Raw genomic sequence first — 109,068 nt, forward strand, 5'->3', positions numbered from 1 at the left:
GGTAGTCCGGACCCCACAGGTCCTCGACGCCGTCCGGGAGCAGGATGATCCGCTCCGGCTCCAGCGCCTCGACCGCGCCCTCGTCGTGGGTGACGAGGATGACGGCGCCCTTGTACGTGCGCAGGGCGCCCAGGATCTCCTCGCGGCTGGCCGGGTCGAGGTTGTTGGTGGGCTCGTCGAGCAGCAGCACGTTGGCCGAGGAGACGACCAGCGTCGCCAGGGCCAGGCGGGTCTTCTCGCCGCCGGACAGGACGCCCGCGGGCTTGTCCACGTCGTCGCCGGAGAAGAGGAACGAGCCGAGCGTCTTGCGTACGGAGACCAGGTCCAGGTCCGGGGCCGAGGAGCGCATGTTCTCCAGGACCGAACGCTCCGGGTCCAGGGTCTCGTGCTCCTGGGCGTAGTAGCCGAGCTTGAGGCCGTGACCGGGGACGACCGTGCCGGTGTCGGGCTTCTCGGTGCCCGAGAGCAGGCGCAGCAGCGTGGTCTTGCCGGCGCCGTTGAGGCCGAGGATGACCACGCGGGAGCCCTTGTCGATGGCCAGGTCGACGTCGGTGAAGATCTCCAGCGAGCCGTAGGACTTCGACAGGCCCTCGGCGGTCAGCGGGGTCTTGCCGCAGGGCGCCGGGTCCGGGAAGCGCAGCTTGGCGACCTTGTCGGAGACGCGGACGGCGTCCAGGCCCGCCAGCAGGCGGTCGGCGCGCTTGGCCATGTTCTGGGCGGCGACGGTCTTGGTGGCCTTCGCGCGCATCTTGTCGGCCTGCGAGTTCAGCGCCGCGGCCTTCTTCTCGGCGTTCTGGCGCTCGCGCTTGCGGCGCTTCTCGTCGGCCTCGCGCTGCTGCTGGTAGAGCTTCCAGCCCATGTTGTAGACGTCGATCTGGGCGCGGTTGGCGTCCAGGTAGAACACCTTGTTGACGACCGTCTCCACCAGGTCCACATCGTGGGAGATGACGATGAAGCCGCCGCGGTAGGTCTTCAGGTAGTCGCGCAGCCACACGATCGAGTCGGCGTCGAGGTGGTTGGTCGGCTCGTCGAGGAGCAGGGTGTCGGCGTCCGAGAAGAGGATCCGGGCGAGCTCGACGCGGCGGCGCTGACCGCCGGAGAGGGTGTGCAGCGGCTGGCCGAGCACCCGGTCGGGCAGGCCGAGGGCGGCGGAGATGGTCGCGGCCTCGGACTCGGCGGCGTACCCGCCCTTGGTGAGGAACTCGGTCTCCTGGCGCTCGTACTGGCGCATCGCCTTCTCGCGGGTGGCGCCGGAGCCCGACGAGATGCGCTCCTCGTTCGCCCGCATCTTCTTGAGCAGGACGTCGAGCCCGCGCGCGGACAGGATCCGGTCGCTGGCCAGGACGTCGAGGTCGCCGGTGCGCGGGTCCTGCGGGAGGTAGCCGACCTCGCCCGAGCGGGCGATGCTGCCGCCGGCCGGGGTTCCCTCGCCGGCGAGGCACTTGGTGAGGGTGGTCTTGCCGGCTCCGTTGCGGCCGACGAGGCCGATGCGGTCGCCCTTGGCGACGCGGAAGGAAGCGTTCTCGATGAGGATGCGGGCGCCGGCGCGCAGCTCGATGCCGGTGGCGGTGATCACGGAAATACTCCAGGGCGGGTCGGGACGGCGGAAGGGGGGCAGGACGCGATGCTTCTACGCCGCTAATCCGCGAGGAGATTTGCCATGGGAGTCATTCTACCGGGGGCCCGCAACTACTTTCGGGCCCGGCCGCCCCTCCCCGGACCGGCTCCGCCCCTGCGCCCGCGTCCCCCGTTCGGCCCAGGGAACACGCCCGCGGGCCGAGGGGCGTATGAGGATGAACGGGTTGATACTCGCCGCAGGGGCTGACACGTACCCCCCGGTCAGGAATGGAGGGCGGTGCGGGATGCAGTTCGACGACAACGCCAATCTGGACACTTCCGAGGTCAAGGACGTACGCGGCAGCCGCATCCCGGGCGGGAGGGCCACGATCGGCGGCGGCATCATCGGCTTCATCGCGCTGATCATGGGTCTGCTGTTCGGTGTGGGCCCGGAGCAGCTGGGCCTGTCCGACGGAAACCAGGAACCGGCGTCGACCGCCTCCTCGGCCGCCCAGGTGCAGCAGAGCTGCAAGACCGGCGCGGACGCGAACACGAAGGAGGACTGCCGGCTGGTGGCGGTGATCAACAGCACCCAGGACTTCTGGAAGCAGGAGTTCGCCCGGCGCGGCGCCCAGTACTCCCCCGCCCAGACGGTGTTCTTCACCGGCAAGGTGGGCACCGCCTGCGGGGCGGCCACCTCGGCCGTCGGCCCGTTCTACTGCCCCGGTGACCGGCAGGTCTATCTGGACCTGGGCTTCTTCAACGAGCTCCGCACCAAGTTCGGCGCGAGCGGCGGCCCCTTCGCCCAGGCGTACGTGGTGGCCCACGAGTACGGACACCACATCCAGAACCTGACCGGCACCCTGCAGAAGGCCCAGGACGGCCGGCAGGGCGCGAACAGCAACGCGGTACGGGTCGAGCTGCAGGCCGACTGCTACGCCGGGGTCTGGGCCCACAACGCGACGAAGACCCCGGACGAGTCCACCGGGAAGCCTCTGATCACGAGCCTCACCGACCAGGACATCAAGGACGGCCTGGACGCGGCGGCGGCGGTCGGCGACGACCGGATCCAGGAGAAGTTCCAGGGCCGGGTGACCCCGGAGTCCTGGACGCACGGCTCGGCCGAGCAGCGCCAGCAGTGGTTCTACCAGGGCTACCGCACGGGCGACATGGCCCAGTGCAACACCTTCCGCTGACTTGCCGCGACGCCTGCCATGCTGTGACGTGGCTCACGGTCCACCCGCGGACCGCGCGCCCCCGGTACGAGAGGGAGTGATCGTCATGGCAGGCGTTCCGTCCATCTGTCCGACCTTGCTGTACACCGATGCCAAGGCCGCCATCCAGCTGCTCACCGAGGCCTTCGGCTTCACCCAGGTCGCGGCGTACGAGGGCGAGGACGGCGCGGTGGCGCACGCCGAGCTGTCCTACGGGAACGGCATGGTGATGCTCGGCAGCAAGGGCACCGGCGGGCCCTTCGACAAGGCGATGGCGAGCGCCGGCCCGGCCGGGGTCTACGTGCTCGTCGACGACGTGGACGCCCACCACCGCCGGGCCGTGGAGCACGGTGTGGAGATCGTGATGGAGCCGACCGACCAGGACTACGGCTCGCGGGACTACATGGCCCGCGACGCCGAGGGCAACGTCTGGAGCTTCGGGACGTACGCGCCGCAGGTCTGAGGGCCGGCGGCGCGTACGCGACTCCCGTACGGGGCGCTACGCGCCGCCGGTGTGCACCTGGAACGCGGCCCGGCGCACCGCCTTGGCCAGGGCGGGATCGGGATGGGCGGCGGCCAGGGCGACCAGCACCTGCACGGTGCGGGGGTGCCCGACCGCGCGGACCTCGTCCAGCAGCCGCGGGACCGTGGTCCGTACCGCCGAGTCGAGGTGGCGGGCCAGCAGCTCGGCCTCGCCGTGGTCGGCGATGGCGGCCGCGGTGTCCACCCAGAGCCAGGTCTGCTCCTCGGCGGTGAGCACGTCCTGCGCCTCGTCGGGGTCGACCCCGTCGTGCTCGGCGAGCCAGAGCAGGGCGTACGGGCGCAGCGCGGCCTCGCGGGAGGCCCCCCGCACCTCGGGCTCGGCGGGGGCGCCGACGACGCGCAGGGCTTCGAAGGCGAGCCCGCGCAGCAGGGCGTCCTCGCCCCGGGCCGCGTGCAGCAGCTCGGAGACCGCGTGGCCGACGGGCCGGGCGGCCAGCCAGGCCTGGTACTCGGCGCGGGCCGGGCCGGGGGTGAGCCGCGCGCAGCCGTGGAGCATGGCGGCGGCGGACTGCTCGATGTTCCCGGCCGGGCTCTGCGCGGCGACGCAGATCTGTTCGAGCTTGACCCAGACGGCCCAGCTCCCGAGCGGGGTGAGGGTGGCCCGGGCGGGGCCGAGGGTGACGGCGTCCACGGCGGCGAGCCCGCCGAGCGCCCAGCGCAGCAGCCGGGCGAGCGGGAAGGGCGGCGCGGCCGCGGCGGCACCGGACGGCGCGGGGCCGGCCGGTACGGCGCCCGTGGGCACCGAGGCCGTCGGCACCGAGCCCGTGGGGCCCCCGGAGGCGGTGTCCGGCTGCGCCGTGGACTCGTAGGGGACCTCGCACCGTTCGTCGCGCAGTTCCTCGACGCGCTGGCGGAGCAGGTCCAGCAGATCGGGGACGGTCACGGGACCGGCGGAGAGCTGGAGCAGGGACAGGAGCTGGGGCATGGCCTCGACCACCTCGGCGACGGCCGCGGGGGCGATGTCGGCGGGGGCCGGGTGGACCAGTGACCAGGCGTCGAAGAGGGCGACCCAGCCGCGCAGGACGGCGGTGTCGTCGCGGTCCCAGGCGCGTAGGCGCCAGCCCGGCCGGGCGTGCCCGCCGTGCATCTCGATCAGTCCGGCGAGCCGGGCGCGGTCCCAGCCGACCCGGATCTGGCCCGGCGTCAGGCTCAGCTGGGCGGCGGCGCGTTCGGCTTCGGCGGCGGGCAGGGCGCCCGCGAGGGCGGGTCCGCTGCCGTCGGCCGCGCCGAGGTGGAGTTCGGCCCAGCGGGCGAGCCGAACGGCGTCGGCGAGGGAGGCGCGTGCCCTGTTCGCGAGGTCGGCCGTGGCGGGCGTGCCCGCCGGAGGCCGCGGGGCGGTCCGGGTGCGCCGGTCGGTCACCGCCTTGCGTGCCGTGGCCACGGACCGCGGGGCGACGAGTCGGAGTCTGGAGTCGCGAGCCAACTGCTCATCAGGCTTTCGGGACGTCACGTGAGCAGTCTCGCCCGTCACTGGCCGAAAGCCCAAACGGAACCGGCCATTGCCACAAGACCCCGAAGGGACAGAACGGGGCAACTCACCCTCCCTGTCCCGCCCGCCCCACACTCTTCGGACAACCCGTCCGACGGTCCGTCACCCGACCCGTCACCCGACCGGCCGCTCGACCGGTCGGGCGGCCCGTCACATGAAAGGGGTCAGGAAGCGGCGCAGCGCCTCTTCGTAGGCGGCCGGATCGGCGTTCCACATCGCCCCGTGGGCGGCCCCGGAAACGGGGTGCAGGGTGACGAGGTCGGGGCGCGCCGCGGCGAGCCGCCGCGAGGGCTCCCACGGGGCGAGGGTGTCGTCGGGGCCGTGGAAGATCAGTACGGGGATCTTCAGCGCGGCCGCGTCCGAGCCCGGGGCCCGCCGTTCGGCGCGCAGCCCCGCACGGCCCTCGGCGGCCTTGACGGCGAACGGGAGCAGGGGGGCCGGGGTGCGGCGGGCGGCGGCGAGGGCGCGCAGGGTGGCGTGCCAGTCCAGTACGGGCGAGTCGAGGACCAGCCCGGAGATCCGGTCGGCCAGCGCCGAGCGCTCGGCGGCGTGCAGGGCCATGGTGGCGCCGGTCGACCAGCCGTGCAGGACCACGCGGCGGGCGCCGTAGCGCAGGGCGTAGCGGATGGCGGCGTCGAGATCGCGCCATTCGGACTCGCCGAGGTGGCCGAGCCCGTCCGGCGACTCCGGTGCGCCGAGGTCCCCCCGGTACCCGAGGTCCAGGACGGGGAGCTTGTTGCGGTGGAGGAAGGGCATGACCACCATCGGGTGCTCGCGGGTGGCGCCGAGCCCGTGGACGGTGATCACCCAGGTGTCGCGGGCGCCGGGCAGGAACCAGGCGGGCAGCGCCCCGAGCTCCCCGGGGACGTCCACGTCGGCGTGGTCCAGTCCGAGGGCGGCGCCCGGGTTCCCCAGGTGGACCTGGGGGGTGAGGGTGAGGCGGGTTCCGGGGTCGAGGCTGCCGTGGGTGACGGCGAGGAGCCGGCGCACGACGGTGTCGGGGCCGTGCGGGGCGTCGGGGAGGACGGGCCCGACCACGGCGTGCACCCCGGGGGCGGTGAGCCCGTAGGTGCCGGGGCGCAGGGAGGCGAGCGACCGGGTCAGCTCGACCCGGCCGGCCGCGGTGGAGTGGACGGTGAGCCGGGGGCTGCCGGGGAGCGGACGGCCGGGCTCGGTCCGCAGGGCCGCGTCGGCGGCGTACCGGCCGGCGAGCGCGGCGGCGGTGACGGCGGCCGCGCCGGCGCCGAGCAGGGTCGTGGTGACGGCCGCTGCCGTCGCTGTAGCGGTACGCACCGCTCCAGTGTCGAGGCGGACGCTCCGGCGGGCCACCGGAGGCGATCGTTCCGGCCGGCACCCCGAAGGGGTGGCGAGGGGGGCGGCCGGGAGGTGATCTAGGTCTCTTCGGGGCCCCGGGGGCGGGGCGGCACCTACCGGAAGTCCCGCCCCGGAAACATCCGGACACCCCGTCGTGACATGCGTTAATCGACATATCAACGTGCTTCCCGGGACGAAGGTCCCGATGGGGTGCCGTGGCGATACACCGCATGAACCCTGTCAGTTCACCTTCCGTTCATCCAGGTTGCCTACGGTCCACGAACCACTGACGTCAAACAGAAGCCTGGGTAAATGGAGCACATAACGCTTCTCCTCGGGATCGTGATCATCACCGCTCTCGTGTTCGATTTCACGAACGGTTTTCACGACACGGCCAACGCGATGGCCACCACCATCTCGACCGGCGCCCTCAAGCCCAAGACCGCGGTGGCCATGTCCGCCGTGCTCAATCTCGTCGGCGCCTTCATGTCCGTGGAGGTCGCCAAGACGATCTCCAAGGGACTGGTCAACGAGGAAGGCATCCAGCCGGAGGTCATCTTCGCCGCCTTGGTCGGCGCGATCCTCTGGAACCTCGTCACCTGGCTGGTGGGCCTGCCCTCCAGTTCCTCGCACGCCCTGATGGGCGGCCTGATCGGTGCGGCCGTGGCCTCCGCCGGCATGGGCGCCGTCAACGGCAGCGTCGTCGTCACCAAGGTGCTGATCCCCGCGATCGCGGCTCCGATCGTCGCCGGTGTCGCCGCGTACCTGGCCACGAAGGTCACGTACAAGGTCGGCAAGGGCATGGGTGAGAAGACCTCGGCCAAGGGCTACCGCGCCGGTCAGATCGCCTCCGCCGGTCTGGTCTCGCTCGCCCACGGCACCAACGACGCGCAGAAGACGATGGGCATCATCACCCTGGCGCTCGTCGCCGGCGGCGCCATCGCCCCCGGCTCCAACCCGCCGGTCTGGGTCATCGTCTCCGCCGGTCTGGCCATCGCGATGGGCACCTACCTGGGCGGCTGGCGCATCATCCGCACCATGGGCAGCGGCCTGACCGACCTGCAGCCGCAGCAGGGCTTCGCCGCCCAGACCTCGGCCGCCAGCGTCATCCTGGCCTCCTCGCACCTCGGCTTCTCCCTCTCCACCACCCACGCGTGCTCCGGCGCCGTCATGGGTTCGGGTCTGGGACGCAAGGGCGGCGTGGTCCGCTGGTCCACCGCCTCCCGCATGTTCATGGCCTGGGGCCTGACCCTGCCGGCCGCCGCGCTGGTCTCCGCCGGCGCCGAGCGCGTCATGCGCATCGGGGACGTCGGCGTCGCCGCCGTCGCGGTCTTCCTGATCGGCTCCTGCGTCGCCATCTGGCTGATCTCGCGCCGCCAGGTCGTCGACCACACCAACGTCAACGAGGTCGCCCCGGTCGACGCCGAGCAGCCGGGTGTCGTCACCACGGCCATGGCCGCCGTCAGCGTCCCGCCGGCCACGGCCCCGGCCGCCACCTCCGGCAGCACCGCCGCCGTGACGGACGAGGAACTGAAGGCCACCATCCCGGCCACGGCGACGACCCCCGCGGCCCCGGCCGCGGCGGTCTGACCGGCCCGAGAACGACAGAGGATTCAGCGGTATGAAGATCGACTGGGAAGCACTCGGCTCCGTCTTCGGGGTCAGCCTCTCCGCCACCGTCGTCCTGGTGACCCTGTTCACCCTGGGCCTGATGGGGCTCTCCAAGCACGAGGCGGCCACCGAGCAGGGCGGCGCCGCCACCCTGGCCCGCAGCGGTGCGTACGCCTGCTTCGCGCTCTGCGCGGCGGCCGTGGCCTACGGGATCTACCTGATCGTCGCCTGAGGCGCGGGACGGCACGTACGAAGGCTCCCCCGGGGTTCGTCCCGGAGGGAGCTTTCGCATGCCCGGGGCCGCATGCACCACCACCCCGCCGCAGGTCAACCGCGAGTTGACGGGCCTTCGCGCTGCGTGGTGGACTGCCCGAGCCAATACGGCGGCATGGAGAGGAAGTCCGGTGCGAATCCGGCGCGGTCCCGCCACTGTCACCGGCGCACGCGGACCCCGTGTGCGGCCGGGAGCCAGGAACTCTCGCCGCCGGACACGTCGAACCAGGGCGCGGACCCTGAGTGAGGACATACCTGCCACCATGCGTGCCGATCGCGTCTTCGCGTACGGCGTCACGGCGGGCCTGATCGGCGACCGGATCCTCGGGGATCCGCGCCGAGGGCACCCCGTGGCCGCCTTCGGACGAGCCGCCGCCGCCGTCGAACGCGCCCTGTGGCGCGACGACCGCGCCCGCGGCGTCCTGCACACCCTGCTGTGCGCCGGAGGCGCCACCGCCGCCGGCGCGCTGGGCGCCCGCGCCGTGCGCTCCCGGCCCGCGGCCGCCCGTATCACCCTCACCGCCGCCGCCACCTGGGCCGTCGTCGGCGGCACCTCGCTGGGCCGCGAGGCCCGCGCCATCGGCGGCGCGCTCGCCGCCGGGGACGCCGAGGTGGCCCGCGAGCGGCTGCCCCACCTGTGCGGGCGCGATCCGCAGGCGCTGGACGAGCAGCAGATGGCCCGCGCGGTCGTCGAATCGGTCGCCGAGAACACCTCCGACGCGGTGGTCGGCGCCCTGGTGTGGGGCGCCGTCGCCGGCGTCCCCGGGCTGCTGGCCTTCCGCGCCGTGAACACCCTGGACGCGATGGTCGGCCACAAGTCCCCCCGCCACCTGCGCTACGGCTGGGCCTCGGCCCGGCTCGACGACGTGGCCGGCTGGCCGGGCGCCCGGCTGACGGCCCTGGCCGCTGTACTGGCCGGGCCCGACCGGCGGGGAGCCGTACGGGCCTGGCGCGCGGACGCCGCCAAGCACCCGAGCCCCAACGCCGGGCCCGTGGAGTCCTCGTTCGCCGGGGCCCTCGGCGTACGGCTGGGCGGGACCCTGGCCTACGCGGGCCGGGTCGAACACCGGGCCGTCCTCAACGGGGCGGCCGGGCGGCCCGTGGAGGTCGCCGACATCGAACGGGCGGTACGGCTGTCGCGCCAGGTGACCTGGGTGGCGCTGGGGGCCTGTGTGGCGGCCCGGACGCTGGTCTCCCGGACGCTGGACTCCCGTAGGACGAAGAAGGGGCGGCACGCATGAGCGGCGGCGCGAAGCGCGGCGGGGGGCTCCTCGTCGCCGGTACGACCTCGGACGCGGGCAAGAGCGTGGTCACGGCGGGCATCTGCCGCTGGCTGGCCCGGCAGGGCGTGAAGGTGGCCCCGTTCAAGGCGCAGAACATGTCGCTGAACTCCTTCGTGACGCGGGAGGGCGCCGAGATCGGCCGGGCGCAGGCCATGCAGGCCCAGGCGGCCCGCGTGGAGCCGACCGCGCTGATGAACCCGGTGCTGCTCAAGCCCGGCAGCGACCGCAGCAGCCAGGTGGTGCTGCTGGGCAAGCCGGTGGGCGAGATGAGCGCGCGCGGCTACCACGGGGGGCGTCAGGAGCAGCTCCTCGGCATCGTCACGGACTGCCTGGAGCAGTTGCGGGGCACGTATGACGCCGTGATCTGCGAGGGGGCGGGCAGCCCGGCCGAGATCAACCTGCGCCGGACCGACATCGTGAACATGGGCATCGCGCGGGCCGCGCGCTTCCCCGTGGTCGTCGTCGGCGACATCGACCGGGGCGGAGTCTTCGCGTCCTTCTTCGGCACGACGGCGCTGCTCTCGCCCGAGGACCAGTCGCTGATCGCGGGCTACCTGGTGAACAAGTTCCGCGGCGACGTCACCCTGCTGGAGCCGGGCATGGAGATGCTGCGCGGCCTGACCGGGCGGGCGACGTACGGGGTGCTCCCCTTCCAGCACGGTCTGGGCATCGACGAGGAGGACGGCCTGCGGGTCTCCCTGCGGGGCGCGGTACGCGAATCCGTGGTCGCCCCGCCCGTGGGCGAGGACGTGCTGCGGGTCGCGGTCTGCGCGGTGCCGCTGATGTCCAACTTCACGGACGTCGACGCGCTCGCGGCGGAGCCGGGCGTGGTCGTGCGGTTCGTGGACCGGGCCGAGGAACTGGCCGACGCGGACCTGGTCGTGGTCCCCGGCACCCGCGGCACGGTCAAGGCCCTGGCCTGGCTGCGCGAGCGGGGGCTGGCGGACGCACTGGCCCGGCGGGCCGCCGAGGGGCGGCCGGTGCTGGGCATCTGCGGCGGGTTCCAGGTGCTGGGCGAACACATCGAGGACGAGGTCGAGTCGAAGGCCGGCTCCGTGCCGGGGCTCGGGCTGCTTCCCGTCCGGGTCCGCTTCGAGCGGGAGAAGACCCTGGCGCGGCCGGTGGGTTCGGCGCTGGGCGAGGAGGTCTCCGGCTACGAGATCCACCACGGGGTGGCCGAAGTCCTGGGCGGGACGCCCTTCCTGGACGGGTGCCGGGTCGGGGCGGTGTGGGGCACGCACTGGCACGGCTCCCTGGAGTCGGACGGCTTCCGCCGGGCCTTCCTCCGCGAGGTCGCCGCCGCGGCGGGCCGCCGCTTCGTCCCGGCCCCGGACACCTCCTTCGCCTCCCTGCGGGAGGAGCAGCTGGACCTGCTCGGCGACCTGATCGAGGAACACGCGGACACGGACGCCCTGCTCCGCCTGATCGAGGGCGGCGCCCCCTCGGGCCTCCCTTTCCTCCCGCCGGGCGCGCCATGACGTCCCCGTCCCTGCGGGGGCCGTCCCCCGCCCCGCGCAGCGGCACCCCGCGGCCCGGCCGCGCCGTCCGTGCCCGCCCGCGCACGCGTATCCGTACACACGCCCAAGAAGGGGCCACCGCATGAGCACGCCCTACCCGTTCACCGCACTGGTCGGCCAGAGCGATCTGCGCCTCGCGCTGCTGCTCAACGCCGTGAGCCCCGCGGTCGGCGGTGTTCTCGTCCGCGGTGAGAAGGGGACCGCCAAGTCCACCGCCGTCCGCGCCCTGTCCACGCTGCTGCCGCAGGTGGACGTGGTCCCCGGCTGCCGGTTCAGCTGCGCGCCCACCGCCCCGGACCCCGCCTGCCCCGACGGCCCCCACGAGCCGGGACCGGCCGCCGCGCGGCCCGCCCGCATGGTGGAGCTGCCCGTCGGCGCCTCCGAGGACCGGCTCGTCGGCGCCCTCGACATCGAACGCGCCCTCGCCGAGGGCGTGAAGGCCTTCGAGCCCGGCCTGCTGGCCGACGCGCACCGCGGGATCCTGTACGTCGACGAGGTCAACCTGCTCCACGACCACCTCATCGACCTGCTCCTCGACGCCGCCGCGATGGGCGCCTCCTACGTCGAGCGCGAGGGCGTCTCCGTACGGCACGCGGCACGCTTCCTCCTCGTCGGCACGATGAACCCCGAGGAGGGCGAGCTGCGCCCGCAGTTGCTCGACCGGTTCGGGCTGACCGTCGAGGTCGCCGCCTCCCGGGAGCCCCTCCAGCGGGTGGAGGTGGTCCGCCGCCGGCTCGCGTACGAGGACGACCCCGCGGGGTTCGCGGGCCGCTGGTCCGGGGACGAGGAGGAGGTGCGCGCCCGGGTGGTGGCCGCGCGGGCGCTGCTCCCGCAGGTGCGCCTCGGCGACACCTCGCTGCTGCAGATCGCCGCGACCTGCGCCGGTTTCGAGGTCGACGGGATGCGCGCCGACATCGTGATGGCCCGTACCGCGACCGCGCTGGCCGCCTGGGCCGGGCGGACCGAGGTGCGCAAGGAGGACGTGCGGCAGGCGGCCCTGCTGGCGCTCCCCCACCGGCGCCGCCGCAACCCCTTCGACGCGCCGGGTCTCGACGAGGAGAAGCTGGACCGGATCCTGGACGGGTTCCCCGACGACGAGCCCGACCCGGAGCCCGAGCCGGAGCCGGAGCCGGAGGGTCCCGGTGAGGGACCGCGGGACGACGGCCCGGACGGCGGCGGCCCCGACGGCGGGGGCGGCGTACCCCCGCAGGGCTCCGGACCGGACGACGCGCCCGAGGGCGAGCCGCGGACGCCGGAGGCGCCCGGGCAGCAGCCCGAGACGCAGCCCTCCGCGCAGGAGAACGAGGCTCCGGCCGGTCCGGCCGAGCAGGCCGCCGTACGGGCCGCCGAGCCGTTCCGCACCAAGATGCTCAGCGTCCCCGGACTCGGCGAGGGCGCGTCCGGGCGGCGTTCGCGCGCCCGCACCGCGCACGGCCGCACCACCGGGGCCCAGCGCCCCCGGGGCCAGCTGACCAAACTGCACCTGGCGGCGACCGTGCACGCCGCCGCCCCGCACCAGAAGGCGCGCGGGCGCACCGGGCGGGGCCTGGTCGTCCGCAAGGACGATCTGCGGCAGGCGACGCGGGAGGGCCGCGAGGGCAACCTCGTGCTGTTCCTCGTCGACGCCTCCGGCTCCATGGCGGCCCGGCAGCGCATGAGCGCGGTCAAGGGCGCGGTGCTGTCCCTGCTGCTCGACGCCTACCAGCGCCGGGACAAGGTCGGCCTGATCACCTTCCGGGGTTCCACCGCCGAACTCGCCCTGCCGCCGACCTCGTCCGTCGACGCCGCCGCGGCCCGGCTGGAGAAGCTGCCGACCGGCGGGCGCACCCCGCTCGCGGCCGGGCTGCTCAAGGCCCACGAGGTGCTGCGGATCGAGCGGCTGCGGGATCCGAGCCGGCGGCCGCTCCTCGTGGTCGTCACCGACGGACGGGCCACCTCGGCCGGCTCCGTGGGCGGCGACCCGCGCGAGCTGTCGGCGCGCAGCGCCCGGCTGCTGGCCGCCGGCGGGGTCGCCTCCGTGGTCGTGGACTGCGAGTCGGGTCCGGTCCGGCTCGGGCTGGCCGGCGTACTGGCCGCCGATCTGGGCGGCCCGGCCGTCACCCTCGACGGGCTGCGGGCCGATTCGCTGGCCGGGCTCGTGAAGAACGTCCGTACCCCATCCCCGACCCTCAGGAGGGCCGCGTAATGCCGCAGGGACAGCCGTCCGTCGTTCCGGACGACGGACTCACGACGCGTCAGCGCCGCAACCGCCCGCTCGTCTTCGTCCACACGGGGCCGGGCAAGGGCAAGTCCACGGCGGCCTTCGGTCTGGCGCTGCGCGCCTGGAACCAGGGCTGGCCGATCGGGGTGTTCCAGTTCGTCAAGTCGGCGAAGTGGAAGGTGGGTGAGGAGAACGCGCTGAAGGTGCTCGGCGCCTCCGGCGAGGGCGGCTCCGTCGTCTGGCACAAGATGGGCGAGGGCTGGTCCTGGGTCCAGCGCGACGCGCAGCTCGACAACGAGCAGGCGGCCAAGGAGGGCTGGGAGCAGGTCAAGCGCGATCTGGCCGCCGAGACGCACAAGCTGTACGTGCTGGACGAGTTCGCGTACCCGATGCACTGGGGCTGGATCGACGTCGACGAGGTCGTCGAGGTGCTGCGGAACCGTCCCGGAACCCAGCACGTGGTGATCACCGGGCGCAACGCGCCGGAGAAGCTGGTGGAGTTCGCGGACCTCGTCACCGAGATGACCAAGGTCAAGCACCCGATGGACGCCGGCCAGAAGGGCCAGAAGGGCATCGAGTGGTGACCTCGTTCAACGTACCGAGACTGGTCATCGCCGCTCCCTCCTCCGGCAGCGGCAAGACCACCGTCGCCACGGGCCTGATGGCGGCCTTCTCGGAGCGCGGCCTCGCCGTGTCCCCGCACAAGGCCGGGCCGGACTACATCGACCCGGGGTACCACGCGCTGGCCACGGGCCGTCCGGGGCGGAACCTGGACGCCTTCATGTGCGGGCCGGAGCTGGTGGCCCCGCTGTTCGCGCACGGGTCGGCCGGCTGCGATCTGGCCGTCATCGAGGGCGTGATGGGGCTCTACGACGGGGCCGCGGGGCGGGGCGAACTGGCGTCGACCGCGCAGGTCGCGAAGCTGCTCCGGGCGCCGGTGGTACTGGTCGTCGACGCGTCCTCGCAGTCGCGGTCGGTGGCGGCGCTGGTGCACGGCTTCGCCTCCTTCGACCCGCAGGTGCGGCTCGGCGGCGTGATCCTGAACAAGGTCGGCTCCGACCGGCACGAGGTGATGCTGCGGGAGGCGCTGGAGGAGGCCGGGATGCCGGTGCTCGGCGTCCTGCGGCGGGCTCCGCAGGTGGCCGCGCCCTCGCGGCACCTGGGGCTGGTGCCGGTCGCCGAGCGGCGGCGCGACGCCCTCGACTCCGTGACGGCCCTGGCCGAACAGGTCCGCCAGGGCTGCGACCTGGAGGCCCTGATGGCCCTGGCCAGGACGGCCCCGCCGCTGGCCTGCGAGGCCTGGGCTCCGGACGCGGCTCTTCTCCCCCACCCCGCCCCTTCCCGAAGCCGGGCCCTGCCCGGACCCGGGCCTCAAACGCCGGACGGGCTGAATGATGCCGCGCAGCGGCACATTTCAGCCTCGCCGGCGTGTGAGGCGCGGGGTTCCGGGCGGAGCCCCGGCCGGCGGCCGGTCGTCGCCGTCGCGGGCGGGGCCGCCTTCACGTTCTCGTACGCCGAGCACTCGGAGCTGCTGCGCGCGGCGGGGGCGGAGGTGGTCACCTTCGACCCGCTGCGGGACGAGGCGCTGCCCGAGGGAACCACCGGCCTGGTGATCGGCGGCGGGTTCCCGGAGGTGTACGCGCCCGAGCTGTCGGCGAACGAACCGCTGCGCAAGGCCGTCGCGGCCTTCGCCGCCGCCGGGGGCCCGGTCGCGGCCGAGTGCGCCGGGCTGCTGTACCTCGCACGCTCACTCGACGGCAAGGAGATGTGCGGGGTGCTCGACGCCGACGCGCGGATGTCGGAGCGGCTCACGCTCGGCTACCGCGAGGCGGTCGCCGTCTCCGACAGCGTCCTCGCCGCGGCCGGGACCCGGCTGCGCGGGCACGAGTTCCACCGGACGGTGATCGAGCCGGGCGCCGGCAGCGCACCGGCGTGGGGCTTCACGCATCCGGAACGCCGGGTCGAGGGCTTCGTGGAGGCCGGCGTGCACGCCAGCTACCTGCACACGCACTGGGCGGCGGAGCCTTCCGTGGCCCTGCGGTTCGCCGAGGCCGCGGCAGCGCACCGGTGAACCGCCTCCGCCCGGGGCCGGCCGCCCGCTCACTCCGCCAGGCCCACGACCAGCCAGATCCCCGCCACCCCGCCGACGGTGCACATCAGCGTCGACAGGGCGGGGTGCTTGTGGTGGGCCTCGGGCAGGATCTCGGCGGCGGCCAGGTACAGCAGGACACCGCCGAAGAAGCCGAGGTAGGCCCCGAGCGGTTCCTCCGGAAGGGTGAACAGCAGAGTGGACGCGGCGCCCACGACGGGGGCCGCCGCGTCCGCGAAGAGCATCAGCAGGGCCTTGCGGCGGGCGTTCCCGTACAGCCGGGTCAGCGTGTACGTGTTGAACCCGTCGGCGAAGTCGTGGGTGATGACGGCCAGCGCCACGGCCACGCCCATCCCGCCGCCGACCTGGAACGCGGCGCCGAGGGCCACCCCGTCGGCGAGGCTGTGGCCGACCATGGCGGCGGCCGCCGTCAGGCCGACCTCGGGGACCCGCTGACCGTGCTCGGGGTGCCCGTTGCCGTTCGCGGCCCCGTGGGAGGCCTGGCGGACGGCCAGGAGGCGTTCCACGCAGTGCGCGGCGAGGAACCCTCCGACGAAGAGCAGCAGGGCCAGCGGGACCCCGAAGATCTCGTCGCCGGCGGCGTGCATGGCCTCCGGGAGCAGGTCGAGCCCCACGACGCCGAGCATCAGCCCCCCGGCCAGGCCCAGCACGAGGTGGCGGCGGTCGGTGACGCGCTGCGCCGTCCATCCGCCTGCCAGGGTCATCAGGAACGCACCCAACGCCACGATCACGGCCATGTGCCCCTGCATACCGACTCCGCGCCGCCCGCGCACTTCCGCGGCCGGGTGGCGGGCCACGGAGGGTTGACGGGCCGGCCGTACGCGGGGCCGGCGACCGGCACGGTGCGCGGCGCCACGAACACGACGACGGAGAACGGGTGAACCTGTTGGGCGAGTACGCGACGCAACTGGTCGTCGGGGTCGGTGGCCGCGCGGGCGTGTCCGTGGCGGAGGTGTGCGCGCTGGTGGAGGAGACCCTGCGCGGCGCCGGGCTGGCGTCCGGGTCGGTGACGGCCCTGGCCACCGTGGAGGGCAAGGTCCTGGAAGCGGGGATCGCGGGTGCGGCGGAACGTTTCGGCGTGCCCCTGCTGAGCTATCCCGCCGAGCGGCTGGCCGCGATCCCGGTGCCGCACCCCTCGGACGCCGCCCGCGAGGCGGCCGGCACCGCGTCCGTGGCGGAGGCCGCCGCGCTCGCCGGGGGCGGGGAACTCCTCGTACCCAAGCGGCGCTCGATGGCGGCGACCTGCGCCGTCGCCACGGCCCATGCGCACGATCTGCGCCACCACGGGGACGCGGAGGTCGCGGACGCGGGCGCGGACCTGGTCGATCTCGCGGTGAACGTACGGTCCCACACGCCGCCCCAGTGGCTGAAGGACCGGATCGCGGCTTCGCTCGACGTCCTGTCCGCGTACCCCGACGGCCGCGCCGCCCGCGCGGCCGTGGCCCTGCGCCACGGGCTGCCGGCCGAGCGGGTGCTGCTGACCGCGGGGGCCGCGGAGGCGTTCGTCCTGATCGCGCGGGCGCTGGGCGCGGTACGGCCCGTGGTGGTGCATCCGCAGTTCACCGAGCCGGAGGCGGCCCTGCGCGACGCGGGCCACCGGGTGGAGCGGGTGGTGCTGCGGGCCGAGGAGGGCTTCCGGCTGGACCCGGCGGCGGTGCCGGAGGACGCCGACCTGGTGGTGGTCGGGAACCCGACCAACCCGACCTCGGTGCTGCACCCGGCCGCGACCCTGGCCGCGCTGGCCCGGCCCGGGCGGATCCTGGTGGTCGACGAGGCCTTCATGGACGCCGTCCCCGGCGAACGCGAGGCGCTGGCCGGGCGGACGGACGTACCGGGCCTGGTGGTGCTGCGCAGCCTGACCAAGACCTGGGGGCTGGCCGGGCTGCGCATCGGGTACGTGCTGGCCGAACCCGGGGTGATCGCGAAGCTGGCGGCGGCGCAGCCGCTGTGGCCGGTGTCCACGCCCGCGCTGGTGGCGGCCGAGGCGTGCGTGGCCCCGGCGGCGCTGGCCGAGGCGGAGGCCGCGGCCCGGCAGATCGCGGTGGACCGGGAGCACCTCCTGGCGGGGCTCGCGGAGTTCGAGGAGATCTCGGTGGCGGGTGCGGCGGCGGGGCCGTTCGTGCTGATCCGGGTCGAGGGTGCGGCGGAGATCCGCACCCGGCTGCGCGCGCTGGGCTTCGCGGTGCGCCGCGGCGACACCTTCCCGGGGCTGGACCGCTCCTGGCTCCGGCTGGCGGTCCGCGACCGCGCGACGACGGGCCGCCTCCTCCAGGCCCTCGACCTGGCCCTCGCGGCGCGCTGACCGGGCGCCGGCCGGGGCGCCGAGCGGCCGGACGCCGAGCGGACGTCGGGCGGGCACCGAGCGGACGTCGGGCGGGCACCGAGCGGACGTCGGGCGGGCGCCGAGCGGACGTCGGCCGGACGCCGAGCGGACGTCGGCCGGACGCCGAGCGGACGTCGGGCGGGCACCGAGCGGACGTCGGGCGGGCGCCGAGCGGGCACCGGCCGGACGCCGAGCGGACGTCGGCCGGGCCCCGAGCGCGCGTCGGCCGGGCCCCGGCCATGCGCGGAACGCGCCGCCGGCCCCGAGGCGATCCGTGCGGGCCGGGCCCGCCCGCGCGGGCTTCACCCCGATGGCACGTTTGCGCGGGTCAGGCGTGGCGGCGCCCGCACCGGTGCGCGACCATTCCCAAGGGAATGGCCATGAGCGACACCGGGGGTACGGGGATGAAGACAGCCGGCAGGATGGGCACGGCCGCGGCCGCACTGGCCGTGGTGGGAGGCGCCGTCTACGGCGTGACGCAGCTGGCCGGCGAGGACGGCGGTGCGGCGGCGAAGCAGCGGCTGGGGGCGAAGCCGGGGGCCACCGCGAGCCCGGGCCGGGACACCCCGTCCGGAGCGACGGCCTCGGCCGTGCCCGGCGGGAAGCCCTTCACCCTCGTCGGCACCGGCGACATCATCCCGTACCCGTCGATCATCCAGCGGGCCGCCGACGACTCCGCCGCGAAGGGCGGCTACGACTTCCGGAAGATACTGGCCGGGGTCAAGCCCGTCGTCTCCGCCGCCGACCTGGCGATATGCCACCACGAGATACCGTACGGCCGGCCCGGCGGCCCCTACACCGGATACCCCCTCTTCAAGGCACCGCACCAACTGGCCGACGCTCTCAAGGACACGGGCTACGACAGCTGCTCGACCGCCTCGAACCACACCCTGGACGACGGGTACGACGGCCTCGTCCGCGTCCTGGACCACCTCGACCGCGTCGGCATCCGCCACGTCGGCTCGGCCCGCGGCGCCGCGGAGGCCAAGGCCCCGGCCCTGCTGGAGGCCGGCGGGGCCGAGGTCGCGCAACTGGACTACACGTACGGCACGAACGGCATCCCGCTCCCCGCGGACAAGCCCTGGGCCGTGAACCTGATCGACCCGGCGCGGATCCTCGCCGACGCCCGCGCCGCGCGCGCGGCCGGCGCGAACGTCGTCGTCCTCAGCGTCCACTGGGGCTCCGAGTGGCAGACGGCCCCGGACGAGCAGCAACTGGAGCTGGCCCGGACCCTGACCGCCTCGCGCGGGGCGGACGGGCTCCCCGACATCGACCTGATCCTCGGCACCCACAACCACGTGCCGCAGCCGTACGAGAAGATCAACGGCACCTGGGTGGTCTACGGCATGGGCGATCAGGTCGCCAGCTTCTACGAGGCCGACAAGGCCCGCGGCAACATGTCCTCGGTCCCCCGCTTCACCTTCGCCCCGGCGGCCGCCCACCCCGGCCGCTGGGAGGTGGTGAAGGCCGAGTACCTCACCCAGTTCTCGGACATGCGGCCGCCGTTCCGCGTCGTCTGCACCTCCTGCGCGGCGGCCGCCCCGTCCGGCGACAGCGCCTACGCCGCCGCCGATCGCGAGGTCACGAAGGCCGTGATGTCACGCGGCGCCGCGGAGCAGGGACTGACGCGCGCGACGAAGTAGCGCCGCGCCCCCCGAGGCCCGCCGTCCTGCGACGTCCCGCGCCCTACGAGGCCTTGCCGCGCCGGGTCACCACCAGCGCGGCGGCGCCGAAGCCGAGCAGGAGCAGCGCACCCCCCGTCACGTACGGGGTGAGCGAGCCGCCACCGGTCTCGGCGAGGCCGGCCTGGCTCCCGGAGCCGCCCGTGGTGGCCGTCTGGGGCCTGACGTCGGGCAGTTTGGACGCGCTGGCGCTGGGGGCGGGGGCGGCCGGGGACTCGCAGCGCGCCTCGGCGAGCACGATCTCGCCGTCGACCTCGGCGACGTTCAGCTTGCCCGGGTTCACCGACACCTTGAGCCGCAGCGCGGTCGCGGCGGCCGTGGTGGACGTGGTCTGGGAGGTGGACAGCTCCAGGCCGACCAGGCCGACCAGGGGGACCTCGATCTTGGTGGGGCCGCCCGCCGAGAGGGTGACCTTCTTGCCCAGGACGGTCACCGTGCCCAGGACGTTGGAGCTCGCGACCGGCTTCCTGCCCGCCTCGCACACGGCCTTGGAGCTGACCTTCTCCACCTCGATCACGGACAGCAGCGGCAGGCCCGGTACGTGGACCCGGGCCTTGGCGATGTTCGCCTCGGCCGCCGCGCGGTCCTCGTCGACCGTGGCCTTGGAGGTGGCGACGTCGGCGCGCAGGACGCTGACCGGCGCTCCGCCCTCGACCCCGTCGAGGGTGACGGTCAGCGCCGTCTTCGCGGCGTCCGCCGGGGCGCTGACCTCGTTGAGCGTGGCGTTCAGCGGGACGTGCACGGTCTTGTTGAGCAGGCCCACGTCCAGCGTGGTGCGCAGGACGACGGCACTGGCCCGGCCCCCGCCCGGGTGGGAGCCGGTGGAGCCGGTGGCGAAGGCGGGCGGGGCGGCGAGCAGGGCAACCGCTCCCGTGGCGACGAGCGCGGCCACGGGCATGCGGAAGGTGTTGCTGTTCAAGGTGGTGGAACCCCCAGGGAGATGGGAGCCGTCGCGGCGCCAATGGGGGACATTGCGCGCGCCGACGGCCTCGACCCCGGAATCTTTACGCACTGAGAGTGAACGGGGGTGAACCCGGCGTGAGTTCACCCCAAAGGGTGGTTTCCACGCATAGGTTCGATTACATGCGCCCCATCCGGAACGGAAGTTCCCTCCCATCCCGGGAATCCCGGCCGCCGGGAGTCGCGCCGGGCGTAGACAACGACCGCGCGGCCGCCGACGTCACGCCCCGTCAACTCCGGTACGCCCTGCGGTCTCAGGCCACCACGGTGCCGTTCACCACCACGCGCAGCGGCTGCGCCAGTGCCCGTACGTCGGCCCGCGGATCGGCCTCGTAGACCACGAGGTCGGCGGGTGCGCCCTCGGTCAGGCCGGGCCTGCCGAGCCACTCGCGCGCACCCCAGGCGGTCGCCGAGAGGGCTTCCAGCGGCGGGATCCCGGCCTTGACGAGCTCGCCCACCTCGGCCGCGACCAGGCCGTGCGGGAGGGAACCCCCCGCGTCCGTGCCGACGTAGACGCCGATGCCGGCGTCGTGGGCGGCGCGGACGGTGTCGTAGCGCCGCTCGTGCAGCCTGCGCATGTGCGCGGACCACCGCGGGAACTTGGCCTCGCCGCCCGCCGCCATCTTCGGGAAGGTCGCGATGTTCACGAGGGTCGGCACGATGGCCACCCCGCGCTCCGCGAACAGCGGGATGGTGTCCTCGGTGAGCCCCGTGGCGTGCTCGACGCAGTCGATGCCCGCCTCGACCAGGTCCCGCAGGGAGTCCTCGGCGAAGCAGTGCGCGGTGACCCGCGCCCCGAGGCGGTGGGCCTCGGCGATGGCCGCCTCCACCTCGGCGCGCGGCCAGCAGGCGGTCAGGTCCCCCACCTCGCGGTCGATCCAGTCCCCGACCAGCTTGACCCAGCCGTCGCCGCGCCGCGCCTCGCGGGCCACGTACGCGACGAGGTCCTCGGGCTCGATCTCGTGGGCGTAATTGCGGATGTAGCGGCGGGTGCGGGCGATGTGCCGGCCCGCCCGGATGATCTTCGGCAGGTCCTCGCGGGCATCGATCCAGCGGGTGTCGGACGGGGATCCGGCGTCGCGGATGAGGAGCGTGCCCGCGTCCCGGTCGGTCAGGGCCTGCCGTTCGGCGGTGTCCGCGTCCACCGGGCCGTGGGCGTCGAGCCCCACGTGGCAGTGCGCGTCGACCAGCCCGGGCAGCACCCACCCGGTGACCTCGGTGATCTCCCGGGCGCCGCGCGGGCGTTCGTAGGAGATCCGGCCGCCGACGACCCAGAGCTCGTCGCGGACCTCCTCGGGCCCGACCAGCACCCGCCCCTTCACGTGCAGCAGCCCCGGCTTCGCGCCGTCTCCGTTGACCTCGTCGCTCATGGCGGCACTCTATGCGCGGGCTCGGTAGGCTCTCCAGACCGGCCGGACCGGTCCGGACTTGTCGGGACGAAAGACCCCGACCCGAGAGAACGAAGAGAGCGCCGCCGTGACCCACCCCCTCCTGGACCTTCCGCCCCTGACCGCCGCGCGCTTCGCGTCGATCGAGCGGGGGGTCGCGGAGCTGCTCGGGACCCGGGCCGACGTGGTGATCACCCAGGGCGAGGCCCTGCTGCCGCTGGAAGGCTGCATCCGGTCGGGCGCGCGGCCCGGCTCGACCGCGCTGAACGTGGTGACCGGCCCCTACGGGACCACCTTCGGCAACTGGCTGCGCGACTGCGGGGCGAACGTCGTGGACCTGGAGGTCCCCTTCGACACCGCCGTGTCCGCCGCCCAGGTGGACCGGGCCCTGTCGGAGCACCCGGAGATCGACTTCGTCTCCCTGGTCCACGCGGAGGCGGCCACCGGCAACACCAACCCGGTGGCGGAGATCGGCGAGGCCGTACGGGCCCACGGGGCGCTGTTCATGCTGGACGCGGTGGCCTCGGTGGGCGCGGAGCCGCTGCTGCCGGACGCCTGGGGCGTGGACCTGTGCGTGATCGGCGCGCAGAAGGCGATGGGCGGCCCGGCCGGCGTCTCGGCGGTGTCGGTCTCCGAGCGCGCCTGGGCCCGCTTCGCGGAGAACCCCTCGGCGCCGCGCCGCTCGTACCTCTCCCTGCTGGACTGGAAGGAGCGCTGGATCGACGCCGGGCGCACGGCGCTGCCGCACGCGCCGGCGCAGCTGGAGATGCTGGCGCTGGAGGCCTGCCTCGACCGGATCGCAGCCGAGGGGCTCGCATCCGTGACGGCCCGTCACGCCGCCGCCGCTGCGGCCACCCGGGCGGGCGCCGTGGCGCTGGGCCTCGCCCCGTTCGTCGGCCGGGACGAGGCGGCCGCCCCGGTGGCCACCACCCTGCGGGTCCCGGAGGCCTCGCTGGTGGTGGCGAAGGCCCTCGCGGTGGATCCGGCGGCGCCCCTCGCGGCGGGCGGCGGCGCGCTGGCCCGGGAGATGGTCCGGGTCAACCACTACGGCACGGCGGCCTCCCTGGACGCCGTCGGGTCCGGTCTGGCGGCCCTGGCCGGGGCCCTGTCGGTGGATCCGGCCGGGGCCCTCGCGGCGGCGGGCTCGGCCTGGTCGGCGGTCCTGCCCGCTGCCTGAGCGGGGCCGGTCCCGCGGGGCCGGTCCCACGGGCCCGGCCCGGCGGGATCAGCCCTCCAGGAGGTCGAGCAGCCGGTCCACGTCCGCCTCGGTGTTGTAGAGGTGGAAGGAGGCCCGCAGGCTCCCCGCGCGGGCGGACGTGGAGATGCCCGCGGCGAGCAGGGCGCCCTGACGGCCGGCCAGTCCGGGCACCGAGACGATCGGGGAACCGCCGGGGACGGGCTCGTGTCCCAGGCGGGCGAGGCCGGCGCGGTAGCGGGCGGCCAGGGCGGTGTCGTGGGCGTGGACGGCGTCGATGCCGGTCCGCTCCAGCAGGGCCAGCGCGGGCTCGGCGGCGTGGTAGGCCAGGAAGGCCGGGGACTCGTCGAAGCGCCGGGCCCCGGGGGCCAGTTCCCGCAGCGGGCCGTAGATGGCGTCCCACATGTCGGCGAGCGCCACCCAGCCGGCGTGCAGCGGGGTCACGGCGTCCTGGGCCTCCTGCGAGACCGTGAGGTAGGAGACCCCGCGCGAGGCGAGCAGCCACTTGTACCCGGCGGTGACCGTGTAGTCGTAGGGGCTCGCGTCGAAGGGCATCCAGCCCGCCGCCTGCGAGGCGTCGACGAGCATCCGTGCCCCGTGCGCGGTGGTCGCGGCGCGGACGGCCGCCAGGTCCGCCGTACGCCCGTCGGCGGACTGTACGGCGCTCAGCGCGACCAGTGCGGTGTGCGGGCCGACGGCTTCGGCGAGGGACTCCAGCGGGGCGAAGCGGACCTTGAGGTCGTCGCGTACCACGAAGGGGTTGATGTCGGAGGCGAACTCGCCCTCCGGGCAGAGGACTTCGGATCCCGCCGGGAGGGAGGCGGAGATGAGGCCGACGTGGGTGGAGACGGCCGCGCCGACGGCCACGCGGTCCGCGTCGACCCCGACGAGGCGGGCGAACGACTCCCGGACCCGTTCGACGCGGCCGAAGTCGCCGAAGCCTTCGGGCAGTCCGGCCCCGGCCGCCTCCGCGAGCCGCCGCACCTCGGCCACGGCGGCTCGCGGGAGGATCCCGTTGTTGGCGGTGTTGAGATAGGTGAGGGAGTGGGCGAACGCGTCGCGGACGGCCCCGGGCACAGATAGGTCCATGACCTTCACTCTGCGCCAGGACCAACCCACAGTCCATTGCCGGACTTCCCGCACCACACCAAAGGACTACTTATGGAGAGGCCTTACGGGCGCGGTACCGCGCACGCACCGTCGGGCTCGCACGCCTCGCCCTCGGGAGCGGCGGGCACGAGGACCTCGCGGCCGGCCCAGGCCTGTTCCAGCGCCTGCGTGAACACCTCGGCGGGCTGACCGCCGGAGATCCCGAGACGGCGGTCGAGCACGAAGAACGGTACGGCGTTCGCGCCCAGCTCGGCCGCCTCGCGCTCGTCGGCCCGCACCTCGGCGGCGTACGCGGACTCGTCGGCCAGCACCGCCCGGGCCTCCCCCTCGTCCAGTCCGGCCTCGACGGCGAGCGTGACGAGCACCTCCGGGTCGAAGACGGAGCGCTCCTCGCCGAAGTTGGCGCGGTAGGCGAGGTCGAGCAGCTCCTCCTGGCGGCCGCGGGCGGCGGCCAGGTGCAGCAGGCGGTGGATGTCGAAGGTGTTGCCGTGGTCGCGGCCCTCGGTGCGGTACGTCAGCCCCTCGGCGCGGGCGCTCGCGGCGACGTGCTCCTCCATGCCGCAGGCCTCCTCCAGGGTCCGGCCGTACTTCTTGGCCAGCATCTCCACGACGGGGGCCACCTGGCCCTTGGGGCCGTTCGGGTCGAGCTCGAAGGAGCGGTAGACCACCTCGACCTCCCCGCGGTGTGCGAAGCCGGCCAGCCCCTTGGCGAACCGGGCCTTGCCGATGTAGCACCACGGGCAGGCGATGTCGCTCCAGATCTCGACGCGCATGTTCCTTCTTCCCTCCACGGAATCAACTGTTCCGTGTTCAACCACCTGCTCCCGCGTCCCATTCCCCGGGACGGGTCACTCGCCGGACACGTCCTCCACGGTGAGCCACAGGATGCGGTGGGAGCCCGCGGCGCGTGCTCCGGCGGGATCCGGGAGCCAGCCGTGGGCCGCGTAGAAGGCCTGGGCGCGGAGGTTGTGCTCGAAGACCTCCAGGCGGACCCTGCGCACGCCCCCGCCGCGCCAGGCGTCGAGGCAGGCGGCGTGCAGGGCCGCCCCGGTGCCGCGCCGCCAGTGGACGGGGTCCACGTGGAACTGCGTGAGGGTGGTCTCCCCGTCTTCGGTGCGGAAGGCCGCCACCCCGGTCAGCTCGCCGCCGCTCTCGGCGCAGAGCACCCCGCCGTCGGCCGCGGCCCGGGCCACCGCCCGGGACCAGCCCTCCCGGGTGCGCGCCAGTTCGGCGGCGCCGCCGTAGGCCTCCTCGGGTATCCGGCCCCGGTAGTAGGTGGCGCGGGCCCGGGTGTGGAGGGCTGCGATGGCGTCGAGGTCTTCGGGCTGCGCGGTCCGGATCATGGGAAGGACAACGCGCCGGGAACCCCCTGCGGTTCCCGGCGCGGGCTACTACTTCAGCCAGGCCTTCATCATCTTCTGCGCCACCGGGGCGGCCAGCTTGCCGCCCGCGATCTCGTTGCGGTCGGTGTCCGACCCGACGATCACCACGGCGACGGCGATCTGCTTGCCGCCCGCCTTGCCGTACGTGGTGTACCAGGCGAGCGGCGGCAGGCTGTTGTCCACGCCGCGCTGGGCGGTACCGGTCTTGGCGCCCGACTCCACTCCCGGGATCTGGACGTTCTTGCCACCGCCCTCGGTGGCGACCGTCTTCATGACGTCCTGGAGCATCGAGGCGGTCCGCCCGCTCATCACCTGCGTGGACTTGGGGTCCTTGAAGCTCTGCAGCACGTTGCCGTTGGAGTCGGTGACCTCGGAGACCTCGTGCGGTGCGACGAGCTTGCCGCCGTTCTCGATCGCGGCGCTCACCATCGCCATCTGGAGCGGGGTGGCCTGGACGTCGAACTGGCCGATGCCCGTCTGCGCGACCTGGTCGACCGACATCTTCTTCTTCGGGTACTTGCTCGCGGGGTCGGTGTAGACGGGGAGCTTCTGCACCACGTTGAAGCCGAGCTTCTCGGCCATCGCGCGCATCTTGTCCTGGCCCAGCTCGTGGGCGAACTCCGCGAAGACGTTGTTGCACGACAGCTTCAGCGCGGTCCGGGGGGACACGTTGTTGCACATGGCGTCGGGAACCTCGCTGCGCAGCTTGATCCGCGTACCGGGGATCACGTAGTCGCCGGGGACCGAGGTGGGCGTGTCCACGTTCTTGACGAGGCCGTTCTCGATGGCCGCCGCCAGGGTGACCAGCTTGAAGGTGGAGCCGGGTGCCTGCGGGTTGCGCAGCGCCGTGTTCTCCATGGCCTTGCCGCCGTTGGCGTTGAGCGCGTTCCACGCCTTCTGGTCCGCTTCGCCCGCGCCGGCGATGCTGCCCGGGTCGTAGGACGGGTTGTTCACGATGGCCAGGATCTCGCCCGTCGCCGGGTCGAGCGCCACGGCCGAGCCCTGCTTGCCCTGGAGCGCGTCCCAGCCCGCCTTCTGGACGCCCTTGTCGATCGTGGTCAGGACGTTGCCCGGGGCCGCCCGCTTGCCGGTGAGCGTGTCCATGACCGTCTTGAGCCGGTTGTCGGAGCCGTTGAGGATCTCCTTGTAGACGCCCTCCAGCATGCTCCAGCCGAAGGCCTGGGAGCTGTAGCCGGTGACCGGGGCGTACAGCGGGCCGTCGGTGTAGGTGCGCTTGTACCGGAAGTCCTTGCCTCCGGTGTCCTTGGAACCGGTGATCGCCTCCCCGCCCACGATGATGTTCCCCAACGGGTTCTCGTACGTCCCGATGAGGTTGCGCCGGTTGTTCTTGTCGTCTGCGAGGGCCTGGCCTTGGTACGCCTGCACCCAGGTGACCCGCACCAAAAGGGCCAGCACCAGAAGCAGACAGAAGACCGACGCACGCCTGATCGTCTTGTTCATCCCCCAGAAGGACGTCCCGGCCGTCCCAGCCGTTCCGCTCTGCCCCGATTGTGGCGGAGTTCTCAGCCTTTCTTCATGAGGAAGCCTCCCTCGTACGCCGCGATGACCGCCTGGGTCCGGTCCCGGGAGCCGGTCTTGGCGAGCACCGCCGCCACGTGCGTCTTGACCGTCTGCGGGCCGACGCCGAGCCGCTCGCTCACCTCGTGGTTGGAGAGCCCGGACGCCATCAGGCGCAGTACGTCGGCCTCCCGGTCCGTGAGCCGGGCGACCCAGGGCGCGGCGGCGGGGCCGGCCCCGGGCGGGGTGTGGGCGGCGGCCAGGGAGCGGACGGCCGCCGGGAAGAGCAGCGAGTCCCCGCGCGCGACGAGCCGGACGGCGGCGGTCAGCTCGTCGGGGTCGGCCCGCTTGAGGAGGAACCCGCAGGCTCCCGCGCGCAGCGCGTCGTAGACGTAGGCGTCGTTCTCGAAGGTGGTGACCACCACGATCCGGGGCGGCCCGGTCATGGTGGCGAGGATCCGCTCCGTGGCCCGGATGCCGTCGATCTCCGGCATCCGCACGTCCATGAGCACCACGTCCGGGGCGAGTGCCCGGACCACGGCCACGGCCTCGGCCCCCGTGGCCGCCTCCCCGACGACCTCCATGTCGGGCTCGGCGTCGAGGATGACCCGCAGGGCGGTGCGGACCATCCGCTCGTCATCGGCGACGACCACCCGCAGCGGCGGCCGGGGCTCGGTCCTCATCGCGCGCCCTCGCCGAGCGGGAGGACGGCCCGCAGCCGCCACCGGCCCCCGTACGGCCCGGCCTCGACCCTCCCGCCGAGGAGTGCGGCCCGCTCGGCGGCGCCGTGCAGCCCCCGGCCCCCGCCGGGCCGGGCCCGCGCGGCGGCCCCGGTCGCTCCGGCCGGGTCGTTCGTCATGGTGATCTCCAGTTCCTCATGTCCGCGCCGTTCACCCTTTCTGCCTGGTTCACCGGTTTCGCCCGGTTCCCCCCGCGCCCGTACGAGGATCCGCAGATCGACGGGGCCCGTCCCGTGCCGCAGCGCGTTGCTCAGCCCCTCCTGCACGATCCGGTACGCCTCGCGGGAGGCGATCGCCGGAAGGCTCCCCCAGTCCCCGGAGGGTCCCGGGTCCTGGCGGGCGGTGATCGGGGTCCCGGAGGCCCGGCTGCGGGCCAGCAGCCCGTCGAGGTCGGCGGCGAGCGTCGGGGAGGCGGGCAGTGCGCCGCCCCCGGCCCCCGCGCCGTCGCCCTCGCGCAGCAGGCCGAGGACGGCGTCGAGCTCCCCCACCGTGCGCCGGGTGGTCTCCTCGATCGCGGCGAGCGCCTCCCGGACGAAGCCGGGGTCGCTGTCCAGCACCCGCCGGGCGGCGCCCGCCTGGAGGGTGACCGCGCTCAGGGCGTGCCCGACGGCGTCGTGCAGCTCCCGGGCGAGCCGGTTGCGGACCGCCAGGTCCGCGGCACGCTCCTCGGCGGCCACCAGCCGGTCCGCCGCCGTCGGCCCGAGCAGGACGGGCGCGAGCCGTGCCAGCAGCGCCCCCGCTGCGGCGGCGCACAGGACGAGCCCGGCGAGCAGCCCGGCCCCGAGCAGCGGGGCGGCGTACGGCTGGGCCTGCGCGTCGAACGGGCCGAGCCCGACCGGCAGATCCCGCAGCGCGCGCACGAACGGCAGGGCGAGCAGCACCAGCGCCAAGGGCGGTACCGCCAGGCTCATCCCGCTGACCAGGGCTCCGAGCCCCAGGTGCAGGGTCCACCAGGCCGAGGCCCGCCCCCGGGCGGCCCAGCTGCGGGCCGGCCCCTCGGCGAACCGCTCCCCCGGCAGCCCGCACAGGACGCGCGCGGCGCCCGCGGACATCGGCCGGACCAGTCCGTGCAGCCCGGTCGCGGCGATGAGCGGCAGGGCGGCCGCGTAGGCGGCGAGGCTGAGCGGCAGGGACGTGCGTGCGTTGCTCCCGCCCGCGAGGACACCGACCACCACCTCCGTGAGGAGGAAGTACGGCATCAGCATGGCGCCGCCGAGGATCAGATGGACCCAGCGCAGGGGCCGCCACCTCGGACGCCGCTCCACGCCCTCCCCCCTTCTCAGCCCGTGCGGCGGCCGGCGAGGAACCGGCCCAGGACCGCGGTCGCGAGGAGGGCTGTGACCATCTGGCCACCGTAGATCAAGTAGCTTGCGGTGGTGGTCCGTTCGCCGGGGCCGGGGTCGCCGCTCGTGAAGGCCGCCAGCATCCACATCCCCCAGCACAGGGTCGCCGCCGACCCGGTCCACGCCACGGCCAGTGGCCATCCCGCCCGCCGGGTCCCGCCCCTGGCCAGCAGGAGTGCCCCCGCCGCCGCGGTCAGCGCGCATATCCCGTGGACCGCGGAGCCCACGGCGGTGTCCGAGGAGTACTGCGCGATCTGCGAGGCGTTCTGCCCGGCCGTGCCGCCCAGGGCCCAGTAGAAGTGCGCCGCCGCGACCACCGCGGCCAGTACTGCCGCGGCTCCCGCCACCACCCCCGTGGGTGGCGGGAGCCGCGTGTCGAGGGGCCCCTGCCAGCGCCGGCCCCAGCGCTCGCGGGCATAGGGCACGAACAGGCCGGCCAGGGCGATCGCCTGGACGATGAAGCCCGTGTAGACCACGTGGAAGACCCAGTCGTCGAGGAAGGGCTTCGCCGCCGTCGGCGCGGCCTCGTCGGGACCCAGCCCCATGCCCCTCAGGAGGAGCTGGCCGGGAAATCCGAGCACGATGGGCGTGAGCAGACCGGTGGCGACGAAGCCCGGAACCACCAGCAGCCAGGACGGAACCCGCCTGCCCCAGGGTCTGATGAGCACCAGCACGAGCAGGATCACGGCCGCGTCCATGAGCACGGTGACGGCGTTCGCCACGGTGAGGAGCAGCCGGGGCTCCAGCAGCACGCTGCCCGCCGGTATCCCGACGTGGCTCCCGGACAGCCAGGCGGCCTTCAGGGTCAGGTACGGGACGGTGGCGGCGACGGCCACCGCGGCGAGGACCCTGCGGCCGGCCCGCGGCGCGGCGGCGGCGGGGCGCGGTGCGTCGCGGGCCGGTCGTGGTGGCTGCGGCAGGTGCACGGCTCGTGTGGTCATGACCCAACGGTCCCGCGTCCGTTGCCCCGCCGCCTCCCCCGTGAAGGGGATCCGTCTCCCCCGTCCGGGGGAGGAACCGTGCCCTCCGGCGCGCCCCCGCTCACGGCCGGCGACCCTCCCCCACCCACGGCCGGCGGTCCGCCCCCCACCCACGGCCGGCGGTCCGCCCCCACATCCGCTACATCCGCCGCGTCACCACCGACAGCCGGTCGCGCGCCGCGAACAGGGCCGCCTTGATGCCCCGTTCGTGCCCCGGCGTCAGCCGCGCCACCGGTACCGAACAGCTCACCGCGTCCCGCGCCGGCGTCCGGTACGGGACCGCCACCCCGAAGCAGCGCAGTCCGAGGGTGTTCTCCTCGCGGTCCACCGCGTACCCCTGCTCCCGCACCAGTGCCAGGTCCTCGATGAGCCGTTCCCGGTCGGTGATGGTGTGCTCGGTGACGGCTTCGAGCCGGCGCGGCAGCAGGGCGCGTACCTCCTCGTCCGTGTGCGTGGCCAGCAGCGCCTTGCCGAGCGCCGTCGAGTGCACCGGCAGCCGCCGCCCCACGCGGGTGAAGGGGCGCAGGTAGTGCTGGGACTGCCGGGTCGCCAGGTAGACCACGCTCGTCCCGTCCATGCGGGCCAGGTGGATCGTCTCCGTCGTGTCGTCGGAGAGCCGGTCCAGCGTGGGCCGGGCCGCCGCCACCACCTCGTCCCCGTCGATGTACGAGCTGCCGACGAGCAGGGCCCGTACGCCGATGCCGTACCGCGTGCCCGTCGCGTCCGTCTCCACCCAGCCCAGGTTCACCAGGGTGCGCAGCAGCATGTAGAGGCTGGATTTGGGCAGGGAGAGGTCGCTTTGGAGTTCGGCCAGGCTGTGCAGCCCCGGCCGGGAAGCGAAGTGCTCCAGCAACAGGACCGTGCGTACCGCCGACTTGACGGCCGCCGGTGCTCCCGGGCCCCCCGGCTCAGCTGTGGTGGTCATCCGCCTTCGCGCCCCTCTGCCTCTTGCTGTCTCTTGTCACCCGGAAGTCACGGAAATAGAGTCCACGGTGGATGTGATCATTCATCCAACGGAACGGCGTTCACAATACTGAACGCATCCGCGCGGGTCAGCGTAGATCCAGGAGGCAGTTCGCCATGGCAGCAACACCAGTCTGGAGTGTGGACCCCCGTACCGGGAAGCACCGGGAGCAGGTTGCGGTGGAGGCCACACCCCGGGAGCTGGACGAAACCGTGCGCGCGGCCCACGCCGTCCGCGGTGCGCTGGCCGACGCCGGGAGGCGCGCCGCCTTCCTGCGGGCCGCCGCCGATCTGCTCGACGCGTCCGCCTCGCACGTCATCGAGGCGGCCGACGCCGAGACGGCCCTCGGCCCCGGCCGGCTCACCGGCGAGCTCGCCCGCACCACGGGCCAGTTCCGCGCCTTCGCCGACGCCGTGGACGAGGGCTCCTACCTCGACGTCCGCATCGACCGCGCCGATCCCACCACCGCACCGCCCCGCCCCGAACTGCGCCGCTACAAGGTGCCGCTGGGCGTGGTCGCGGTCTACGCCGCCTCCAACTTCCCGCTCGCCTTCTCCGTGCCCGGCGGCGACACCGCCAGCGCCCTGGCCGCGGGCTGCCCGGTCGTGGTCAAGGCGCACCCCGACCACCCCGCCACCTCCGAGCTGTGCGCCTCGCTGCTGCGCCGCGCCGCCGTCGCCTGCGGGCTGCCGGCCGAGGTCGTCGCCGTGGTCCACGGGTTCGACGCGGGCCTGGAGCTGATCCGCCACCCGCTGGTCGGCGCCGCCGGGTTCACCGGGTCCATCCGGGGCGGGCGGGCCCTGTTCGACGCCGCCGCCGCGCGGCCCGTACCGATCCCCTTCCACGGCGAACTGGGCTCCCTGAACCCGGTCGTGGTCACCCCGGCGGCCGCCGCCGAGCGCGCCGAGGAGATCGGCGGCGGGCTGGCCGGCTCGGTCACGCTCGGCGTCGGCCAGTTCTGCGTCAAGCCGGGCCTGGTCCTCGTCCCCGAGGGCGCGGACGGGGACCGGCTCGCGGGCGCGCTGACCAAGGCGCTCGGGGAGACCGAGCCCGGCGTGCTCCTCGACCACCGGATGCGGGAGAACTTCGTCGCCGGGGTCCGCGAACGCGCCGCCCTGCCCGGGGTCGTCGCACCCGTCACCCCCGGCGCGGGCGGCGAGCACACCGTCGGCGCGGGCTACCTGAGCGTGCCGGCGCGGACCCTGCTGGAGGGCGGGCCCTACGAGGTGCTCCTGGAGGAGTGCTTCGGCCCCGTCACCGTGCTGGCCCGGTACGCCGGCCAGGACGAGGCCGCCGCCGTGCTCGGGCGGCTCCCCGGCAACCTCACCGCGACCCTGCAGCTGTCGGCCGCCGAGGCCGACGGCGGCCCCGGTCCGGCGGCGGAGCTGATCTCCCAGGTCACGACCCTGGCGGGCCGGGTCGTGGTCAACGGCTGGCCGACCGGTGTCGCGGTGGCCCCGGCCCAGCACCACGGGGGCCCGTACCCGGCGGCGACCTCCCACTCCACCTCGGTCGGCGGCACGGCGATCGAGCGCTGGCTGCGCCCGGTGGCCTACCAGTCGGTGCCGGACGCCCTGCTCCCGGCGGAACTGCGCGAGGCCAACCCCCTGAACCTCCCGCGACGGGTCACGGGAGGCTAGGAACCTGACGGGAAGGCCCGGTCAGCCGCTCAGGACCCGGGCCTTCTCCGTCGCGAACTCCTCGTCGGTGAGCAGGCCCTGGGCCTTGAGCTCGGCCAGCGCGGTGAGCTGGCCGACCCGGTCGACTGCGGGAGCCGGCGCGGGAGCGGCTTGCGGGGCCTGCGGGGCCTGCCAGGCCTGCTGCTGCGCGGCCGCCTGGGCCGCCGCCTGGTTGACGAGGGCCTGCTGCTCGGCGTCCGCCGCGGCCTGCTGCTGCGCGCTGCGTTCGGCCTGGCCGCGCTGCATCCTGCCCGAAACGGCGGTCGCCGTACCCGCCACGACCGCGGTGCGGGCCATCGCGCCCAGCAGCCCCGGGCGCCCCATGCGTCGACGCATGACTCTCCTCCCAGCTTCTCGGTTCTCCACCGCTCGGTTCTCTCCTGCTCAGTCAGTGCGGCGACGGCTCGTTCGACGCCGTCCCGTGGAACGCGTTCCATGAAGAGCACCTGCCCGTCGGACTCCCGCACCGCCGAGGCCAGGCGCGCGGCCCAGGCGTTCTCCCAGACCACCACGAGCGCGGAGGAGTCCGGAGCCAGGCCCTGCGCCACGGTCTCCAGGTCCCCGTCGCTCAGCAGATCGAACTCCTCGCCGAGGACCCGCTCGAACTGATCGGCCACCTCGGAGTCGGCGAGCTCCACCACGGACACCGCGCCGTCCCGCTCCTTGCGGACGAAGGTGAGGTCGAGGATGCGCACCACTCCGCTCTCCTGGAGCTCATATTGCGTTGCAGGCCGCCGCCCGGGGACGGCACCCTCGGCCCATGCCCAGACCTCACGGATTCTCGTACGAACAGCGGGGCGACCAGAGCGTCGTCATCACCCATCAGGGCCGCTCCGCGGCCACCCTGCGCGGCGGGCGGGCCGCCGCCTTCCTGGCCGAGGTCGAAGCCGGTGACGCCCAGCTCGTGATGGCGCGCTGGACCGGCTCGTACAAGTTCGGCAACGAGCGGACGGCCAGGAACCACCCCCGCAACCAGGGCCGCGCCTGAACCGCGGGCGGGACGCGCGGGGACAGGAGGCGGGACGCGGGCGGGACACGGGCGGGACGCGGGTGAAGAACCGGGAAACCGGGTGAAAGTAAGGGAACGGCAAAGCCACCTCGGTCGTTCTCCCGGCATGACCGCTATGACCCCTGGTTCCAACCTGCCGCTCAATGCCGTCCGCGTGACGGTGGACGTGGCTGCCCCGGTGCGGCTCGACGTGTCCGCGCTGCTCCTCGCCGCCGACGGCAAGGTGCGTTCCGACGCCGATTTCATCTTCTTCAACCAGCCGTCCGGCCCCGGCGTGAGCTACCGCTCGGGCGGCGGCACGGCACCGGACTCGATCACCGTGGACACCGGTGCGGTCCCGCCCGGCATCGAGCGGATCGTCATCACCGCCAGCCCGGACGCCGCGGGCCAGTCCTTCCAGGGCATCGAGCCCACCGCCACCGTGCGGGACTCCGCCGGCGGAGCGGTGATCTCCACCTTCACCCCGCCCCGGCTCGGCACCGAGACCGCCCTGGTGGTCGTCGAGGTCTACCAGCGCGGCGGCGTGTGGAAGGTGCGCGCGGTCGGCCAGGGGTACGCGAACGGCCTCGCGGGCATCGCGACCGACTTCGGGGTCTCGGTGGACGAGGAACCGGCTCCGGCCGCCGCCGCCCCGGCCCCCGTCGCCCCGCCCGCACCGCCGGCTCCCCCGGCGGCGCCGCCCACGTACGCGGCCTCCCCCTGGCTCACCAGTGGCGCCCCCGGGGCGGCCCCGGCCCCCGCACCGGCCGCCCCGGCACCGGTCGCGGCTCCCGCCGCCTCCCCCGCGCCCGGCGCAGGGAAGATCAACCTCGACAAGGGCCGGGTCAGCCTCCAGAAGAACCAGACCGTCTCCCTGGTCAAGGGCGGCCGCCCGCTGCTCTCCCAGGTCAAGATGGGTCTCGGCTGGGAGCCCGCGTTCCGCGGCCGGAGCATCGACCTGGACGCCTCGGTCATCGCCTACGGCCCGCAGCGCAACCACATCGACAGCTGCTACTTCGGCAAGCTCTCCATCCTGGGCGGCTCGATCAAGCACTCCGGCGACAACCTGACGGGCGAGGGCGCGGGTGACGACGAGGTGATCGTCGTGGACCTCGGCCGGCTGCCCGCGGACGCGACGGGCCTCGTCTTCACGGTGAACTCCTTCTCCGGCCAGAAGTTCACCGAGGTGGCGAAGGCCTACTGCCGTCTCATCGACGCCGCGACCAATGAGGAGCTGGTCCGCTTCGACCTCACCAGCGCCGAGCCGCAGACCGGCGTGATGATGGCCAAGCTGATCAGGCAGTTCTCGGGCGAATGGGAGATGACGGCCATGGGCGAGTTTGTGAAGTCGCGCACAGTGCGGGGCATGGTCAAACCGGCCGCACAGGCACTCTGAGCAGGTGAGCGGGTACATGGAGCAACGGACGCCCTTCCCGGGTGACCTGTTCCACCCTTAATACGGAGGTCGCTGTCAGTGCCCGCCCGTAGCCTTGGAAGCATGCACCAGACACTCCAGCCCGCGGGCCCCGCGCGCCCGTCCGCCGCCGAGGCGAACGAGGCGATCCGGCAGCTCGTCGAGAGCCGGGTGGACGGCGAGTGGCCCTCCGAGGCGTACGAGTTCCTCCTCGAAGAGTGGGCCGCGGCCAGCCGCGCCGAAGCTCAGTAGAAGAACGGATGAAACGACAAGAGCCGCCGGGCCCCAGGGCCCGGCGGCTCTTGTCATCTCCGGCGCTCCCCGGCTAGCACGCGCGCCGCCACGGTCCCGTGACGGCCAGCATGATGCCCGGCTCCTGGATGTTGACGAACAGCGTCCGCCCGTCCGGGGAGAAGCAGACCCCCGTGAACTCCGAGTACTCCGGCGCCTGCGCCGTCCCCATGTTCATCTCGTTGCGGGCCAGCGGGTACGTGCGCCCCGACTCGGTCGCTCCGAAGAGGTGCTGCAGCCCCGAGCCGTCCTCGGCGATGACCAGACCGCCGTACGGGGAGACCGTGATGTTGTCCGGGCCGTCGTAGCCGCCCTCCACCGACGGGTCGGCGTTCACGCCGAGCAGCACCTGCAGCCGCACCGTGCGCCGCTTGGGGTCGTAGAACCAGACCTGGCCGTCGTGGGCCGCGCCCGGGCTCTCCTCGCGGGCGTAGGAGGAGACGAAGTACGCCCCGCCGTCGGCCCACCACATGCCCTCCAGCTTGCGCGCGCGGGTCACGGCGGACTCGCCGAACTGCTTGCGCACCGCGACGGTGCGGGCGTCGCGGTCCGGGACCGGCACCCAGTCCACCCCGTAGGTGGTCCCGATCCGCGTCGCGCGCGAGAGGTCGTCGACGAACAGTCCCGCACTGTCGAAGCACTTGGCGGCCGCCAGCACACCGGCGTCGTCGGCGAGGGTACGGAGCTTGCCGCGCCCGTGGCGGAAGCCGCTCGGCGGGGTCCAGCGGTAGAGCAGCCCGTTGGGGCCGGAGGCGTCCTCGGTGAGGTAGGCGTGGCCCTGCCGCGGGTCGATCACCACGGCCTCGTGGGCGTACCGGCCGAAGGCCTTGACCGGCTTCGGGCCGAGGTTGGCCCGGCGGTCGTGCGGGTCCACCTCGAAGACGTAGCCGTGGTCCTTGGTCATCCCGTTCTTGCCGGCGAGGTCCTCGTTCTCCTCGCAGGTCAGCCAGGTGTCCCAGGGGGTGGAGCCGCCCGCGCAGTTGGTCGACGTACCGGCGATGCCCACCCACTCGGCGACCTCGCCGCCGCGCCGGACCTCGACGACCGTGCAGCCGCCGGCCGCGGCCGGGTCGTAGACGAGGCCCTCGGTCAGCGGGACGGGGTGCGTCCAGTTCGCGCGGGGGCCCTTCAGCTCGTGGTTGTTGACGAGCAGGGTGACCCCGCGGTGGCCCTCGAAGGCGGCCGTGCCGTCGTGGTTGGAGGGGGTGCTCTCGCCCGAGTCGAGTGCGGTGACACCGCTGTGCGTGATCACGCGGTACGAGAATCCGGCGGGGAGGGCCAGGATGCCGGCCGGGTCCGCGACGAGCGGGCCGTAGCCGGGACCGTGGCCGTGGCCGTGACCCTCGCCGCGTTCCTGGTCCGGGCCGGCGTCCTGCCGGGCGCCGTCGTCCGCGGCGAGGGCGCCGGGGGCGGTGGCCAGTGCGCCGACCGTTCCGGTGAGCGCGACTCCCGCACCCGCGAGGGCGGTGCGGGTGGTGAAATCTCTGCGGCTGAGCGGCATCGGGTCTCCAGGGGTGGGGAGGTGCTGCGCCTGTCGTGCGGTCGTCGGCGCACACGCTCCCGCCCGCACGTGAACGCCGACTGAACTACCCGGGAAAACGAATCGACCCCTTGACCCGTGTCACCGTTGGCCGACTCCCTTGCGGGAACGGCTGGTTACCAGCGCCTCACACACCCCTCACACGCCACGGGAACGCGCCTTGAACGCGGCCTTCCGGGCCTCCTTGGCGGCCTTCCTGTCGGGGTGCAGCCGCCCCATCGCCTCCAGCACGTGGGCCGTGGCCGGGTGCTCCACCCGCCAGGCCTGCTCGAAGAACCCGGCATGATGGGCGGTCAGCGACTCGATCAGCAGTGGCAGCTCCGCCTCGGCGCCGTCCCCGGCACCCCCACCGCCGGCGGCGCCGCCCGTCGCGAGCTGCGCCGCGATCGTGTCGACCGTCAGCCAGAACACCATCTCCTCGTCCGGCGCCGGTACGTCGGCCACCCCGCGCTCGGCCAGCCAGACCCGGGCGAGGCCGCCGAGCTCCGCGTCGTCCAGTACGGCGCGGACGGCCGGCTCGGCCTCCGCCCCGGCCGGCGCGAGGGCCTGCTGGCAGCGCAGCCGGCGCAGCGGGCCGCCCTCGTCGGCGCCGCGCGCGGCGGCGAGCAGCTCGCTGGCCGCTTCGGGTACGGGGCGGCCGGCCAGCCAGTGTTCGATCTCGGCCTGGGCGGCGGCCTCGGAGTAGTGGGAGACCACGTCGAGCAGGACGTCCGCGCCCTTGGCGGCGAGTTCACCGACGGCCGGGGCCTCCACGCCGGCCTCCAGCATGCGCGCCCGGATGCCGTACAGCCCGAGCGGGGTCAGGCGCACCAGCCCGTACCGGGAGACGTCCTCCTCGCCGGGGGCGGAGCCGGAGCCCGTGAGGAAGTCCTCGTCGTCGGCCTCCGCCATCAGCTCCTCGTCGACGGGGCGGAACTCGACCAGCCCGATCGGCTCCAGCTGCCGGAACTGGTCGTCGAGGCGCATCATCGCGTCCGAGACCTGTTCCAGCACGGCGTCGGTGGGATCGCCCATGTCGTCCGGCACCACCATGGAGGCGGCGAGCACCGGGAGCGGCACCGGCCCGTCGGCGGTGCCGCCCTCGGCCACCGCGAGCAGGTAGAGGTTGGCGAGGACCCCGTCGAGGAAGTCGGCCTCGCGGCCCGGGTTCCAGTCGAGCTGGTCGAAGTCGATCTCGCCCCCCGCGTCGAGGGCGTCGACGAGGTCGTCCAGGGCGGGCACCGCCGCGTCCGCGAGGACGGTGTCCAGGGCCGCCAGCCACAGGTCGAGCACGTCGCCGGGGGTTCCGCCGGTCACCAGCGCGAGGTCCTCACCGGGCTCGGCGGTGCCGAACTCCCGCCCCTCCGCGTCCGCCTCCCCGGAGCCGTCGCCGTCCTCCTCCGGTTCGGTGACGTCGACGAGGCCGGTGTCGACGGCCACCCGCCAGGCCTGGCTCGCGTGGGCGGCGGAGTCCTCGTCGGCGGGGTCCAGGCCCAGCAGGGCCACGGCCTCGGGCAGTTGCGCGTGCACGAGCTCGCCCCCGGTGTCCACCCGGGTGTCCGGTCCGGCCCAGCGGGCGAGGCGCACGGCGCGGGCGAACAGTGGGGCGGCCAGGGCGTCGCGGGCCAGTTCCGCGTCGGGGAGCAGCCGTACCGGCGGCAGCGTCGGGTGCGAGTCTGCGGACATGGGGCGGTTCTCCTCGCGGGCACGGGTGGTTCGCGTACGGGTGGTTCGGTTGCTGCGGATGCGCATGCGGGTGTTCGGTTGCTGCGGATGCGGGTGGTCCGGGTACCGCGGATGCGGCTGGACCGGTGCGTCGGGTACGGGTCGTACGGCGCCCCAGAGTAGACGCATTTCGGGCGGTCCCGGCGGCCCCTCCCCTTTGGTTCATCCCACAGTCAACCGCCGTATTCCCTGGAGGGCTTGACAACTTTGCCGGGCACGAAGGAAATTGACGCGCGTAGATATCTGCTTCCCCCTCCACACACCGGAGTTCCCGCCCATGCGCTCCTCGCATCCCCGTTCCGCCGCCGTCGCGGCCCTCGTCGCCACCGCGCTGGCCACCGGCCTGCTCGCGGGCACCGCCGACGCGGCCGAAGGCGCCGTGTCCGCCGATCCGATACGCATTCACGACATCCAGGGCACGACCCGCATATCCCCGCTGGTCGGCAAGCAGGTCACCGATGTGGCGGGCATCGTCACGGGCGTCCGCACGTACGGTTCGCGCGGCTTCTGGATCCAGTCCGCCGACGGAGACGCGGACGACGACGACGCCACCAGCGAGGGCGTGTTCGTCTTCACCAGCTCCGTGCCGACCGTCGCCGTCGGCGACGCCGTCACCGTCTCCGGCCTGGTCGGCGAGTACATCCCCGGCGGCGTCGCCTCCGGGAACCAGTCGGTCACCCAGATCTCCAAGCCCGTCGTCACCGTGGTCTCCTCCGGCAACGCGGTGCCTGCGGCCACCGCCGTCAACGAGTACTCGGTCCCCTGCGCGTACGCCCCGGACGGCGACCCGGCCGCCGCCGGCAGCATCAACGGCCTGACGCTGGAGCCCTCGCGCTACGCCCTGGACTACTACGAGTCCCTCGAGGGCATGAACATCGCGATCGGCAACTCGCGCGTGGTCGGCGCCACCGACCCGTACGCCGAGCTGTGGGTCACGGTGAAGGGCTGGGAGAACAACACCAGGCGCGGCGGCACGCTCTACGGCTCGTACGACGCGCAGAACACCGGCCGCCTCCAGATCCAGCAGCTCGCGCCGCTCGCGCAGCAGCCGTTCCCGGTGGCCAACGTCGGCGACAAGCTGACCGGCCGCACCGAAGGCCCGCTGGACTTCAACCAGTTCGGCGGCTACACCCTGGTGGCCCGTACCCTCGGCACGGTCAAGGCGGGCACCCTCGCCGCGGAGAAGACCAAGCCGCAGGCCGAGAAGGAACTCGCGGTGGCCACGTACAACGTGGAGAACCTCGACCCGACCGACCCGCAGGAGAAGTTCGACAACCTGGCGAAGGCCGTCGTCGAGAACCTCGCCTCCCCCGACATCCTCGCCCTGGAGGAGATCCAGGACGACAACGGCGCCAAGAACGACGGCACGGTGTCGGCCGAGGCCACCCTGACGAAGTTCACCGCTGCCATCGCGGCCGCGGGCGGCCCCGCCTACCAGTGGCGCAGCGTCAACCCGGAGGACAAGAAGGACGGCGGCGAGCCCGGCGGCAACATCCGCCAGGTGTTCCTCTTCAACCCGGCGCGGGTCTCCTTCACGGAGCGCGCTCCCGGCGACGCCGTGACGGCGACCGGGGTGGTGAAGGAGAACGGCAAGGCCGCCCTGACCCACTCCCCCGGCCGGATCGACCCCGCGAACCCGGCGTGGGCGGACAGCCGCAAGCCGCTGGCCGGCGAGTTCGTCTTCCGCGGCAAGACGGTCTTCGTGATCGCCAACCACTTCGGTTCGAAGGGCGGCGACGAGGGCCTGACCTCCTCGCACCAGCCCCCGGTGCGCTCCTCCGAGGCCAAGCGGCTGCTGCAGGCGCAGGCCGTGAACGCCTTCGTCAAGGACATCCTGGCGGTGGACAAGAAGGCCGCGGTCCTCGCGGTCGGCGACATCAACGACTTCGAGTTCTCCGGTACGACGCAGGCGCTGGAGGACGGCGGGGCGCTGTACTCGGCGATCAAGTCCCTGCCGAAGCCGGAGCGCTACTCGTACGTCTACCAGGGCAACGCGCAGGTCCTCGACCAGATCCTGACGAGCCCGGGCGTCAAGCAGTTCAGCTACGACAGCGTGCACATCAACGCCGAGTTCGCGAACCAGAACAGCGACCACGACCCGCAGGTCGTGCGCTTCCGCCCGTAGGGCGGGCCGCCGAGGGGGCCGGGCCGCACCGCCGCCCGGCCCCTTTGGCATGATCCCGGCATGATCTTCCGTACCGCGACGCGTCAGGACCTGCCCGCCGTACTCGCCCTGCTGGCCCAGGACGAGAACCCGGACGCGAACGGCACCGGCACCGGCACTCCGGCCCCGGCGCGCGGGCCGGAGCCGGTCTCCGAGGCCCACGAGCGGGCCTTCGCCGCGATCACGGCGGACCCGCGCAACGAGATGCTGGTCCTGGAGGAGGACGGGGACCTCGTGGGCTGCCTGCAGCTGACGTACGTCCCGGGTCTGGGCCAGGGCGGACGGGAGCGGGCCCTCGTGGAGGCGGTACGGATCCGCGCGGACCGGCGGGGCGGGGGGCTCGGAGCCCGCCTGATGGAACTGGCGGCGGACCGGGCCCGCGCGCGCGGCTGCGGGCTGATGCAGCTCACCAGCAACAAGCGGCGCACCGCCGCGCACCGGTTCTACGAGCGGCTGGGCTACGCCCGGAGCCACGAGGGCTTCAAGCTGCCGCTGTCCTAGAAGCTGCCGCTGTCCTGGAACGGACGGTCGGGAGCCCGGGACAGGACCTTTGGCCCTGGCGTGACACTCGGCACATCCCTACCCATTCGGGCGGTTCTGGTGTTGAGTGTCCCCACGCCCGATCTTGTACCGCACTCCAGCACTCCTTTGGAGGACCGCGTGTTCCCCTCCATTTCCCTCGCTCAGGAAATCGGCATCGCCGTCCTGCTCGTGGCCGCCGCCGTCTGGCTGATCGGCCTCGGCCACATGCTGTGGGACAGCCGTTTCCACCACCCGGAACCAGGCGCCTTCGAAGGCCTCTCGGTCATCCCCGCCCAGCGCGGGACCTCCGTCCACCCGATGGAGTCGGTGGAGCTGACCGAAGCGGAGCAGCAGGCCTTCGCCGGGCTGGTGCGCACGATCCCCCTGAGCTGACCAGCGCCGGCCCGTGCCGACGTGCACTGACCTGCGCTGGCCCGCACTGACCTGCGCTGACCCGCGCTGATCCCGCGTGCGCGAACCCCCTCCCCCGCTCGGGGCGGGAGGGGACTCACCACGCACGGTGCCCTCCCACCCCGGCGGGGTGGGAGGGCACCGGTACGACCGGACCGCGACCGGTCAGTTGTGGCTGTGCAGGACCTCGTTCAGGCCGCCCCAGGCCGCCTTGTACGGGCGGGCCTCGACGGCACCGGTCACCGAGTTGCGGCGGAAGAGGATGTTGCTGGCGCCGGAGAGCTCCAGGGCCTTGACGATCTGGCCGTCCGGCAGGGTGACGCGGGTACCCGCGGTCACGTACAGACCGGCCTCGACGACGCACTCGTCGCCCAGCGCGATGCCGACGCCCGCCTCGGCGCCGATCAGGGTGCGCTCGCCGATCGAGATGATCTGCTTGCCGCCGCCCGACAGGGTGCCCATCGTGGACGCGCCGCCGCCGATGTCGGAGCCGTCTCCGACCACGACGCCCGCGGAGATGCGGCCCTCGACCATGGAGGTGCCCAGCGTGCCGGCGTTGAAGTTGACGAAGCCCTCGTGCATGACGGTGGTGCCCTCGGCGAGGTGCGCGCCCAGGCGGACCCGGTCCGCGTCGGCGATGCGCACGCCCTTGGGGGCGACGTAGTCCGTCATCCGCGGGAACTTGTCGATCGAGGTGACCTGGAGGTGCAGGCCCTCGGCGCGGGCGTTCAGGCGGACCGTCTCGACCTGGTCGATCGCGACCGGGCCCAGCGAGGTCCAGGCGACGTTGGCCAGCAGGCCGAAGACGCCGTCCAGGTTCTGGCCGTGCGGCTTGACCAGGCGGTGGCTGAGCAGGTGCAGGCGCAGGTACGCGTCGTGCGCGTCCAGCGGCTTGTCCTCCAGGGAGGCGATCACGGTGCGGACGGCTACGACCTCGACGCCACGGACCGCGTCCTGGCGGATCGCCTTGGGCGCGGTGGCCCCCAGCAGCTCCACGGCCTGCTCGGCGGTGAGGCGCTCGGTGCCGGCCGGGCCGGGCTCGGCGACGAGCTGGGGGGCGGGGAACCAGGTGTCGAGGACGGTGCCGTCGGCGGTGATGGTGGCAAGTCCGGCGGCGACGGCGCCGGTGGTACGCGTAGCAGTCATGCCCGAAACCTAACCGGCGACGGCCCGCGGTCGCGAACCGGTCTCATGTGCCGGGCGTGCGCGTCGCCGGGCCCCGTGCGCGCCCATGGCCAGGACGGTCCCCCCGGCGGCCGCTCCGAGGCCCGCGCACAGCGGCCACAGGAGGCCGGGCGCCGCCGCGTACAGGGCCCCGCCGAGCGGCCCCGCGAGGACGACACCGCTGACGGAGACCCCCGCGTACAGGCTCTGGAAGCGTCCGATGGCGTGCTCGGGCGACTCGTCCGCCACGTACGCCGTGGCGGTGGTCTTGTAGAGGATCTCGCCGAGGGTGAGCAGCAGCATCATCGCGGCGGCCGTCACGACGCCCACCCCGAGCGTCAGCATCGCGTAGCCGCCGCCGACCAGCACCAGCCCGGTCCCGATGATGTGCAGCGGGGAGCGCCGCCGCAGGGCGAGGGCCGCGGGGATCTCCAGGAGCATGATCACACCGCCGTTGATCGCGATGAAGAGCCCGTAGGCGCGGGTGTCCAGGCCGTGGTCCGCGAGGTAGACGGGGAAGGTCGTGTAGTGCTGCCGGTAGACGACGTCGATGACGACGATCGCGCCGAGCAGGACGAGCACGGCCGGCCGCGCGCGCAGTTCCCGCCACAGGCCGCCGCGGCCCGGACCCCTGTCCGGGGCCGCGGCGAAGCCGGTGGCGGCCCGGGCCGGGACGACCCGGGCGGTCCAGAGCGCGAAGAAGAGCGTGCCCAGGCCGTCCGCGACGAAGAGCCAGCCGTAGGAGAACGCGGTCGCGACGAGCGCCCCGAGGGGCGCGCCCACCGTGAACCCGGCGTTGGACAGGCACCGGGTGAGGGCGAAGGCCTGGCGCCGGGATCCTTCCGGCACGGTGACCGCGACCAGTGCGGCATTGGCGGCGCGGATCACCCCGGAGGCGTACTGGGCGAGCGGCAGCACGAGGACCAGCAGGCCGGTCGGGACCGCGGGCAGGACGACGAGGGCGGCTCCGCCGAGCGTGGAGGCGCTGAGCAGGACCCGGCGGTGGCCGAACCGGTCGCCGTACCAGCCTCCGGTGAAGTTGCCGGCGACCAGGCCGATGCCGCCGACACCGACGACGAGGCCCGCCTGGGCGGGACCGAGGCCGCGCGGACCGGTCAGGTAGAGGAAGACGAAGACGAAGGTGAAGCTGACGACGGCGTTGACGAAGATCCCCGCAGCCAGCAGCCACACGACCCTCGGTACGTCCTTGAACCCTTGCAGCACACCGGTGTCCCCCACGTCCATGAGTAAGTTCCCTTTGGGAACGGACTATGTCAGCATGACAACCTCGGGTCAACGGACATAAGGAGTGCCCATGGCCCAGCGCACGCACCTCGACGACGCGGACTGCTCCATCGCCCAGGCCCTCGACGTCGTGGGCGACTGGTGGACGCTGCTGATCGTGCGGGACGCGGCACGCGGCGTGCACCGGTTCGACGAGTTCCAGCGCGAACTCGGCATGTCCCGCAAGGTGCTGACGGAGCGGCTGAAGCTGCTCGTCGAGGCGGGCGTGCTGACCCGCGAGCCGTACCAGGAGCGGCCGGTGCGCCACGCGTACCGGCTGACCCCGCGCGGCCGCGGGCTGCTGCCCGTGCTCGTCGCCCTCCAGGACTGGGGGGACACATGGATCCTGGGAGAGGGAGAGATGACGGCGACCACCCACGAGGCCTCGCGCGAGGCGGTACGGGTCCACGCGCTGCGCGGCACCCGGCTGCCGGAGCTCTCGCTGCCGGACCGTTTCGGCGAGCTCCGCGACCCGGTGGCGGACACCCCGTTCACCGTCCTGTACTGCTTCCCGGGCGCGTTCGCCCGGTCCGAGTCCTACCCGCCGGGGTGGGCAGGGATCCCCGGGGCGCGGGGGTGCACCCTCGAATCGTGCACCTACCGGGACCAGCTCGCGGAGTTCACGGCGGCGGGCGCCACCGTGCACGGGGTGTCGACCCAGCGGCCCGACGAGCAGCAGGAGTTCGCGGAGGCCGAGGGACTGCGCTTCCCCCTCCTCTCCGACGCGGAGCTCGCCCTGGTGACGGCGCTGCGGCTGCCGACGTTCCGGGCGGGGGGCATCAGCCGGCTGAAGCGCCTGACGCTGGTCGTGGACCGCGACCGCACCGTCCGCGAGGTCTTCTACCCGGTCCAGGACATCGAGGCGAGCGTGGCCGCCGCCCTGGCGGCGGTCCGCGGCGCGTAGCCGGGATCCGCCGCCACCGGGGCCACGAGCCCGGCCACCGCCTGCGCCGCCGGGCCACCGCCGGGCCGCTGGCGGGCCGCCGTTGGGCAGCCGACGGTCCGCCGCCCAGCCGCCGTCAGGCCCGCAGCACCCGCCGCAGGACCTCGCGGGCGTACGCCTCGTCGTACTCCGCTCCCGTCAGCAGCACGTGGAGGCTGATCCCGTCCATCACCGCCACCAGTGCCCGCGCCGTGGCCGGGTCCGTCCGCGCGGACAGCGTCTCGGCGACGGCCTCGCACCATGCGGCCGCCACGGGACGCAGCGCGGGGCGGCGCAGGGCGGCCAGGTAGAGCTCGTACTCCAGCTCCGCCCGTGCCCGGTCCGCCCCCAGGAACCCGCCCAGCAGGGCGGCCAGGGTTTCCGCCGGGTCCGCATCCGGATCGGCCAGGGCCGCGGAGTCCGCCACCGTCCGGGCGAAGCCCTCGTTGGCCTGCCGCAGGGCCGCGACCAGCAGGTCGTCCAGGGTCGTGAAGTGGTACGTCGTGGACCCGAGCGGCACATCGGCCTCCGCGGCCACGCTGCGGTGGCTGAGCCCCGCGATGCCCCGCGCTCCCACCACCCGGATGGCGGCCGCGATGATCCGCTCCCGCCGGTCCGGGTCGTAGCGGCGCACCGAGCCGGCCATCAGTGCGTGGTCCCGCCGAGGTTCAGCAGCACGACCCCGGCGATCACCAGCGCGATGCCGCCGATCTTCGCGGCCGTCGCGGCCTCCCCCATGAAGATCATGCCGATCGCGGCGATCGCGGCCGTGCCCACGCCGGCCCAGATCGCGTACGCCGTCCCCACCGACATCGACTTCAGCGTCTGCGCGAGCAGGGTGAAGGCGATGACGTAGCCCACCAGCGTGATCAGCGAGGGCCACAGCTTCGTGAAGCCCTCGCTGAACTTCATGGCGGTGGTCCCGGCGACCTCTGCGGCGATGGCGGCGGCGAGCAGTATGTAGGGCATGTGTACGACAGTACACATCGTTGTGGACGCGCGTACACATCCGCGCTGCCCCGGGACTTCCCCGGCCCCTGCCGCTACGGTGTCCGCTCGCGGCGGCGCCGGGCCGTGCGCACCGGGGCACGGGGAGGTCCGCATGACCCAGGACGGGACGCGGCACGAAGCGGGGCCCGAAGCGGGGCCCGAAGCGCGGCAAGCGACCCGGCGCACGGCCCGGCCGGCGGCCCGGCCGTGGACGCCCTGGGGCGGCGGCTGGCTGCCCCCGCAGGCTCCCCGGCCCGGGGTGGTGTCCCTGCGGCCGCTCACCCCCGGCGAGATACTCGGCGGCGCCTGCGCCGCCCTCGCCCGGTACGGGATCCGCCTCGCCACCGCCATGCTCCTCGGCCAGCTCGGCACGCTGCTGCTGGTCGCCGCGGCCGCGCTGACCGCGCTCGCGCTGCACGTCCGGCCCGTCGCCGCCCTGGTTCCCGCCGCGGCCCTGGCCACCCTGCTGACCTGCGCCCTGGCCTCCGCCCTGACGGGCGCCGTGCTCCGCCCGGCCGTGCTCGGCCGGCCCTCGACCGCCCGTACGCTGCTGCGCGCCGCCGGCCCCCGGTTCGCGGCCGTGCTCGGCACCCAGCTGCTGGTGCTCGCCGCCGTGGCCGGACCGGGCGCCGTCGTCCTGGCCGCCGGGCTGTCCCCGCTGCTGGCGGCGGCCACCCTGCCGGCCGCGCTCGTGCTCGGGGTGCTGTTCGCGCTCGCGCCCACGGCCGCCGTCTGCGAGGGGCTCGGCCCGGTCGGCGCCCTGCGCCGCTCGGCCCGCCTGGTGCGCGGGGCCTGGTGGCGCACGCTCGGGCTCATCGCCGCCGCCGCCGCGGTCGCGCTCGCGGCGGCGTACGCCGTCCGGCTCCCCTTCGCCCTCGCCGGGGCGCTCAGCCTGATCCCGGCGGTGGACGGCGGCCTCGTGCACGCCGCCCTCACCGCACTCGGCGCGATGGCCGCGCAGACCCTGCTGCTCTGCTTCCCGCAGCTCACCGCCGGCCTGCTCTACGCGGACCGGCGGATCCGCCGCGAGGGCCGGGTGGCGGAGCTCAGCGGCCGGCCGGCGCCCTCAGGGGAGCTCAGTTCAGCGTGAACCAGGCCGCGCGGGACTTCTTCCACTCCGCGTGGGTGAGGTCCTTCGCCTCGGTGCCGTCGCCGTACAGGTCGGCGGAGCCGCTGTCGGTGATCAGCTGGACCCGTGCGCCCGCGACCGACAGGTCGGGAACGGCCACGATGGCCTCCCAGCCGCCCGGGTCGGTGGTCGGCAGATCGGCCCGCTTGACCGGGGCGTGGCCGGCGATCCCGTCCCACTGGTAGAGGGCGTACGGGTCGGAGTTGTCGTCCGCCGCCCAGGAGCCGGCCAGGATCAGGTACTGGTTCGCGGCGTTCTTGCGGATGTCGCGGATCGCGAGCCCGCCGAGGTCGAGCTCGATGCCCGCGCCGAAGGTGGCCTTGGTCCCGCTGGAGAGCACCTTGTCGAAGTTGGTGACCGGTACGACCAGCGCCTTGCCACCGGGCACCGCCGGGGCCAGCGGGGCACGGAAGCCCAGGTAGGCGGTGGTGGTGGAGCCCGGGGCGAACTCCAGGCCCTCCACGTTGAACCCGTCGATCTGCTTCGGCGCCTCACCGGCGGCCGTACCCGCCGCGAAGCCGTAGCGGTTCCCGTTCGCCGTGTCCCAGGCCACCAGGTCGTCGCGGAGCTTCTTGTACGAACGCCCGTACGCGAGCTGCGTGGTGGAGCCCGAGCCGCTCAGCGTGGTGGTGAACACCGTGTTGCGGGGCGCCTTGTACTCGCCGTCCTTGTTGTTGCCGAGCGAGCCCGTCCAGTAGATGGTGCCGCCGATCAGGGTCGCGCCTTCGATGTCCACCTCCTTGGTGACACCGAGCTGCGAGCTGAAGTCCCAGGTCCTGACCGGGGCGGCGGAGTTGGCGCGGTCGTACAGGCGCAGCACGTTGCTCTCGTCGTCCGCGACGACCGTGTAGCCGCCGCCGACGTCCACGGCGGCCGAGGAGTCCGAGGCGCCGGTGAAGTAGCGGGCCTCGGCCGGGTTCTGCACCGCGGCGGAGGCCGCGAAGTACAGCGTCTTGGTGGCGGTCTTGCCGCCCAGCCCGGTCACCTTGACGGTGAGGTTGGTGTAGCCGCGGCCGCGCGCGGCGACCGCCAGCTTGCGGACCGCGCCGGCCCCGGTGACGGTCACGTCGCCGGTCCCGGCGACCGTGGCCTTGCTGGACGCCGAGGCGCTCACGGTGAGCGCGGAGACGTCCGCACCGCTCTGCGCCACGGTCACGTCCACCGTCGGGTCCCCCGTCGCGCCGACGGCCCCCGAGAGGTAGGAGGCGGACAGCGCGATGGTGGGCGTCCCGTACGTCACGGCCTGTGCGGGCACGGCCGTGGAGGCGAGGAACAGGGCGGCGATGCCGGCGGCCCCGAGGTACGTCTTCTTCATCGTCTTCCCCTGCTGCGTGTTCATCGGTGATCTCCACGAATCGGGCTGAGCGTGAACCATCCGGACCGGGACTTCTTCCACTCCGCGTGGTCGAGGTCCTTGGCCTCGGTGCCGTCGCCGTACAGGTCGGCGGAGCCGCTGTCGGTGATCAGCTGGACGGGTGCGAAGGGCACCCGCAGGTCGGGAACGGCCACGATGGCCTCCCAGCCGCCCGGGTCGGTGGTGGGCAGGTCGGCCCGCTTGACCGGGGCGTGGGAGGGGACGCCGTCCCACTGGTAGAGGGCGTACGGGTCGGAGTTGTCGTCCGCCGCCCAGGAGCCGGCCAGGATCAGGTACTGGTTCGCGGCGTTCTTGCGGATGTCGCGGATCGCGAGCCCGCCGAGGTCCATCTCGACGGCCTCGCCGAAGACCGGCTTTGCCGCTCCGGCCACGACCTGGTCGATGTTGGTGACGGGCACGACCAGCGCCTTGCCGCCGGGCACGGCGGGCGCCAGCGGGGCACGGAAGCCCAGGTAGGCGGTGGTGGTGGAGCCCGGGGCGAACTCCAGGCCCTCCACGTTGAACCCGTCGATGCTCTTGGGGATCTTGCCGGCGGCGGTGCCCGCCGCGAAGCCGTAGCGGTTCCCGTTGGCCGTGTCCCAGGCGATCAGGTCCTCGCGCAGGCCCTTGTAGGCGGAGCCGAAGACCACGTCGGTGCCCGCGCCCGATCCGGTGAGCCGGGTGGTGAAGACGGTGTTGCGCTCGGCCTTGTACTTGCCGTCCTTGTTGTTGCCGAGGGAGCCCGTCCAGTAGACGGTGTCGCCGACGCGGGCCGCGGCCTCGATGTCGGCTTCCTTCTTGATGCCGAGCGCGGGGCCCAGGTCCCAGGTCTTCACGGGGGCGCCCGAGCGGAAGCGGTCGTAGAGGCGCAGCACGTTGGTCTCGTCGTCGGCCACGAGCGCGTAGCCGCCGCCGACGTCCACGGCGGCCGAGGAGTCGGCGGAGCCCGTGAGGTAGCGGGTGGTGAGGGCGCCGGTGCCCACCCGCGCCGAAGCGGCGTAGGAGAGGGTGGCCGTGGCCGTACTGCCGCCGCGGCCGGTCACCCGGAGCGTCAGCTCGGTGTGGCCCTGCGTCCGCGGGCGGACGGTCAGTTCGCGCTCGCCGTGGCCGGTCCGCTCGATGCGCACGTCGCCGGGTCCGGCGACCGCCGGGTTGCTGGAGGAGAGGACGTCGACCTTGAGGAAGGCGGCGGGTATGCCCTCCTGCGCGATGTCCACGGTGACGCCCGGGTCGCCGATCGCGCCGACGGCCCCGGACAGGTACCCGGCGGAGAGCGCGATGGTCGGTTCGGCGGCGGCTTCCTGGGCGGCGTGGGCCGGCGCGGCCAGTCCCGCGGCGAGCAGGGCGGCGGCCCCGGCGGCTCCCACGGCACCGAGGCGGCGTGCCGGTGAAGGGCGAACGGTCAACGGAGGTCCTCTCGTCTGCGCCGTCACGTTGTGACGGGCCGTCGAGAAGATTCGGCCACCGTGGCCAACTCCCGGTGCACGCGGGCGGTCCTCCGGGAAAACAGCGAACCCCCGGCACACCCGTGCCGGGGGTCGTCCGTTCACTCGGCCGTCGAACGGCCGTCGTGCGGGGTGATGCGGGGCCTGGCGTCGGTCAGACGTTGAACCCGAGCGCGCGCAGCTGCTCGCGGCCGTCGTCCGTGATCTTGTCCGGGCCCCACGGCGGCATCCACACCCAGTTGATGCGCAGTTCGCTGACGATGCCGTCCGTGGCCGACTTCGCCTGGTCCTCGATGACGTCCGTCAGCGGGCAGGCCGCCGAGGTGAGGGTCATGTCGAGGGTGGCGATGTTCGCGTCGTCGACGTGGATGCCGTAGATCAGGCCCAGGTTGACGACGTCGATGCCCAGCTCGGGGTCGACCACGTCGTAGAGGGCCTCGCGGACCTCTTCCTCGGTGGCCGGCTTGATGGACGCCTCGGGCGTCGCGTTCTCGGTCATGCCGTCTTCCTCTCGGCGTCGCCCAGTGCCTGGGCGGTCGCGTCCTTCCACGCCATCCAGCTCAGCAGGGCGCACTTCACCCGGGCCGGGTACTTGGAGACGCCGGCGAACGCGACCGCGTCCTCCAGCACCTCCTCCATGGCCTCGTCGGGCTCCAGCTTGCCCTTGGACTGCATCAGTTCCAGGAAGACCTCCTGGATCTTCCGCGCCTCGCCCAGCTCCTTGCCGACGAGCAGCTCGTTCAGTATCGACGCGCCGGCCTGGCTGATGGAGCAGCCCTGGCCCTCGTACGAGATGTCCGTGAGGGTCTCGCCGTCGTACTTCACGCGCAGGGTGATCTCGTCACCGCACGTCGGGTTGACGTGGTGCACCTCGGCGTCGCCGTCGCGCAGGCCTCGCCCGCGCGGGTGCTTGTAGTGGTCCAGGATCAGTTCCTGGTACATCGATTCCAGCTTCACTGCGTCCTCGTCGTCCTCGTCGCCCTGGTCAGCCGAAGAAGTTCCGTACGTGCTCCAGCCCGTCGATCAGCGCGTCGACCTCGGCCGGAGAGGAGTACAGATAGAAAGACGCTCGGGTCGTCGCCGGAATTCCGTACCGGAGGCAGACCGGGCGGGCGCAGTGGTGTCCCACGCGGACCGCGATGCCCTGCTCGTCCAGTACCTGACCGACGTCGTGGGGGTGGATGTCGCCGAGCGTGAACGAGATCGCGGCGCCGCGGTCCTCGGCCGTGGTGGGGCCGATGATGCGCAGGTCCGGGACCTCCGCGAGGCGCTTGATCGCGTACTCGGTGATCGCGTGCTCGTGCGCGGCGATCTTGTCCATGCCGATCGCGGTCAGGTAGTCCACGGCCGCGCCGAGGCCGACGGCCTGGGCGATCGGGGGCGTACCGGCCTCGAACTTGTGGGGCGCCGGGGCGTAGGTCGAGGAGTGCATCGAGACGGTTTCGATCATCTCGCCGCCGCCCAGGAAGGGCGGCAGGTCCTCGAGCAGTTCCTGGCGGCCCCACAGGACGCCGATGCCGGTCGGGCCGCACATCTTGTGGCCGGTGAAGGCCACGAAGTCGGCGCCGAGCGCCTGCACGTCGAGCGGCATGTGCGGAGCGGCCTGCGAGGCGTCGATCAGCACCAGCGCGCCGACCTCCTGCGCGCGCCGGACGATCGCCTCGGTCGGGTTGACCGTGCCCATGATGTTGGAGACCAGCGTGAAGGAGACGATCTTCGTCTTCTCCGTGATGACCTCTTCGATGTTGGACAGGTCGAGCCGGCCGTCGTCGGTGAGGCCGAACCACTTCAGCTTCGCGCCGGTGCGCTGCGAGAGCAGCTGCCACGGAACGATGTTGGAGTGGTGCTCCATCTCCGTGATGGCGATCTCGGTCTCGCGGTCGACCCGGTAGGGCTCGTCCGCCCAGCCGAGCATGTTCGCGACCAGGTTGAGCGACTCCGAGGCGTTCTTGGTGAAGATCACCTCGTTGCGGCTCGGAGCGTTGATGAAGGCGGCGACCTTGTCGCGGGCGCCCTCGTACAGCGCCGTGGCCTCCTCGGCGAGCACGTGCACGCCGCGGTGGACGTTGGCGTTGTGCTGCTCGTAGTACTCGTTCAGCGCGTCGAGCACCTGGCGCGGCTTCTGCGAGGTCGCAGCGTTGTCCAGGTAAACGATCTTCTTCCCGTCGTGGACCACACGATCCAGAAGGGGGAAGTCCTTGCGGATCGCCTCGCCAAGCAAATGGGACCCAGTGAGGAGGCCAGGCAGCTGTGTCACGCGGTCGCGCCACCCTTCGTGCTGTAGGACTCGTAGCCTTCCGCCTCCAGCTTGTCGGCGAGCTCGGCGCCGCCGGACTCGACGATGCGGCCCTCGGAGAAGACGTGGACGAAGTCGGGCTTGATGTAGCGCAGGATCCGCGTGTAGTGCGTGATCAGCAGGGTGCCGACCTCGCCCGTGTCGCGGACGCGGTTGACGCCCTCGGACACCTGGCGCAGGGCGTCGACGTCGAGGCCGGAGTCGGTCTCGTCGAGGATCGCGATCTTCGGCTTCAGGAGCTCCAGCTGCAGGATCTCGTGGCGCTTCTTCTCACCGCCGGAGAAGCCCTCGTTGACGTTGCGCTCGGCGAAGGCCGGGTCCATCTGGAGCTGCTCCATCGCGGACTTGACCTCCTTCACCCAGGTACGCAGCTTCGGGGCCTCGCCGCGGATCGCGGTGGCCGAGGTGCGCAGGAAGTTGGAGACCGAGACGCCGGGGATCTCGACCGGGTACTGCATGGCGAGGAAGACGCCGGCGCGGGCGCGCTCGTCGACGGACATCTCCAGGACGTCTTCGCCGTCGAGGGTCACGGTGCCGCTGGTGATCGTGTACTTCGGGTGGCCCGCCAGCGCGTACGCGAGGGTGGACTTGCCGGAGCCGTTCGGACCCATGATGGCGTGCGTCTCACCCTGCTTGATGGTGAGGTTGACGCCCTTGAGGATCTCGCGGGTGCCACTCGCCGAGTCGCCCGTCTCGACGGAGACGTGCAGGTCGTGGATTTCAAGCGTTGCCATGGATACCTCAGGACTCCTGGGTGAGGGAGGCGCGTACGTCGACAAGGACGCTGCCCCCTTCGATCTTTACGGGGTATACGGGGACGGGGCGCGTCGCGGGCAGGCCGGACGGCTTGCCGGTGCGCAGGTCGAAGGCCGATCCGTGCAGCCAGCACTCGATCATGCAGTCTTCGACCTCGCCCTCCGAGAGGGAGACGTTCGCGTGCGAGCAGATGTCGTTGATCGCGAACACCTCCCCCTCGGCGCGGACGATGGACACCGGCGTGCCGTCGAGCTCGACCCGCTTGGGGGCGTTCTCCTCCAGCTCGCTCAGCGCACAGGCCTTGACGTAGGTCATCAGACGGACGCCTGCAGCTCGGTTTCGATCTTCGCGAGCAGACGCTCCTCGATGTCCGGGACGCCGATCTGCTGGACGAGCTCGCCGAAGAAGCCGCGCACGACCAGACGGCGGGCCGTGTCGGCCGGGATGCCGCGGGACTGCAGGTAGAAGAGCTGCTCGTCGTCGAAGCGGCCGGTCGCGGAGGCGTGGCCGGCGCCGACGATCTCGCCGGTCTCGATCTCCAGGTTCGGCACCGAGTCGACCCGCGCGCCGTCCGTGAGGACGAGGTTGCGGTTCATCTCGTAGGTGTCGGTGCCCTCGGCGGTCTTCTCGATGAGCACGTCACCGATCCAGACGGCGTGGGCGTCCTGGCCCTGGAGCGCGCCCTTGTAGACCACGTTCGACTTGCAGTGCGGGGCCTTGTGGTCGACCAGGAGGCGGTGCTCCTGGTGCTGGCCGGCGTCCGTGAAGTACAGGCCGAAGAGCTCGGCCTCGCCGCCGGGACCCGCGTAGTTCACGCGCGGGTGGAGGCGTACGAGGTCTCCGCCGAAGGTGACCACGATCGACTTGAAGGTCGCGTCGCGGCCGATCAGCGCGTTGTGCTGGGACACGTGGACGGCGGTGTCGTCCCAGTCCTGCACGGAGACGACGGTCAGCTTGGCGCCGTCGCCGACGAGGAAGTCGACGTTGGCGGCGCGCACGCCGTCACCGGTGTGGTCGATGACGACGACGGCCTCGGCGAAGGCCTGGACGTCGAAGACCGTGTGACCGAAGGTCGTGCCGCCCTCGCCGTGCAGCGAGACGCGCACGGGCTCGGTGAGCACCGCCTCCTTGGGCACGGTCACGACCGTGGCCTTGGCGAAGGACGAGAACGCCTGCGCGGCGATCCGGTCCACCGGGGTGCCGGCCTTGCCGATGCGCGCGTCGCCGCGCTCCACGGACTCGATCGTGACCACGTCGGGCGCGTCGATCTGGGCCTTCATGGTGCCGTTGGCGACCGCGGTGCCGTCGTGCAGTCCCTTGAGGCGGGCGAGCGGCGTGAAGCGCCACTCCTCCTCGCGGCCGGTGGGCACGGGGAAGTCCGCCACGTCGAAGGACGGGGGGGCACTCATCCGAGTGGCGACGGTGGACTCTGCGGCCACCGCGATCGAGCCGGCGGTGGTCGAGCCCGCCGGAATGTTCTGAGCCTCAGCCATGGCTGTCGTGTTGCTCTCTTCCTTAAAGAATCTGCTGTGGGACTTCGGGCGGGCCGGGATTAACCGACCGAGCCCTCCATCTGCAGCTCGATCAGCCGGTTCAGCTCCAGCGCGTACTCCATCGGCAGCTCACGGGCGATCGGCTCGACGAAGCCGCGCACGATCATCGCCATGGCCTCGAACTCCGTCAGACCGCGGCTCATCAGGTAGAAGAGCTGGTCGTCGGAGACCTTGGAGACGGTCGCCTCGTGGCCCATGGACACGTCGTCCTCGCGGACGTCCACGTAGGGGTACGTGTCCGAGCGGGAGATGGTGTCGACCAGGAGCGCGTCGCACAGCACGTTGGACTTGGAGCCGTGGGCGCCTTCGCCGATCTCGACCAGACCGCGGTACGAGGTGCGGCCGCCGCCCCGTGCCACCGACTTCGAGACGATGTTGGAGGAGGTGTTCGGCGCCATGTGGACCATCTTGGAGCCGGCGTCCTGGTGCTGGCCCTCGCCCGCGAAGGCGATGGAGAGGGTCTCGCCCTTGGCGTGCTCGCCCATCAGGTAGACGGCCGGGTACTTCATGGTGACCTTGGAACCGATGTTGCCGTCGATCCACTCCATGGTCGCGCCCTCGTACGCCACGGCGCGCTTGGTGACCAGGTTGTAGACGTTGTTCGACCAGTTCTGGATCGTCGTGTAGCGGCAGCGGCCGCCCTTCTTCACGATGATCTCGACCACGGCGCTGTGCAGCGAGTCCGAGGAGTAGATCGGGGCGGTGCAGCCCTCGACGTAGTGGACGTAGGCGTCCTCGTCGACGATGATCAGCGTCCGCTCGAACTGGCCCATGTTCTCCGTGTTGATACGGAAGTAGGCCTGGAGCGGGATGTCCACCTTGACGCCCTTGGGGACGTAGATGAACGAGCCGCCCGACCACACGGCGGTGTTCAGCGAGGCGAACTTGTTGTCGCCGACCGGGATGACCGTGCCGAAGTACTCCTGGAAGAGCTCCGGGTGCTCCTTGAGCGCGGTGTCCGTGTCGAGGAAGATGACGCCCTGCTCCTCCAGGTCCTCACGGATCTGGTGGTAGACGACCTCGGACTCGTACTGGGCGGCGACACCGGCGACGAGGCGCTGCTTCTCCGCCTCCGGGATGCCGAGCTTGTCGTACGTGTTCTTGATGTCCTCCGGCAGGTCCTCCCAGGAAGCGGCCTGCTTCTCGGTGGAACGCACGAAGTACTTGATGTTGTCGAAGTCGATGCCCGAGAGGTCGGAACCCCAGTTGGGCATGGGCTTCTTGCCGAACAGCTTGAGGCCCTTGAGGCGGAGGTTCAGCATCCACTCCGGCTCGGACTTCTTCGCCGAGATGTCGCGGACGACGTCCTCGGACAGGCCCCGCTTGGCGACCGCACCGGCCGCGTCGGAGTCGGCCCATCCGTATTCGTAGGTGCCCAGGCCATCGAGCTCAGGGTGAGCAGTCTCCGTGGTCATGCGGGGTTCCTCCCGGCCGTACTTGCAGATACTGAAATGTCGGTCTGTGCGGCGCCTGCGGCACCGACGCCGTTCCCACTGCGGGGGATGAACGTCGTGCACACCCCGTCGCCGTGGGCGATCGTGGCGAGACGCTGCACGTGCGTCCCGAGCAGACGGGAGAAGACCTCGGTCTCCGCCTCGCAGAGCTGCGGGAACTGCTCGGCGACGTGTGCGACCGGGCAGTGGTGCTGGCAGAGCTGTTCACCGCTGTGCGGACCGGGAGCGCTCTTCGCCGTAGCAGCGTACCCGTCTCCGGTCAACGCCTTGGCAAGGGCCTCGGTGCGCCCCGCGGGGTCGGCCGCTTCCACGGCTTCGCGGTAGGTCTCCGCCTGCGCCGTGAGCCTGGCCTTCGCGAAGGCGGCCACGGCCGCTTCGCCCTGCTCCCCTCCGCCGGCGGCCTGCGCGATCCAGCGCATGGCGTCGGCGGCGAGCGAGTCGTAGGACTGGTCGAAGGCGTCCCGGCCGCAGTCGGTCAGCGCGAAGACCTTGGCGGGCCGCCCCCGGGTCCGCGCGCCGTACACACGCTGCTCACGGGGTTCGACCACGTCGTCGGTGACGAGCGTGTCGAGGTGGCGGCGAACGGCGGCCTGGGTGAGGCCGAGGCGCTGGGCGAGGTCGGCGACGGTGGAAGGTCCGTGGTCCAGGATCGACCGCGCGACCCGGTTGCGGGTTGACCGCTCCCCGGTCGCGAGTTCGCCCTGGGGGGCCTCGCTCATCCGTTCGCCGTATTTCACAACGCCATTGTTGCGTAATTAGTCGGGCCCCGACAAGCGGTGATGGAGGCCACCTCTGGTGGCCTCCATCACTAAGGGTTACCTTATTTATCCACGGAGCGTTATACGGAAGTCGACGCTCCGCCCTCGCGCAGGGCCCCGCCGGTGAACCAGTACACGGCTCCCACCAGCAATCCCCCGCCCACGACGTTCCCCGGCACGGTGAACATCAGATTCCGGAAAAGATCACCGAATCCGGCTGAGCCATCCAGGATCGCGAGGCTGAAAACAGCCATGTTTGCTACGCAGTGTTCGAATCCGACGGCCACGAAAACGGCCACCGGCAGCCACAGGACGAAAATTTTGGCGGCGTCGCCGCGGGCCCGGGTGAACATCCAGATGGCCAGGCAGACGAGCATGTTGCAGAGCACCGCGCGCCAGAACAGCTGCCCGCCGCTCAGCGCCATCTTGCCGTGCACCATCTCGGTGAGCATGGACCGCGCCGAGGGCGAGGAGGCCACGCCCGAGGCGTGCACCATGGCCCCGAAGGCGAAGGCTCCGACCAGGTTCCCGGCCAGTGAGAGCGTCCAGGACAGGATCAGGTCCCGGGGGCCGGTCCGCCCCGACAGGGCGCCGACGAGCATGACCATCACGTTGCTGGTGAAGAGCTGGGCCCCGGCGAACATCACGATGGTCAGGGCGATCGGGAAGACCGCGCCCTCCAGCAGTTTCACGGCCGGCGAGCCCTTTGCCACGAACGGTGAGATCGCGACGAGGAGCAGCACCTCGCCGACGGCGATGTAGGCGCCCGCGAGCATCGCCGACACGAAGTAGCGCGGCGGATGCCCGAGGTCATGGGCCTTGTGCTCGGCCTGTCCCGAGGTGGCTTCGACGTTCTGAGCGATGCTGTTCACCATTCGACGTTAGGCCCCGGCCCCGCTCCCGAACGGACGATAAAGTCACGAATGTGCAGGTCCGTGACCCTTCGGGGGCAGGACCTACGGCCCCACCCCGGTCACCTCCCACGGCTCCGTAGACTCACTCCCCATGAGCAACGACCCCGCCGTGGACATCCGCGGACTGGTGAAGCGGTACGGCCCCAAAACCGCGGTGGACGGCCTGGACCTCACCGTCCGGAGGGCCTCGGTCACCGCAGTCCTTGGTCCCAACGGCGCGGGCAAGACGACCACTGTGGAAACCTGCGAGGGCTACCGGCGCCCCGACGCCGGTTCCGTCCGCGTCCTCGGCCTCGACCCCGTGGCCCAGGCCGAGTCCCTGCGCCCGCGCATCGGCGTGATGCTCCAGTCCGGCGGCGTGTACTCCGGCGCCCGGGCCGTCGAGATGCTGCGCCACATGGCCAAGCTGTACGCCGACCCCCTGGACGTCCCCGCCCTGGTGGACCGCCTCGGCCTCGGCGGCTGCGGGCGCACCCCCTACCGCCGGCTCTCCGGCGGCCAGCAGCAGCGCCTGGCCCTCGCCATGGCCGTCGTCGGCCGCCCCGAGCTGGTCTTTCTGGACGAGCCGACCGCCGGCCTCGACCCGCAGGCCCGCCGCGCGACCTGGGACCTCGTACGGGAACTGCGCGCCGACGGGGTCTCGGTCGTCCTCACCACCCACCACATGGACGAGGCCGAGCAGCTCGCGGACGAGGTCGCCATCGTCGACGCCGGCAAGGTCATCGCCCACGGCACCCCCGACGCCCTGTGCCGCGGCGGCGCCGAGAACACCCTGCGCTTCACCGGCCGCCCCGCCCTCGACCTCGCCTCGCTGCTCAAGGCCCTGCCCGACGGCACCCAGGCCGCCGAGCTCCTCCCCGGCGTCTACCGGGTCACCGGCGGCGTCGACCCCCAGCTGCTGGCCACCGTCGCCTCCTGGTGCGCGCAGAACGGGGTGATGCCCGACAGCCTCTCGGTGGAGCGGCACACCCTCGAGGACGTCTTCCTCGAACTGACCGGTAAGGAGCTGCGCGCATGAGCGCCGGTACGTTCACCCCCCGCCCGGGGGCCGCGCCCGTGTCCCGCATGATCCTGGCGCAGACCGCGCTGGAGACCCGGATGCTGCTGCGCAACGGGGAGCAGCTGCTGCTGACCGTGATCATCCCGGCGCTGCTGCTCGTGCTGTTCTCGGCGGTCGACATCATCGACGTGGGCTCGGGCGAGTCCGTGGACTTCCTCGCCCCCGGCATCCTGGCGCTGGCCGTGATGTCGACGGCCTTCACCGGCCAGGCCATCGCCACCGGCTTCGACCGGCGCTACGGGGTCCTCAAGCGGCTCGGGGCCTCCCCGCTGCCGCGCCGGGCGCTGATGGCCGCCAAGACGCTGTCGGTGCTGGTCACCGAGGTGCTGCAGATCGCGCTGCTGACGGTGATCGCCTTCGCCCTGGGCTGGTCCCCGCACGGGAACCCGCTGTCCGTGGCCCTGCTGATCCTGCTCGGCACCGCCGCCTTCTCCGGGCTCGGCCTGCTGATGGCCGGCACCCTGCGGGCCGAGGCCACGCTGGCCGCGGCCAACCTGGTGTTCCTGCTGCTCCTGGTCGGCGGCGGGGTGATCGTGCCGATGGACAAGTTCCCCGGCGCGGTCCAGTCCGTCCTCGGCCTGCTCCCGATCTCCGCGCTCTCCGACGGGCTGCGCGAGGTGCTCCAGCACGGGGCCGCGCTGCCCTGGGGCGACGCGGCCATCCTGGCCGTCTGGGCGGTGTGCGGCCTGGGGGCCGCCGCGCGCTGGTTCCGCTGGGAGTGAATCCCCTCCCCCGCGCGTTGCCCTGGCAGGAGGATGGTCGCCTCCACAGGGGAGCGCACCACAGACGCCGGGGGGCGGCATGGCGCAGCGGGAGGCCGTTCTGCGGCTGGACGGACAGTGGGCACGGATCCGGTCGGGCGCGGCGCACGCGGAGCCCGCGGAGGCCGAGGCCCTGCTCGCCGAACTGATCGGAGCCCTGCGCGAGCCGGCCCGCACCGACGCCGAGTGCGCGGCCCGGCTGGGTCTGCGCCTCGGCGACCTGGCGGCCCGCCGGTTCGCCGACGGGGACCGGCCCGGGGCCCTGGCCGCCATCGAGGAGGGGCTGCGGTTCTCGCAGCAGGCGGCCGGGCACGCAGCCGAGTACGCCCGCTGGTACGCCCGGGGCCTGATCAACCAGGGGGTCTGGCTGTCCTGGCCCCTCAGTGACGCGGAGCGGCTGCCGAAGCACCCGCTGGGCCCCGGCGCCGAGAGCGGCCCGAGCCCCATGGAGCGGGCCGCCGGCGAGCGGGCCCGGGATCTGACGCACGGCGCGGTGGAGGTCTGGGCGGCCCTGGACCAGGAGGACCCGGTCAACCAGCGGGGCCTCGCACAGGCGAAGGTGTTCCTCGGCGACCGGCTCGCGGAGCTGGGCCTGGCCGAGGAGTCCGTGGCCTGGGCGGTCGACGCGGAGGGCTCCTTCCGGCGGCTGCTGCTCGCCGATCCCGGCTCGGAGGAGTCCCAGGAGGCCGAGGAGGCCCTGGACCACATCGGCCGCCAGCTCGAACTGCGGCTGCGCTTCCTGTCCTTCGCCTCCCTGGTGGGGCTGCGCACGCGGGGGCTGCTGCCCGAACGGCTGCTGCCCCAGGCCGTGGTGGCCGCCCGCATCCAGGGCGCCCCCGAGGAGGAGATCGCGGCCCGGCTGGGCCTGGATCCCGACCAGGTCCACACGATGCTGGAAGTGACCCCCTGGGTCGCGGTGTGGCGCGTGGAGGTCCGGGGCTCCGACGGGCTGTGGAACGTACAGTCACATCCCTGGCACAGCGGGGCGGAAGTGCGAAACCGGACAGCGGAGGACGTAGGCGCCGAATTGGTGCACGGCTTCGTGGCGTCGGCCGACTACCCGGGCGAGTCCGCGCATTGGCGGATCCGCGTGTGGTGGCACACCGAAGGCGACCCGGCCGGGGCCCGGTTCCGGCTGGTCATCGGGCCCGACGGTGGTGCCGCCACCCCCTCGTGAAACTTTGCACAAGTGTCCGCGTACGATAAGGGCCGTGTTGACCCCTCTCGCATACCTCGCCAGCCGCTGGACGCCCTCACCCCGGACCGTCCGGCGGGCCGCGCTCGCAGCGGTGCTCATGAGCATCGTCATCGTCGTCACCGGCGGCGCGGTGCGGCTGACCGGATCCGGACTCGGCTGCGACACCTGGCCCAAGTGCACCGACGACAGCCTGATCGTGACCCAGGAGCAGGGCTTCCACGGCGCGATCGAGTTCGGCAACCGCATGCTGACGTACGTGCTCTGCGCGGCCGTTGGCTGGGCGATCACCGCCGCCCGCTGCGCCAAGCCGTGGCGCCGCTCGCTGACCCGGCTCGGCTGGCTCCAGTTCGCCATCGTGATGGGCAACGCGGTCCTCGGCGGCATCACCGTCCTGACGGGCCTCAACCCCTACAGCGTGGCCGGGCACTTCATGCTCGCCACCTCGCTGATCACCGTGACGACGATCACCTGGCAGCGCACCCGCGAGGGCGACGGCCCGGCCAGGCCCCGCGTTCCCGCCCCCGTGCGCAAGCTGTCGTGGGCGCTGGTCGCGGCCACCGTGGTCCTGATCGCGGCCGGCACGGTGGTCACCGGTTCCGGCCCGCACGCCGGCGACAGCAGCGAGATCAAGCGGATGCCCTTCGACTGGTCGGCCACCGCCCACGTACACGCGATCTCCGCCTGGGTGGTCTGCGCGCTCGCGGTCGCGATGTGGCTGGTGCTGCGCGTGGTCGACGCCCCCGCCGACACCCGGGCGCGCGCCCGCGACCTGCTGATCGTGCTGCTCTCCCAGGGCGCGATCGGCTACGTCCAGTACTTCACCGACGTGCCCGAGGCCCTGGTCGCCGCCCACATGCTCGGCTCCTGCCTGGTGTGGATCTCGGTGGTCCGGGTGGTGCTGAGCCTGCGCGAGCGTCCGTCCGAGCAGGCCGGGATCCCGGCGCAGGACGACGCCCGGCTCGCCGCGGTCTGACCCCGGAGTCGACAGCCCGGCCTGATGGCCGGTCCCGCCCGCCGGTCCCGCCCGTCAGCCCCGTTCGTCAGCTCCGTTCGTCAGCTCCGTTCGTCCAGCCGGTAGACGCGGCGGGCATTGCCCGCCGCGACCATCGCCGCCACCCGCTCCGCGTCCCGCCAGGACCAGGAACCGTCGGCGACCCAGCCACCGAGCACCCGGCCGAGCGCCTCCCGGAAGACCAGCGCGCCCACCGCGTGCAGTTCGGGCAGCCCGCGTCCGCCGCCGGAGAACATCAGCTTCCCGAACGGCGCGGTCTCCAGGCACTCCGCCAGCACGGCGGCCGCCCGCGCGCCGGTGGACCCCAGCGCCGCGCCGAGGTCGGCGTGGACGTGCGGGAAGGCCGCGGCCAGCCCCGCCGCCTGCCGGTGGTGGGGGTACCCGCCGAGCAGCACCAGCCGCGCCCCCAGGCCCTCGGTCGCCCGCAGGAACCCGGTCAGCCGCTCCGGCCCGCCCGACTCCCCGCCCGTGTGCAGCTGGAGCGCCACCCCCGAGGACACCGCGCTCCACGCCAGGTGCCGCAGGAGTACGGGATCCCGTACGGCCCCGCCCGCCGTCCGCCCGGCCAGCCAGCGCCCGGCCGCGCCCCGCACCTCGCCCGGGCCGGGCGGCTCGGGCGCGGCTTCCAGGGCCGCCCCCCAGGCCCGGCCCTCCTCCCCCGGCCCGCAGCTGAAGGCCACGGCCCCGGCGGCGGCCTGGTGGACCGCTCCGGCGAGGTTGGCGAGGAAGGCGGCCACGGTCCCCGAGGTGTCCGCCGCCTCCTCGGCCAGCAGCTGCGGCCGCACCAGCTCGAAGGTCTCCGCCGCGCCGGCCAGGGCCAGTTCCTTGGGCCCGGTGAGGTCCCCGCGCACCCCGGTGTCGACGAGCCGGGCTCCGACCCCGCAGCCCCGCAGCAGCCGGCGGGCCGACTCGGCGGCGCCCAGCTCGCGGCGCCGGGCGAGGTAGCGGACGGGGGCGCAGTGCGGTTCGAGCCCGAGCAGCGGCGGGCACCAGCGGCGCACGGCGAAGCCGGTCTGGGTGTCGAAGAGGGTGGTGCCGGCGGCGGGCGGGCCGGCCGAGGGCAGCAGCTGGGCCTCGAAGGTGGCGAGGCCGAGCTCGGTGCGGAGCACTCCCTGGCAGTACTGGTCCACCAGGGGCGGCGTTTCGATCATCCGGGCATCCCGTTGCGGACGTGAGGAAGGGGCTTCCACACGTCCTAACGGGTGAGCGGGGTGTGAGGTGTTGCTCGCGCTGTTGACCGAGCGGATGACGCGGAAACGATCAGGCCAATCATCAAGCCAAGATCGACCGGGTCAGGCGGCCGGGTTCGCGGTTCCGCCGAGCTGCATGCCGGCCATCCGGGACCACTCGTACGGCCCTGTCCGCACCCGTGCGGCGAACTCGCCGTCGAACTCCTCGTGGAGGGTCAGACCGGCCTTGCCGGCCGCGAGCCGCGCGGTGTCGTGGGCCGGGGCCACCAGGTCGCCCCACGCGCCGTCGGTGCCGACGAGGACGATCCGGGTGCCCGCCTGGCCGATGTGGGCGAGGTGGCCCTCGGCGCCGCCGTGCTGTGCGGCGAAGGCGCCGATCTGCTTGGCCAGCTTCGCGGCCCGGCGGTCCTGCTTCTTGTCCGCCGCGCTCTTGTCCGCCGTGGCGGCGGTCTCCTCGGTGTCTGCCATGGAAGGCATGCTACCGGCGAGTAGCGAACGGAGGAAGCACGAACGGAGGAAGCACGGACCGCGGACGCGTCGGCGGAGGGGCCATCAGCGCAGGAAGGGATCCACGGCCACGGCGACGAAGAGCAGCGACACGTAGGTGATCGACCAGTGGAACAGCCGCATCTCCTTGAGCTTCGCGCCCGTCACGCCCGACTTGGCGCGGGCGTTCAGCCCGTGCGCCTCCCAGAGCCACCAGCCGCCGGCCACCAGGGCGACCGAGGTGTAGAACCAGCCGGTGTACCCCAGCGGGGTCAGCAGCAGCGAGACCGCCACCATCACCCAGCTGTAGAGGACGATCTGCTTGGCCACGGCCTTGTTGCCGGCCACGACCGGCAGCATCGGCACGCCGACCCGCGCGTAGTCGTCCTTCACCTTCATCGACAGCGGCCAGTAGTGCGGCGGCGTCCAGAAGAAGATGACGAGGAAGAGGATGACCGCGGCCCAGGAGACCTCGTTCTTCACCGCCGACCAGCCGATGAGCACCGGCATGCAGCCCGCGATGCCGCCCCACACGATGTTCTGCGAGGTGCGCCGCTTCAGCAGCATCGTGTAGACGACGACGTAGAAGAGGAGCGCGCCGAGCGCGAGCGCGGCCGACAGCCAGTTGATCAGCAGCCCGAAGAACAGCGTGGACGCGATCCCGAGCGAGATGCCGAAGACCAGGCACTCGCGCGGGCTGACCATGCCGGTCACCAGCGGGCGTCCCGAGGTCCGGTCCATCAGCGCGTCGATGTCGCGGTCGATGTACATGTTCAGCGCGTTGGCGCCGCCCGCGGACAGATAACCGCCGAAGCAGGTGGCGAGGACCAGCCACAGCGAAGGCACGCCCTGCTCGGCGAGGAACATCACCGGCACGGTCGTGATGAGCAGAAGCTCGATGATCCGCGGCTTGGTCAGTGCCACGAAAGCCATGGCCCGGGCCCCGAACGGCCGGTGGTTGGGGCTCGTCCCGAGCACCCCCGCTGGACGGGATTCGACGGCCGTCACGCACACCCCTGACAGAGAATCCAGCAAGCTCCGACGTGAACCTTTTAAACATGAAGGTCCCGTAAAGGCTTGCGCGTACCACGCCACTCTAGACGTAGCCATTGGCTCGTCCCGCGCGGGGGTCGCCCCGTGTTGGTCCGATCGGCGCTGAGACGTCACGCGCGGACCGCGGGTACTCGAATAGCTGCACGCTGTGGCGGGGGTAGGCTCGGAATCGCGCCGGTGCACCGTTCGTCACCGGGAACCAGACATGTGGAGAGGAGCCCTGACCCACGGTGAGCACCAAGCCGACGACCACAGAGCTCGACTGGACCGAACTGGACCAGCGTGCTGTCGACACCGCCCGGATTCTGGCCGCCGACGCGGTCCAGAAGGTCGGTAACGGCCACCCCGGTACGGCGATGAGCCTGGCCCCCGCCGCGTACACCCTCTTCCAGAAGGTGATGCGGCACGACCCGGCGGACCCGGAGTGGGTCGGCCGCGACCGTTTCGTGCTCTCCGCGGGTCACTCCTCGCTGACCCTCTACACCCAGCTCTACCTCGGTGGGTTCGGTCTGGAACTGGACGACCTGAAGGCCTTCCGCACCTGGGGTTCCAAGACCCCGGGCCACCCGGAGTACGGCCACACCGCGGGCGTCGAGACCACCACCGGCCCGCTGGGCCAGGGCATCGCCAACGCGGTGGGCATGGCCATGGCCGCCCGCTACGAGCGCGGCCTGTTCGACCCCGAGGCCGCCACGGGCGCCTCCCCGTTCGACCACATGGTCTACGCGATCGCGGGCGACGGCTGCCTCCAGGAGGGCATCTCCCACGAGGCGTCCGCGCTGGCCGGCCACCAGAAGCTCGGCAACCTGGTGCTGCTGTGGGACGACAACCACATCTCCATCGAGGGCGACACGGAGACGGCCGTCTCCGAGGACACCCTGAAGCGCTACGAGGCGTACGGCTGGCACGTCCAGCGCGTCGCGCAGCAGGAGAACGGCGACCTCGACCCGAAGGCGCTGTTCGCGGCGCTGCAGGCCGCCAAGGCCGAGACGGAGCGCCCCTCCTTCATCGCGGCCCGCTCGATCATCGCCTGGCCCGCCCCGCACGCCCAGGGCACCGAGGCCGCGCACGGCTCGGCCCTCGGCAACGACGAGGTCGCCGCCACCAAGCGCGTGCTCGGCTTCGACCCGGAGCGGACCTTCGAGGTCTCCGACGAGGTCGTCGCGCACACCCGCGCACTGGGTGAGCGCGGCCGCGAGGCCCGCGCCGCGTGGGAGAAGGAGTTCTCCGCCTGGCGCAGCGCCAACCCGGAGCGCGCCGCCGAGTTCGACCGCATCAACGCCAACGAGCTGCCCGCCGGCTGGGAGGACAAGCTCCCCGTCTTCGAGACCGGCAAGGGCGTCGCCACCCGCGCCGCCTCGGGCAAGGTCCTGGAGGCGCTCGGCGCGGTCATCCCGGAGCTGTGGGGCGGCTCGGCCGACCTGGCCGGCTCCAACAACACGACCATCGACAAGAACTCCTCGTTCCTGCCGGTGGGCAACCCGCTGCCGGAGGCCGACCCGTACGGCCGCACCATCCACTTCGGCATCCGCGAGCACGCCATGGCCGCGGCCATGAACGGCATCGCCCTGCACGGCCACACCCGCATCTACGGCGGCACCTTCCTGGTGTTCTCCGACTACATGCGCAACGCCGTGCGCCTCTCCGCGCTGATGCACGTGCCCGTCACCTACGTGTGGACGCACGACTCCATCGGTCTCGGCGAGGACGGCCCGACCCACCAGCCCGTCGAGCACGTCGCCGCGCTGCGCGCCATCCCGGGCCTGAACGTGGTCCGCCCGGCCGACGCGAACGAGACGGCGATCGCCTGGCGCGAGATCCTGCGCCGCCACACCAAGGTGTACGGCAAGGGCGCCCCGCACGGTCTGGCGCTGACCCGCCAGGGCGTGCCGACGTACGAGCGCAACGAGGACGCCGCCAAGGGCGGGTACGTGCTGTTCGAGGCCGAAGGCGGCCCCGCGCAGGTCGTCCTGATCGGCACCGGTTCCGAGGTCCAGCTCGCCGTCGCCGCGCGCGAGGCGCTGCAGGCCGAGGGCGTCCCGGCCCGGGTCGTCTCGATGCCTTCGGTCGAGTGGTTCGAGGAGCAGTCCCAGGAGTACAAGGACAGCGTGCTGCCGCCTTCGGTCAAGGCGCGTGTCGCGGTCGAGGCCGGCATCGGTCTGACCTGGCACCGCTACGTCGGCGACGCGGGCCGGATCGTCTCGCTGGAGCACTTCGGTGCCTCGGCCGACGGCGCCGTCCTGTACCGCGAGTTCGGCCTCACCGCCGAAGCCGTGACCGCCGCCGCACGCGAGTCGCTCGCCGCCGCCGCGCGCTGACGCCCGCACCCAGACCAGTAGGAGATGCAATTCCCATGACAGACGCACTGAAGCGCCTTTCCGACGAGGGCGTCGCGATCTGGCTGGACGACCTGTCCCGCAAGCGGATCACGTCCGGCAACCTTGCCGAGCTCATCGACCAGCAGCACGTGGTGGGTGTCACCACCAACCCGGCGATCTTCCAGAAGGCGATCAGCGGCGGCGAGGGGTACGAGCAGCAGCTCGCCGACCTGGCCGCCCGCAAGGTCACCGTCGAAGAGGCCATCCGCATGATCACCACGGCGGACGTCCGCGACGCCGCCGACATCCTGCGCCCGGTGTACGACTCCACCGAGGGCCAGGACGGCCGGGTCTCGATCGAGGTCGACCCCCGGCTGGCCCACAACACCCCGGCGACCATCGCCGAGGCCAAGCAGCTCGCGTGGCTGGTGGACCGCCCGAACACGCTCATCAAGATCCCGGCGACCAAGGCCGGCCTGCCGGCGATCACCGAGGTCATCGGCAAGGGCATCAGCGTCAACGTGACGCTGATCTTCTCGCTGGAGCGCTACCGCGAGGTCATGGACGCCTACCTGGCGGGCCTGGAGAAGGCGAAGGCCGCGGGCCTGGACCTCTCCAAGATCCACTCGGTCGCCTCCTTCTTCGTGTCCCGCGTGGACTCCGAGATCGACAAGCGCCTGGACTCCGTCGGCACCGACGAGGCCAAGGCCCTCAAGGGCAAGGCGGCGCTCGCGAACGCCCGTCTGGCCTACGAGGCCTTCGAAGAGGTCTTCTCCACCGAGCGCTGGGCGGCCCTGGACAAGGCGCACGCCAACAAGCAGCGTCCGCTCTGGGCCTCGACCGGCGTCAAGGACCCGGCGTACAAGGACACCCTGTACGTGGTGGACCTGGTCGCCCCCGGCACCGTCAACACCATGCCCGAGGCCACCCTGGAAGCCACCGCCGACCACGGCGAGGTCGAGGGCGACACCATCCGCGGCACGTACGACCAGGCGCGCGCCGAACTCGCAGCGGTCGCCAAGCTGGGCATTTCGTACGACGATGTGGTGCAGCTGCTCGAAGAAGAGGGCGTCGAGAAGTTCGCGGTGTCCTGGAACGACCTGCTGAAGTCGACCGAGGCGGAGCTTGAGCGCCTCGCCCCCACGGAGGCCTGAACACTTTGTCTGTAAACGGAGCGAACCCGCTTCGTGACGCACAGGACCGGCGGCTCCCGCGCATCGCGGGGCCGTCCGGCCTGGTCATTTTCGGCGTTACGGGTGACCTGTCGCGCAAGAAGCTGATGCCTGCCGTCTACGACCTCGCCAACCGCGGACTGCTTCCGCCGGGCTTCTCGCTGATCGGGTTCGCCCGGCGCGAGTGGCAGGACGAGGACTTCGCGCAGGAGGTTCACGACGCGGTCAAGCAGCACGCGCGCACACCTTTCCGTGAAGAGGTCTGGCAGCAGCTGGTGCAGGGCTGCCGTTTCGTCCAGGGCGACTTCGACGACGACCAGGCGTTCGAGACGCTGAAGTCGACGATCGAGGAGCTGGACAAGGCGCAGGGCACCGGCGGCAACTTCGCCTTCTACCTGTCCGTCCCGCCGAAGTTCTTCCCCAAGGTCGTCGCCCAGCTCAAGAAGCACGGGCTGGCGGACCAGAAGGAGGGCTCCTGGCGGCGCGCGGTCATCGAGAAGCCGTTCGGGCACGACCTGACCAGTGCGCAGGAGCTCAACCAGCTCGTGCACGACGTCTTCCCGCCCAACGAGGTCTTCCGGATCGACCACTACCTGGGCAAGGAGACCGTCCAGAACATTCTGGCGCTCCGCTTCGCCAACACGATGTTCGAGCCGATCTGGAACCGGTCGTACGTCGACCACGTACAGATCACCATGGCCGAGGACATCGGCATCGGCGGCCGGGCCGGCTACTACGACGGCATCGGCGCGGCCCGCGACGTCATCCAGAACCACCTGCTCCAGCTGCTGGCGCTGACGGCGATGGAGGAGCCCGGCTCCTTCCACCCCAAGGCGCTGGTGGCCGAGAAGCTCAAGGTGCTCACCGCCGTGGAGCTGCCCGAGGACCTGGGCAAGCACACCGTGCGCGGCCAGTACTCGGCGGCGTGGCAGGGCGGCGAGAAGGTCGTCGGGTACCTCGAAGAGGACGGCATCGACCCCAAGTCGAAGACCGACACCTACGCGGCCATCCGCCTGGAGATCAACAACCGCCGCTGGGCGGGCGTCCCGTTCTACCTGCGGACGGGCAAGCGCCTGGGCCGCCGGGTGACCGAGATCGCGGTCGTCTTCAAGCGGGCCCCGTACCTGCCGTTCGAGTCGGGCGCGACCGAGGAGCTGGGGCAGAACGCCCTGGTCATCCGGGTCCAGCCGGACGAGGGCGTGACGGTGCGCTTCGGCTCCAAGGTTCCGGGCACCTCCATGGAGGTCCGGGACGTGACGATGGACTTCGCCTACGGCGAGTCCTTCACGGAATCGAGCCCCGAGGCCTACGAGCGGCTGATCCTCGACGTCCTGCTGGGTGACGCGAACCTGTTCCCGCGCCACCAGGAGGTCGAACTGTCCTGGAACATCCTCGACCCGATCGAGCGGTACTGGGACACGCACGGCAAGCCCGCGCAGTACCCGTCGGGCACCTGGGGACCGGTCGAGGCGGACGAGATGCTCGCACGAGACGGACGGAGCTGGCGCCGGCCATGAAGATCGACCTCACGGAGACCAACTCCAGCAAGATCAACGCCGCGTTGGTGCAGGCACGCCGGGACATCGGCACGCCGGCCATCGGGATGGTGCTCACGCTGGTGATCGTGACCGACGAGGAGAACGCGTACGACGCGCTCAAGTCGGCGAACGACGCGTCCCGCGAACACCCCTCGCGGATCGTCGTCGTCATCAAGCGGGTCAGCCGCTCGCCGCGCAGCCGCCAGGGCGCCCGTCTCGACGCGGAAGTCCGCGTCGGGACGGACTCCGGCACCGGCGAGACGGTCGTCCTGCGCCTGCACGGCGAACTGGTCGACCACGCCCAGTCGGTGGTTCTCCCGCTCCTCCTGCCGGACGCGCCCGTCGTCGTCTGGTGGCCGGAGGGTGCTCCCCAGGATCTGGCCGGCGACCCCCTGGGATCGCTCGGCCAGCGCCGGATCACGGACACCTACTCCACCGAGCATCCGATCGAGGCGCTCGGCAGCCGGGCCACGGCGTACGCGCCCGGCGACACGGACCTGTCCTGGACCCGGATCACCCCGTGGCGCTCCATGCTCGCGGCGGCCCTCGACCAGCAGGTCCACTCCGTGTCCTCGGCGACCGTCGAGGGCGAGGACGACAACCCGAGCTGCGAGCTGCTGGCGATGTGGCTCGCGGACCGCCTCCAGGTCCCGGTCAAGCGCACCTCCTCGGCGGGCCCCGGGCTCACCGCGGTCCGTCTGGAGACCAAGGACGGCGAGATCGTCCTGGACCGGGCGGACGGGGCGCTGGCCACGCTGTGCATGCCGGGGCAGCCCGACCGTGCGGTGGCGCTGAAGCGCCGCGACACGGCCGAGCTCCTGGCGGAGGAACTCCGCCGCCTGGACCCGGACAACACCTACGAGGCCTCGCTGAAGTTCGGCGTGGCCCGCCTGGCCCCCACGGCGGCGGCCGCCGCCAAGCCGGCCCCGGCCAAGGCGGAGACCCCGGCGAAGCCGGAGACCCCGGCGAAGGCGGAGGCTCCGGCGGCGAAGCCGTCCAAGGCCCCGGCGAAGAAGGCCGCGGCCAAGTAGCGCGCCCGGGCCGCTGCGCGGGGCCGTCCCCTACCCGCCCTTCCACCGTTCCCCGGGGCTCCGCCCCGGACCCCGCGCCTCAAACGCCGGCGAGGCTGATGCGGCCGGACGGGCTGGAACATCCAGCCCGTCCGGCGTTTGAGGACCGGGTTCTGGGGCGGAGCCCCAGGAAACGGAGAAAGGGCGGGGCGGGGAGCGGCCCCGCGCAGCGGCAGCCGGACCCGCACCCGTATGAAGACCTACCGACAAGGCGGCAGCACATGGGTATGACGACTCCCCAGGTCGTCGTCCACCGGGACAAGGAGCTGATGGCCCAGGCCGCGGCCGCCCGGCTGATCACGAAGATCGTGGACGCGCAGGCGGCCCGCGGCACCGCGTCGGTGGTCCTCACCGGCGGCCGCAACGGCAACGGCCTGCTCGCCGCGCTGGCCGCGGCCCCGGCCCGGGACGCCATCGACTGGTCGCGGATCGACCTGTGGTGGGGCGACGAGCGCTACGTGCCCGCCGACGACCCCGAGCGCAACCACGTACAGGCCCGTGAGGCCCTGCTGGACTCCGTTCCGGTGGACCCCGCACGGGTTCATGCCATGCCCGCCTCCGACGGCCCGTACGGGGTCGACGTGGACGCGGCGGCCGCCTCCTACGCGGCGGAGCTCCGGAAGGCCGCCGCCCCCGAGGACCACGGCCCGGTCCCCCGCTTCGACGTCCTGATGCTGGGCGTGGGCCCGGACACGCACGTGGCCTCCCTCTTCCCCGAGCACCCGGCCTCCCGCGAGAGCGAGCGCACCGTCGTCGGCGTCCACGGCGCGCCCAAGCCGCCGCCGACCCGGATCTCGCTCACGCTCCCGGCGATCCGGGCCGCCCGCGAGGTCTGGCTCCTGGCCGCCGGCGAGGACAAGGCCGGAGCGGTGGCGATCGCCCTGGGCGGCGCCGGCGAGGTCCAGGCACCGGCGGCCGCCGCGTACGGCCGCTCCCGGACCCTGTGGCTCCTCGACCGCGCGGCGGCCGCGAAGCTCCCGCCGGCCATGTACCCGCCGGCCTCGGCCTGATTCCGTAGAGCCGTGGAACCGACAGGGCCCGCCCTCCCGGAGGAGAGCGGGCCCTGTCGCCTTTGCCGGACCGTCAGCGGCCCCGCAGCGAGCGGTACGTGGCCACCAGCGCGCGCGTGGACGCGTCCAGGCCCGGTACGTCCGTGCCGTCGGTCAGCGCCGGCTCGACCCGCTTGGCCAGGACCTTCCCGAGCTCCACGCCCCACTGGTCGAAGGAGTCGATGTTCCACACCGCGCCCTGGACGAACACCTTGTGCTCGTAGAGCGCGATCAGCTGGCCCAGGACCGACGGGGTGAGCTCCGTCGCCAGGATCGTCGTCGTCGGGTGGTTGCCCGCGAAGGTCTTGTGCGGGACCAGCGGTTCGGCGACGCCCTCCGCCCGGACCTCGTCCGCCGTCTTACCGAAGGCCAGGGCCTGCGTCTGCGCGAAGAAGTTCGCCATGAGCAGGTCGTGCTGGGCCGCCAGCGCCGGCGACAGTTCGCCCACGGGCCGCGCGAAGCCGATGAAGTCCGCCGGGATCACCTTCGTGCCCTGGTGGATCAACTGGTAGTAGGCGTGCTGGCCGTTGGTGCCGGGCGTGCCCCACACCACCGGACCGGTCTGCCAGTCCACCGGGTTGCCCTCGCGGTCCACCGACTTGCCGTTGGACTCCATGTCCAGCTGCTGCAAGTACGCGGTGAACCGGGAGAGGTAGTGGCTGTACGGGAGCACCGCGTGCGACTGGGCGTCGAAGAAGGCTCCGTACCAGATTCCCAGCAGGCCCAGCAGCAGCGGGGCGTTCTCCTCGGGGGGCGCCGTGCGGAAGTGCTCGTCCATGGCGTGGAATCCGCCGAGCAGTTCGCGGAAGGAGTCCGGGCCGATCGCGATCATCAGGGAGAGCCCGATGGCCGAGTCGAAGGAGTAGCGTCCGCCGACCCAGTCCCAGAACTCGAACATGTTGGCCGTGTCGATGCCGAACGCGGAGACCTTCTCCTCGTTGGTGGAGAGCGCCACGAAGTGCCGTGCCACGGCGGCCTCGTCGCCGCCGACGCCCGCGAGCAGCCACTCCCGCGCCGACGTGGCGTTGGTGATGGTCTCGATGGTCGTGAAGGTCTTGGACGCGATGATGAACAGCGTTTCGGCCGGATCGAGGTCGCGTACCGCCTCGTGCAGGTCGGCGCCGTCCACGTTCGATACGAAACGGACCGTCAGACCGCGGTCGGAGAAGGCGCGCAGCGCTTCGTACGCCATCGCCGGACCGAGGTCGGAGCCGCCGATGCCGATGTTGACGACGTTCTTGATGGGCTTGCCGGTGAAGCCGGTCCACTCCCCCGACCTGACCCGGTCGGCGAAGGCCGCCATCTTGTCGAGGACCGCGTGGACCGCGGGGACGACGTTCTCCCCGTCCACCTCGACGACCGCGTCGGCCGGTGCGCGCAGCGCGGTGTGCAGGACCGCCCGGTCCTCGGTCGTGTTGATCTTCTCGCCGCGGAACATGGCCTCGCGCAGCGCGGCCACGCCGGTCGCCGCGGCCAGTTCGCGCAGCAGTGTCAGCGTCTCGTCGTTGACGAGGTGCTTCGAGTAGTCGATGTGCAGGTCCCCGACCTGCAACGTGTAGCCGGTGCCCCGGCCCGGATCCGCCTCGAACAGCTCCCGCAGATGCGTCTGCCCCAGCTCGTCCCGGTGCTTGCCGAGTGCAGCCCACTCCGGCGTCCGATTGAGCCTCGTACGGCCCTCCCGTCGCCCGCCACCACCCTCGCTCGACGCGCTTCGCGCGGCGGCCTGGTTTGCGTTCATCTCGGACATCAACCCACTTCCTGTCCTGTCGTGCCCCGCCGGTTCCAACCTAAGGGATGGGAAGCGGCACAACCGACACAAAGCGGCCCGGCCCGCAGGAGTTGGGACTCTTGCGGGCCGGGCCGGAGGAAACTTCGGTCGTGCGGTGGGAGCGCGTCAGATCTCGCCGCGCAGTTTGGCGAGCGCCTCGGCGAGGATCGCCTCGCCGTCGGCGTCGGTCCGCCGCTCCCGTACGTACGCCAGGTGGGTCTTGTACGGTTCGGTGCGCGGCGGCGCGGGCGGGTTGTCCCGGTCCTGGCCGGCCGGGAACCCGCAGCGCGGGCAGTCCCAGGTGTCCGGCACCTGCGCGTCGCTGGCGAAGCTCGGCTGCGTCTCGTGCCCGTTCGAGCACCAGAAGGAGATGCGCAGGCGGGGCGCGGACTCGCCGCGCTCGGCCTCACCCATCGGCCCCGCTCCGACCCGACTACCACGGATCGCGTTGCCACTTGCCACGGTCGTAACTCCCTGCGTGATGGTGCCGCGAAACGTGAGTGGATTCCGTCGCGGGCGCCCAAGTCTACGTAAGGCGGGGCGCCCGTCCAGGAGCGGAGTTACCCATTCCAGACAAGGACGCCGGACCTCATGATAGGCCGGGGGGAGCCGACCGGACCGCCGGAATGGCCAGAACGGTTCAGCTGTTCGCCTTCATGAGCAGACCGAGCGCGACGATGCAGGCGAACCAGAGCAGACCGATCACCACGGTGATGCGGTCGAGGTTGCGCTCCGCGACCGAGGAGCCGCCGACCGACGACTGCATACCGCCGCCGAACATGTCGGAAAGACCGCCGCCCTTGCCCTTGTGCATCAGCACGAGCAGCATCAGCAGGGCGCTGAAGACGACCAAGGCGATCTCGAACCCCATAATCACGGCTGATTCCTACTTTCCTGGCTTACTGGCTTTCCGGCGTTCCCGCAGTGCCGATTACGAGCACGGGGGCCGGCAGCTGGTTCACAGCCTGCTCGGCCCCCGCAAGGGTACGACGGATCCGCCCTACCGCATACTCACGATGACCGTCACTGGTCCCGGAAACGGACGATCTTCACGAACTCGTCCGCGTCCAGCGCCGCGCCGCCGATCAGGGCGCCGTCGACGTCGGGCTGGGCCATGATCGCGGCGATGTTGCCGGACTTGACCGAGCCGCCGTACTGGATGCGGACCTTGTCGGCCAGCTCCTGCGAGTACAGCTCCGCGAGGCGCACGCGGATGGCACCGCAGACCTCCTGCGCGTCCTCGGGAGTGGCGACCTCGCCGGTCCCGATCGCCCAGACGGGCTCGTACGCGATCACGATGGACTCGACCTGCTCGGCCGGAACGTCCTTGAGGCCGCCGTCGAGCTGGTTCAGCGTGTACTCGACCTGCTGTCCGGCCTTGCGGATGTCCAGGCCCTCGCCGACGCACAGGATCGGGGTGATCCCGTGCTTGTAGGCGGCCTTGACCTTGGCGTTGCAGATCTCGTCGCTCTCACCGTGGTACTGGCGGCGCTCGCTGTGGCCGACGGCCACGAACGTGCACTTCAGCTTCGAGAGCATCGGGCCGGAGATCTCACCGGTGTAGGCGCCGGAGTCGTGGGCCGAGATGTCCTGGGCGCCGTACTTGATCTTCAGCTTGTCGCCGTCGACCAGGGTCTGGACCGAACGGAGGTCGACGAAGGGCGGCAGGACCGCGACCTCGACGAAGTCGTAGTCCTTGTCGGCCAGGGCGAAGGCGAGCTTCTGGACGTGGGCGATGGCCTCGAGGTGGTTGAGGTTCATCTTCCAGTTGCCCGCCATCAGCGGGGTACGGCCGGCGGTGTTCTCAGTCATTAAGGTTCAGACCTCCAGTGCGGCGAGGCCGGGGAGCGTCTTGCCCTCGAGGTACTCGAGGGAGGCGCCGCCACCGGTCGAAATGTGGCCGAAAGCGTTCTCGTCGAAGCCGAGCGTGCGCACGGCGGCGGCCGAGTCGCCACCGCCGACGACGGTGAAGGCATCGCTGTCGACGAGGGCCTTCGCGATGGCGCTGGTGCCGCCGGCGTAGTCGGGGTGCTCGAAGACGCCCACGGGCCCGTTCCAGAACACGGTCTCGGCGTCGGCGATCTTGTCGGCGTACAGCTCGCGGGTCTTGGGGCCGATGTCCAGACCCTCCTGGTCGGCGGGGATCTTGTCCGCGTCGACGACGATGAAGTCGGCCGGGGCCTTGGTCTTCAGGTCCGGGAAGTCCGTGGAGGCGAGGATGTCGACCGGGAGGACCAGCTCGACGCCGTTCTTCTCGGCGCGCGCCATGTACTCCTTGACGACGTCCACCTGGTCCTTCTGGAGCAGGGAGATGCCGACCTCGTAGCCCTTGGCGTAGAGGAAGGTGTACGCCATGCCGCCGCCGATGAGGATGCGGTCGGCCTTGCCGAGCAGCTGGTCGATGACGGCGAGCTTGTCGGAGACCTTGGCGCCGCCGAGGATGACCACGTACGGGCGCTTGACCTCGGCGGTCAGCTTCTTCAGGACGCCGACCTCGGTGGCGATGAGGTAGCCGGCCGCGTGCGGGAGGCGCGCGGGGAGGTCGAAGACCGAGGCGTGCTTGCGGTGGACAGCGCCGAAGCCGTCGCCGACGTAGATGTCGGCCAGCTCGGCGAGCTGGTCCGCGAAGGCACCGCGCTCGGCGTCGTCCTTGGCGGTCTCACCGGCGTTGAAGCGCAGGTTCTCGATGACGGCGACCTGGCCGTCGGCGAGGGCCGCGACGGTCTCCTTGGCGGAGGCGCCGACGGTGTCGGTGGCGAACGCGACGTCCGTACCGAGCAGCTCGCCGAGGCGGGCGGCGGCGGGCGCCAGCGAGAAGGCCGGGTCCGGGGCACCCTTGGGGCGGCCCAGGTGCGAGGCCACGATCACGCGCGCGCCGGCCTCGGCGAGCTTCGCGATGGTGGGCTGCACGGCGCGGATGCGGCCGTCATCGGTGATCTCACCGTTCGAGAGCGGCACGTTGAGGTCGGCGCGTACGAAGACACGCTTGCCGGAAACGCCCTCGGCGAGAAGTTCGTCGATCGTCTTCATGCTGTTTTCTACTCCTTTTCCCAGCCCAGGACTTTACCCGTGCGGGACGAGAGGGGTACGAGGCATGCAACGGGGCCCGTACAGCGCTTCATCGCGCTGCCCGAGCCCCGGTGCTCACATCGTGGTGCCTGTCTTGGTGCTTAGAGCTGACCGCCGACGAACACGGTCAGGTCGACGAGGCGGTTGGAGTAGCCCCACTCGTTGTCGTACCAGCCGATGACCTTGACGCTCTTGCCCTGGACCATGGTCAGGGAGGAGTCGAAGGTGCAGGAGTACGGCCAGTTCACGATGTCGGAAGAGACGATCGCGTCCTCGGTGTAGTCCAGGATGCCCTTCAGCTGGCCCTGCGAGGCCTTCTGGAAGGCCGAGTTGACCTCGTCCTTGGTGACTTCGCGCTCGAGCTCGATGACGAGGTCGGTCACGGAACCGGTGGGGACCGGGACGCGCATCGCGATGCCGTCGAGCTTGCCCGCCAGCTCCGGGATGACCAGCGCGGTGGCCTTGGCGGCACCGGTGGTGGTCGGGATGATGTTCTCGGCGGCCGCGCGCGCCCGGCGCAGGTCCGAGTGCGGGAAGTCCAGGATGCGCTGGTCGTTCGTGTACGCGTGGACCGTCGTCATCATGCCCTTGACGATGCCGAAGTTCTCCAGGAGGACCTTGGCCATCGGCGCCACGCAGTTGGTGGTGCAGGAGGCGTTGGAGATGACGTGGTGGTTGGCCGCGTCGTACTTCTCCTGGTTGACGCCCATCACGATCGTGATGTCCTCGTCCTTGGCCGGAGCCGAGATGAGGACCTTCTTCGCGCCGGCCGCGATGTGCTTGGCGGCGTCGGCCTTCTTCGTGAAGATGCCGGTCGACTCGATGACGATGTCGGCGCCCAGCTCGCCCCAGGGGAGGTTCGCGGGGTCGCGCTCGGCAAAGGTCTTGAAGGTGTTGCCACCGACGGTGATGGTGTCGGCCGTGTGGCTGACATCGGCCTCGAGACGGCCCAGGATCGTGTCGTACTTGAGGAGGTGAACCAAGGTTGCGTTGTCAGTCAGGTCGTTGACACCGACGATCTCGATGTCCGCTCCCTGCTTCAGAAGCGCCCGGAAGTAGTTGCGGCCAATTCGGCCAAAACCATTGATGCCTACGCGGATCGTCACGAACCGATCTCCTCGTTGGTGCGCCGGCCTGTCCGCCAGCGAGCTGTATGGGATGTCCCCGACCGCTTACGACACTACCTCTCCGTGAGCTTTTGAGTGACATCGAGCATCGTCTGACACGCCCCGAAGCCCCGCACTCTCGGACGAGTACGGGACCTCGGGGACTTTGTGCCCGGTCACTCTCGGTGAGCGGCGACGGGGCGTCTGATCAGTGGTTCAGCGACCGGAGCGCCTTACCGACGAGTACGGCGCGGTCGGCCGCGGCCGGCACGTGTTCCAGGCCGAAGCCCAGGAGCACGGTGTCACGCGTAGTGACGGATGCGTAGGACTTGAACAGCTCGCCCGACCGGGACCAATCGCCCGGAACATCGGGGCTTCCGGCAGGTGCGCCCTGCGCGGTCCAGACACCGAAGGACGACTCGAATCCCTCGGCCGCCTGGTCGGTACCGCCGGTCGAGACGCGGGCCTCGTCCGCGAAGACGCCGCGGCCGCCCGAGCCCGGGTCGGTGATGTAGGCGAGGGAGACCTCGACGGTCTTGCCCGCGTAGGCGCTCAGGTCGAAGGAGACCTGCTTCCAGCCGCCCGAGGACCCGGTGAAGGAGTTCCACTGGCCGCTGGTGCCCGCGGGGGTGCAGCCGCCGGCGTCGAGGGTGAGGTAGCGGCGCAGGAACGGGTGGTCGTTGACGAAGAATCCGGCCCCGCATTCCTCCGGCACGGTGGTGGTGGTCTGGCCGCCCAGGTCGGGCAGGGTGGTCCAGTCGTCGCCGCCCGCGGTACGGGACTCCAGGACCGCGTGGTCGTAGCCCTCCTCGGTGTTCCAGTTCAGCGCCATCTTGAGCTTCGGCTGGTCGGCCGCGGTGACCTGGGTGAGGTCGATGGTGCGGGTGAGGCGCTTCCAGTCGTCGTCGTCGTGCGTGGCCGAGGCCATCTGGGCGCCGGCGTACGGGGCGTACGGGTTCACCACTCCGGCGTACTGGCCCGACTGCGCGCTCTTGAACTGCGGGAACTGCGCCGCCGGCAGGGTGTCGGAGGTGACCGTGTAGGAGCCCGGGCGGTCGAGCGGGTTGCCCGTGGCGTCGCCGAGGGCGCCCTTGGCCCCGGTCAGGGAGCCCGCGCCGGTGAAGCCGGTGGGGCCGGTGACCCCCGCGCGGCCGTAGGCGCCGAGGAAGTACTGGCTGAAGTCGTTGGTCACGGCGCGGCCGACCTGGGCGTTGCCGCCCGCCAGCTCACCGGCCTCGATCAGCTTGCCGCCCTCGTTGAGGAAGTCGCGTACCGCCAGCTGGGTGTCGCCGCCCGGGGACTTGGCCCCGGTGTAGTGGACGGCGGTACGGAAGTGGGACAGGACTCCGAGGTGGTGCGGGGCACCCTGGACGGCCACGTCCCAGACCGCCGCGCTCATGCCGTTGGCCTTCAGGGCGTCCACGTACTCCTGCGCGTGCTGCGCCGGGGCGCCCTCCTCGGCGATCACCAGCACGTCGGCGCGCGGGCGCGTCGCCACCGTGTAGGTGAAGTGCTCGCTGGAGACCTGCTTGCCGCGGTCGCGGCCGGTGAACCAGACCTCGACCTTGTCGCCGGGCTTCGCGTCCTCGACGTCGGCGCGGTACTCGTCGAACCAGTTGTTGTCGTCGCCGCCGTAGACCTCACCGCCCTTCCAGGCCCTGAGGTCCTCGTCGTGGGTGCGGCCGCCGTTGATGCGGTAGTTCAGCTCCTTGTCCTTCAGCGCCTTGCGGGCCGTGACGGAGACCTTCTGGTCCTCGCCGCGGGCCGCGTAGGAGGTGGTGAAGGGGTCCAGGGTGAAGTCCGCGGCGGTCAGGCCCAGGGAGGACTTCGGCTGGTCCGGGTGCTCGGCGCTCTCCGCGACGGAGAGTGCGAAGGGGATGTTCTTGGCGAACTCGCCCTGGATGAGCTTCTCGTCGTCCGGGAAGTTGAAGCCGGAGGCGCAGTCCTCGGGCTTCCACTGGTCGTCCGGGTCGACGGCGGAGGCCGTCTGGCAGGTGGTCATCTCCGGCGTGAACATCATGATGCCGTTGGCGTTGGCCGCCTGGCTGTCCGCTTCGCCGTTGGTGGTGTAGAGCTCCGAGGAGACCTGCGGGTAGTAGCCCGGGACGGCCGGGTTCTCCGGCGTGCCGGCGAGCGCCTTGTAGGCGATGTCGTCGGGGGTGGGGGTGGCCACCTGCCAGCCCACGCCGTAGAGGATCAGCTCGGCGGCGGAGTGGTAGTTGACGGCGTAGTCGAAGCCGATGCGCTTCTGGAATTTGTCGAGGGCCACCGTCTCGGGTTCGGAGGCGGCCTTCGCGCCGCGGTAGGTCTCGCTCGACTGGTTGGGCGAGGAGCCCTCGTTGTCGTAGCCCCACTTGTAGGCGAAGTTGCGGTTGAGGTCGACGCCGTCGACCGCGGTGATCTTGCCGTCGGCGTTGTTGTCGCGCAGGTTCTTGCGCCACAGCCGCTGGCCGTCGGGGGCGAAGGTGTAGTCGTAGCCGTCGGGGTTGGCGGAGAGCAGGAACCACAGCTCGGTGGAGTCCACCAGCTTGGTGATGCGCGGGTCCTTGCCGTAGTTGTCGAGGGTGTGGTGCATCAGCCGCCGGGTCATCTCGGGGGTGATCCACTCACGGGCGTGCTGGTTCGACATGAAGAGCGTGGAGGGCTTGTCGCCGTCCCTGGTCCTCTTGGCGTTCTTGGAGACCTTCAGGGCGAGGATGTCCTTGCCCTGGACGGTCTTGCCGATGGAGACGACCTTGGTGAGGCCCGGGTTCTCCTGGGCGGTGCGCAGGATCTCCTCCTGGAGCCCGCCCTTGCCGCTGTACGGGCGGAAGACCCCGTCGCCGGCCGCCAGTGTGCGGGCCGCGGCCTTGGCCCCGACCTTGCGTTCGGCGAGCTTGATCCCCTGGGCCGACAGCTCCTTGGCCTGCCCGCCGGTGAGGAAGAGCTCGACCTTGGCGGTCCCGGTCTCCGGGGCTCGTTCGGAGAGCTCGTGCGCGTCCTGGCCGGCCGCGAGGACCAGCGGGACCTGCTCCTTGGTGATGTCGGCGTCGTAGACCCGTACCTCGTCGGCGGCGGACCGGTCGGCCGTACCCGGCTGGGCCTGGGCCGCTGCGGGTAGTGCGGCCAGTGTGGTGCCGAAGACGAGTGCGCTTGCGGCGAGGATCGATCTCGCGCGGTGCCTCATGTGCCCCCCTGGGCGTCGTCTGCCACGAAAGCTTCGGACGACAGGCTCACGACCAGCCCATGCTCATGTCAATGGGGCACACCGGAAAGGGGCTCGCACGAGTGAGCGTGCGAGCCCCTTGCGGCGCTGCTTTTCGCGTGCGGCTCCCCCGCTCAGCCGGCCATGTTGTCGGCCAGCTCCTCGCTGTCGCTGAGGTCGAGGTTCGACTCGGTGCCCGGGATCCCGAGGTCCTGGGCCCGCTTGTCGGCCATCGCCAGCAGGCGGCGGATGCGGCCCGCGACCGCGTCCTTGGTCAGCGGCGGGTCGGCGAGCGCGCCCAGCTCCTCCAGGGAGGCCTGCTTGTGCTCCATGCGCAGCCGGCCGGCGGCCGCGAGGTGCTCGGGGACCTCCTCGGCGAGGATCTCCAGGGCCCGCTGGACCCGCGCTCCGGCGGCCACCGCGGCCCGCGCCGAGCGGCGCAGGTTGGCGTCGTCGAAGTTGGCCAGGCGGTTGGCGGTGGCGCGCACCTCGCGCCGCATCCGCCGCTCCTCCCACTGCAGCACCGAGTCGTGGGCGCCGAGCCGGGTCAGCAGGGCGCCGATGGCGTCCCCGTCCCGTACGACGACCCGGTCCACGCCGCGGACCTCGCGGGCCTTCGCGGCGATGGAGAGCCGGCGGGCGGCGCCCACCAGGGCCAGGGCGGCCTCCGGGCCGGGGCAGGTGACCTCCAGGGAGGAGGAGCGCCCCGGCTCGGTCAGCGAGCCGTGGGCCAGGAAGGCCCCGCGCCAGGCCGCCTCGGCGTCACAGGTGGCCCCGGAGACCACCTGCGGGGGGAGACCCCGGATCGGACGGCCGCGGCCGTCCACGAGGCCCGTCTGGCGGGCGAGCTGGTCACCGCCGGCGACCACGCGGACCACGTACCGGTTGCCGCGGCGCAGGCCGCCCGGAGCCATGATCACGAGATCCGAGGAGTGCCCGAAGATCTCCAGAATGTCCTTGCGCAGGCGGCGGGCCGAGATCCCCGCGTCCAGTTCCGCCTCGATGACGATCCGGCCGCTCACCAGGTGCAACCCGCCCGCGAACCGAAGGATCGCCGAGACCTCCGCCTTCCTGCAGCAGGTGCGGGTGACGGGCAGGCGGGCGATCTCATCCTTCACCGCGGGCGTCATCGCCATGGGCCGATCCTTCCATGCATCCGAAAAATACGGTCGTACGCGGCGGCCAGCAGCTCCGGATCGTGCTTCGGAGAGCCGTCCAGCCGGGCGACCGGCGCCAGCTCGACCGCGGCGCCGAACCGTTTTGCGGCATCGGCGAGGGACTCGCGATCGGGCACGGCAGCCTGATCGGCCAGCACCACGTCCAGGGCGAGTTTAGGGGCGTGTCGGGCCAAAACCTCCAAATGACGCTGCGGAGAGAAGCCCTCTGTTTCGCCGGGTTGTGGTGCGAGGTTCAGCGAGAGCACCCTGCGGGCCTTCGTCTCGACCAGCGCGTCGAGCAGTTCGGGCACCAGCAGGTGCGGGATCACCGAGGAGAACCAGGACCCCGGACCGAGCACGACCCAGTCCGCGTCGAGCACCGCCGCGACGGCTTCGGGCACCGCCGGCGGGTCGCTCGGCACCACCTGTACGGACAGCACCTCGCCGGGGGTCAGCGCCACGGTGGCCTGCCCCCGTACGGTGTCCACGTCCTCGGGGCGGGCCGGATCGTGGCCCTTGACGAGGGCCTGGAGCTCCAGCGGGACCGCCGACATCGGCAGCACCCGGCCCTGGGCGCCGAGCAGCTTGCCGACGAGGTCCAGGGCCTGCACGTGGTCGCCCAGCTGTTCCCACAGGGCGACGATCAGCAGATTGCCGACCGCGTGCTCGTGCAGGTCGCCCTGGGACTGGAACCGGTGCTGGATGACCCGCGCCCAGGTCTGGCCCCAGTCGTCGTCACCGCACAGCGCGGCCAGCGCCTTGCGCAGGTCCCCGGGAGGCAGGACGCCGAGCTCCTCGCGGAGCCTGCCGCTGGAGCCGCCGTCGTCGGCGACGGTGACGACGGCGGTCAGCTCGCCCGTGATCCGGCGCAGGGCGGTCAGCGAGGCCGAGAGGCCCATCCCGCCGCCCAGCGCCACGACCTTGGGCGCGGCCACCTCGGCGGACTCGCCCCGGCGCAGGCCCGTGCGGCCCGCGCCGTCCTCGCCCTTGCCGGTGGTGAGGCGCCGCAGGCGGCGCAGCCGCATGGTACGTCCGGTCACTCGCGCCCCATGTCCCTGTGGACGACGACGGTCTCGACTCCCTCGGAGGCGAGGCGGGCGGCGAGCTTCTCCGACATGGCCACGCTGCGGTGCTTGCCGCCGGTGCAGCCGACCGCGATGGTCACGTACCGCTTGCCCTCGCGGCGGTAGCCGGTGGCGATGAGCTGGAGCAGCTCGGTGTAGCGGTCGAGGAACTCCTTGGCGCCGGGCTGGCTGAAGACGTAGCCCGACACCTCCTCGTTCAGGCCGGTGAAGGGGCGCAGCTCCGGGACCCAGTGCGGGTTGGGGATGAAGCGGCAGTCGACGACGAGGTCGGCGTCGACGGGGAGCCCGTACTTGTAGCCGAAGGACATGACGGTGGCCCGCAGCTCGGGCTCCTCGTCCCCGGCGAACTGGGCGTCCATCTTGGCGCGCAGCTCGTGCACGTTCAGGCTGGAGGTGTCGATGACGAGGTCGGCGTCGCCGCGCAGCTCGCGCAGCAGGTCGCGCTCGGCGGCGATGCCGTCGACGATGCGGCCGTCGCCCTGGAGCGGGTGCGGGCGGCGGACCGACTCGAAGCGGCGCACCAGGGCGTCGTCCGAGGACTCCAGGAAGACGATCCGCCGGGTGACCCCGCGGGTCTCCAGGTCGGCGAGGGATTCGCGCAGCGCGTCGAAGAACTGGCGGCCCCGGACGTCGACGACGACGGCGATGCGCGCCACGTTGCCCTGCGAGCGGGCGCCGAGTTCCACCATGGTGGTGATCAGCGCGGGCGGGAGGTTGTCGACGACGAACCAGCCGAGGTCCTCCAGGCACTTGGCCGCCGTACTGCGGCCGGCCCCGGACATACCGGAGATGATCACCAGCTCGGGGATGGCCGCCTCGGCGGTATCTCCGGGCTCCACTGTCGTGCCCGTACTCACCTGTGCTCCGTCTCGGTCGTACTCGGATGCGATGTCTGCGACGCCACTTCCGGGATCCTGCTCGGATCCTCGGTCGTGCCGGGTCTCGCGCTCGGTCATTGCTCGGTCCCCCGATCGGATGCTGCTCCCGCGGACGCGGGGGTCTCATCCTCAATGATCTCCCCGGTCGCCGTATTGACGGCGGGACCGGCGGGAACCGCCTGGGCGAGGGCCACGGCCACGGTCTCGGCCGTCTTGCGGCCTATGCCCGGGACCTCGCAGATCTGGTCGATTGTCGCCTGTCTCAGCTTTTTCACCGAACCGAAGTGCTTGATCAGGGCCAGTCTGCGGCTCTCGCCGAGCCCGGGGACCTCGTCGAGGGGCCCGGCCTTCAGGCGCTTGCCGCGCTTGTTGCGCTGGTACTGGATGGCGAACCGGTGGGCTTCGTCACGGACCCGCTGGAGCAGGTACAGGCCCTCGCTGCTGCGGGGCAGCACCACCGGGTCGTCCTCCCCGGGCAGCCAGACCTCCTCCAGGCGCTTGGCGAGGCCGCACACGGCGACGTCGTCGATCCCCAGCTCCTCCAGGGCCCGCTTGGCGGCGGCCACCTGCGGCTGACCGCCGTCGACCACGACGAGCTGAGGCGGGTACGCGAAACGCTTGGGGCGTCCGTCGTCCTCGGGCGTGTCGCGGTCGACCTCCCCGCCGGCGGCGGGCCCGGGGGAGCCGGCGGATTCCGCGGACTCGGGAAACTCCGAGGATTCGGAGGATTCGGAGGGTTCCGAGGATTCGGGTGACCACTCCCCCGTCTTGAGCTTCTCCTGGAGATAGCGGCGAAAGCGCCGGGAGACGACCTCGTGCATGGAGCGGACGTCGTCCTGCCCCTCGAAGGACTTGATCTGGAAGCGCCGGTACTCGCCCTTGCGCGCGAGCCCGTCCTCGAAGACGACCATCGAGGCCACGACGTCGTCGCCCTGGAGGTGGGAGATGTCGAAGCACTCGATGCGCAGCGGCGCGCCGTCCAGGTCCAGGGCCTCGGCGATCTCCTCCAGGGCCCGCGAGCGGGTGGTGAGGTCGGCGGCACGCTTGGTCTTGTGCAGGGCCAGGGACTGCTGGGCGTTGCGGTGGACGGTCTCCATCAGCGCCTTCTTGTCCCCGCGCTGCGGGATGCGCAGGCTCACCTGCGAACCGCGCCGCTCGGCGAGCCACTGGCTCAGCGCCGGGGTGTCCTCGGGGAGCGCCGGGACCAGCACCTCCTTGGGGACGGCCTCGCCCGTCTCCTCCCCGTAGAGCTGCTGGAGGGCGTGCTCGACGAGCCCGGCGGTGTCCACGGCCTCGACCTTGTCGGTGACCCAGCCGCGCTGGCCCCGGACCCGGCCGCCGCGGACGTGGAAGATCTGCACCGCCGCCTCGAGCTCGTCCTCGGCGACCGCGAACAGGTCCGCGTCGGTGGCGTCGGCGAGCACGACCGCGTTCTTCTCCATGGCCCGGCGCAGGGCCCCTATGTCGTCGCGCAGCCGGGCGGCCTTCTCGTACTCCATCTCCTCCGCGGCCTCGTGCATCTGCTGTTCGAGGCGGGTGAGGTAGGTGCCGGTGCGGCCGGCCATGAAGTCGCAGAAGTCCTCGGCGAGTTCGCGGTGCTCCTCGGGGGTGACCCGGCCGACGCAGGGCGCGGAGCACTTGCCGATGTAACCGAGCAGGCAGGGGCGGCCGATCTGGGCGGACCGCTTGAACACCCCGGCGGAGCAGGTGCGGACGGGGAAGACCCGGAGCATCAGGTCGACGGTCTCGCGGATGGCCCAGGCGTGCCCGTACGGGCCGAAGTAGCGCACGCCCTTCTTCTTGGGGCCGCGCATGACCTGGACGCGCGGGTAGTCCTCGTTCAGGGTGACGGCGAGGGAGGGGTAGCTCTTGTCGTCCCGGTACTTGACGTTGAACCGGGGGTCGAACTCCTTGATCCAGGAGTATTCGAGCTGGAGCGCCTCGACCTCGGTGGACACCACGGTCCACTCGACGGAGGCGGCCGTGGTCACCATGGTGGCGGTGCGCGGGTGCAGCCCGGAGAGGTCCTGGAAATAGCTGGCCAGCCGCTGGCGCAGGCTCTTGGCCTTCCCGACGTAGATCACCCGGCGGTGCTCGTCACGGAATTTGTAGACCCCCGGGGAGTCGGGAACCTGTCCCGGCTTGGGGCGGTAGCTGGAAGGGTCGGCCATGCCAACCACCCTACTGTCGCCCGCCGACAAGCGGGCCCCGGCCCCGCGGGGCCCCGGCCGCACGGCAGGGCCCGGCCGCCCGGCAGGCGGCCGGGAGGCCGGACCCCCTCGGGTGGCTACGCCCGCACCACCCGCTGCCGCCGGGCGCGCCGCGCGGCCACCGCGCCGGCCGCGCCCAGCGCCAGAGCCACGGCTCCGGCGGTCATCGGGAGCCCGGCGGAGGCGGAGCCGGGGGCTTGCGCGGCCGTGACCGTCTCCGGGGCGGTCTCCGGGGCCGTGGCTTCCGTGGGGGCGAAGCCACCGGCCTTCCCGGACTTGCCGTAGGCGGATCCGGGGAGCTTGTCCGCGTAGGCCTTCACGACCCGCGTCCGGTAGGCGGCCAGGCTCGTGCCCCGCGCGCCGACGGCGGTGGCGGCGTCCTCGTCCAGGGGCAGCACCCGGTCGCCGCCGGCCACGTACCAGGCGTCGATCTGCGGTTCGCGGAACACGGTCCCGCCGGGGAGTTTCGCCGCGCCGAGCGCGGCGTAGCGGAACTCGTCGTCGCCGGTGGCGATGTTCACCACCTGCCAGCCCGCTTCGGTCTTCGCGGTCCACAGGGCCGCCTGCTGTCCGTCCGAGGAGACGGCCTTGCTGGCGAGGAACTCCAGCCGGGCCACGCCCGCGCCCGCCTTCCCCGCGACGAAGTCCGGGGAGAGGTAGTGCACGGGAACGGTCGCGCCCTCGATGCGGGGCCGCGCGGCGGCGAGGGAGACCTTGCCCTCGCGGGCGAAGAAGCGGGACAGGGTGGCGAGGGTGTCGGGGGCCGCCGCCGTCCGCCCGGCGGCGGCGAGGTTCTCGGCGGTGGCCGTCTGGGGCTGCGGTACGGGCGCCGCGGACGCCTGGGCGGGGGCCAGGGCCAGTACGGCGGTCGCGGCGACGGCCGCGGCGGCGAGACGGCCGTTCATGACGAGGGGAGCCATGGGATCACGCCCCGATCCGGTAGAGCGAGTGGGTCCAGGAGAAGGTGCTGTTGTCCACGTACCAGGCGTGCGAGGCCCAGTTGTAGCGGTCGCTGGAGGGCCACGGGTCTCCCCAGTACACCCAGCTGTTCGCGGTGTCGTAGCCGTAGATCACGTGCATGTGGCCGCCGCCGTTGGACCACTGGATGCGGGTCTCGACCGGGCGGTTGGCATTGATCTCGGTCTGGACGGTGGAGTACTGGAGCCAGCCGGTCACGTAGGAGCCGGAGTTGATGCCGGCCCAGCGCAGGGCGGTCTGCACGTTGGCCAGGTTGGCCTGGTTGTTGGGGCAGTCGTAGCCCTGCTGGCGGTTGAAGGCAGCGTTGCAGAACTGGTTCTGGCTGTAGGTGCGGCCGAACCAGGTGGCGATGGTGTTGCCCGAGGCGGCCCAGCACCAGTTGGTCTTCTGTTGCGCCTGCATGGTGATGTTCAGCCGCTTGGACGCCAGCGCCGAGTCCGAGTTCGCGGCGGGAGCGGCGGCGGGTGCGGCTGCGGCTGCGGATGAGACGGCGGTCGTGGTGCCCGTACCGGCGGCGGTGGCGGCATGGGTGGGCAGGGTGAGCAGGGCGGTGAGCAGGGCGGTGAGGAAGGCGGCCAGGGTGAGCCGCCGGTTTCTGTTGCGCATCGCGTTCCTCCCGATGGGGGGAGTGGGGGTGGAGGAGCGCGTCCGGACGCTGAGGAGGAGCATCGGGGTGTTGTCGGGAACAGGTCAACACGCTTCAATACGGCGTGACATCGCGGTGTGAACGGTGGGGCCGGCGTGTGAACGTCCGCCGTCACCCCACCTGGACCCACCGGGACCACGGGCACCACCCGCCGGACCGCCCGGACCCCCGTCGCGTGAACGTTCACAGGAGGAGCCGCCATGCCATCGAGCCCGAACGGCACCTTCTCGGACAGCGCCGCGCCGGGCGCCGCGCCGCCGGACGGCGTCCCCCGTGACGGAGTCCCTTCGGGCGGCCCCCCTCCGGACCGTGCCCGCACGGACGGCGCCCTGGACCTGCCGCACCTGCTGCGGGACGGCCCCTTCCACCTCGCGCTCCGCGCCGCCCTCGCCGCCCGCGGCCTGCCCCTGCACCGGGTGCAGCACCGGCTCGCCGCCCGGGGCATCAAGCTCGGGGTGACCAGCCTCAGTTACTGGCAGCAGGGGGCCCGGCGGCCGGGCCGCCCCGAGTCGCTGAAGGCCGTACGGGCCCTGGAGCAGATCCTGGAACTGCCCGGGGGCGCCCTGCTGCGGCTGCTGGCCGCGCCGGATCCCGCCGCCCCGGGCACGGCCCGGCCGCCGGCGCGTTCGTACCGGGCGCTGTTCAGCGTGGGCGCCACCGTGGAGGGGCTGCTGGCCGGCATGGAACTGCCGGTGGACGGCGGCCTGCACACCGTCGGCCACCACGAGCGGGTGTGGATCGGGCCCGCCGGGGAACTGCTCGGCCGCGAATCGCAGCACGTCGTACGGGCCCACCGCGACGGGGTCGACCGGTACGTCGCGGTGCACCACGGCGACCCGGGCTGCGATCCGCAGCGGATCCGGGTCCGGGCCGACGAGAACTGCCGGACCGGGCGGATCCGCCGCCACCCCGCATCCGAGCTGGTCGTCGCCGAGCTGCTCTTCGACGCCCGGCTGCGCGCCGGGGACACCTACGTCTTCGGCTACGGCTTCGAGGACGGCACGGCCGGGCGCAGCACCGAGTACGTGCGCGGCTTCAGCTACACCGGCGGGCAGTACGTGCTCCAGGTCCGCTTCGACGAGGCCGCGCTGCCGGTGCGCTGCCGCCGCTTCACGCGCAGCGGGCCGGACGCCCCGCGCGGGCGGCTCGTGGACCTGAACCCGAGCGGGCCGCACCGGGCCGTGCACCTGGTGGAGCAGGGGGTGCGGCGCGGGATCCTGGGGATCGGGTGGGACTGGGAGTGAGCGCCGGTGCGGCGCTCCAGGCCGTCAGCCTCTCAGCCCCTTAGCCCGTTAGCCCGTTAGCCCCTCAGCCCCTCAGCCCGCGACGAGCTTGCCGTCCTGGACCTTGACCGGGACCTCCGGCAGCGGCTCGGCGGCCGGGCCGCGCAGCACCTTGCCCGTGGTCACGTCGAAGCGGCTGCCGTGGCAGGGGCAGTTGCCCTCCCCTTCGGCAATCTTGTCCAGGACGCAGCCGGCGTGCGTGCACTGGGCGCTGAAGGCCTTGTACTGGCCGGCCTCCGCGCAGCTGACCACGAGCTTCTGCTCCCGGAACAGCTTCGCGCCGCCGACCGGGACCTCGGCCGCCGCACCCAGTTCGACGGGCTGGGCGGGGACCGCCGGGGAGCCGGAGCCGCTGTTGGTCCCGGTGGAGCAGGCGGTGAGCGCGGCACCGCCGCCGACGGCTCCGGCGATCGCGGCGGCGCCCTTGAGGACGGTACGGCGGGCAGCGGGCTGCGAGGCGGACATGCGGTGCTCCTGGAGTGAGGATGCGGCGGGCCGGATTCTGCCCCCCGGGCCCTGGCGGGCCCACCCGACGATACCCGCGCCCGATGGGGTAGCTTCCCCCGCGTGATCGTCGTCGGTGGAGAAGCCCTGATCGACCTGGTGCCCGTCGCACAGCCGCCGGGCGCCCTGCTGCCGCGGCCCGGCGGCGGACCGTACAACACCGCGCTCGCGCTGGGCCGGCTCGGCGCCCCGGTCGCCTTCTGCTCCCGGATCTCGACGGACGGCTTCGGGGTCTCGCTGCTCGACGGGCTGCGCGCGGCCGGGGTGGACCTCTCGCTGGTCCAGCGCGGGCCGGAGCCGACGACGCTGGCGGTGCCCTCGCTGGCACCGGACGGCTCGGCGGCGTACGGGTTCTACGTCGAGGGCACGGCCGACCGGCTGTTCCGGCTGCCGCCCGCGCTCCCGGAGGGGGTACGGGCCCTCGCGCTCGGCACCTGTTCCCTGGTGCTGGAGCCCGGGGCGAGCGCCTACGAGGCCCTGCTGCGCAGGGAGTCCGGGCGCGGGCTGCTGACCCTGCTCGACCCCAACATCCGCCCGGCGCTGATCTCCGATCCGGCGGCCTACCGGGCCCGCTTCCTGTCCTGGCTGCCGTACGTCGGCGTGCTCAAGCTGTCGGAGGAGGACGCGGCGTGGCTGGGCGGCCGCCCCGGGGACTGGCTGGCGGCGGGCCCGTCGGCGGTGGTGCTCACCCGGGGCGCGGGCGGCCTCACGGTGTGGACCCGGGAGGGCGCGGAGCACTCGGTGGCGGCCCGCCGGGTCGCGGTGGTGGACACCATCGGCGCGGGCGACACCGTGAACGCGGCCCTGCTGCACCGGCTCGCGGGCGGCGCCGGAGGCCCGGGCGCGGGCGGCGCCGGAGGCCCGGGCGCGGGCGGCGCCGGAGGCCCGGGCGCGGGCGGCCCGGGGCCGGTGGACTGGCCCGGGGTGCTGTCCTACGCCGCCGCGGCGGCGGCGCTGACCTGCACCCGGGCGGGCGCGGAGCCTCCTTACGCCGCCGAGCTCAGCGCCGGGCGGCCCACACCGTAGAGGCCACGGCGGGGGCGAACTCCTCGACGGGCCCGACCGTGCGCCGCACCGCTGGGCCCGCTGTCACCGCAGGACGGATCGCCCGCGCGGACGCCGCGGACGCCCTCCTGGCCGCCCTGTCCGACCCGACGGCGCCGGGCCACCCCATCGGCGTCGCCGCCTGACGACCCCGCCGGGGCCCGCGCCGCCACGACCGGGACCCGCCCCGAACGGTGGTCCCCGTCGTGCGGGGGACGCCCCTGCCCGGGAGGGTGACGGCATGGGGCACTGGTGGTACCGCAACGTCCTGGAGCCGGGGAAGCTGCCGCTGCTCCTCGCGCTGTCGGCGTTCGTCCTCTCCTTCGCCGTGACCCGGGTCATCACCCGGATGATCCGCGCGGGCAAGGGGCCGTTCCGCAACGTCACCCCGGGCGGACTGCACGTCCACCACGCGGTCCCGGGAGTGATCCTGATGACCGTCGGCGGTTTCACGGGCATCGCGGGGGCCGGCCGGTCGGGGTGGGGGGCCGCGGTGGCGGCGGTGCTGTTCGGGATGGGGACGGGGCTGGTCCTGGACGAGTTCGCGCTGATCCTGCACCTGAGCGACGTCTACTGGACCAAGCAGGGCACGATCAGCATCGAGGTCGTGATCATGACGGCGGCGCTGGCGTCGCTGCTCCTCTGCGGGTTCCTTCCACTGGGGGTGGACGGGCTGACGCCCGACGAGGAGCGCAACCGGCTGACGGCCGTCGCCACGGTGGTGGCGAACCTGCTGTTCGCGGTCGTGGCCCTGTTCAAGGGGAAACCCCGGATGGCCGTTCTCGGCGCGGTCGTTCCCCTCATCGCGATGGTCGCCGCCGTACGGCTGGCACGCCCGGCGTCCCCGTGGGCCCGGCGCCTCTACCGCGGCCGGGCCAGGGCCCGGGCCCGGTCCCTCACACGGGCCTACCACCACGACCGGCGCTGGAACGGCCTGCGGCGCCGGGTGGACTACCTCATCGGCGGCGCCCCCAGCCAGTAGGAGACCGGAGGCCGGCAGAAACCCGGAAGGAGGCGCCGCTCCCGACCGTGGGACCGGCGCCTCCTTCGCAGGGCTACGCCTTGCGCGCCCGGGTGGCCTTCTTCGCGGCCGGGGCAGCCGCCTTCTTCGCCGCCGCCGGCTTTGCCGCCGTCTTTGCCGCCGCCGTCTTCGCCGCCGGGGCCGCCGCCTTCTTGCGCGCGGCCGTCTTCTTCGCCGGCTTCGCGGAAGCCGCCGCCGGGGCGTCGGCCTCCAGGATCCGGTCCGCGCCCAGGATGTCCCGCAGGAACTTGCCCGTGTGGCTCGCGCCCACCGAGGCGACCTGCTCGGGCGTGCCCTCGGCGACGACGAGGCCGCCGCCGTAACCGCCCTCGGGGCCCATGTCCACGACCCAGTCCGCGGTCTTGACGACATCGAGGTTGTGCTCGATGACGATCACCGTGTTGCCCTTGTCGACCAGCCCCGACAGCACCTTGATCAGCTTCGAGATGTCCTCGAAGTGCAGACCCGTCGTCGGCTCGTCCAGGACGTACACCGTCCGCCCCGTCGACCGCTTCTGGAGCTCGGAGGCCAGCTTCACGCGCTGCGCCTCGCCGCCCGACAGGGTCGGCGCCGACTGGCCGAGGCGGACGTACCCGAGCCCCACCTCGTTCAGCGTCTTCAGGTGCCGCGAGATCGTCGGAACGGCCTCGAAGAAGCCGGCGGCCTCCTCGATCGGCATGTTCAGGACCTCGGCGATGGACTTGCCCTTGTAGTGGACCTCCAGCGTCTCCCGGTTGTACCGGTCGCCGTGGCAGACCTCGCACGGGACGTACACGTCCGGCAGGAAGTTCATCTCGATCTTGATCGTGCCGTCGCCGGAGCAGTTCTCGCACCGGCCGCCCTTCACGTTGAAGGAGAAGCGGCCCGGCAGATAGCCGCGCACCTTCGCCTCCATCGTCTCCGCGAAGAGCTTGCGGACGTGGTCGAAGACACCGGTGTACGTGGCCGGGTTGGACCGCGGGGTCCGGCCGATCGGCGACTGGTCCACGTGCACGACCTTGTCGACGAGGTCGTCGCCGTCCACCCGCGTGTGCCGTCCCGGCACCGAACGCGCGCCGTTGAGCTCGCGGGCGAGGTGCGTATACAGGATGTCGTTGACCAGCGTCGACTTGCCGGAGCCCGAGACGCCCGTCACCGCCGTGAGCACGCCCAGCGGGAAGGACACGTCGATGTCCCGCAGGTTGTTCTCCTTGGCGCCGTGGACCGTGAGCCTGCGCGAGGGGTCCACGGGACGGCGTACGTCCGGGAGCGGGATGGACCGCTTGCCGGACAGGTACTGACCGGTGATCGACTCGGGGTTCTTCAGCAGCTCCTTCAGCGAGCCGCTGTGCACGACCTTGCCGCCGTGCTCACCGGCGCCGGGGCCGATGTCGACGACCCAGTCGGCCACCTTGATCGTGTCCTCGTCGTGCTCGACGACGATGAGCGTGTTGCCCATGTCCCGCAGCCGCACCAGGGTCTCGATCAGCCGGTGGTTGTCCCGCTGGTGCAGGCCGATGGAGGGCTCGTCCAGCACGTACAGCACGCCCACCAGGCCGGAGCCGATCTGCGTGGCGAGGCGGATGCGCTGGGCCTCGCCGCCCGAGAGGGTGCCGGCGGCGCGGTTGAGCGAGAGGTAGTCCAGGCCGACGTCGACGAGGAAGCGCAGCCGCTCGTTGACCTCCTTGAGGACCCGCTCGGCGATCTTCTTGTCGCGGGCGTCGAGCTTGAGGCGCCCGAGGAAGTCCGCGCACTCGCTGATCGACATCGCGGCGACATCGGCGATCGAGCGGTCCATGACCGTCACCGCGAGCACGATCGGCTTGAGCCGGGTGCCCTGGCAGGTGGGGCAGGGCACCTCGCGCATGTAGCCCTCGAAGCGCTCGCGGCTGGCGTCGCTCTCGGATTCCGAGTGGCGCCGCTTCACGAACGGCACCGCGCCCTCGAAGGCCGTGGTGTAGGCCCGCTCGCGCCCGTACCGGTTGCGGTAGCGGACCTCGATCTGGGTCTTGTGGCCGTACAGCAGGGCCTTCTTCGCCCGCAGCGGCAGCCCGGCCCAGGGGATGTCCGTGCGGAAGCCGAGCTCGCCCGCGAGCGCGCCGATCAGCCGCTGGAAGTAGTCCTTGGTGTGGCCGAGCGACCACGGGGAAACCGCGCCCTCGTCCAGGGACTTGTCCTCGTCCGGGACGATCAGTTCCGGGTCCACCTCCATGCGCGTACCGATGCCGGTGCACTCGGGGCAGGCGCCGAAGGGCGAGTTGAAGGAGAAGGAGCGCGGCTCCAGCTCCTCGAAGGAGAGGTCGTCGTACGGGCAGTAGAGGTGCTCGGAGTACATCCGCTCGCGCTCGGGGTCGTCCTCGGCGAGGTCGACGAAGTCCAGGATCACCATGCCGCCCGACAGCCCGAGGGCCGTCTCCACGGAGTCCGTCAGCCGGCGCTTGGCGCTGTCCTTGACGGTGAGGCGGTCGATGACCACCTCGATGGTGTGCTTCTCCTGCTTCTTCAGCGTGGGCGGCTCGGAGAGCTGGATCGTCTCCCCGTCCACCCGGGCGCGGCTGTAGCCCTTGGTCTGGAGGTCGGCGAAGAGGTCGACGAACTCCCCCTTGCGTTCGCGCACCAGAGGCGACAGCACCTGGAAGCGGCTTCCCTCGGGCAGCCCGAGCACCTTGTCGACGATCGCCTGCGGCGACTGCCGCGAGATCGGCCGGGAGCACTCGGGGCAGTGGGGCTTGCCGATGCGCGCGAAGAGCAGGCGGAGGTAGTCGTAGACCTCGGTGATGGTGCCGACGGTGGAGCGGGGGTTGCGCGAGGTGGACTTCTGGTCGATGGAGACGGCCGGGGAGAGGCCCTCGATGAAGTCGACGTCGGGCTTGTCCATCTGCCCGAGGAACTGGCGGGCGTACGAGGACAGCGACTCGACGTAGCGGCGCTGGCCCTCGGCGAAGATCGTGTCGAAGGCCAGGGAGGACTTGCCCGACCCGGAGAGTCCGGTGAAGACGATGAGCGAGTCGCGCGGCAGGTCAAGAGAAACGTTCTTGAGGTTGTGCTCGCGAGCGCCACGAACGATGAGACGGTCGGTCACGCCGGTCCGCACCTTTCTTGAGAGAGCGGGGGCACTGGCCCCCGTCCCAGGGTATTGGGGGGCGCCTCTGCGGTGGAGTGGGAGACTGGACTCCGAGCGTATAGCACGTGCATTCGATTTCCGGCACTCCGCAGCCCTCTTCACCCGATCGTGTATCGGGAGCCCTCCGGCCACTAGGCTCGGCCGCATGATTGATCATGCGCACGACCTGCGATCCGTTCATGAGGCCACCGACCGGCTGCTGACCGCGGTAGCGAAGCTGGACAACGCGAAGCTCGCCGAAGAGTCACTGCTCCCCGGCTGGACCCGCGGCCACGTCCTGGCGCACCTCGCCCGGAACGCGGACGCCCTGGTCGAGGTGTTCGAGGGCCGCCCGATGTACGAGAGCGCCACCTCCCGGGAGTCCGACATCGAGCGTGATGCGGGGCGTCCTCTGCTGGAACAGCTCGAGGACGTCCGGAATTCCGCGGACCGCTGGTTCGCCGTCGCCGAGCGCCCGCAGGACTGGACCCGCACCGTGGAACTGCGCAACGGCGTCACCGACGCGGCGGCCCGCGTGCCCTTCCGGCGCCTGATCGAGGTCGAGCTGCACCACGTCGACCTGAACATCGGCTACGCGCTCTCCGACCTCTCCGAGGAGTTCACCGGCCGGGAGATCGAGTTCCTCGCGGAGCGCTGGTCGGGCCGCCCGGAGGTGCCGCCGACCGTCCTGTCCGCCACCGACGGGCGCCAGTGGCTGACCGGCTCCGCCGGCGACCCGGCCGTCGCCGTCACCGGCTCCGCCGCCTCGCTCCTGGGCTGGCTCGCCGGCCGCGGGGACAAGGGCGCCTCCCTGACCACCGAGGGCGGCCCCCTGCCGGCCCTCCCTCCGCTCTAGGATCGGTCCATGACGTACAGCGGAGCGGTCAAGGTCGGCGGTCCGGCCGACGTGCACGAACTCTCGGACCTGATGATTTCCAAAGTCGCGGTGGGCGGCATGAACAACAACGCCTACCTGCTGCGCTGCCGGGCCACCGACGAGCAGCTGCTCATCGACGCGGCCGCGGAGCCGGAGACCCTGCTCAACCTGATCGGCGACGGCGGCATCGCTTCCGTGGTCACCACCCACCGGCACGGCGACCACTGGGGCGCGCTGGCGGAGGTGGTCGGGGCGACCGGCGCACGGACGTACGCGGGCGCCCACGACGCGGAGGGCATCCCGGTCACCACCGACGTGCTCGTCGAGGACGGGGACACGATCACGGTCGGCCGGGTCACGCTGACCGCCCGCCACCTGGTCGGCCACACCCCCGGCTCCATCGCGCTGGTCTACGACGACCCGCACGGCCACCCGCACGTGTTCACCGGCGACTGCCTCTTCCCGGGCGGCGTCGGCAACACCTGGGGCGACCCGAAGGCCTTCGTCCAGCTCGTCGACGACGTGGAGCGCCAGCTCTTCGACCGGCTGCCGGACGAGACCTGGGTCTACCCCGGCCACGGCAACGACACCACGCTCGGCGCCGAGCGTCCCCACCTGGCCGAATGGCGCGAGCGCGGCTGGTGAACCGGTCCGGCGCGTCAACCGCGCGCCGGACCGCACTTCCTTCCGGTCAATGCTGACCGAACGCACGTCCTGAGGGGGCGGGGCGGGGTAATTGCTGCACCATGCAACACGACCCCTCCCCCTCCCCCACCCCCTCTCCCTCCTCCGCTGCCTCCCCCGCCGCCTCCCCCTCGATGCTCCGGCTCGCCGCGGCCTCCCTCGTCGGCACCGCCATCGAGTTCTACGACTTCTTCGTCTACGGCACCGCCGCCGCCCTGGTGCTCGGCCCGCTCTTCTTCCCCTCCTTCTCCCCGCTCGCCGGCACCCTCGCCGCCTTCGGCACCTTCGGCGTCGGGTTCCTCGCCCGGCCCCTCGGCTCCGCGCTCTTCGGCCACATCGGCGACCGGTACGGCCGCCGCCCGGTGCTGCTCGCCTCCCTGCTGCTCACCGGCCTGGCCACGGTGGCGGTGGGCTGCGTGCCCTCGTACGCCTCCATCGGGACGGCCGCGCCGGTCCTCCTGGTCCTGCTGCGCTTCCTCCAGGGCCTCGGCCTCGGCGGGGAGTGGGGCGGCGCGGTGCTGCTGACCTCGGAGCACGCTCCCGAAGGGCGGCGCGGACTGTGGTCGAGCTTCCCGCAGATGGGTCCGGCGGTGGGGTTCCTGCTGGCCAACGGCCTGATGCTGACCCTGTCGAGCACGCTGTCCGACGGGCAGTTCGCCGCCTGGGGCTGGCGGGTGCCGTTCTGGGTGGCGGGGCTGCTCGCCCTGAGCGGGCTGTGGCTGCGCCGCTCCGTGGAGGAGACCCCGCAGTTCCGCGCCCTGACCGAGACCGGCCGCCGGGCCGACGCCCCGCTGGCCGAGGTCCTGCGGGGCCACTGGCGCCTGCTCCTGCTGACCGGCGGGGCGCTGGCCGTGGGCTACGCCGTCTTCTACGCGGTCACCACCTGGTCCCTCGCGTACGCCACCGAACACCTCGGCGTGCACCGCTCGGTCATGCTGGCCTGCATCATGGTGGCCGTCGCCCTCAAGGGGGCGGCCACCCCGGTGATCGCGGTGCTCGGCGACCGCCACGGCCGGCGCCCGCTGTGCCTGGCGGGCTGCGCGGCGTCCGCGCTGTGGATGTTCCCCTTCGTGGCGCTGCTGCGCACCGCGCAGCCGCTGCTGATGACCGTGGGCCTCTTCGGCGCCCTGCTCGGCATGGTGACGATGTTCGCGGTGGTGGGCGCGTACCTGCCCGAGCTGTACGCCCCGCGGATCCGCTGCACGGGCGCGGCCGTCGGCTACAACCTCGGCGGGGTGCTGGGCGGTGCGCTGACCCCGATCGTGGCGACGGCGCTGGCGGACGGCTCCGGCCCGCCGTGGGCCGTCGCCGTGTACCTGACGGCGATCGCCCTGGTCTCGCTGGCCTGCTTCGCGCTGCTGCCGGAGACCAATCCCGCGGTCGTACGGCAGCGGACGGGCGGGTACGCGGACGCGGAGAAGGGGGCGGCCGACGCGGCCGCCCCCGTGTAGTCCCGCCAGTCCCGCCCGCCGGCCGCTACTTGGCCTCCACCGGCTTGTGGCCCGGGTACAGGTGGCCGGGGGTCACGATGCGGGTGACCGCCTCGCCGAAGAGGGTGCTGGGCTCCTGGCCCTTGTACAGGTCGTCGGTGGTGAGCAGGATGACCAGGGTCGCCTGCTCCTGCGGCAGGTAGACGGTCAGCGTCTCGTATCCGGGCAGCGAGCCGTTGTGGCCGAGCCAGCCCTGGACGTTGAAGATGCCGAGCCCGTAGCCGTCGCCGGGGATGATGCCGATCGGCTGGGTCTTCAGCCGCTCGGCCTGCGTCGCGGGGGTCAGGAGGGTTCCGGTGGCCAGGGTCTTGGCCCAGCTGCGCAGGTCCTGGAGGTCGGAGGCCATCGCGCCGGCCGCCCAGGCCCAGGACGGGTCGAAGTCCGTCGCGTCCACGATCGTGCCGCCGGGCAGATCGTTGGTGTAGCCGTTCGCGTGCGGCTCGGGGAACGTCGTCCCCGTCGCGAGGACGGTGCGCCCGCTCAGCCCCGCGGGCTTCACGACGTCCTGCGCGATGACCTCCTGGAGCGGCCGGCCGGTGATCTTCTCCACCAGCAGGCCGAGCAGGATCAGATTGGTGTTGGAGTACTCGAACTTCGCGCCCGGCTGGAAGTTCACCGGGTGCTTGAAGGAGATGTCGAGCAGCTGCTGCGGGGTGAAAGTGGAGGTGCCGTTGAGCTCCTTGGCGAAGCCCGGGTCCTCGCTGTAGTTGTAGAGCCCGCTGCGCATGCCCGCGAGTTCGCGCAGGGTGATGCGGTCCCCGTTGGGGACACCGCTGATGTACCTGCCGATCGGGTCGTCCAGGGCGAGTTTGCCCTGGTCCACGAGCTGGAGGAGGGCGGTGACCGTGAACGTCTTGGTCTCGCTGCCGATGCGCACCCCGAGATCGGGCGTCATGGGTGCGCCGGTCGCCTTGTCGGCCACGCCGAAGGACTTCACGTAGCTGCCCTTGCCGGGGGCCCACAGCCCCACGGTCGCGCCCGGCACCTTCGTCAGGTCCATGACCTGACGGACCGCCGCGTCCAGTCGGGCCGCAACGGCCGGGGTGAGCTGCGGGAACTCCGTATCGCCACCTGGGGACGGGGCGGCGGACACGGACGGGGCCGGGACGGTCGCCCCGTACGCGGAGCCCGCGACGGCCGGGACGATGAGCAGGCCGGCGGCGGCGATCGCCGTACAGGCCCTGCGCATCCTGATGCGGGTCGGCCTCATGGGTCGGCCTCCTGTCGTACGACGACGAGGGCAACGTCCCACCAGCCTAGGCCCGCACCACCCCGGTCGCGCGGCGGCGACCGGGGTGGCACCGGGTCAGGCGTCGATGCGCTCCGGACCGCCCTCGGCGGCCTCGGCGGCCTCGGCCTCCGCCTGCTTCTTCGAGGCGATGAGGCTGGTGATCGTGGTGATCACCAGGACGCCGCAGATGACGCCGAGGGAGACCGGGATGGAGATCTGCGGGACGTGCAGGCCCGACTCGTGCAGGGCGTGCAGCACGAGCTTGATGCCGATGAAGCCGAGGATGACGGAGAGGCCGTAGCTGAGGTGGACCAGCTTCTTGAGCAGTCCGCCGATGAGGAAGTACAGCTGGCGCAGACCCATCAGTGCGAAGGCGTTCGCGGTGAAGACGATGTACGGGTCCTGGGTGAGGCCGAAGATCGCGGGGATCGAGTCCAGGGCGAACAGCACGTCGGTGGTGCCGATGGCGAGCATGACGACCATCAGGGGGGTCAGGACGCGCTTGCCGTTGTTCCGGATGAAGAGCTTGGTGCCGTGGTAGCGGTCGGCGACGCCGAACTTCTTCTCGATGGACTTCAGGAGACGGTTCTCCTCGAACTCCTCGTCCTCTTCGTCCTTGCGGGCTTCCTGGATCAGCTTCCACGCGGTGTAGATGAGGAACGCGCCGAAGATGTAGAAGACCCACGAGAAGTTGGTGATGATCGCGGCGCCCGCGGCGATGAAGATGGCGCGCAGGACCAGGGCGATCAGTACGCCGATCAGCAGGACGCGCTGCTGGAGCTGCGAGGGGACGGCGAACTTCGCCATGATCAGGACGAAGACGAAGAGGTTGTCCACGCTCAGCGACTTCTCGGTGATGAAGCCGGCGAAGAACTCCTGCGAGGCCTGCCCCTGCCCGAGCACCAGCAGGCCGATGCCGAAGAGCACCGCGAGGACGATCCAGACGACCGTCCAGATGCCCGCTTCCTTCATGGAAACGTCGTGCGGTTTGCGGCCGATGAAGAAATCGGCGCCGATGAGGATGCCCAGACCGAGAATGGTCAGCACCCAGATGGTCAAAGAAACGTCCACTGTGAACACGCCTCCGGCAGATGGCTCAGCACTTTGTCAGCGTCATCGCTGCCGGAGGTCTCTTCCACCCGGACGGCCAGGAGGCCACGGGCCGGCGCCCCGGGACCGATTGCAGTCCGTATTGACGGGCACGCCGTAGCAGGAAAGCAGGAATACTCCCCTCCGCACTCAGCAGCGTACCCGCCAGAGGCGCCCAAGGTAAAGGGAAGACCAAGAACTGGTCAGCGGCCGGTCATCGAGGCGGGTGGTCGAGGCCGGGCGGCGGACCGCCCGGCGACCGCTACCGCGCGCCGCCCCGGGCCGCCGCGACCCGCTCCAGCGCCTGTTCCAGGACCCGGCTGCGCTGCGGCGGCAGGTCCGGCTCGAAGGTCCAGGCGTGGTGGACCCAGGGGTCGGCGAGGTGGTTGTCCGGGACGGGCGACAGCCGCATCAGCGAGCGCCACAACGGATCCAGCAGCGGCCCGTAGGCCGAGGCCTCGTCACGGTCCGCGACCATCAGGAGGTGCACGCCGACCGCCGGGCCCTCGTCGGCGAGATAGCGCAGACGGGTGACGGCGCGGTCGTCGAACCCGTGCGGGAAGTCGTGCACGATCAGCAGCTGGTCGGCGGTGTCCACATCCGGCGGCAGGTCCTCCGGAGCTCCGGCCCGCACCGCCATCTGTACGAGGTCCACCCGGCGGGTCAGCCGCTCCAGGGTCTCGGTGACCCCCGCGGCCCCGGCCGCCGGCGGCCCGGCCAGCACTCCGGCGCGCACCAGCGGGGCCAGCGAACCGGCTCCGGCCCCGGCCGCGTCGATGACGTGGACGGCGAACCGGCCGGCGGGGTGGACGGCCAGCATCCGCGCCGCGTGGGCGACGGCCATGTCCATGGCGGCCCGGCGCAGCCGGTCGGTGTCCATCGCCATGGCCGCCTCGGAGCCGGTGCGGCCGTTGTCGATCCACAGGCCGCGCTCCGGCGGGACCCGGACGAGCATCGGGATGCGCAGGCCGGGCCGCTCGGGCAGGTGGAGGTCGCCCAGGCGCAGGGCGAGGGGGGCCTCGACGGGCACGGTGTGCGCCTGCCAGACCGGGTTGTCCCAGCGCGCGTACGCGGCGGGCAGCGCGGGCTCGACCACCTCGGACTCGGCGGTGAGCTGGACCAGGTCCCGGTCGAGGACCTCCTGCGCCCGCGCGACCAGTTCCTCGCGGCGGGCCCGGGCGGTGTCCCGGGCGGCGTTGCCGGAGCCGCCGAGCCGGTGGCGCGGGTCGGACAGCGCCTCGCCGAGCTCGCGGTCCATCCGGGAGTCGGCGAACTCGACGGCGCCGCGGTAGGCGGCGACGGCGCGGGCCAGGTCCTCGAACATGCCCCAGACCTGGTTGTAGAGCCGCTCCTCCATGGACCAGCCGCTCGCGTCCCCGGCGACGGGGCGGGGCGCCTCGCCGGGCCGCGGCGGCTCGGCCGGGCGCGGCGCGGGCTCGGGCGGCTCGGTGCTGGTGCGGCGGCGCGGGTGGGCGTAGCTGATCGTGGGCGGACCGCCGGCGGTGTCCGCAGCCGGCTCCGGGGGCGGCGGCGGGGGCGTGGGTGCGGGCGGCGCGTCCTGCGGGACGGCGGCCGGAGCCGGGCCCCGGAGCCCGTGCGGCAGGGTCGGCGCGGACGGGGTGGGCATCACGGCCAGGGTGATGTCACCGGCCGGCAGCGGTGTCCCGAGCACGGCGTCGGCCAGCAGCACGGCGGTCGGCGCGGGCAGACCCGCGTCGGTCAGGAGCGCGCCGAGGCCGGCGGCGTACCCCTGGCCGACGGCGCGCACCTTCCAGGCGCCCTGGCGGCGGTACAGCTCCAGGGCCACGACGGCGGTCTCCGACTCCAGTCCGGTCAGCGTGTACCCGGCGAGCTCCGCGCCCTCCGGGTCGGCCACGGACACGTAGGAGGCGGGGACCGCGCCGAAGGTGCCCGGCCCGCCGGGCGGCAGGACCAGGACGAGGCCGACCCGGTGGACGGCCGGAGCCACCGCGTCGAGGTCGACCGCTATGCGGTGCTGCCCGGAGGCCTCCCCGGGCACTTCCAGCCCGGGAAGGGTGCGGGCGCCCGGGTGGGCGACCGCCCCGGGGCCGGCGAGCCGGCCCGTGTCGTCGCCGAGGTGGGCCAGGGCGAGCACGGGCGTGCCCGCCGAGACCCTGATCTCCACCCGGCTCCGGGACAGGGGGTGGTTCTGCCCCCGGACCAGTTCGGCCGTCATCGTGCAGCCCCTCCCCCGTACCCGGTTTTCCGCCGGGCCCTCGATCGTGCCCGGCCCTGCTGTGCCGTACTGCTGTTCCGCTGTTCTGCTGTTCTGCTGTTCCGCGTGCTGCCGGTCCTGCTTACAGGTGCGGCAGGATCGCCGGCATCAGGTCCTGGAAGGTGCGGCCGTTGGCCGGGTTCCCGAGGGCCGTCATCTGCCAGCCGCCGCCGACGCGCGACACCTTCGCCATGATCTGAGCGGTGTACTGGCCGCCACCGTCCAGCGTGTAGCGGGCCAGCTCCTGGCCGTTGGTCTCGTCGACGATGCGGCAGAAGGCGTTCTCCACCTCCTGGAACGTCTGGCCGGTGAAGGAGTTCACCGTGAAGACGATCTGGTCGATGTGCACCGGCACGCGCTGCAGGTCGACGAGGATCGACTCGTCGTCCCCGCCCTGGCCGACGCCGCCGACGAGGTTGTCACCGGTGTGCTTGACCGAGCCGTCGTCGCTCTGCAGGTGCCGGAAGAAGACGACGTCCACGGGCTGCTTGTCGGCGAAGAGCACCGCCGACGCGTCGAGGTCGATCTCCCGGGTCCGCGAGCCGAACAGCCCCCGGCGCTTGGCCGCCTGCCAGCCGAGGCCCATCCGGACCGCGGTCAGCGTGCCTCCGTCCGCCTTCTGCAGACTGATGGCCTGACCCTTGGTCATGTTGACCGTCACGCGCTGTCCCCTCTCCATAGCCCTCCCCCGATGGGGGTGCGCAGCATGTGCCTGCGGCTGTGCCAACCCTACTGACCGCCTCCGGGTCAGGCGAGGCCCGCTTCCTTCATCTGTCGCAGCTCCTTCTTCAGCTCGCCGACCTCGTCCCGGATCCGGGCCGCGACCTCGAACTGCAGCTCCGCGGCCGCGCCCCGCATCCGCTCGGTCATCTGCTCGATGAGCGCGGCCAGTTCGGCGGCGGGACGGTCGGTGGCCGCCACGGGCCCCTTGGCCCCCTTGGCGCCCTTCGCCCCGGCCTTGCCGCCCGCCGTGGCCTGCGCCGCCTTGCCGCCGAGCGCCGGGACGGGCGCCTTGAGGGCCTTGCCGTCCTTGGTCTGCCGGTAGCCGGTGCCGAGCAGCTCCTCGGTGTCGAGTTCCTCGCGGGCGATCGTGGCCACGATGTCGTTGATCTTCTTGCGCAGCGGCTGCGGGTCGATCCCGTGGGCCGTGTTGTAGGCGACCTGCTTCTCGCGGCGGCGGTTCGTCTCGTCGATCGCCTGGGCCATCGCCGGGGTGATGCTGTCCGCGTACATGTGGACCTGGCCGGAGACGTTGCGCGCCGCGCGTCCGATGGTCTGGATCAGCGAGGTCCCCGAGCGCAGGAAGCCCTGCTTGTCGGCGTCCAGGATGGCCACCAGCGAGACCTCGGGCAGGTCGAGCCCCTCGCGGAGCAGGTTGATGCCGACCAGGACGTCGTACTCGCCGGCCCGCAGCTCGCGCAGCAGCTCGATGCGGCGCAGGGTGTCCACGTCGCTGTGCAGGTAGCGGACCTGGATGCCGAGCTCCAGGAAGTAGTCGGTGAGGTCCTCGGCCATTTTCTTGGTGAGGGTGGTGACCAGGACCCGCTCGTCCTTCTCCACCCGCTGGCGGATCTCGTGCACCAGGTCGTCGATCTGGCCCTCGGTGGGCTTGACCACGACCTCCGGGTCGATGAGACCGGTCGGGCGGATGATCTGCTCGACGAAGCCGTCGCCGCGCGAGAGCTCGTACTTGCCCGGGGTGGCCGACAGGTAGACGGTCTGACCGATCCGCTCCTGGAACTCCTCCCACTTCAGCGGCCGGTTGTCCAGGGCGGAGGGGAGCCGGAAGCCGTGGTCGACCAGGGTCCGCTTGCGGGAGGCGTCGCCCTCGTACATCGCGCCGATCTGGGGCACCGTGACGTGCGATTCGTCGATGACGAGGAGGAAGTCCTCGGGGAAGTAGTCGATGAGGGTGTTCGGGGCGGAGCCGCGCTCGCGGTCGTCCATGTGCAGCGAGTAGTTCTCGATGCCGGAGCAGGAGCCGATCTGGCGCATCATCTCCAGGTCGTAGGTGGTGCGCATGCGCAGGCGCTGCGCCTCCAGCATCTTGCCCTGCTTCTCCAGCTCGGCGAGGCGCTCGGCGAGCTCGGCCTCGATGCCGCGCACCGCCTTCTCCATGCGCTCGGGGCCGGCGACGTAGTGGCTCGCGGGGAAGACGTACAGCTCGCGGTCCTCGCTGATCACCTCGCCGGTCAGCGGGTGCAGGGTCGACAGGGCCTCGATCTCGTCGCCGAACATCTCGATGCGGACGGCCAGTTCCTCGTAGACCGGGAAGATCTCGATGGTGTCGCCGCGCACCCGGAAGGTGCCGCGGGTGAAGGCCACGTCGTTGCGGGTGTACTGGATGTCGACGAAGCGGCGCAGGAGCTGGTCCCGGTCCATCTCCTCGCCCACCTTGAGGGGGACCATCCGGTCCACGTACTCCTGCGGGGTGCCGAGGCCGTAGATGCAGGACACGGAGGCGACGACGATGACGTCGCGCCGGGTGAGGAGGGAATTGGTCGCGGAGTGGCGCAGCCGCTCCACCTCCTCGTTGATCGAGGAGTCCTTCTCGATGTAGGTGTCCGACTGCGGTACGTACGCCTCGGGCTGGTAGTAGTCGTAGTACGAGACGAAGTACTCGACCGCGTTGTTCGGCAGGAGCTCGCGGAACTCGTTCGCCAGCTGGGCGGCGAGCGTCTTGTTCGGCGCCATCACCAGGGTGGGCCGCTGGAGCTTCTCGATCATCCAGGCGGTCGTCGCCGACTTGCCGGTTCCGGTCGCGCCGAGCAGCACGACATCCTTCTCACCTGCACGGATGCGCTTCTCCAGCTCGGCGATGGCCGTCGGCTGGTCACCGCTGGGCGTGTAGGAACTGACGACCTCGAAAGGCGCCACCGTGCGTTCGATCTTCGATACGGGCCGCATGGGTCAACCGTACGACCACCCACTGACACTCGGGGCCCGCCCGCCCCGGGAGGAGTCGTGCGCGCCTGGTCCGTTTGTCGTAGTTCGGTGGCGGCCCGGTGATCGCCAACCCCATGATCGCCGTACGCGGCTCTCCCTGAAAGCGCGTCGGAAACGCACCGCCGCCAGTGCCCCGCCGCAACGAATGCCGCTCCGCGCCCGTTTGACGGCGGGAGCAGGGCCCATGACCCGAGGAGAACGCGCATGTACGTCCGATCCGCCGCCGCGGCCACCGCCGCCTTCCTGGGACTCGCCCTGACCGTGTGCGGTACGGGCTCCGCCTCGGCCGCACCCGGTCCGGACTGGCTGTCCAACCCGATCGTGTACGCCCACCGGGGGGCTTCGGCCTACGCCCCGGAGAACACCCTGGAGTCGATCGACCTCGCCATGGAGATGGGCTTCGCCTGGGTGGAGAACGACGTCCAGCGCACCAGGGACGGGGAGCTCGTCGTCATCCACGACGACACCCTGACCCGGACGACCGACGTCGAGCAGGTGTTCCCCGACCGGGCGCCCTGGCGGGTCAAGGACTTCACCGCGGCGGAGATCGCCCGGCTGGACGCGGGGAGCTGGTTCGGACAGGAGTTCGCGGGCGCCCGCGTACCGACCCTGCGGCAGTACATGAACCGGGTCCAGCGCAACCAGCAGCGGCTGCTCCTGGAGATCAAGAAGCCGGAGCTCTACCCGGGGATCGAGCAGCAGACCCTGGACGTGCTGGCCGCGACCGGCTGGCTCGAGGAGAACCACGTGGCCCGCCGGCTGGTCGTCCAGAGCTTCAGCGCCGCCTCGGTGCGCACCGTGCACGAGCTGCGCCCCGACCTGTACACGGCCTTCCTCGGCACCCCGGCCCTCGCCGACCTGCCGCGGTACGCCGCGTTCGCCGACCGGATCAACCCCTGGTACACCACCATCGACGGCGACTGGGTCTCCGCGGTGCACCAGCTGCACGGCCCCCACGGCAAGGCCCTGGAGGTGGACACCTGGATCGTGGACGACGCCGCGACCGCCCTGAAGGTCCAGGACATGGGCGTGGACGGGATCATCACCGACAGGCCCGACGTCGTACGGGAAGCGGTCGGCGGCTACTGACGGGCGGCTGACGGCTGCCGACGGGCGGCTGACGCGCGGCTGACGCGCGGCTGACGGGCGGCGCTGTCACCGGCGCGTCGTACGGTGAGGAGGTGGACACTCCTGAGCCCCGCGGGCCGCACCTCGAATGGACCGTCGTCGACACCGGCGACACCGGCATCGGGCCGCTGCTCCTCGCCGCCACCCCCGAGGGCCTGGTCAAGGTCGAGTTCCACGCCGGACCGGACCGGGCCGCGCGGCTGATCGGCGCGCTGGTCTCCCGGCTCGGCGCCGACGCCCGGCGCCCGCCGCCGGGCGAAGAGGTCCTGCTGGCCGAGCCGATACGCCAGCTGAAGGCCTACTTCGCCGGGACGCTGCGCCGCTTCGACCTGCCGCTGGACTGGCGGCTCAGCTCCGGCTTCAACCGGCAGGTCCTCCTGGAACTGGACCGCACCGTGCCCTACGGGGCGGTCGTGGGGTACGGCGAACTCGCCGCCCGGGCCGGAGCCCCGGGGGCGGCCCAGGCCGTCGGCAACGCCATGGGCTCGAACCCGCTGCCGCTGGTGGTGGCCTGCCACCGGGTCGTGGAGAACGACGGGGGCATCGGCGGCTTCGGCGGCGGCGTGGAGACCAAGCGCCGCCTCCTCGCCCTGGAGGGCGTCCTGCCCGAGCCGCTGTTCTGAGGCGCCCGGCCGTGCTCCCGGTGCTCCCCGCGCTCCCGCAATCCCTGTTCCGCCCGCCCGCGCAGGAGTGCGAAACTGCGGCGGTGACCACACCTTGCGCCGCGCCCGCAGCCCTTCCGCACCCGTGCCGGAGGTGTACCGCGTGAGCACCGCGCCCGGCACCGACCGGTCCGCCGCCGCCGTCACCGCCGCCGACCTGCCGCGGCTGCGGCGGCGCACCTCCGGGGTTCTGATCGCCGGCCAGGTGCTGGGCGGGATCGGCGTGCCCATCAGCATCGCCCTGGCCCCGGTCCTGGCCACCGAGGTCAGCGGCACGGAGTCGCTCTCCGGTTTCGCCTCGACCGCCTCCGTGATCGGCACCGCGGCCGTCTCCCTGCCGCTCGCCGCGCTGATGACCGCGCGCGGCCGCCGACCCGGTCTGGTCCTCGCCTACGTGATCGGCGCGGCCGGGGCCGCCCTCGTCGTCCTCGCCGCCTCGGTCAAGAGCTTCCCGCTGCTGATGATCGGCATGGCCGCCTTCGGAGCCGCCTCCTCGGCCAACCTCCAGGCCCGCTTCGCCGCCGCCGACCTCGCCGAGCCCGACCACCGGGCCCGGGCGATCTCCGTCGTCGTCTGGGCGTCCACCATCGGCGCCGTGCTCGGCCCCAACCTCTCCGCACCGGCCAGCCGCAGCTTCGAGGGCACCTCCATACCCCCGACGGCGGGGCCCTTCATTTGGGCCGGCGCCGTCTTCCTGCTCACCGCCACACTGATCGGCGTACTCCTGCGCCCGGATCCCCTCCTCACGGCCCGCGCGCTCGCCCCGTCCGGGGACCAGACCCGCGCCGGGCGTTCCCTGCGCGCCGGGTTCGCGGCCGTCAAGGCCTCCCCCCGGGCCCGGCTCGCGCTGCTCACCATCGCGGTCTCGCACACCGCCATGGTCTCGATCATGGTGATGACCCCGGTCGACCTCGGACACCACGGAGCCGGGCTCCAGCTCATCGGACTGGTCATCAGCGGGCACATCGCCGGCATGTTCGGCTTCTCGCCGGTGATGGGATGGCTCGCGGACCGGATCGGCCGGCTGTCCGTGATCGGGCTCGCCGCCGGGCTGCTGTCCGTCGCCGCACTGCTCGCCGGCACGGCCGACGGGAACCACACCCAGAGCGCCGCCGGACTCTTCCTGCTCGGCCTGGGCTGGTCCGCCGGCATGGTGTCCGGCTCGGCGCTGCTGACCGACTCCGTGCCGCAGGCCGCGCGGGCCGCCGTACAGGGTCTGGGCGACCTCACCATGAACACGGCCGCCGGCGTCGGCGGCGCCGCCGCCGGGCTGGTCATGTCCCAGGCGGGCTACGGCTGGCTCAACGCGGCGGCCGCGGCCCTGCTCCTGCCGATGGCGGCGCTCGCGCTGTTCACCTCACGGCGCCGCCCGGCGCACTCGCCGGGTACCCCGGGTACCACTCAGTAGCTGATGTGGTAGGCCTTCCGGAGCGTCTCGTGGACGGTCCAGGTGGTCCTGTCACCCTCCCGGAGGACGCAAGCGGACCCGGGCCCGACCTCCAGGGTCTCGCCGCCCTCCACCTCGATGGTGGCGCGACCGCTGACCACCACGAACAGCTCGTTCGCCTCGGTGTCGGTGACTACGCCCGGGGTGATCTGCCAGATCCCGCGCACCTGCGAGCCGTCCGGCGCCTCCCACAGCACCTTGCCCGTCACGACGGGGTTCCCGGAGACGATCTGCGCGGGGTCGAGCTCGTCCGCTTCGAGCTCGGAGTCGGGGACGTCCGGAAGCGAAACGGCGAAGGAGGCGGGTCCGGGGGCCTCACGGTGATGATCACTTGTACTCATGATCCGGGAGCCTAATCGGGCCGCCCGGCCCACCGCGGCGACCAGACCGTCCACCGCGCGCCCGCCCCACCCACCACCCTGTCGAGCGGCGACCCGCCTCCACCACGCGCACCTCCTGAACGCGAATCCCTCGCCACTCGGCCCTGCCGAACCGCCCCGCCACGCCGGCACCCCTGCCGGACCGACCCAGGCGGGCCTCCCCGCCGCCGCCCCGCCACGCCGGCACCTCTGACGAACCGGCCCTGGCGGCCCTCCCCCGCCTTCCGGCCGCTGCACCAAAAGCCCCGTCCGGCGGAGGCCACCACCGTCCCGGCGGGGGTCCGGTGGGCGGGTGCGGCTGGTTGCGCCCTGCGGGGCGAGGTCCCCTACCCACCCTTCCCCCGTTCCCCGGGCTCCGCCCGGACCCGTACGTGCGCTCCGCGCCCGTGCCCTCAAACGCCGGGCGGGCTGGTTTTGCCGCAGCACGACAGAATCCGGCCCCGCCGGCACTTGAGCCCGGAACCACGGGCGCAGCCCGGGGGGCGGGCGCAGCCCGGAACCACGGGCGCAGCCCGGGGGGCGGGCGCAGCCCGGAACCACGGGCGCAG

The 109,068-nt window shown here is 72.4% G+C and carries 97 protein-coding genes and 1 riboswitch (1 of these 98 running past the window's edge); of the genes, 41 read left to right on the plus strand and 56 right to left on the minus strand.

Annotated features, from left to right (window positions below):
• Positions 1-1,576, minus strand: the 5' portion of a protein-coding gene (locus tag ACWCP2_RS15095) for an ABC-F family ATP-binding cassette domain-containing protein (RefSeq protein ID WP_450909014.1). Its footprint begins 23 nt before the window's first position; the window shows 1,576 of its 1,599 coding nt (coding positions 1-1,576); its start codon is at positions 1,574-1,576; its stop codon lies beyond the left edge, outside the window.
• Positions 1,577-1,862: 286 nt separating this feature from the next.
• Between ACWCP2_RS15095 and ypfJ the strand changes: the two genes are divergently transcribed.
• Positions 1,863-2,753, plus strand: coding sequence for a KPN_02809 family neutral zinc metallopeptidase (gene ypfJ / locus ACWCP2_RS15100; RefSeq protein ID WP_450909015.1), 891 nt, complete (start codon positions 1,863-1,865; stop codon positions 2,751-2,753).
• Between the two features lie 85 nt (positions 2,754-2,838).
• A complete protein-coding gene (locus ACWCP2_RS15105) occupies positions 2,839-3,234 on the plus strand; it encodes a VOC family protein (RefSeq protein ID WP_450909016.1) in 396 nt (131 codons plus the stop codon).
• A gap of 36 nt (positions 3,235-3,270) precedes the next feature.
• Here ACWCP2_RS15105 and ACWCP2_RS15110 read toward each other — a convergent pair whose 3' ends face one another.
• Together ACWCP2_RS15110 and ACWCP2_RS15115 are read right to left on the minus strand one after the other, a co-directional pair.
• Positions 3,271-4,764 (minus strand): hypothetical protein, encoded by a 1,494-nt coding sequence (locus tag ACWCP2_RS15110; protein ID WP_450909017.1) that lies wholly within the window; start codon positions 4,762-4,764, stop codon positions 3,271-3,273.
• Between the two features lie 189 nt (positions 4,765-4,953).
• Positions 4,954-6,096 (minus strand): alpha/beta hydrolase family protein, encoded by a 1,143-nt coding sequence (locus tag ACWCP2_RS15115; RefSeq protein ID WP_450909018.1) that lies wholly within the window; start codon positions 6,094-6,096, stop codon positions 4,954-4,956.
• Between the two features lie 333 nt (positions 6,097-6,429).
• Between ACWCP2_RS15115 and ACWCP2_RS15120 the strand changes: the two genes are divergently transcribed.
• The 7 genes from ACWCP2_RS15120 to ACWCP2_RS15150 all read left to right on the plus strand — a co-directional run bounded on the left by ACWCP2_RS15120 (position 6,430) and on the right by ACWCP2_RS15150 (position 15,072).
• Positions 6,430-7,707, plus strand: a complete 1,278-nt coding sequence (locus ACWCP2_RS15120) for an anion permease (RefSeq protein WP_450909019.1) — start codon at positions 6,430-6,432, stop codon at positions 7,705-7,707.
• Between the two features lie 31 nt (positions 7,708-7,738).
• Positions 7,739-7,960 (plus strand): hypothetical protein, encoded by a 222-nt coding sequence (locus ACWCP2_RS15125; protein ID WP_243338472.1) that lies wholly within the window; start codon positions 7,739-7,741, stop codon positions 7,958-7,960.
• Positions 7,961-8,121: 161 nt separating this feature from the next.
• Positions 8,122-8,206, plus strand: a riboswitch (cobalamin riboswitch).
• A gap of 58 nt (positions 8,207-8,264) precedes the next feature.
• On the plus strand, positions 8,265-9,242 hold the full coding sequence (locus ACWCP2_RS15130; protein ID WP_450909020.1) for a cobalamin biosynthesis protein: 978 nt from the start codon (positions 8,265-8,267) through the stop codon (positions 9,240-9,242).
• On the plus strand, positions 9,239-10,762 hold the full coding sequence (locus tag ACWCP2_RS15135; RefSeq protein WP_450909021.1) for a cobyric acid synthase: 1,524 nt from the start codon (positions 9,239-9,241) through the stop codon (positions 10,760-10,762). Before ACWCP2_RS15130 ends, ACWCP2_RS15135 begins: the two co-directional genes overlap by 4 nt.
• Positions 10,763-10,883: 121 nt before the next feature.
• A complete protein-coding gene (locus ACWCP2_RS15140) occupies positions 10,884-12,986 on the plus strand; it encodes a putative cobaltochelatase (RefSeq protein WP_450909022.1) in 2,103 nt (700 codons plus the stop codon).
• Positions 12,986-13,585 (plus strand): cob(I)yrinic acid a,c-diamide adenosyltransferase, encoded by a 600-nt coding sequence (cobO, locus tag ACWCP2_RS15145; protein ID WP_243338462.1) that lies wholly within the window; start codon positions 12,986-12,988, stop codon positions 13,583-13,585. Before ACWCP2_RS15140 ends, cobO begins: the two co-directional genes overlap by 1 nt.
• Positions 13,579-15,072, plus strand: a complete 1,494-nt coding sequence (locus ACWCP2_RS15150; protein ID WP_450909023.1) for a cobyrinate a,c-diamide synthase — start codon at positions 13,579-13,581, stop codon at positions 15,070-15,072. Before cobO ends, ACWCP2_RS15150 begins: the two co-directional genes overlap by 7 nt.
• Before the next feature lie 29 nt (positions 15,073-15,101).
• On the opposite strand, the gene ACWCP2_RS15155 is transcribed toward ACWCP2_RS15150, so the two are convergent.
• Positions 15,102-15,848 carry a ZIP family metal transporter gene (locus ACWCP2_RS15155; protein ID WP_450909024.1) on the minus strand — a complete coding sequence of 249 codons (747 nt, stop codon included), beginning with the start codon at positions 15,846-15,848 and terminating at the stop codon, positions 15,102-15,104.
• Between the two features lie 140 nt (positions 15,849-15,988).
• Between ACWCP2_RS15155 and cobC the strand changes: the two genes are divergently transcribed.
• Both cobC and ACWCP2_RS15165 read left to right on the plus strand, forming a co-directional pair.
• The gene (gene cobC, locus ACWCP2_RS15160) at positions 15,989-17,413 is read left to right on the plus strand and encodes an Rv2231c family pyridoxal phosphate-dependent protein CobC (RefSeq protein WP_450909025.1); all 1,425 of its coding nucleotides are present in this window, start codon (positions 15,989-15,991) and stop codon (positions 17,411-17,413) included.
• A gap of 425 nt (positions 17,414-17,838) precedes the next feature.
• Positions 17,839-19,077: a CapA family protein gene (locus ACWCP2_RS15165; RefSeq protein WP_450909096.1), complete on the plus strand. Its 1,239-nt coding sequence runs from the start codon at positions 17,839-17,841 to the stop codon at positions 19,075-19,077.
• A gap of 43 nt (positions 19,078-19,120) precedes the next feature.
• Here ACWCP2_RS15165 and ACWCP2_RS15170 read toward each other — a convergent pair whose 3' ends face one another.
• Positions 19,121-20,035, minus strand: a complete 915-nt coding sequence (locus tag ACWCP2_RS15170) for an SCO1860 family LAETG-anchored protein (RefSeq protein ID WP_450909026.1) — start codon at positions 20,033-20,035, stop codon at positions 19,121-19,123.
• Between the two features lie 295 nt (positions 20,036-20,330).
• A complete protein-coding gene (locus ACWCP2_RS15175) occupies positions 20,331-21,446 on the minus strand; it encodes an amidohydrolase family protein (RefSeq protein WP_450909027.1) in 1,116 nt (371 codons plus the stop codon).
• A gap of 106 nt (positions 21,447-21,552) precedes the next feature.
• Between ACWCP2_RS15175 and ACWCP2_RS15180 the strand changes: the two genes are divergently transcribed.
• Positions 21,553-22,641, plus strand: a complete 1,089-nt coding sequence (locus ACWCP2_RS15180) for a pyridoxal-phosphate-dependent aminotransferase family protein (protein WP_450909028.1) — start codon at positions 21,553-21,555, stop codon at positions 22,639-22,641.
• Between the two features lie 48 nt (positions 22,642-22,689).
• Here the strand turns inward: ACWCP2_RS15180 and ACWCP2_RS15185 are convergent, their stop codons facing one another.
• From ACWCP2_RS15185 to ACWCP2_RS15220, 8 genes are all read right to left on the minus strand, one after another.
• Entirely contained in the window at positions 22,690-23,748 is a 1,059-nt protein-coding gene (locus tag ACWCP2_RS15185; protein WP_450909029.1) for an aminotransferase class V-fold PLP-dependent enzyme, read from the minus strand.
• A gap of 83 nt (positions 23,749-23,831) precedes the next feature.
• Positions 23,832-24,542, minus strand: coding sequence for a DsbA family oxidoreductase (locus ACWCP2_RS15190; protein ID WP_450909030.1), 711 nt, complete (start codon positions 24,540-24,542; stop codon positions 23,832-23,834).
• Between the two features lie 75 nt (positions 24,543-24,617).
• Positions 24,618-25,112: an N-acetyltransferase family protein gene (locus ACWCP2_RS15195; protein WP_450909031.1), complete on the minus strand. Its 495-nt coding sequence runs from the start codon at positions 25,110-25,112 to the stop codon at positions 24,618-24,620.
• Between the two features lie 48 nt (positions 25,113-25,160).
• On the minus strand, positions 25,161-26,612 hold the full coding sequence (locus tag ACWCP2_RS15200; protein ID WP_450909032.1) for a penicillin-binding transpeptidase domain-containing protein: 1,452 nt from the start codon (positions 26,610-26,612) through the stop codon (positions 25,161-25,163).
• A 62-nt stretch (positions 26,613-26,674) separates the two neighbouring features.
• Positions 26,675-27,352: a response regulator transcription factor gene (locus ACWCP2_RS15205; RefSeq protein ID WP_450909033.1), complete on the minus strand. Its 678-nt coding sequence runs from the start codon at positions 27,350-27,352 to the stop codon at positions 26,675-26,677.
• Complete coding sequence (locus ACWCP2_RS15210) at positions 27,349-28,614, minus strand: sensor histidine kinase (RefSeq protein WP_450909097.1); 1,266 nt, start codon at positions 28,612-28,614, stop codon at positions 27,349-27,351. Before ACWCP2_RS15210 ends, ACWCP2_RS15205 begins: the two co-directional genes overlap by 4 nt.
• Before the next feature lie 74 nt (positions 28,615-28,688).
• Entirely contained in the window at positions 28,689-29,693 is a 1,005-nt protein-coding gene (locus tag ACWCP2_RS15215; RefSeq protein WP_450909034.1) for a hypothetical protein, read from the minus strand.
• A 178-nt stretch (positions 29,694-29,871) separates the two neighbouring features.
• Positions 29,872-30,657 (minus strand): IclR family transcriptional regulator, encoded by a 786-nt coding sequence (locus tag ACWCP2_RS15220; protein WP_450909035.1) that lies wholly within the window; start codon positions 30,655-30,657, stop codon positions 29,872-29,874.
• A 155-nt stretch (positions 30,658-30,812) separates the two neighbouring features.
• On the opposite strand from ACWCP2_RS15220, the gene ACWCP2_RS15225 reads away from it, so the two are divergent.
• A complete protein-coding gene (locus ACWCP2_RS15225) occupies positions 30,813-32,336 on the plus strand; it encodes an aldehyde dehydrogenase (NADP(+)) (protein WP_450909036.1) in 1,524 nt (507 codons plus the stop codon).
• A gap of 21 nt (positions 32,337-32,357) precedes the next feature.
• On the opposite strand, the gene ACWCP2_RS15230 is transcribed toward ACWCP2_RS15225, so the two are convergent.
• Positions 32,358-32,711 (minus strand): SHOCT domain-containing protein, encoded by a 354-nt coding sequence (locus tag ACWCP2_RS15230; protein WP_450909037.1) that lies wholly within the window; start codon positions 32,709-32,711, stop codon positions 32,358-32,360.
• A 99-nt stretch (positions 32,712-32,810) separates the two neighbouring features.
• Between ACWCP2_RS15230 and ACWCP2_RS15235 the strand changes: the two genes are divergently transcribed.
• The 4 genes from ACWCP2_RS15235 (at position 32,811) to ACWCP2_RS15250 (ending at position 35,029) form a co-directional block, all read left to right on the plus strand.
• On the plus strand, positions 32,811-32,984 hold the full coding sequence (locus tag ACWCP2_RS15235) for a hypothetical protein (protein ID WP_450909038.1): 174 nt from the start codon (positions 32,811-32,813) through the stop codon (positions 32,982-32,984).
• Between the two features lie 151 nt (positions 32,985-33,135).
• A complete protein-coding gene (locus tag ACWCP2_RS15240; protein ID WP_450909039.1) occupies positions 33,136-33,363 on the plus strand; it encodes a hypothetical protein in 228 nt (75 codons plus the stop codon).
• A gap of 136 nt (positions 33,364-33,499) precedes the next feature.
• Complete coding sequence (locus tag ACWCP2_RS15245) at positions 33,500-34,759, plus strand: TerD family protein (RefSeq protein ID WP_450909098.1); 1,260 nt, start codon at positions 33,500-33,502, stop codon at positions 34,757-34,759.
• A 102-nt stretch (positions 34,760-34,861) separates the two neighbouring features.
• Positions 34,862-35,029: a hypothetical protein gene (locus ACWCP2_RS15250; protein ID WP_243338429.1), complete on the plus strand. Its 168-nt coding sequence runs from the start codon at positions 34,862-34,864 to the stop codon at positions 35,027-35,029.
• Between the two features lie 73 nt (positions 35,030-35,102).
• Here the strand turns inward: ACWCP2_RS15250 and ACWCP2_RS15255 are convergent, their stop codons facing one another.
• Entirely contained in the window at positions 35,103-36,569 is a 1,467-nt protein-coding gene (locus ACWCP2_RS15255; protein ID WP_450909040.1) for an alkaline phosphatase PhoX, read from the minus strand.
• 177 nt (positions 36,570-36,746) lie between these two features.
• On the minus strand, positions 36,747-38,273 hold the full coding sequence (locus tag ACWCP2_RS15260) for a hypothetical protein (RefSeq protein ID WP_450909041.1): 1,527 nt from the start codon (positions 38,271-38,273) through the stop codon (positions 36,747-36,749).
• Between the two features lie 316 nt (positions 38,274-38,589).
• Between ACWCP2_RS15260 and ACWCP2_RS15265 the strand changes: the two genes are divergently transcribed.
• The 3 genes from ACWCP2_RS15265 (at position 38,590) to ACWCP2_RS15275 (ending at position 41,391) form a co-directional block, all read left to right on the plus strand.
• Entirely contained in the window at positions 38,590-40,437 is a 1,848-nt protein-coding gene (locus tag ACWCP2_RS15265) for an endonuclease/exonuclease/phosphatase family protein (protein ID WP_450909042.1), read from the plus strand.
• Positions 40,438-40,497: 60 nt separating this feature from the next.
• Positions 40,498-40,977: an N-acetyltransferase family protein gene (locus ACWCP2_RS15270; protein WP_450909043.1), complete on the plus strand. Its 480-nt coding sequence runs from the start codon at positions 40,498-40,500 to the stop codon at positions 40,975-40,977.
• A 159-nt stretch (positions 40,978-41,136) separates the two neighbouring features.
• Entirely contained in the window at positions 41,137-41,391 is a 255-nt protein-coding gene (locus tag ACWCP2_RS15275) for a hypothetical protein (RefSeq protein ID WP_450909044.1), read from the plus strand.
• 183 nt (positions 41,392-41,574) lie between these two features.
• Here ACWCP2_RS15275 and dapD read toward each other — a convergent pair whose 3' ends face one another.
• Positions 41,575-42,555 (minus strand): 2,3,4,5-tetrahydropyridine-2,6-dicarboxylate N-succinyltransferase, encoded by a 981-nt coding sequence (dapD, locus tag ACWCP2_RS15280; RefSeq protein ID WP_382741781.1) that lies wholly within the window; start codon positions 42,553-42,555, stop codon positions 41,575-41,577.
• A gap of 9 nt (positions 42,556-42,564) precedes the next feature.
• Positions 42,565-43,818, minus strand: a complete 1,254-nt coding sequence (locus tag ACWCP2_RS15285) for an MFS transporter (protein WP_450909045.1) — start codon at positions 43,816-43,818, stop codon at positions 42,565-42,567.
• A gap of 70 nt (positions 43,819-43,888) precedes the next feature.
• Here ACWCP2_RS15285 and ACWCP2_RS15290 point away from each other — a divergent pair, with 70 nt between their 5' ends.
• Positions 43,889-44,761, plus strand: a complete 873-nt coding sequence (locus ACWCP2_RS15290; RefSeq protein ID WP_450909046.1) for a winged helix-turn-helix transcriptional regulator — start codon at positions 43,889-43,891, stop codon at positions 44,759-44,761.
• Positions 44,762-44,876: 115 nt separating this feature from the next.
• Here ACWCP2_RS15290 and ACWCP2_RS15295 read toward each other — a convergent pair whose 3' ends face one another.
• Together ACWCP2_RS15295 and ACWCP2_RS15300 are read right to left on the minus strand one after the other, a co-directional pair.
• The gene (locus ACWCP2_RS15295) at positions 44,877-45,425 is read right to left on the minus strand and encodes a TetR/AcrR family transcriptional regulator (protein ID WP_450909047.1); all 549 of its coding nucleotides are present in this window, start codon (positions 45,423-45,425) and stop codon (positions 44,877-44,879) included.
• The gene (locus tag ACWCP2_RS15300; protein ID WP_450909048.1) at positions 45,425-45,748 is read right to left on the minus strand and encodes a DMT family transporter; all 324 of its coding nucleotides are present in this window, start codon (positions 45,746-45,748) and stop codon (positions 45,425-45,427) included. Before ACWCP2_RS15300 ends, ACWCP2_RS15295 begins: the two co-directional genes overlap by 1 nt.
• A gap of 133 nt (positions 45,749-45,881) precedes the next feature.
• Here ACWCP2_RS15300 and ACWCP2_RS15305 point away from each other — a divergent pair, with 133 nt between their 5' ends.
• On the plus strand, positions 45,882-46,859 hold the full coding sequence (locus ACWCP2_RS15305; RefSeq protein ID WP_450909049.1) for a hypothetical protein: 978 nt from the start codon (positions 45,882-45,884) through the stop codon (positions 46,857-46,859).
• Here ACWCP2_RS15305 and ACWCP2_RS15310 read toward each other — a convergent pair.
• From ACWCP2_RS15310 to ACWCP2_RS15360, 11 genes are all read right to left on the minus strand, one after another.
• Positions 46,846-48,237: a DUF3616 domain-containing protein gene (locus ACWCP2_RS15310; RefSeq protein ID WP_450909050.1), complete on the minus strand. Its 1,392-nt coding sequence runs from the start codon at positions 48,235-48,237 to the stop codon at positions 46,846-46,848. The genes ACWCP2_RS15305 and ACWCP2_RS15310 overlap by 14 nt on opposite strands.
• On the minus strand, positions 48,234-49,658 hold the full coding sequence (locus tag ACWCP2_RS15315; protein ID WP_450909051.1) for a hypothetical protein: 1,425 nt from the start codon (positions 49,656-49,658) through the stop codon (positions 48,234-48,236). Before ACWCP2_RS15315 ends, ACWCP2_RS15310 begins: the two co-directional genes overlap by 4 nt.
• A 193-nt stretch (positions 49,659-49,851) precedes the next feature.
• Positions 49,852-50,196: a metal-sulfur cluster assembly factor gene (locus ACWCP2_RS15320; RefSeq protein WP_073913993.1), complete on the minus strand. Its 345-nt coding sequence runs from the start codon at positions 50,194-50,196 to the stop codon at positions 49,852-49,854.
• Positions 50,193-50,654, minus strand: coding sequence for a Fe-S cluster assembly sulfur transfer protein SufU (sufU, locus tag ACWCP2_RS15325; RefSeq protein WP_250742305.1), 462 nt, complete (start codon positions 50,652-50,654; stop codon positions 50,193-50,195). The genes ACWCP2_RS15320 and sufU overlap by 4 nt, the downstream gene beginning before the upstream one ends.
• A 28-nt stretch (positions 50,655-50,682) precedes the next feature.
• Positions 50,683-51,954: a cysteine desulfurase gene (locus ACWCP2_RS15330; RefSeq protein ID WP_450909052.1), complete on the minus strand. Its 1,272-nt coding sequence runs from the start codon at positions 51,952-51,954 to the stop codon at positions 50,683-50,685.
• Entirely contained in the window at positions 51,951-52,727 is a 777-nt protein-coding gene (gene sufC / locus ACWCP2_RS15335) for a Fe-S cluster assembly ATPase SufC (protein WP_254383819.1), read from the minus strand. The genes ACWCP2_RS15330 and sufC overlap by 4 nt, the downstream gene beginning before the upstream one ends.
• A gap of 7 nt (positions 52,728-52,734) precedes the next feature.
• The gene (locus ACWCP2_RS15340) at positions 52,735-53,064 is read right to left on the minus strand and encodes a bifunctional 3-phenylpropionate/cinnamic acid dioxygenase ferredoxin subunit (protein WP_450909053.1); all 330 of its coding nucleotides are present in this window, start codon (positions 53,062-53,064) and stop codon (positions 52,735-52,737) included.
• The gene (gene sufD, locus ACWCP2_RS15345) at positions 53,064-54,242 is read right to left on the minus strand and encodes a Fe-S cluster assembly protein SufD (RefSeq protein ID WP_450909054.1); all 1,179 of its coding nucleotides are present in this window, start codon (positions 54,240-54,242) and stop codon (positions 53,064-53,066) included. The genes ACWCP2_RS15340 and sufD overlap by 1 nt, the downstream gene beginning before the upstream one ends.
• Positions 54,243-54,301: 59 nt before the next feature.
• On the minus strand, positions 54,302-55,717 hold the full coding sequence (sufB, locus tag ACWCP2_RS15350) for a Fe-S cluster assembly protein SufB (protein ID WP_267796546.1): 1,416 nt from the start codon (positions 55,715-55,717) through the stop codon (positions 54,302-54,304).
• Positions 55,714-56,475, minus strand: a complete 762-nt coding sequence (locus tag ACWCP2_RS15355; protein ID WP_450909055.1) for a helix-turn-helix transcriptional regulator — start codon at positions 56,473-56,475, stop codon at positions 55,714-55,716. The genes sufB and ACWCP2_RS15355 overlap by 4 nt, the downstream gene beginning before the upstream one ends.
• A 119-nt stretch (positions 56,476-56,594) precedes the next feature.
• The gene (locus tag ACWCP2_RS15360; RefSeq protein ID WP_450909056.1) at positions 56,595-57,386 is read right to left on the minus strand and encodes a formate/nitrite transporter family protein; all 792 of its coding nucleotides are present in this window, start codon (positions 57,384-57,386) and stop codon (positions 56,595-56,597) included.
• Positions 57,387-57,519: 133 nt separating this feature from the next.
• Here ACWCP2_RS15360 and ACWCP2_RS15365 point away from each other — a divergent pair, with 133 nt between their 5' ends.
• The 4 genes from ACWCP2_RS15365 to ACWCP2_RS15380 all read left to right on the plus strand — a co-directional run bounded on the left by ACWCP2_RS15365 (position 57,520) and on the right by ACWCP2_RS15380 (position 61,420).
• Positions 57,520-58,446, plus strand: coding sequence for an ABC transporter ATP-binding protein (locus ACWCP2_RS15365; RefSeq protein WP_450909057.1), 927 nt, complete (start codon positions 57,520-57,522; stop codon positions 58,444-58,446).
• Positions 58,443-59,210, plus strand: coding sequence for an ABC transporter permease (locus ACWCP2_RS15370; protein WP_450909058.1), 768 nt, complete (start codon positions 58,443-58,445; stop codon positions 59,208-59,210). The genes ACWCP2_RS15365 and ACWCP2_RS15370 overlap by 4 nt, the downstream gene beginning before the upstream one ends.
• 79 nt (positions 59,211-59,289) lie before the next feature.
• Positions 59,290-60,426, plus strand: a complete 1,137-nt coding sequence (locus ACWCP2_RS15375; protein ID WP_450909059.1) for a hypothetical protein — start codon at positions 59,290-59,292, stop codon at positions 60,424-60,426.
• A gap of 4 nt (positions 60,427-60,430) precedes the next feature.
• Complete coding sequence (locus ACWCP2_RS15380; protein ID WP_450909060.1) at positions 60,431-61,420, plus strand: COX15/CtaA family protein; 990 nt, start codon at positions 60,431-60,433, stop codon at positions 61,418-61,420.
• An 80-nt stretch (positions 61,421-61,500) separates the two neighbouring features.
• On the opposite strand, the gene ACWCP2_RS15385 is transcribed toward ACWCP2_RS15380, so the two are convergent.
• From ACWCP2_RS15385 to ACWCP2_RS15395, 3 genes are all read right to left on the minus strand, one after another.
• Positions 61,501-62,610 (minus strand): amidohydrolase, encoded by a 1,110-nt coding sequence (locus ACWCP2_RS15385; RefSeq protein WP_450909061.1) that lies wholly within the window; start codon positions 62,608-62,610, stop codon positions 61,501-61,503.
• Between the two features lie 141 nt (positions 62,611-62,751).
• A complete protein-coding gene (locus tag ACWCP2_RS15390) occupies positions 62,752-63,126 on the minus strand; it encodes a hypothetical protein (RefSeq protein WP_450909062.1) in 375 nt (124 codons plus the stop codon).
• 75 nt (positions 63,127-63,201) lie between these two features.
• Positions 63,202-64,149 carry a heme o synthase gene (locus ACWCP2_RS15395; RefSeq protein ID WP_327257428.1) on the minus strand — a complete coding sequence of 316 codons (948 nt, stop codon included), beginning with the start codon at positions 64,147-64,149 and terminating at the stop codon, positions 63,202-63,204.
• Positions 64,150-64,418: 269 nt separating this feature from the next.
• On the opposite strand from ACWCP2_RS15395, the gene tkt reads away from it, so the two are divergent.
• The 5 genes from tkt to pgl all read left to right on the plus strand — a co-directional run bounded on the left by tkt (position 64,419) and on the right by pgl (position 71,296).
• Positions 64,419-66,506 (plus strand): transketolase, encoded by a 2,088-nt coding sequence (gene tkt, locus ACWCP2_RS15400; protein WP_450909063.1) that lies wholly within the window; start codon positions 64,419-64,421, stop codon positions 66,504-66,506.
• Between the two features lie 35 nt (positions 66,507-66,541).
• Positions 66,542-67,660 (plus strand): transaldolase, encoded by a 1,119-nt coding sequence (gene tal, locus ACWCP2_RS15405; RefSeq protein ID WP_450909064.1) that lies wholly within the window; start codon positions 66,542-66,544, stop codon positions 67,658-67,660.
• A 5-nt stretch (positions 67,661-67,665) separates the two neighbouring features.
• Positions 67,666-69,195 (plus strand): glucose-6-phosphate dehydrogenase, encoded by a 1,530-nt coding sequence (zwf, locus tag ACWCP2_RS15410; protein ID WP_250742320.1) that lies wholly within the window; start codon positions 67,666-67,668, stop codon positions 69,193-69,195.
• Positions 69,192-70,247 (plus strand): glucose-6-phosphate dehydrogenase assembly protein OpcA, encoded by a 1,056-nt coding sequence (gene opcA, locus ACWCP2_RS15415; RefSeq protein ID WP_450909065.1) that lies wholly within the window; start codon positions 69,192-69,194, stop codon positions 70,245-70,247. The genes zwf and opcA overlap by 4 nt, the downstream gene beginning before the upstream one ends.
• Positions 70,248-70,513: 266 nt before the next feature.
• Positions 70,514-71,296, plus strand: coding sequence for a 6-phosphogluconolactonase (gene pgl / locus ACWCP2_RS15420; protein ID WP_450909066.1), 783 nt, complete (start codon positions 70,514-70,516; stop codon positions 71,294-71,296).
• 73 nt (positions 71,297-71,369) lie between these two features.
• Here the strand turns inward: pgl and pgi are convergent, their stop codons facing one another.
• From pgi to ACWCP2_RS15485, 13 genes are all read right to left on the minus strand, one after another.
• Complete coding sequence (gene pgi / locus ACWCP2_RS15425) at positions 71,370-73,073, minus strand: glucose-6-phosphate isomerase (protein ID WP_450909099.1); 1,704 nt, start codon at positions 73,071-73,073, stop codon at positions 71,370-71,372.
• Between the two features lie 156 nt (positions 73,074-73,229).
• On the minus strand, positions 73,230-73,565 hold the full coding sequence (locus ACWCP2_RS15430) for an RNA polymerase-binding protein RbpA (RefSeq protein ID WP_007263454.1): 336 nt from the start codon (positions 73,563-73,565) through the stop codon (positions 73,230-73,232).
• 178 nt (positions 73,566-73,743) lie between these two features.
• Positions 73,744-73,974, minus strand: a complete 231-nt coding sequence (secG, locus tag ACWCP2_RS15435) for a preprotein translocase subunit SecG (protein WP_450909100.1) — start codon at positions 73,972-73,974, stop codon at positions 73,744-73,746.
• Positions 73,975-74,126: 152 nt separating this feature from the next.
• Complete coding sequence (gene tpiA / locus ACWCP2_RS15440; RefSeq protein ID WP_450909067.1) at positions 74,127-74,915, minus strand: triose-phosphate isomerase; 789 nt, start codon at positions 74,913-74,915, stop codon at positions 74,127-74,129.
• Between the two features lie 6 nt (positions 74,916-74,921).
• Positions 74,922-76,133 (minus strand): phosphoglycerate kinase, encoded by a 1,212-nt coding sequence (locus ACWCP2_RS15445; RefSeq protein ID WP_450909068.1) that lies wholly within the window; start codon positions 76,131-76,133, stop codon positions 74,922-74,924.
• Between the two features lie 140 nt (positions 76,134-76,273).
• A complete protein-coding gene (gene gap / locus ACWCP2_RS15450; protein ID WP_450909069.1) occupies positions 76,274-77,278 on the minus strand; it encodes a type I glyceraldehyde-3-phosphate dehydrogenase in 1,005 nt (334 codons plus the stop codon).
• A gap of 208 nt (positions 77,279-77,486) precedes the next feature.
• A complete protein-coding gene (locus tag ACWCP2_RS15455) occupies positions 77,487-80,444 on the minus strand; it encodes a M14 family zinc carboxypeptidase (protein WP_450909070.1) in 2,958 nt (985 codons plus the stop codon).
• Between the two features lie 152 nt (positions 80,445-80,596).
• On the minus strand, positions 80,597-81,598 hold the full coding sequence (gene whiA / locus ACWCP2_RS15460) for a DNA-binding protein WhiA (RefSeq protein WP_450909071.1): 1,002 nt from the start codon (positions 81,596-81,598) through the stop codon (positions 80,597-80,599).
• Entirely contained in the window at positions 81,589-82,659 is a 1,071-nt protein-coding gene (locus ACWCP2_RS15465; protein ID WP_450909072.1) for a gluconeogenesis factor YvcK family protein, read from the minus strand. The genes whiA and ACWCP2_RS15465 overlap by 10 nt, the downstream gene beginning before the upstream one ends.
• Positions 82,656-83,660 carry an RNase adapter RapZ gene (gene rapZ, locus ACWCP2_RS15470; protein ID WP_450909073.1) on the minus strand — a complete coding sequence of 335 codons (1,005 nt, stop codon included), beginning with the start codon at positions 83,658-83,660 and terminating at the stop codon, positions 82,656-82,658. The genes ACWCP2_RS15465 and rapZ overlap by 4 nt, the downstream gene beginning before the upstream one ends.
• The gene (gene uvrC, locus ACWCP2_RS15475; RefSeq protein ID WP_450909074.1) at positions 83,657-85,753 is read right to left on the minus strand and encodes an excinuclease ABC subunit UvrC; all 2,097 of its coding nucleotides are present in this window, start codon (positions 85,751-85,753) and stop codon (positions 83,657-83,659) included. Before uvrC ends, rapZ begins: the two co-directional genes overlap by 4 nt.
• Before the next feature lie 116 nt (positions 85,754-85,869).
• The gene (locus ACWCP2_RS15480) at positions 85,870-86,712 is read right to left on the minus strand and encodes a hypothetical protein (RefSeq protein WP_450909075.1); all 843 of its coding nucleotides are present in this window, start codon (positions 86,710-86,712) and stop codon (positions 85,870-85,872) included.
• Between the two features lie 4 nt (positions 86,713-86,716).
• Positions 86,717-87,376, minus strand: coding sequence for a papain-like cysteine protease family protein (locus ACWCP2_RS15485; RefSeq protein ID WP_450909076.1), 660 nt, complete (start codon positions 87,374-87,376; stop codon positions 86,717-86,719).
• Positions 87,377-87,616: 240 nt separating this feature from the next.
• Here ACWCP2_RS15485 and ACWCP2_RS15490 point away from each other — a divergent pair, with 240 nt between their 5' ends.
• Positions 87,617-88,660 (plus strand): hypothetical protein, encoded by a 1,044-nt coding sequence (locus tag ACWCP2_RS15490; protein ID WP_450909077.1) that lies wholly within the window; start codon positions 87,617-87,619, stop codon positions 88,658-88,660.
• Between the two features lie 72 nt (positions 88,661-88,732).
• Here the strand turns inward: ACWCP2_RS15490 and ACWCP2_RS15495 are convergent, their stop codons facing one another.
• Positions 88,733-89,164, minus strand: coding sequence for a Rieske (2Fe-2S) protein (locus ACWCP2_RS15495; RefSeq protein ID WP_450909078.1), 432 nt, complete (start codon positions 89,162-89,164; stop codon positions 88,733-88,735).
• Positions 89,165-89,266: 102 nt separating this feature from the next.
• Here ACWCP2_RS15495 and ACWCP2_RS15500 point away from each other — a divergent pair, with 102 nt between their 5' ends.
• The 3 genes from ACWCP2_RS15500 (at position 89,267) to ACWCP2_RS15510 (ending at position 91,229) form a co-directional block, all read left to right on the plus strand.
• Positions 89,267-90,229, plus strand: a complete 963-nt coding sequence (locus ACWCP2_RS15500; RefSeq protein ID WP_450909079.1) for a carbohydrate kinase family protein — start codon at positions 89,267-89,269, stop codon at positions 90,227-90,229.
• 38 nt (positions 90,230-90,267) lie between these two features.
• The gene (locus ACWCP2_RS15505) at positions 90,268-90,393 is read left to right on the plus strand and encodes a hypothetical protein (RefSeq protein WP_450909080.1); all 126 of its coding nucleotides are present in this window, start codon (positions 90,268-90,270) and stop codon (positions 90,391-90,393) included.
• A 95-nt stretch (positions 90,394-90,488) separates the two neighbouring features.
• On the plus strand, positions 90,489-91,229 hold the full coding sequence (locus ACWCP2_RS15510) for a hypothetical protein (RefSeq protein WP_450909081.1): 741 nt from the start codon (positions 90,489-90,491) through the stop codon (positions 91,227-91,229).
• Between the two features lie 73 nt (positions 91,230-91,302).
• Here ACWCP2_RS15510 and uvrA read toward each other — a convergent pair whose 3' ends face one another.
• Positions 91,303-94,329 (minus strand): excinuclease ABC subunit UvrA, encoded by a 3,027-nt coding sequence (gene uvrA / locus ACWCP2_RS15515; RefSeq protein WP_450909082.1) that lies wholly within the window; start codon positions 94,327-94,329, stop codon positions 91,303-91,305.
• A 187-nt stretch (positions 94,330-94,516) separates the two neighbouring features.
• Between uvrA and ACWCP2_RS15520 the strand changes: the two genes are divergently transcribed.
• The 3 genes from ACWCP2_RS15520 to ACWCP2_RS15530 all read left to right on the plus strand — a co-directional run bounded on the left by ACWCP2_RS15520 (position 94,517) and on the right by ACWCP2_RS15530 (position 97,362).
• The gene (locus tag ACWCP2_RS15520; protein WP_450909083.1) at positions 94,517-95,206 is read left to right on the plus strand and encodes a maleylpyruvate isomerase family mycothiol-dependent enzyme; all 690 of its coding nucleotides are present in this window, start codon (positions 94,517-94,519) and stop codon (positions 95,204-95,206) included.
• Positions 95,207-95,215: 9 nt separating this feature from the next.
• On the plus strand, positions 95,216-95,872 hold the full coding sequence (locus ACWCP2_RS15525) for an MBL fold metallo-hydrolase (RefSeq protein ID WP_450909084.1): 657 nt from the start codon (positions 95,216-95,218) through the stop codon (positions 95,870-95,872).
• A 173-nt stretch (positions 95,873-96,045) separates the two neighbouring features.
• Entirely contained in the window at positions 96,046-97,362 is a 1,317-nt protein-coding gene (locus tag ACWCP2_RS15530; RefSeq protein WP_450909101.1) for an MFS transporter, read from the plus strand.
• Between the two features lie 25 nt (positions 97,363-97,387).
• On the opposite strand, the gene ACWCP2_RS15535 is transcribed toward ACWCP2_RS15530, so the two are convergent.
• The 5 genes from ACWCP2_RS15535 to uvrB form a co-directional block, all read right to left on the minus strand.
• Positions 97,388-98,611 carry a serine hydrolase domain-containing protein gene (locus ACWCP2_RS15535; RefSeq protein WP_450909085.1) on the minus strand — a complete coding sequence of 408 codons (1,224 nt, stop codon included), beginning with the start codon at positions 98,609-98,611 and terminating at the stop codon, positions 97,388-97,390.
• Between the two features lie 96 nt (positions 98,612-98,707).
• A complete protein-coding gene (locus ACWCP2_RS15540) occupies positions 98,708-99,703 on the minus strand; it encodes a TerC family protein (RefSeq protein ID WP_450909086.1) in 996 nt (331 codons plus the stop codon).
• Between the two features lie 280 nt (positions 99,704-99,983).
• Positions 99,984-101,918, minus strand: a complete 1,935-nt coding sequence (locus ACWCP2_RS15545) for a TerD family protein (RefSeq protein ID WP_450909087.1) — start codon at positions 101,916-101,918, stop codon at positions 99,984-99,986.
• 121 nt (positions 101,919-102,039) lie between these two features.
• On the minus strand, positions 102,040-102,618 hold the full coding sequence (locus ACWCP2_RS15550) for a TerD family protein (protein ID WP_274552476.1): 579 nt from the start codon (positions 102,616-102,618) through the stop codon (positions 102,040-102,042).
• Between the two features lie 86 nt (positions 102,619-102,704).
• Positions 102,705-104,864, minus strand: coding sequence for an excinuclease ABC subunit UvrB (uvrB, locus tag ACWCP2_RS15555; RefSeq protein WP_450909088.1), 2,160 nt, complete (start codon positions 104,862-104,864; stop codon positions 102,705-102,707).
• 243 nt (positions 104,865-105,107) lie between these two features.
• On the opposite strand from uvrB, the gene ACWCP2_RS15560 reads away from it, so the two are divergent.
• The 3 genes from ACWCP2_RS15560 (at position 105,108) to ACWCP2_RS15570 (ending at position 108,101) form a co-directional block, all read left to right on the plus strand.
• Positions 105,108-105,992 (plus strand): glycerophosphodiester phosphodiesterase, encoded by an 885-nt coding sequence (locus ACWCP2_RS15560; RefSeq protein WP_450909089.1) that lies wholly within the window; start codon positions 105,108-105,110, stop codon positions 105,990-105,992.
• A gap of 92 nt (positions 105,993-106,084) precedes the next feature.
• Positions 106,085-106,654, plus strand: a complete 570-nt coding sequence (locus tag ACWCP2_RS15565; protein WP_450909090.1) for a methylated-DNA--[protein]-cysteine S-methyltransferase — start codon at positions 106,085-106,087, stop codon at positions 106,652-106,654.
• A gap of 142 nt (positions 106,655-106,796) precedes the next feature.
• A complete protein-coding gene (locus ACWCP2_RS15570) occupies positions 106,797-108,101 on the plus strand; it encodes an MFS transporter (RefSeq protein WP_450909091.1) in 1,305 nt (434 codons plus the stop codon).
• Here the strand turns inward: ACWCP2_RS15570 and ACWCP2_RS15575 are convergent.
• On the minus strand, positions 108,095-108,481 hold the full coding sequence (locus tag ACWCP2_RS15575; RefSeq protein WP_450909092.1) for a cupin domain-containing protein: 387 nt from the start codon (positions 108,479-108,481) through the stop codon (positions 108,095-108,097). The two genes, ACWCP2_RS15570 and ACWCP2_RS15575, sit on opposite strands and share 7 nt — an antisense overlap.
• Positions 108,482-109,068: the final 587 nt, after the last annotated feature.

Source organism: Streptomyces sp. NPDC002104 (genome assembly GCF_053593795.1).

Excerpts from the sequence above, each read along its gene's own strand:
- ypfJ (WP_450909015.1), top strand. The coding sequence starts at position 1,863 with ATGCAGTTCGACGACAACGCCAATCTGGACACTTCCGAGGTCAAGGAC.
- ACWCP2_RS15105 (WP_450909016.1), top strand. The coding sequence starts at position 2,839 with ATGGCAGGCGTTCCGTCCATCTGTCCGACCTTGCTGTACACCGATGCC.
- ACWCP2_RS15120 (WP_450909019.1), top strand. The coding sequence starts at position 6,430 with ATGGAGCACATAACGCTTCTCCTCGGGATCGTGATCATCACCGCTCTC.
- ACWCP2_RS15125 (WP_243338472.1), top strand. The coding sequence starts at position 7,739 with ATGAAGATCGACTGGGAAGCACTCGGCTCCGTCTTCGGGGTCAGCCTC.
- ACWCP2_RS15130 (WP_450909020.1), top strand. The coding sequence starts at position 8,265 with ATGCGTGCCGATCGCGTCTTCGCGTACGGCGTCACGGCGGGCCTGATC.
- ACWCP2_RS15135 (WP_450909021.1), top strand. The coding sequence starts at position 9,239 with ATGAGCGGCGGCGCGAAGCGCGGCGGGGGGCTCCTCGTCGCCGGTACG.
- ACWCP2_RS15140 (WP_450909022.1), top strand. The coding sequence starts at position 10,884 with ATGAGCACGCCCTACCCGTTCACCGCACTGGTCGGCCAGAGCGATCTG.
- cobO (WP_243338462.1), top strand. The coding sequence starts at position 12,986 with ATGCCGCAGGGACAGCCGTCCGTCGTTCCGGACGACGGACTCACGACG.
- ACWCP2_RS15155 (WP_450909024.1), bottom strand. The coding sequence starts at position 15,848 with ATGGCCGTGATCGTGGCGTTGGGTGCGTTCCTGATGACCCTGGCAGGC.
- ACWCP2_RS15165 (WP_450909096.1), top strand. The coding sequence starts at position 17,839 with ATGAAGACAGCCGGCAGGATGGGCACGGCCGCGGCCGCACTGGCCGTG.
- ACWCP2_RS15175 (WP_450909027.1), bottom strand. The coding sequence starts at position 21,446 with ATGAGCGACGAGGTCAACGGAGACGGCGCGAAGCCGGGGCTGCTGCAC.
- ACWCP2_RS15185 (WP_450909029.1), bottom strand. The coding sequence starts at position 23,748 with ATGGACCTATCTGTGCCCGGGGCCGTCCGCGACGCGTTCGCCCACTCC.
- ACWCP2_RS15190 (WP_450909030.1), bottom strand. The coding sequence starts at position 24,542 with ATGCGCGTCGAGATCTGGAGCGACATCGCCTGCCCGTGGTGCTACATC.
- ACWCP2_RS15195 (WP_450909031.1), bottom strand. The coding sequence starts at position 25,112 with ATGATCCGGACCGCGCAGCCCGAAGACCTCGACGCCATCGCAGCCCTC.
- ACWCP2_RS15200 (WP_450909032.1), bottom strand. The coding sequence starts at position 26,612 with ATGAACAAGACGATCAGGCGTGCGTCGGTCTTCTGTCTGCTTCTGGTG.
- ACWCP2_RS15205 (WP_450909033.1), bottom strand. The coding sequence starts at position 27,352 with ATGAGGACCGAGCCCCGGCCGCCGCTGCGGGTGGTCGTCGCCGATGAC.
- ACWCP2_RS15210 (WP_450909097.1), bottom strand. The coding sequence starts at position 28,614 with ATGCTGATGCCGTACTTCCTCCTCACGGAGGTGGTGGTCGGTGTCCTC.
- ACWCP2_RS15215 (WP_450909034.1), bottom strand. The coding sequence starts at position 29,693 with ATGACCACACGAGCCGTGCACCTGCCGCAGCCACCACGACCGGCCCGC.
- ACWCP2_RS15220 (WP_450909035.1), bottom strand. The coding sequence starts at position 30,657 with ATGACCACCACAGCTGAGCCGGGGGGCCCGGGAGCACCGGCGGCCGTC.
- ACWCP2_RS15225 (WP_450909036.1), top strand. The coding sequence starts at position 30,813 with ATGGCAGCAACACCAGTCTGGAGTGTGGACCCCCGTACCGGGAAGCAC.
- ACWCP2_RS15230 (WP_450909037.1), bottom strand. The coding sequence starts at position 32,711 with ATGCGTCGACGCATGGGGCGCCCGGGGCTGCTGGGCGCGATGGCCCGC.
- ACWCP2_RS15235 (WP_450909038.1), top strand. The coding sequence starts at position 32,811 with ATGAAGAGCACCTGCCCGTCGGACTCCCGCACCGCCGAGGCCAGGCGC.
- ACWCP2_RS15240 (WP_450909039.1), top strand. The coding sequence starts at position 33,136 with ATGCCCAGACCTCACGGATTCTCGTACGAACAGCGGGGCGACCAGAGC.
- ACWCP2_RS15245 (WP_450909098.1), top strand. The coding sequence starts at position 33,500 with ATGACCCCTGGTTCCAACCTGCCGCTCAATGCCGTCCGCGTGACGGTG.
- ACWCP2_RS15250 (WP_243338429.1), top strand. The coding sequence starts at position 34,862 with ATGCACCAGACACTCCAGCCCGCGGGCCCCGCGCGCCCGTCCGCCGCC.
- ACWCP2_RS15255 (WP_450909040.1), bottom strand. The coding sequence starts at position 36,569 with ATGCCGCTCAGCCGCAGAGATTTCACCACCCGCACCGCCCTCGCGGGT.
- ACWCP2_RS15260 (WP_450909041.1), bottom strand. The coding sequence starts at position 38,273 with ATGTCCGCAGACTCGCACCCGACGCTGCCGCCGGTACGGCTGCTCCCC.
- ACWCP2_RS15265 (WP_450909042.1), top strand. The coding sequence starts at position 38,590 with ATGCGCTCCTCGCATCCCCGTTCCGCCGCCGTCGCGGCCCTCGTCGCC.
- ACWCP2_RS15270 (WP_450909043.1), top strand. The coding sequence starts at position 40,498 with ATGATCTTCCGTACCGCGACGCGTCAGGACCTGCCCGCCGTACTCGCC.
- dapD (WP_382741781.1), bottom strand. The coding sequence starts at position 42,555 with ATGACTGCTACGCGTACCACCGGCGCCGTCGCCGCCGGACTTGCCACC.
- ACWCP2_RS15285 (WP_450909045.1), bottom strand. The coding sequence starts at position 43,818 with ATGGACGTGGGGGACACCGGTGTGCTGCAAGGGTTCAAGGACGTACCG.
- ACWCP2_RS15290 (WP_450909046.1), top strand. The coding sequence starts at position 43,889 with ATGGCCCAGCGCACGCACCTCGACGACGCGGACTGCTCCATCGCCCAG.
- ACWCP2_RS15295 (WP_450909047.1), bottom strand. The coding sequence starts at position 45,425 with ATGGCCGGCTCGGTGCGCCGCTACGACCCGGACCGGCGGGAGCGGATC.
- ACWCP2_RS15300 (WP_450909048.1), bottom strand. The coding sequence starts at position 45,748 with ATGCCCTACATACTGCTCGCCGCCGCCATCGCCGCAGAGGTCGCCGGG.
- ACWCP2_RS15305 (WP_450909049.1), top strand. The coding sequence starts at position 45,882 with ATGACCCAGGACGGGACGCGGCACGAAGCGGGGCCCGAAGCGGGGCCC.
- ACWCP2_RS15310 (WP_450909050.1), bottom strand. The coding sequence starts at position 48,237 with ATGAACACGCAGCAGGGGAAGACGATGAAGAAGACGTACCTCGGGGCC.
- ACWCP2_RS15320 (WP_073913993.1), bottom strand. The coding sequence starts at position 50,196 with ATGACCGAGAACGCGACGCCCGAGGCGTCCATCAAGCCGGCCACCGAG.
- sufC (WP_254383819.1), bottom strand. The coding sequence starts at position 52,727 with ATGGCAACGCTTGAAATCCACGACCTGCACGTCTCCGTCGAGACGGGC.
- ACWCP2_RS15340 (WP_450909053.1), bottom strand. The coding sequence starts at position 53,064 with ATGACCTACGTCAAGGCCTGTGCGCTGAGCGAGCTGGAGGAGAACGCC.
- sufD (WP_450909054.1), bottom strand. The coding sequence starts at position 54,242 with ATGGCTGAGGCTCAGAACATTCCGGCGGGCTCGACCACCGCCGGCTCG.
- sufB (WP_267796546.1), bottom strand. The coding sequence starts at position 55,717 with ATGACCACGGAGACTGCTCACCCTGAGCTCGATGGCCTGGGCACCTAC.
- ACWCP2_RS15355 (WP_450909055.1), bottom strand. The coding sequence starts at position 56,475 with ATGAGCGAGGCCCCCCAGGGCGAACTCGCGACCGGGGAGCGGTCAACC.
- ACWCP2_RS15365 (WP_450909057.1), top strand. The coding sequence starts at position 57,520 with ATGAGCAACGACCCCGCCGTGGACATCCGCGGACTGGTGAAGCGGTAC.
- ACWCP2_RS15370 (WP_450909058.1), top strand. The coding sequence starts at position 58,443 with ATGAGCGCCGGTACGTTCACCCCCCGCCCGGGGGCCGCGCCCGTGTCC.
- ACWCP2_RS15375 (WP_450909059.1), top strand. The coding sequence starts at position 59,290 with ATGGCGCAGCGGGAGGCCGTTCTGCGGCTGGACGGACAGTGGGCACGG.
- ACWCP2_RS15385 (WP_450909061.1), bottom strand. The coding sequence starts at position 62,610 with ATGATCGAAACGCCGCCCCTGGTGGACCAGTACTGCCAGGGAGTGCTC.
- ACWCP2_RS15390 (WP_450909062.1), bottom strand. The coding sequence starts at position 63,126 with ATGCCTTCCATGGCAGACACCGAGGAGACCGCCGCCACGGCGGACAAG.
- tal (WP_450909064.1), top strand. The coding sequence starts at position 66,542 with ATGACAGACGCACTGAAGCGCCTTTCCGACGAGGGCGTCGCGATCTGG.
- opcA (WP_450909065.1), top strand. The coding sequence starts at position 69,192 with ATGAAGATCGACCTCACGGAGACCAACTCCAGCAAGATCAACGCCGCG.
- pgl (WP_450909066.1), top strand. The coding sequence starts at position 70,514 with ATGACGACTCCCCAGGTCGTCGTCCACCGGGACAAGGAGCTGATGGCC.
- pgi (WP_450909099.1), bottom strand. The coding sequence starts at position 73,073 with ATGAACGCAAACCAGGCCGCCGCGCGAAGCGCGTCGAGCGAGGGTGGT.
- secG (WP_450909100.1), bottom strand. The coding sequence starts at position 73,974 with ATGGGGTTCGAGATCGCCTTGGTCGTCTTCAGCGCCCTGCTGATGCTG.
- tpiA (WP_450909067.1), bottom strand. The coding sequence starts at position 74,915 with ATGACTGAGAACACCGCCGGCCGTACCCCGCTGATGGCGGGCAACTGG.
- ACWCP2_RS15445 (WP_450909068.1), bottom strand. The coding sequence starts at position 76,133 with ATGAAGACGATCGACGAACTTCTCGCCGAGGGCGTTTCCGGCAAGCGT.
- ACWCP2_RS15455 (WP_450909070.1), bottom strand. The coding sequence starts at position 80,444 with ATGAGGCACCGCGCGAGATCGATCCTCGCCGCAAGCGCACTCGTCTTC.
- whiA (WP_450909071.1), bottom strand. The coding sequence starts at position 81,598 with ATGGCGATGACGCCCGCGGTGAAGGATGAGATCGCCCGCCTGCCCGTC.
- rapZ (WP_450909073.1), bottom strand. The coding sequence starts at position 83,660 with ATGACCGAGCGCGAGACCCGGCACGACCGAGGATCCGAGCAGGATCCC.
- uvrC (WP_450909074.1), bottom strand. The coding sequence starts at position 85,753 with ATGGCCGACCCTTCCAGCTACCGCCCCAAGCCGGGACAGGTTCCCGAC.
- ACWCP2_RS15480 (WP_450909075.1), bottom strand. The coding sequence starts at position 86,712 with ATGGCTCCCCTCGTCATGAACGGCCGTCTCGCCGCCGCGGCCGTCGCC.
- ACWCP2_RS15485 (WP_450909076.1), bottom strand. The coding sequence starts at position 87,376 with ATGCGCAACAGAAACCGGCGGCTCACCCTGGCCGCCTTCCTCACCGCC.
- ACWCP2_RS15490 (WP_450909077.1), top strand. The coding sequence starts at position 87,617 with ATGCCATCGAGCCCGAACGGCACCTTCTCGGACAGCGCCGCGCCGGGC.
- ACWCP2_RS15495 (WP_450909078.1), bottom strand. The coding sequence starts at position 89,164 with ATGTCCGCCTCGCAGCCCGCTGCCCGCCGTACCGTCCTCAAGGGCGCC.
- ACWCP2_RS15510 (WP_450909081.1), top strand. The coding sequence starts at position 90,489 with ATGGGGCACTGGTGGTACCGCAACGTCCTGGAGCCGGGGAAGCTGCCG.
- ACWCP2_RS15520 (WP_450909083.1), top strand. The coding sequence starts at position 94,517 with ATGATTGATCATGCGCACGACCTGCGATCCGTTCATGAGGCCACCGAC.
- ACWCP2_RS15525 (WP_450909084.1), top strand. The coding sequence starts at position 95,216 with ATGACGTACAGCGGAGCGGTCAAGGTCGGCGGTCCGGCCGACGTGCAC.
- ACWCP2_RS15530 (WP_450909101.1), top strand. The coding sequence starts at position 96,046 with ATGCTCCGGCTCGCCGCGGCCTCCCTCGTCGGCACCGCCATCGAGTTC.
- ACWCP2_RS15535 (WP_450909085.1), bottom strand. The coding sequence starts at position 98,611 with ATGAGGCCGACCCGCATCAGGATGCGCAGGGCCTGTACGGCGATCGCC.
- ACWCP2_RS15545 (WP_450909087.1), bottom strand. The coding sequence starts at position 101,918 with ATGACGGCCGAACTGGTCCGGGGGCAGAACCACCCCCTGTCCCGGAGC.
- uvrB (WP_450909088.1), bottom strand. The coding sequence starts at position 104,864 with ATGCGGCCCGTATCGAAGATCGAACGCACGGTGGCGCCTTTCGAGGTC.
- ACWCP2_RS15560 (WP_450909089.1), top strand. The coding sequence starts at position 105,108 with ATGTACGTCCGATCCGCCGCCGCGGCCACCGCCGCCTTCCTGGGACTC.
- ACWCP2_RS15575 (WP_450909092.1), bottom strand. The coding sequence starts at position 108,481 with ATGAGTACAAGTGATCATCACCGTGAGGCCCCCGGACCCGCCTCCTTC.